This window comes from Vibrio sp. D417a, assembly GCF_030248595.1.
In the GTDB taxonomy this organism is placed as follows: Bacteria; Pseudomonadota; Gammaproteobacteria; order Enterobacterales; family Vibrionaceae; genus Vibrio; species Vibrio alginolyticus.
Genome location: NZ_JAHGAM010000001.1, coordinates 57672 through 173014, shown reverse-complemented (window position 1 = coordinate 173014; position 115343 = coordinate 57672). Strand labels below are relative to the sequence as shown.

Annotated in this window: 120 protein-coding genes and 1 tRNA gene (2 of these 121 cut by a window edge); 52 read left to right on the top strand and 69 right to left on the bottom strand. The window is 45.0% G+C overall.

Annotated elements, in window-relative coordinates:
- Positions 1–286, top strand: the 3' end of a protein-coding gene (fusA, locus tag KI742_RS00860; RefSeq protein WP_285384971.1) for an elongation factor G. Its footprint begins 1739 nt before the window's first position; the window shows 286 of its 2025 coding nt (coding positions 1740–2025); the start codon falls outside the window, past its left edge; the stop codon is at positions 284–286.
- Positions 287–361: 75 nt separating this feature from the next.
- On the opposite strand, the gene KI742_RS00855 is transcribed toward fusA, so the two are convergent.
- Entirely contained in the window at positions 362–556 is a 195-nt protein-coding gene (locus KI742_RS00855) for a hypothetical protein (protein WP_005373920.1), read from the bottom strand.
- 187 nt (positions 557–743) lie between these two features.
- On the opposite strand from KI742_RS00855, the gene KI742_RS00850 reads away from it, so the two are divergent.
- Complete coding sequence (locus KI742_RS00850; protein ID WP_262640800.1) at positions 744–1556, top strand: aminoglycoside phosphotransferase family protein; 813 nt, start codon at positions 744–746, stop codon at positions 1554–1556.
- Here KI742_RS00850 and nqrM read toward each other — a convergent pair.
- The 3 genes from nqrM to KI742_RS00835 are packed head-to-tail and all read right to left on the bottom strand — an operon-like array spanning position 1534 to position 2538.
- A complete protein-coding gene (nqrM, locus tag KI742_RS00845) occupies positions 1534–1743 on the bottom strand; it encodes a (Na+)-NQR maturation NqrM (protein ID WP_017635136.1) in 210 nt (69 codons plus the stop codon). The genes KI742_RS00850 and nqrM overlap by 23 nt on opposite strands.
- Before the next feature lies 1 nt (position 1744).
- Positions 1745–2251 (bottom strand): NifB/NifX family molybdenum-iron cluster-binding protein, encoded by a 507-nt coding sequence (locus tag KI742_RS00840; protein WP_005387209.1) that lies wholly within the window; start codon positions 2249–2251, stop codon positions 1745–1747.
- A complete protein-coding gene (locus tag KI742_RS00835; RefSeq protein ID WP_005373924.1) occupies positions 2248–2538 on the bottom strand; it encodes a DUF134 domain-containing protein in 291 nt (96 codons plus the stop codon). Before KI742_RS00835 ends, KI742_RS00840 begins: the two co-directional genes overlap by 4 nt.
- 500 nt (positions 2539–3038) lie before the next feature.
- On the opposite strand from KI742_RS00835, the gene KI742_RS00830 reads away from it, so the two are divergent.
- From KI742_RS00830 to ompV, 4 genes are all read left to right on the top strand, one after another.
- A complete protein-coding gene (locus tag KI742_RS00830; RefSeq protein ID WP_064354518.1) occupies positions 3039–3938 on the top strand; it encodes a proline/glycine betaine ABC transporter permease in 900 nt (299 codons plus the stop codon).
- The gene (locus KI742_RS00825; protein ID WP_262640799.1) at positions 3931–5160 is read left to right on the top strand and encodes a glycine betaine/L-proline ABC transporter ATP-binding protein; all 1230 of its coding nucleotides are present in this window, start codon (positions 3931–3933) and stop codon (positions 5158–5160) included. Before KI742_RS00830 ends, KI742_RS00825 begins: the two co-directional genes overlap by 8 nt.
- A 260-nt stretch (positions 5161–5420) precedes the next feature.
- On the top strand, positions 5421–5954 hold the full coding sequence (locus KI742_RS00820) for a copper resistance protein NlpE (protein ID WP_005373930.1): 534 nt from the start codon (positions 5421–5423) through the stop codon (positions 5952–5954).
- A 221-nt stretch (positions 5955–6175) separates the two neighbouring features.
- Positions 6176–6952 (top strand): outer membrane protein OmpV, encoded by a 777-nt coding sequence (gene ompV, locus KI742_RS00815; protein WP_017635134.1) that lies wholly within the window; start codon positions 6176–6178, stop codon positions 6950–6952.
- Between the two features lie 75 nt (positions 6953–7027).
- Here ompV and KI742_RS00810 read toward each other — a convergent pair whose 3' ends face one another.
- The 3 genes from KI742_RS00810 to KI742_RS00800 form a co-directional block, all read right to left on the bottom strand.
- Complete coding sequence (locus KI742_RS00810) at positions 7028–8695, bottom strand: ABC transporter substrate-binding protein (protein WP_054729940.1); 1668 nt, start codon at positions 8693–8695, stop codon at positions 7028–7030.
- A gap of 160 nt (positions 8696–8855) precedes the next feature.
- The gene (locus KI742_RS00805; RefSeq protein WP_005373936.1) at positions 8856–9470 is read right to left on the bottom strand and encodes an outer membrane beta-barrel protein; all 615 of its coding nucleotides are present in this window, start codon (positions 9468–9470) and stop codon (positions 8856–8858) included.
- Between the two features lie 180 nt (positions 9471–9650).
- Positions 9651–10535 (bottom strand): LysR family transcriptional regulator, encoded by an 885-nt coding sequence (locus tag KI742_RS00800; protein ID WP_005387224.1) that lies wholly within the window; start codon positions 10533–10535, stop codon positions 9651–9653.
- 93 nt (positions 10536–10628) lie between these two features.
- On the opposite strand from KI742_RS00800, the gene KI742_RS00795 reads away from it, so the two are divergent.
- The gene (locus KI742_RS00795; protein WP_005373940.1) at positions 10629–11510 is read left to right on the top strand and encodes a DMT family transporter; all 882 of its coding nucleotides are present in this window, start codon (positions 10629–10631) and stop codon (positions 11508–11510) included.
- Between the two features lie 63 nt (positions 11511–11573).
- On the opposite strand, the gene KI742_RS00790 is transcribed toward KI742_RS00795, so the two are convergent.
- The 4 genes from KI742_RS00790 to pncB all read right to left on the bottom strand — a co-directional run bounded on the left by KI742_RS00790 (position 11574) and on the right by pncB (position 15247).
- Entirely contained in the window at positions 11574–12353 is a 780-nt protein-coding gene (locus KI742_RS00790) for a methyltransferase domain-containing protein (RefSeq protein ID WP_054730619.1), read from the bottom strand.
- Positions 12354–12523: 170 nt separating this feature from the next.
- Positions 12524–13042: a glycine zipper 2TM domain-containing protein gene (locus KI742_RS00785; protein WP_225496491.1), complete on the bottom strand. Its 519-nt coding sequence runs from the start codon at positions 13040–13042 to the stop codon at positions 12524–12526.
- A 214-nt stretch (positions 13043–13256) separates the two neighbouring features.
- A complete protein-coding gene (locus KI742_RS00780; RefSeq protein ID WP_017819785.1) occupies positions 13257–13616 on the bottom strand; it encodes a hypothetical protein in 360 nt (119 codons plus the stop codon).
- A 320-nt stretch (positions 13617–13936) separates the two neighbouring features.
- Positions 13937–15247: a nicotinate phosphoribosyltransferase gene (gene pncB, locus KI742_RS00775; RefSeq protein WP_042523435.1), complete on the bottom strand. Its 1311-nt coding sequence runs from the start codon at positions 15245–15247 to the stop codon at positions 13937–13939.
- Positions 15248–15544: 297 nt separating this feature from the next.
- Here pncB and KI742_RS00770 point away from each other — a divergent pair, with 297 nt between their 5' ends.
- From KI742_RS00770 to KI742_RS00755, 4 genes are all read left to right on the top strand, one after another.
- On the top strand, positions 15545–16270 hold the full coding sequence (locus KI742_RS00770; RefSeq protein WP_005373953.1) for an NUDIX domain-containing protein: 726 nt from the start codon (positions 15545–15547) through the stop codon (positions 16268–16270).
- A gap of 32 nt (positions 16271–16302) precedes the next feature.
- Positions 16303–16956: an isochorismatase family protein gene (locus KI742_RS00765; protein WP_285384973.1), complete on the top strand. Its 654-nt coding sequence runs from the start codon at positions 16303–16305 to the stop codon at positions 16954–16956.
- 29 nt (positions 16957–16985) lie between these two features.
- Positions 16986–17342, top strand: a complete 357-nt coding sequence (locus tag KI742_RS00760) for a VOC family protein (RefSeq protein ID WP_170890214.1) — start codon at positions 16986–16988, stop codon at positions 17340–17342.
- A gap of 154 nt (positions 17343–17496) precedes the next feature.
- A complete protein-coding gene (locus tag KI742_RS00755) occupies positions 17497–18390 on the top strand; it encodes a DMT family transporter (RefSeq protein WP_005373960.1) in 894 nt (297 codons plus the stop codon).
- Here KI742_RS00755 and KI742_RS00750 read toward each other — a convergent pair whose 3' ends face one another.
- Positions 18391–19131 carry a DNA-binding transcriptional regulator YciT gene (locus tag KI742_RS00750; protein ID WP_054865466.1) on the bottom strand — a complete coding sequence of 247 codons (741 nt, stop codon included), beginning with the start codon at positions 19129–19131 and terminating at the stop codon, positions 18391–18393.
- Between the two features lie 217 nt (positions 19132–19348).
- Here KI742_RS00750 and KI742_RS00745 point away from each other — a divergent pair, with 217 nt between their 5' ends.
- A complete protein-coding gene (locus KI742_RS00745; protein WP_054701515.1) occupies positions 19349–19828 on the top strand; it encodes a peptide-methionine (S)-S-oxide reductase in 480 nt (159 codons plus the stop codon).
- 38 nt (positions 19829–19866) lie between these two features.
- Here KI742_RS00745 and KI742_RS00740 read toward each other — a convergent pair whose 3' ends face one another.
- From KI742_RS00740 to KI742_RS00725, 4 genes are all read right to left on the bottom strand, one after another.
- Positions 19867–20922 (bottom strand): nitronate monooxygenase family protein, encoded by a 1056-nt coding sequence (locus KI742_RS00740; RefSeq protein WP_213899742.1) that lies wholly within the window; start codon positions 20920–20922, stop codon positions 19867–19869.
- A gap of 187 nt (positions 20923–21109) precedes the next feature.
- Positions 21110–22513 carry an ethanolamine permease gene (gene eat / locus KI742_RS00735; protein WP_285384974.1) on the bottom strand — a complete coding sequence of 468 codons (1404 nt, stop codon included), beginning with the start codon at positions 22511–22513 and terminating at the stop codon, positions 21110–21112.
- Between the two features lie 11 nt (positions 22514–22524).
- The gene (gene eutC / locus KI742_RS00730) at positions 22525–23409 is read right to left on the bottom strand and encodes an ethanolamine ammonia-lyase subunit EutC (RefSeq protein WP_205461100.1); all 885 of its coding nucleotides are present in this window, start codon (positions 23407–23409) and stop codon (positions 22525–22527) included.
- On the bottom strand, positions 23402–24814 hold the full coding sequence (locus tag KI742_RS00725) for an ethanolamine ammonia-lyase subunit EutB (protein ID WP_025768012.1): 1413 nt from the start codon (positions 24812–24814) through the stop codon (positions 23402–23404). The genes eutC and KI742_RS00725 overlap by 8 nt, the downstream gene beginning before the upstream one ends.
- A 184-nt stretch (positions 24815–24998) precedes the next feature.
- On the opposite strand from KI742_RS00725, the gene KI742_RS00720 reads away from it, so the two are divergent.
- On the top strand, positions 24999–25949 hold the full coding sequence (locus KI742_RS00720) for a helix-turn-helix domain-containing protein (protein ID WP_005373973.1): 951 nt from the start codon (positions 24999–25001) through the stop codon (positions 25947–25949).
- A 44-nt stretch (positions 25950–25993) separates the two neighbouring features.
- Here the strand turns inward: KI742_RS00720 and KI742_RS00715 are convergent, their stop codons facing one another.
- A complete protein-coding gene (locus tag KI742_RS00715; RefSeq protein ID WP_005373975.1) occupies positions 25994–26521 on the bottom strand; it encodes a TetR/AcrR family transcriptional regulator in 528 nt (175 codons plus the stop codon).
- A gap of 122 nt (positions 26522–26643) precedes the next feature.
- Here KI742_RS00715 and KI742_RS00710 point away from each other — a divergent pair, with 122 nt between their 5' ends.
- On the top strand, positions 26644–26865 hold the full coding sequence (locus tag KI742_RS00710) for a hypothetical protein (protein ID WP_017635120.1): 222 nt from the start codon (positions 26644–26646) through the stop codon (positions 26863–26865).
- 98 nt (positions 26866–26963) lie between these two features.
- Here KI742_RS00710 and KI742_RS00705 read toward each other — a convergent pair whose 3' ends face one another.
- Both KI742_RS00705 and KI742_RS00700 read right to left on the bottom strand, forming a co-directional pair.
- Complete coding sequence (locus KI742_RS00705; protein WP_005373979.1) at positions 26964–27335, bottom strand: VOC family protein; 372 nt, start codon at positions 27333–27335, stop codon at positions 26964–26966.
- A 59-nt stretch (positions 27336–27394) separates the two neighbouring features.
- Positions 27395–28285: a LysR family transcriptional regulator gene (locus KI742_RS00700; RefSeq protein ID WP_005388706.1), complete on the bottom strand. Its 891-nt coding sequence runs from the start codon at positions 28283–28285 to the stop codon at positions 27395–27397.
- 109 nt (positions 28286–28394) lie between these two features.
- Between KI742_RS00700 and KI742_RS00695 the strand changes: the two genes are divergently transcribed.
- Positions 28395–29006: a LysE family translocator gene (locus KI742_RS00695; protein WP_017635118.1), complete on the top strand. Its 612-nt coding sequence runs from the start codon at positions 28395–28397 to the stop codon at positions 29004–29006.
- Positions 29007–29136: 130 nt separating this feature from the next.
- Here the strand turns inward: KI742_RS00695 and KI742_RS00690 are convergent, their stop codons facing one another.
- From KI742_RS00690 to KI742_RS00680, 3 genes are all read right to left on the bottom strand, one after another.
- Complete coding sequence (locus KI742_RS00690) at positions 29137–29346, bottom strand: hypothetical protein (protein WP_005373984.1); 210 nt, start codon at positions 29344–29346, stop codon at positions 29137–29139.
- Positions 29347–29451: 105 nt separating this feature from the next.
- Complete coding sequence (gene groL / locus KI742_RS00685) at positions 29452–31050, bottom strand: chaperonin GroEL (RefSeq protein ID WP_053304624.1); 1599 nt, start codon at positions 31048–31050, stop codon at positions 29452–29454.
- A gap of 33 nt (positions 31051–31083) precedes the next feature.
- On the bottom strand, positions 31084–31374 hold the full coding sequence (locus KI742_RS00680; RefSeq protein WP_005373989.1) for a co-chaperone GroES: 291 nt from the start codon (positions 31372–31374) through the stop codon (positions 31084–31086).
- A 267-nt stretch (positions 31375–31641) separates the two neighbouring features.
- On the opposite strand from KI742_RS00680, the gene KI742_RS00675 reads away from it, so the two are divergent.
- A complete protein-coding gene (locus KI742_RS00675) occupies positions 31642–31992 on the top strand; it encodes a rhodanese-like domain-containing protein (protein WP_025768015.1) in 351 nt (116 codons plus the stop codon).
- A gap of 93 nt (positions 31993–32085) precedes the next feature.
- On the opposite strand, the gene KI742_RS00670 is transcribed toward KI742_RS00675, so the two are convergent.
- The 4 genes from KI742_RS00670 to KI742_RS00655 all read right to left on the bottom strand — a co-directional run bounded on the left by KI742_RS00670 (position 32086) and on the right by KI742_RS00655 (position 36252).
- Positions 32086–32484 (bottom strand): GFA family protein, encoded by a 399-nt coding sequence (locus KI742_RS00670; RefSeq protein ID WP_005388696.1) that lies wholly within the window; start codon positions 32482–32484, stop codon positions 32086–32088.
- Between the two features lie 252 nt (positions 32485–32736).
- Positions 32737–33000: a DUF3012 domain-containing protein gene (locus KI742_RS00665; protein ID WP_005373992.1), complete on the bottom strand. Its 264-nt coding sequence runs from the start codon at positions 32998–33000 to the stop codon at positions 32737–32739.
- Positions 33001–33194: 194 nt separating this feature from the next.
- On the bottom strand, positions 33195–34214 hold the full coding sequence (gene fni / locus KI742_RS00660; protein WP_213987645.1) for a type 2 isopentenyl-diphosphate Delta-isomerase: 1020 nt from the start codon (positions 34212–34214) through the stop codon (positions 33195–33197).
- Positions 34215–34452: 238 nt separating this feature from the next.
- Positions 34453–36252 (bottom strand): sodium:proton antiporter, encoded by a 1800-nt coding sequence (locus KI742_RS00655; protein WP_285384975.1) that lies wholly within the window; start codon positions 36250–36252, stop codon positions 34453–34455.
- 440 nt (positions 36253–36692) lie between these two features.
- Between KI742_RS00655 and KI742_RS00650 the strand changes: the two genes are divergently transcribed.
- Positions 36693–39356, top strand: coding sequence for a DUF2339 domain-containing protein (locus tag KI742_RS00650; protein WP_373417458.1), 2664 nt, complete (start codon positions 36693–36695; stop codon positions 39354–39356).
- Between the two features lie 88 nt (positions 39357–39444).
- On the opposite strand, the gene KI742_RS00645 is transcribed toward KI742_RS00650, so the two are convergent.
- The 12 genes from KI742_RS00645 to flgB are packed head-to-tail and all read right to left on the bottom strand — an operon-like array spanning position 39445 to position 49435.
- A complete protein-coding gene (locus KI742_RS00645) occupies positions 39445–40485 on the bottom strand; it encodes a flagellin (RefSeq protein ID WP_285384977.1) in 1041 nt (346 codons plus the stop codon).
- An 18-nt stretch (positions 40486–40503) separates the two neighbouring features.
- Entirely contained in the window at positions 40504–41403 is a 900-nt protein-coding gene (gene flgL, locus KI742_RS00640; RefSeq protein ID WP_005373998.1) for a flagellar hook-associated protein FlgL, read from the bottom strand.
- Between the two features lie 13 nt (positions 41404–41416).
- On the bottom strand, positions 41417–42790 hold the full coding sequence (gene flgK / locus KI742_RS00635; protein WP_005374000.1) for a flagellar hook-associated protein FlgK: 1374 nt from the start codon (positions 42788–42790) through the stop codon (positions 41417–41419).
- A complete protein-coding gene (locus tag KI742_RS00630; protein ID WP_285384978.1) occupies positions 42791–43339 on the bottom strand; it encodes a rod-binding protein in 549 nt (182 codons plus the stop codon).
- A gap of 10 nt (positions 43340–43349) precedes the next feature.
- On the bottom strand, positions 43350–44486 hold the full coding sequence (locus KI742_RS00625) for a flagellar basal body P-ring protein FlgI (RefSeq protein ID WP_086026720.1): 1137 nt from the start codon (positions 44484–44486) through the stop codon (positions 43350–43352).
- A complete protein-coding gene (gene flgH / locus KI742_RS00620) occupies positions 44471–45142 on the bottom strand; it encodes a flagellar basal body L-ring protein FlgH (RefSeq protein ID WP_017635111.1) in 672 nt (223 codons plus the stop codon). Before flgH ends, KI742_RS00625 begins: the two co-directional genes overlap by 16 nt.
- 32 nt (positions 45143–45174) lie before the next feature.
- Positions 45175–45960 carry a flagellar basal-body rod protein FlgG gene (gene flgG / locus KI742_RS00615; RefSeq protein ID WP_005374008.1) on the bottom strand — a complete coding sequence of 262 codons (786 nt, stop codon included), beginning with the start codon at positions 45958–45960 and terminating at the stop codon, positions 45175–45177.
- 24 nt (positions 45961–45984) lie between these two features.
- The gene (flgF, locus tag KI742_RS00610) at positions 45985–46716 is read right to left on the bottom strand and encodes a flagellar basal-body rod protein FlgF (RefSeq protein WP_005374009.1); all 732 of its coding nucleotides are present in this window, start codon (positions 46714–46716) and stop codon (positions 45985–45987) included.
- A gap of 12 nt (positions 46717–46728) precedes the next feature.
- On the bottom strand, positions 46729–47925 hold the full coding sequence (gene flgE, locus KI742_RS00605) for a flagellar hook protein FlgE (protein ID WP_005374010.1): 1197 nt from the start codon (positions 47923–47925) through the stop codon (positions 46729–46731).
- A 27-nt stretch (positions 47926–47952) separates the two neighbouring features.
- Positions 47953–48636, bottom strand: coding sequence for a flagellar hook assembly protein FlgD (gene flgD / locus KI742_RS00600; protein ID WP_005384410.1), 684 nt, complete (start codon positions 48634–48636; stop codon positions 47953–47955).
- A complete protein-coding gene (gene flgC / locus KI742_RS00595; RefSeq protein ID WP_005374012.1) occupies positions 48636–49070 on the bottom strand; it encodes a flagellar basal body rod protein FlgC in 435 nt (144 codons plus the stop codon). Before flgC ends, flgD begins: the two co-directional genes overlap by 1 nt.
- A gap of 2 nt (positions 49071–49072) precedes the next feature.
- Positions 49073–49435, bottom strand: a complete 363-nt coding sequence (gene flgB / locus KI742_RS00590) for a flagellar basal body rod protein FlgB (RefSeq protein WP_005374013.1) — start codon at positions 49433–49435, stop codon at positions 49073–49075.
- A 77-nt stretch (positions 49436–49512) separates the two neighbouring features.
- Here flgB and flgA point away from each other — a divergent pair, with 77 nt between their 5' ends.
- The 4 genes from flgA to KI742_RS00570 all read left to right on the top strand — a co-directional run bounded on the left by flgA (position 49513) and on the right by KI742_RS00570 (position 51913).
- Positions 49513–50310: a flagellar basal body P-ring formation chaperone FlgA gene (gene flgA, locus KI742_RS00585; RefSeq protein ID WP_005384406.1), complete on the top strand. Its 798-nt coding sequence runs from the start codon at positions 49513–49515 to the stop codon at positions 50308–50310.
- Positions 50311–50446: 136 nt separating this feature from the next.
- Positions 50447–50728: a flagellar biosynthesis anti-sigma factor FlgM gene (gene flgM / locus KI742_RS00580; protein ID WP_005374016.1), complete on the top strand. Its 282-nt coding sequence runs from the start codon at positions 50447–50449 to the stop codon at positions 50726–50728.
- 20 nt (positions 50729–50748) lie between these two features.
- The gene (gene flgN, locus KI742_RS00575) at positions 50749–51186 is read left to right on the top strand and encodes a flagellar export chaperone FlgN (RefSeq protein ID WP_005374018.1); all 438 of its coding nucleotides are present in this window, start codon (positions 50749–50751) and stop codon (positions 51184–51186) included.
- Positions 51167–51913 (top strand): lytic transglycosylase domain-containing protein, encoded by a 747-nt coding sequence (locus KI742_RS00570; protein ID WP_054579235.1) that lies wholly within the window; start codon positions 51167–51169, stop codon positions 51911–51913. Before flgN ends, KI742_RS00570 begins: the two co-directional genes overlap by 20 nt.
- 435 nt (positions 51914–52348) lie before the next feature.
- Here KI742_RS00570 and KI742_RS00565 read toward each other — a convergent pair whose 3' ends face one another.
- Positions 52349–52867, bottom strand: coding sequence for an NUDIX hydrolase (locus KI742_RS00565; RefSeq protein WP_005374021.1), 519 nt, complete (start codon positions 52865–52867; stop codon positions 52349–52351).
- Between the two features lie 277 nt (positions 52868–53144).
- Here KI742_RS00565 and KI742_RS00560 point away from each other — a divergent pair, with 277 nt between their 5' ends.
- Positions 53145–53411, top strand: coding sequence for a DUF333 domain-containing protein (locus KI742_RS00560; protein WP_005374023.1), 267 nt, complete (start codon positions 53145–53147; stop codon positions 53409–53411).
- A 249-nt stretch (positions 53412–53660) separates the two neighbouring features.
- A complete protein-coding gene (locus tag KI742_RS00555; protein ID WP_005374025.1) occupies positions 53661–54317 on the top strand; it encodes a hypothetical protein in 657 nt (218 codons plus the stop codon).
- Here the strand turns inward: KI742_RS00555 and KI742_RS00550 are convergent.
- Positions 54307–55149, bottom strand: a complete 843-nt coding sequence (locus tag KI742_RS00550; RefSeq protein WP_171342658.1) for a YdcF family protein — start codon at positions 55147–55149, stop codon at positions 54307–54309. The genes KI742_RS00555 and KI742_RS00550 overlap by 11 nt on opposite strands.
- Before the next feature lie 131 nt (positions 55150–55280).
- On the opposite strand from KI742_RS00550, the gene KI742_RS00545 reads away from it, so the two are divergent.
- Positions 55281–56651 carry an L-serine ammonia-lyase gene (locus tag KI742_RS00545; protein WP_017819764.1) on the top strand — a complete coding sequence of 457 codons (1371 nt, stop codon included), beginning with the start codon at positions 55281–55283 and terminating at the stop codon, positions 56649–56651.
- 121 nt (positions 56652–56772) lie between these two features.
- On the opposite strand, the gene KI742_RS00540 is transcribed toward KI742_RS00545, so the two are convergent.
- The gene (locus KI742_RS00540) at positions 56773–57009 is read right to left on the bottom strand and encodes a hypothetical protein (RefSeq protein WP_005374030.1); all 237 of its coding nucleotides are present in this window, start codon (positions 57007–57009) and stop codon (positions 56773–56775) included.
- A 248-nt stretch (positions 57010–57257) separates the two neighbouring features.
- Here KI742_RS00540 and KI742_RS00535 point away from each other — a divergent pair, with 248 nt between their 5' ends.
- Complete coding sequence (locus tag KI742_RS00535; RefSeq protein WP_213987142.1) at positions 57258–58133, top strand: LysR family transcriptional regulator; 876 nt, start codon at positions 57258–57260, stop codon at positions 58131–58133.
- 68 nt (positions 58134–58201) lie between these two features.
- On the opposite strand, the gene KI742_RS00530 is transcribed toward KI742_RS00535, so the two are convergent.
- The 5 genes from KI742_RS00530 to KI742_RS00510 form a co-directional block, all read right to left on the bottom strand.
- Complete coding sequence (locus tag KI742_RS00530) at positions 58202–59071, bottom strand: LysR substrate-binding domain-containing protein (protein WP_064369425.1); 870 nt, start codon at positions 59069–59071, stop codon at positions 58202–58204.
- A 200-nt stretch (positions 59072–59271) separates the two neighbouring features.
- On the bottom strand, positions 59272–60252 hold the full coding sequence (locus KI742_RS00525; protein ID WP_285384980.1) for an outer membrane beta-barrel protein: 981 nt from the start codon (positions 60250–60252) through the stop codon (positions 59272–59274).
- Between the two features lie 454 nt (positions 60253–60706).
- The gene (locus KI742_RS00520; protein WP_239932334.1) at positions 60707–61831 is read right to left on the bottom strand and encodes a M14-type cytosolic carboxypeptidase; all 1125 of its coding nucleotides are present in this window, start codon (positions 61829–61831) and stop codon (positions 60707–60709) included.
- Between the two features lie 113 nt (positions 61832–61944).
- On the bottom strand, positions 61945–63345 hold the full coding sequence (locus KI742_RS00515; protein ID WP_239932335.1) for an FAD-dependent oxidoreductase: 1401 nt from the start codon (positions 63343–63345) through the stop codon (positions 61945–61947).
- Between the two features lie 219 nt (positions 63346–63564).
- A complete protein-coding gene (locus KI742_RS00510) occupies positions 63565–63924 on the bottom strand; it encodes a DUF3316 domain-containing protein (protein WP_017819758.1) in 360 nt (119 codons plus the stop codon).
- Between the two features lie 413 nt (positions 63925–64337).
- On the opposite strand from KI742_RS00510, the gene KI742_RS00505 reads away from it, so the two are divergent.
- The gene (locus KI742_RS00505) at positions 64338–65264 is read left to right on the top strand and encodes a VirK/YbjX family protein (RefSeq protein ID WP_213866867.1); all 927 of its coding nucleotides are present in this window, start codon (positions 64338–64340) and stop codon (positions 65262–65264) included.
- 12 nt (positions 65265–65276) lie between these two features.
- Complete coding sequence (locus KI742_RS00500) at positions 65277–65828, top strand: outer membrane beta-barrel protein (RefSeq protein WP_005374044.1); 552 nt, start codon at positions 65277–65279, stop codon at positions 65826–65828.
- Between the two features lie 68 nt (positions 65829–65896).
- On the opposite strand, the gene KI742_RS00495 is transcribed toward KI742_RS00500, so the two are convergent.
- The 5 genes from KI742_RS00495 to KI742_RS00475 all read right to left on the bottom strand — a co-directional run bounded on the left by KI742_RS00495 (position 65897) and on the right by KI742_RS00475 (position 71757).
- Positions 65897–66802 carry an EamA family transporter gene (locus KI742_RS00495; RefSeq protein ID WP_213911837.1) on the bottom strand — a complete coding sequence of 302 codons (906 nt, stop codon included), beginning with the start codon at positions 66800–66802 and terminating at the stop codon, positions 65897–65899.
- 66 nt (positions 66803–66868) lie between these two features.
- Positions 66869–67573: a phosphonate utilization transcriptional regulator PhnR gene (phnR, locus tag KI742_RS00490; RefSeq protein ID WP_005442366.1), complete on the bottom strand. Its 705-nt coding sequence runs from the start codon at positions 67571–67573 to the stop codon at positions 66869–66871.
- Between the two features lie 9 nt (positions 67574–67582).
- Positions 67583–69307 carry a putative 2-aminoethylphosphonate ABC transporter permease subunit gene (locus KI742_RS00485; protein WP_005445406.1) on the bottom strand — a complete coding sequence of 575 codons (1725 nt, stop codon included), beginning with the start codon at positions 69305–69307 and terminating at the stop codon, positions 67583–67585.
- Between the two features lie 8 nt (positions 69308–69315).
- Positions 69316–70422 carry a putative 2-aminoethylphosphonate ABC transporter ATP-binding protein gene (locus tag KI742_RS00480; RefSeq protein ID WP_213886213.1) on the bottom strand — a complete coding sequence of 369 codons (1107 nt, stop codon included), beginning with the start codon at positions 70420–70422 and terminating at the stop codon, positions 69316–69318.
- A gap of 324 nt (positions 70423–70746) precedes the next feature.
- A complete protein-coding gene (locus KI742_RS00475) occupies positions 70747–71757 on the bottom strand; it encodes a putative 2-aminoethylphosphonate ABC transporter substrate-binding protein (protein ID WP_115386467.1) in 1011 nt (336 codons plus the stop codon).
- Between the two features lie 266 nt (positions 71758–72023).
- Here KI742_RS00475 and phnW point away from each other — a divergent pair, with 266 nt between their 5' ends.
- The 3 genes from phnW (at position 72024) to phnX (ending at position 75439) form a co-directional block, all read left to right on the top strand.
- Entirely contained in the window at positions 72024–73127 is a 1104-nt protein-coding gene (phnW, locus tag KI742_RS00470; RefSeq protein ID WP_285384983.1) for a 2-aminoethylphosphonate--pyruvate transaminase, read from the top strand.
- Positions 73128–73153: 26 nt separating this feature from the next.
- The gene (locus KI742_RS00465) at positions 73154–74533 is read left to right on the top strand and encodes an aspartate aminotransferase family protein (RefSeq protein WP_285384984.1); all 1380 of its coding nucleotides are present in this window, start codon (positions 73154–73156) and stop codon (positions 74531–74533) included.
- 90 nt (positions 74534–74623) lie between these two features.
- Positions 74624–75439, top strand: coding sequence for a phosphonoacetaldehyde hydrolase (gene phnX / locus KI742_RS00460; protein ID WP_029798315.1), 816 nt, complete (start codon positions 74624–74626; stop codon positions 75437–75439).
- An 85-nt stretch (positions 75440–75524) separates the two neighbouring features.
- Here the strand turns inward: phnX and KI742_RS00455 are convergent, their stop codons facing one another.
- Positions 75525–75887 (bottom strand): ATPase, encoded by a 363-nt coding sequence (locus KI742_RS00455; RefSeq protein WP_285384986.1) that lies wholly within the window; start codon positions 75885–75887, stop codon positions 75525–75527.
- Positions 75888–75896: 9 nt separating this feature from the next.
- Positions 75897–77927, bottom strand: a complete 2031-nt coding sequence (locus tag KI742_RS00450) for a S8 family serine peptidase (RefSeq protein ID WP_025768035.1) — start codon at positions 77925–77927, stop codon at positions 75897–75899.
- Between the two features lie 466 nt (positions 77928–78393).
- Here KI742_RS00450 and KI742_RS00445 point away from each other — a divergent pair, with 466 nt between their 5' ends.
- The gene (locus KI742_RS00445) at positions 78394–79650 is read left to right on the top strand and encodes an SGNH/GDSL hydrolase family protein (protein WP_213867543.1); all 1257 of its coding nucleotides are present in this window, start codon (positions 78394–78396) and stop codon (positions 79648–79650) included.
- A gap of 151 nt (positions 79651–79801) precedes the next feature.
- Here the strand turns inward: KI742_RS00445 and KI742_RS00440 are convergent, their stop codons facing one another.
- A complete protein-coding gene (locus KI742_RS00440; RefSeq protein WP_005384344.1) occupies positions 79802–80404 on the bottom strand; it encodes a TetR/AcrR family transcriptional regulator in 603 nt (200 codons plus the stop codon).
- A 111-nt stretch (positions 80405–80515) separates the two neighbouring features.
- Here KI742_RS00440 and KI742_RS00435 point away from each other — a divergent pair, with 111 nt between their 5' ends.
- Positions 80516–81058: a carboxymuconolactone decarboxylase family protein gene (locus tag KI742_RS00435; protein WP_005374097.1), complete on the top strand. Its 543-nt coding sequence runs from the start codon at positions 80516–80518 to the stop codon at positions 81056–81058.
- Between the two features lie 96 nt (positions 81059–81154).
- On the opposite strand, the gene KI742_RS00430 is transcribed toward KI742_RS00435, so the two are convergent.
- From KI742_RS00430 to KI742_RS00420, 3 genes are read right to left on the bottom strand one after another with little or no spacing between them, the layout of a single operon-like run.
- A complete protein-coding gene (locus tag KI742_RS00430; RefSeq protein ID WP_285384988.1) occupies positions 81155–82531 on the bottom strand; it encodes an efflux transporter outer membrane subunit in 1377 nt (458 codons plus the stop codon).
- A 14-nt stretch (positions 82532–82545) separates the two neighbouring features.
- A complete protein-coding gene (locus KI742_RS00425) occupies positions 82546–84510 on the bottom strand; it encodes a MacB family efflux pump subunit (protein WP_285384989.1) in 1965 nt (654 codons plus the stop codon).
- 1 nt (position 84511) lies between these two features.
- Positions 84512–85687 carry an efflux RND transporter periplasmic adaptor subunit gene (locus KI742_RS00420; protein ID WP_285384990.1) on the bottom strand — a complete coding sequence of 392 codons (1176 nt, stop codon included), beginning with the start codon at positions 85685–85687 and terminating at the stop codon, positions 84512–84514.
- Positions 85688–86457: 770 nt separating this feature from the next.
- Here KI742_RS00420 and KI742_RS00415 point away from each other — a divergent pair.
- The 4 genes from KI742_RS00415 (at position 86458) to KI742_RS00400 (ending at position 89685) form a co-directional block, all read left to right on the top strand.
- The gene (locus tag KI742_RS00415; protein ID WP_104976302.1) at positions 86458–87801 is read left to right on the top strand and encodes an OmpP1/FadL family transporter; all 1344 of its coding nucleotides are present in this window, start codon (positions 86458–86460) and stop codon (positions 87799–87801) included.
- Between the two features lie 78 nt (positions 87802–87879).
- On the top strand, positions 87880–88599 hold the full coding sequence (locus KI742_RS00410) for a carbonic anhydrase (protein ID WP_132936966.1): 720 nt from the start codon (positions 87880–87882) through the stop codon (positions 88597–88599).
- 79 nt (positions 88600–88678) lie between these two features.
- Positions 88679–89230, top strand: coding sequence for a YtfJ family protein (locus KI742_RS00405; RefSeq protein ID WP_225496519.1), 552 nt, complete (start codon positions 88679–88681; stop codon positions 89228–89230).
- A gap of 20 nt (positions 89231–89250) precedes the next feature.
- On the top strand, positions 89251–89685 hold the full coding sequence (locus KI742_RS00400) for a hypothetical protein (protein WP_005480927.1): 435 nt from the start codon (positions 89251–89253) through the stop codon (positions 89683–89685).
- Between the two features lie 79 nt (positions 89686–89764).
- Here the strand turns inward: KI742_RS00400 and KI742_RS00395 are convergent, their stop codons facing one another.
- Together KI742_RS00395 and yjjG are read right to left on the bottom strand one after the other, a co-directional pair.
- Positions 89765–90304: an NUDIX hydrolase gene (locus tag KI742_RS00395; protein WP_172563700.1), complete on the bottom strand. Its 540-nt coding sequence runs from the start codon at positions 90302–90304 to the stop codon at positions 89765–89767.
- A 51-nt stretch (positions 90305–90355) separates the two neighbouring features.
- The gene (gene yjjG, locus KI742_RS00390) at positions 90356–91030 is read right to left on the bottom strand and encodes a pyrimidine 5'-nucleotidase (RefSeq protein ID WP_005374109.1); all 675 of its coding nucleotides are present in this window, start codon (positions 91028–91030) and stop codon (positions 90356–90358) included.
- 138 nt (positions 91031–91168) lie between these two features.
- On the opposite strand from yjjG, the gene KI742_RS00385 reads away from it, so the two are divergent.
- From KI742_RS00385 to KI742_RS00360, 6 genes are all read left to right on the top strand, one after another.
- The gene (locus tag KI742_RS00385; protein ID WP_053307145.1) at positions 91169–92092 is read left to right on the top strand and encodes a LysR family transcriptional regulator; all 924 of its coding nucleotides are present in this window, start codon (positions 91169–91171) and stop codon (positions 92090–92092) included.
- A gap of 115 nt (positions 92093–92207) precedes the next feature.
- Positions 92208–92522: a hypothetical protein gene (locus tag KI742_RS00380; RefSeq protein ID WP_262687842.1), complete on the top strand. Its 315-nt coding sequence runs from the start codon at positions 92208–92210 to the stop codon at positions 92520–92522.
- A 47-nt stretch (positions 92523–92569) separates the two neighbouring features.
- On the top strand, positions 92570–93256 hold the full coding sequence (locus tag KI742_RS00375) for a YafY family protein (RefSeq protein WP_005479958.1): 687 nt from the start codon (positions 92570–92572) through the stop codon (positions 93254–93256).
- A gap of 164 nt (positions 93257–93420) precedes the next feature.
- Positions 93421–93603, top strand: coding sequence for a hypothetical protein (locus KI742_RS00370; protein WP_021035913.1), 183 nt, complete (start codon positions 93421–93423; stop codon positions 93601–93603).
- A 1064-nt stretch (positions 93604–94667) separates the two neighbouring features.
- Positions 94668–94985, top strand: a complete 318-nt coding sequence (locus KI742_RS00365) for a hypothetical protein (RefSeq protein WP_230237957.1) — start codon at positions 94668–94670, stop codon at positions 94983–94985.
- Positions 94973–95353 carry a hypothetical protein gene (locus tag KI742_RS00360; RefSeq protein WP_258644762.1) on the top strand — a complete coding sequence of 127 codons (381 nt, stop codon included), beginning with the start codon at positions 94973–94975 and terminating at the stop codon, positions 95351–95353. Before KI742_RS00365 ends, KI742_RS00360 begins: the two co-directional genes overlap by 13 nt.
- An 87-nt stretch (positions 95354–95440) precedes the next feature.
- On the opposite strand, the gene KI742_RS00355 is transcribed toward KI742_RS00360, so the two are convergent.
- A complete protein-coding gene (locus KI742_RS00355) occupies positions 95441–95995 on the bottom strand; it encodes a sugar O-acetyltransferase (protein WP_031780875.1) in 555 nt (184 codons plus the stop codon).
- Between the two features lie 129 nt (positions 95996–96124).
- A complete protein-coding gene (locus tag KI742_RS00350) occupies positions 96125–96523 on the bottom strand; it encodes an OsmC family protein (RefSeq protein ID WP_172563698.1) in 399 nt (132 codons plus the stop codon).
- A 202-nt stretch (positions 96524–96725) separates the two neighbouring features.
- Here KI742_RS00350 and msrB point away from each other — a divergent pair, with 202 nt between their 5' ends.
- A complete protein-coding gene (gene msrB, locus KI742_RS00345) occupies positions 96726–97868 on the top strand; it encodes a peptide-methionine (R)-S-oxide reductase MsrB (protein WP_167415760.1) in 1143 nt (380 codons plus the stop codon).
- A gap of 33 nt (positions 97869–97901) precedes the next feature.
- Positions 97902–98048 carry a DUF2256 domain-containing protein gene (locus tag KI742_RS00340; protein ID WP_005374142.1) on the top strand — a complete coding sequence of 49 codons (147 nt, stop codon included), beginning with the start codon at positions 97902–97904 and terminating at the stop codon, positions 98046–98048.
- Positions 98049–98109: 61 nt separating this feature from the next.
- Here KI742_RS00340 and KI742_RS00335 read toward each other — a convergent pair whose 3' ends face one another.
- From KI742_RS00335 to KI742_RS00325, 3 genes are read right to left on the bottom strand one after another with little or no spacing between them, the layout of a single operon-like run.
- The gene (locus KI742_RS00335; RefSeq protein WP_285384993.1) at positions 98110–98817 is read right to left on the bottom strand and encodes an SDR family oxidoreductase; all 708 of its coding nucleotides are present in this window, start codon (positions 98815–98817) and stop codon (positions 98110–98112) included.
- Positions 98817–100361 carry a cryptochrome/photolyase family protein gene (locus tag KI742_RS00330; protein ID WP_285384994.1) on the bottom strand — a complete coding sequence of 515 codons (1545 nt, stop codon included), beginning with the start codon at positions 100359–100361 and terminating at the stop codon, positions 98817–98819. The genes KI742_RS00335 and KI742_RS00330 overlap by 1 nt, the downstream gene beginning before the upstream one ends.
- Positions 100361–101713, bottom strand: coding sequence for a DASH family cryptochrome (locus KI742_RS00325; protein ID WP_285384995.1), 1353 nt, complete (start codon positions 101711–101713; stop codon positions 100361–100363). The genes KI742_RS00330 and KI742_RS00325 overlap by 1 nt, the downstream gene beginning before the upstream one ends.
- A 349-nt stretch (positions 101714–102062) precedes the next feature.
- On the opposite strand from KI742_RS00325, the gene KI742_RS00320 reads away from it, so the two are divergent.
- Positions 102063–103076: a GGDEF domain-containing protein gene (locus tag KI742_RS00320; protein ID WP_017635511.1), complete on the top strand. Its 1014-nt coding sequence runs from the start codon at positions 102063–102065 to the stop codon at positions 103074–103076.
- Between the two features lie 90 nt (positions 103077–103166).
- On the opposite strand, the gene KI742_RS00315 is transcribed toward KI742_RS00320, so the two are convergent.
- Entirely contained in the window at positions 103167–103745 is a 579-nt protein-coding gene (locus tag KI742_RS00315; RefSeq protein WP_005374156.1) for a malate synthase, read from the bottom strand.
- 174 nt (positions 103746–103919) lie between these two features.
- On the opposite strand from KI742_RS00315, the gene KI742_RS00310 reads away from it, so the two are divergent.
- Complete coding sequence (locus tag KI742_RS00310; RefSeq protein WP_080773721.1) at positions 103920–105476, top strand: DUF3612 domain-containing protein; 1557 nt, start codon at positions 103920–103922, stop codon at positions 105474–105476.
- Positions 105477–105863: 387 nt separating this feature from the next.
- On the opposite strand, the gene KI742_RS00305 is transcribed toward KI742_RS00310, so the two are convergent.
- Positions 105864–107219 (bottom strand): diguanylate cyclase, encoded by a 1356-nt coding sequence (locus KI742_RS00305; protein WP_053304658.1) that lies wholly within the window; start codon positions 107217–107219, stop codon positions 105864–105866.
- 132 nt (positions 107220–107351) lie between these two features.
- On the opposite strand from KI742_RS00305, the gene KI742_RS00300 reads away from it, so the two are divergent.
- The gene (locus KI742_RS00300; RefSeq protein WP_005374161.1) at positions 107352–107957 is read left to right on the top strand and encodes an alpha-ketoglutarate-dependent dioxygenase AlkB; all 606 of its coding nucleotides are present in this window, start codon (positions 107352–107354) and stop codon (positions 107955–107957) included.
- Positions 107958–108026: 69 nt separating this feature from the next.
- Positions 108027–109121: a DUF3541 domain-containing protein gene (locus tag KI742_RS00295; protein WP_285384996.1), complete on the top strand. Its 1095-nt coding sequence runs from the start codon at positions 108027–108029 to the stop codon at positions 109119–109121.
- Between the two features lie 48 nt (positions 109122–109169).
- On the opposite strand, the gene KI742_RS00290 is transcribed toward KI742_RS00295, so the two are convergent.
- Positions 109170–110378 carry a NupC/NupG family nucleoside CNT transporter gene (locus KI742_RS00290; RefSeq protein ID WP_017635515.1) on the bottom strand — a complete coding sequence of 403 codons (1209 nt, stop codon included), beginning with the start codon at positions 110376–110378 and terminating at the stop codon, positions 109170–109172.
- Positions 110379–110790: 412 nt separating this feature from the next.
- Between KI742_RS00290 and KI742_RS00285 the strand changes: the two genes are divergently transcribed.
- From KI742_RS00285 to KI742_RS00275, 3 genes are all read left to right on the top strand, one after another.
- Positions 110791–110973, top strand: a complete 183-nt coding sequence (locus KI742_RS00285; RefSeq protein ID WP_021035910.1) for a hypothetical protein — start codon at positions 110791–110793, stop codon at positions 110971–110973.
- A tRNA-Leu gene (locus KI742_RS00280) sits at positions 110938–111021 on the top strand. The genes KI742_RS00285 and KI742_RS00280 overlap by 36 nt, the downstream gene beginning before the upstream one ends.
- 32 nt (positions 111022–111053) lie before the next feature.
- Positions 111054–111665: a DUF2913 family protein gene (locus KI742_RS00275; RefSeq protein WP_005384170.1), complete on the top strand. Its 612-nt coding sequence runs from the start codon at positions 111054–111056 to the stop codon at positions 111663–111665.
- Between the two features lie 78 nt (positions 111666–111743).
- On the opposite strand, the gene KI742_RS00270 is transcribed toward KI742_RS00275, so the two are convergent.
- The gene (locus KI742_RS00270) at positions 111744–113144 is read right to left on the bottom strand and encodes a tryptophanase (protein ID WP_005384172.1); all 1401 of its coding nucleotides are present in this window, start codon (positions 113142–113144) and stop codon (positions 111744–111746) included.
- A gap of 298 nt (positions 113145–113442) precedes the next feature.
- Complete coding sequence (locus KI742_RS00265) at positions 113443–114687, bottom strand: NADH:ubiquinone reductase (Na(+)-transporting) subunit B (protein ID WP_285384998.1); 1245 nt, start codon at positions 114685–114687, stop codon at positions 113443–113445.
- A 159-nt stretch (positions 114688–114846) separates the two neighbouring features.
- Here KI742_RS00265 and KI742_RS00260 point away from each other — a divergent pair, with 159 nt between their 5' ends.
- Positions 114847–115343, top strand: partial view of a cytochrome ubiquinol oxidase subunit I gene (locus tag KI742_RS00260; RefSeq protein ID WP_054579216.1) — the start only. The gene runs 892 nt beyond the window's last position; the window shows 497 of its 1389 coding nt (coding positions 1–497); its start codon is at positions 114847–114849; its stop codon lies beyond the right edge, outside the window.

Here is a 115343-nt window from a genome sequence, read left to right as displayed (position 1 = left end):
AGAACCCATTGTCCAGATGGAACTGCACATCCCAACCGCGAATGTTGGCGATGTTTCTGGTGATTTATCTGGCAACCGAGGCTTAATCGAAGGCTCCGAGCCAATCGACAGCAGCTTCACCTTACTCAGAGCCAAGTCACCTGTAAACGAGCTGCAAGATTACGCTCGTCGATTACGCTCTATCACTGGTGGTGAAGGCAGCTTTAGTATGACCTTAAGCCATTACGAGCCTGCGCCACCAGCAGTGCAAAAACAGGTCTGCCAAGGCAGTACACAACAAGGTTAATTCCCTAAGATTCAAATCAATCACATAAACAAAAAAGCGCCCTCATTTTGAAGGCGCTTTTAGGTAAAAGAAAAATTATTTATCGAGAGACAAACCTATCTGACTGATTTTGCTTTCAAACTCTTCGATGCTGTTCGCTTTGTAAGTCGGAGCACCGTTAAAGTAGCGCGGTTTCTCTGGCAGCATCGCATTTTTCAGCTCTTGTTCTTGATCGATATTGTCATGGTAAACCGTTACACGATTTGGAATATCCTGCTTCATTACAGCCATTTTGGTTCTCCTTTATTAAGACGAATAGTAAGCGTAGAACGAATTTATCGGAGTACAGGCGAGACTGTGTAAAATTTAGACACTCACAGCAAAATCATATTTAAACAGTTGCATTTAATATTTTTGAGGCACTTTGTCGTGGCTATTGGCAAACGTGAGTGCAGCGATTAAGGTGAGCTCTCTCTACATGAAGACAGGAAGTCCGGTGTCGCAACAAGAATTCAACCAAATGGGCAGTGCCAAAGTTTTTCTCATCGAAAAAGATGGCGTCCAAGTAATAGAAAAACGTAACCCTACTCAAATAGAAGTCGCATTTTATCAACGCTATGCCGAACAGTTTAACGCGCTTGGAATACACGTACCGCGCTTGATTCAATTCGACGACCAGAAAAACGTTCTGTACATTGAATACGTTCCCCACGCAGTCGAGCAAGCATTCTTACTTGAAGATGATCGAGTCATTGAACAACTCGTCAAACTGCACCGACTTCCACCAACATCAGATGGTGTTTATCACCGCCACCAGTGGACACCACAAGCGACTCAACAAGCACTCACTACACTTAAACTGGGCTCAGAGACAGAACAGTTCTTCCACCAGCTACAACAACGATCGGCGCACCTTTTCGATGGGCAGAACTTGATCTCCGGAGACACCAATGCAGGAAACTGGGGACAGCGCCAAAATGGCGAGCTGGTGCTGTTCGACTGGGAGCGCTTTTCTACAGGGCATGTCGCGATAGATTTAGCGCCGCTCATCGAGGGCATGGGCATATTTGATGATTACTTGAACGTAGCAGACAAATATATAAAGTGCGCAGAGAAAGGTGAAACAACAGAATTGGCGCGCGATATCGGACTAGCAAAAGCGTGGATCGTTGTCGAGGTAGTCAACATACTGGTCTCCAGAGAGAATCCGCAGACCAGCAAGTATTTGGACTGGTTTCGGCAAACCTTGCCGCAATGGGCCAAAAGCCTTAGCGCTCAGGTGATGAGTTAGGCTCTGAGATTTGATATAAACGCCTTTCAGGTTCTGCGCATGAGGTTTCGCAGTTGCATACTTTATCAACACCGACGTTGTTTAAACCGCCGCAACTTCCTTGAATGCGCTTGTTGTGAAAAATGACGCCAAGTGACATCAACAAAATGATTGCGAGAAAACCAAGAAAGGTAAATAACCAAACCATATTAACCTGCCTTATTAGCCATCGACTCTAGCTTAAGTATAGCAGGGCTAGATGTTGCTTTGAGTAGCGCTTTAGGTCTTGCCAACAAGGAGGGTTTTGATTTTTGGCCACCACAACCACAGGAGCCGCAGCCGCCTTTTTGTTTGTGAACACTTTTCTTATGATTGTTTGATGGACGTCCTTGAGAGGGCTCAATCAAAGGCTCTCTTGGAACCGCAAGCACATCTTCCAAGGAACTACGAGTAGACAGCCTAAATACTGGCGTGCCACTGCTAAGTAGCTTTGCCAATACACGTTCACCAATATTTCGCACAAGAACAGCATCCACATTGTACCCTTGTAGAGACTGAATCAACTGAGACTTCGCATTGCAACCCGCTTGTGGCATAGAAGCAATGTTCGCTAAGTTTTTTAGCATACCGTCAGTATCAGAATAAATAGCGATGTATGGTGCTTTTACAAAGTGGTTTGCCACCCGCTCACCATCATTAGGAATAGCATAAATCATAAGTTTGACTCCTCATTCGGAAAAACTAATGCATGACCTTCAACTAAACTTTTTGCGACTTTCAATCTTGCACTTTTTACTGTGTTACCAAAAGTTTGTCTAGAAACGCCCATCTGCTCCGCAGCTTGCTGCTGGCTAAGCCCCTCTAAGTCGGCTAAACGTAGCGCTTCTAACTCTTCTGGTAATATGGCGACTTGCTCCAACTGATTAAATGGAATGCCATTGGGCTTAAAGCAGTGGTGAGCCGCACGTCCGCATATTCGTCTTTCTATCTTTGGTCTTGCCATCATTGTCCCTCAAAAACACAGAGTCAAATTACGCCTTAAACTGGCATATGCCAATAACATTTTTAGCATATGCCAATAAACTAAGTTTGCAAAAATCAACACGACAAATACGTAATACATCAGCATTAATTAGACATCTAATAATTTAGGAATTTTGATGACAAACGAACAAAAAGATCAATTCTAATTAACCGGATAATAAAAACGTTAGTTTGCGCAGATTTTTCATACAAATACACGCTAATGTGTTCATTTTATTGAAGAAGAAAAACTATAATCCAAGCAAATCATTAGTTTGAACACTAATGATTGTTTTATTTAAAAGGATGTATACCTAAGGAACGAAAAAGAGAAGTTTGACAACATTGGTCTGAGCTTAAAGGGTAATACGTTCGATACAGAACCTGTCGAACGACCATTACTTGGCCTAGGTGCCCTACTCTTCTTGCCAAATTAAGTTTCTTGAAAGCGCTTAGGTATATCAGAAAAAGGAAGTACATATGTCTGACTCAAATTGGCTCAGCGAATTCCCGGAAATGGATGCCTCTGATCTCAGGGCGATTCGCAAAACACTCGACGGCGCCTACAGAGATTTCTCTCGCGAGTATGGTGAACTCATTGAGTCTCTGTTTGATCCGCTCCTTTCGTTTCTTGTCTGGTTTGAAAAACTTCTGATTTCTACACCTTGGTTCATTATTTTAGGTGTCTGCACCACTCTCGTTTATGCCGCCAGCCGCTCTTGGAAACTGGCCGCTGCATGTTTTGGTTCGCTGATTCTGATTGGCTATTTTGGAATGTGGGAAGACACTATGCGTACGCTCAGTATCATCACTGTATGTACTATGCTTGCCATCGCACTTGGTATCCCTATCGGCATCGCTATGGCGCGCTCTAATCGCATTCAGTCGGTGGTAACACCATTACTCGACGTCATGCAGACCATGCCGGCATTTGTGTATCTCATTCCAGTTGTGATGTTATTGGGCATTGGGAAAATTCCTGGCCTTATCGCAGTAGTGATCTACGCGATTCCACCGGTTATTCGTTTAACCAATTTGGGCATTCGTCTAGTTGATAAAGAAGTATTGGAAGCCGCAACCGCATTTGGTGCCAGCACTCGGCAACGGCTTTTTGGGGTTCAGCTTCCGCTTGCAATGCCAACCATCATGGCGGGAATTAACCAAACGATCATGATGGCACTGTCAATGGTGGTCATCGCATCAATGATTGGGGTAAAAGGTTTAGGTCAGCCTGTTCTAAAGTCTATTACCAATCAATATTTCACTCTTGGTCTTCTCAATGGTTTAGCCATTGTCGCCCTAGCAATCCTTTTTGACCGTGCTTCACAAGCGTATGCGAAACGCACTCAAGCTCATTTAGGAGACTCAAAACATGACTAGTCCACTTATCGAAATCAGCGGTCTGTATAAAATCTTCGGCCCCAAACCCAATAGCGTGATTGAGCGCGTTAAGTTGGGACATAGTAAAGAGCAGGTTTTAGCGGAAACGGGCCACACGGTCGGACTAAAAGACATCAACCTGCAAATTCAAAAGGGTGAAATTTTTGTCATTATGGGATTATCCGGTTCTGGAAAATCCACCATGATTCGCCACTTCAACCGATTAATCGATCCAACCATGGGGCAGATTTTGGTAGAAGGGGTGGATGTCATGCAACTTTCTAACAAAGAGCTTGAACAGTTTCGCCGTCACAAGATGTCTATGGTGTTCCAACGCTTTGGCTTGCTGCCTCATCGCACTGTTATCGACAACATCGCATATGGTTTAGAAGTTCAGGGAATAAATAAAGAGGCGCGCTTAGAAAAAGCAAATGAATGGTTAGAAACCGTTGGACTGACGGGTTATGAGCACCAGTATCCTGCTCAACTATCGGGTGGACAGCAACAGCGTGTGGGCCTTGCACGGGCACTGGCTACCGACGCCGAAATACTGTTGATGGACGAGGCTTTCTCAGCATTGGACCCTCTGATTCGGAGCGAAATGCAAGATCAGTTGGTAGAGCTGCAACAGAAGCTGCACAAAACCATTATTTTCATTACTCATGATTTAGATGAAGCGCTTCGACTTGGCGATCGCATCGCGATTCTTAAAGACGGTGAACTTGTCCAACAAGGTTCACCAGACGAAATTTTACTGCATCCTGCCGATGAGTACGTTGAAGCCTTTGTAAAAGACGTCAATAGAGCGCGAGCACTGACGGTCGAAACGCTGATGCAGCCACCTTCGTACTGTGTTCGCGCTGAAACCATTGAAGATGCACTGAGTGAAATGAAACGTGTTAAACGTGATTATGCCTACCATCAGACCAATGCAGGCTATCAAGGCGTGATAACACAGCAAGGATTGCTAAACGCAGCGAAGTTAACTCACCTATCAGATTGGCGTGATGATATCTATGAAGAGGTGCCTATCATCTCTCCACATTTAGCCATTGAGCAAGTGCTGACTGAAGTCATGTCGTGTGAATATTCACTGCCCGTCATCGATAAGCACGGCAATTTGAAAGGCGAATTAAATCGTCAGGTTATTGCGGAGCTGTTTTCTGATCAACGAAGCACAAAACGAGGCACTTCACGCTCAAGCTTCAATAACGTTTCTTAGATGATGTTGATAATACAACTCACAATAATGTGGGCTGTTATCAATTAACTCGCTCCCACTCCCCTTTTAGATATTTGTCTGTGGGCTCAAGCTTGATACCCAAAGCAACATTTACATTGTTCTGATTTTCCTGACAATTTCATGCTCATATCCGGTTTTATTGACATAGTTAGATCATTCTATTGCTTTTTGATGACGCAAATCCTCGATAAATGTCTACTATTATTCTCATACAAAATCTTGATTTAAAGAGGGATAAAATGAAAAAGACAATGTTGGCACTAACAGGCGCGGTAATCATTCTTGCAGGCTGTCAAGATGAGAAACCTGCCGAAACAAGCGCAGTTGAAGTACCTCAGGCAACGGAAACTGAAGTCACCACCAGTGCAGACGTTACGACTGAGACAATTGACACGTTACCAGTAGAAGAAGAACAGGTAATTACTGAAGAGACATTTGTAGACTCTGAACACAACGCACAAAGTGCTCTGGACTGGAACGGCACCTACAAAGGAACACTACCTTGCGCGGATTGTGCTGGTATCGATATGACAATCACACTAAATCAAGATGGCACTTACGTACTTGAAGAAAGCTACCAAGACAAAGAAGACGGTCAATCAAAATCTGAAGGTCAATTCACTTGGGACGCAAATGGCAGCATCGTAACGTTGACAAATGAAGATGCACCAAACCAATACTTTGTTGGTGAAAACGTACTTATGAAGCTAGACATGAATGGCGAAAAAGTAACGGGTGACCTAGCACCACTATACAACTTAACGAAACAGTAAGAAGTTAGTATCAATACCTGATAAATACCTCAAATCCGAGCCACCCCAGCTCGGATTTTTCGTTATTTTAACGAAAGCTATTCCAGCAACCTTTCTATTCTGAAGCAACATTCTGCTTCTTACCCTGATTGTTCATTACATTTCCATACGCTTTGCCGATAGATGCTTACAACATCATTTTGTACAGTGTTCAAAACAAAACAGAACAACTCGGAAAAATGATGAAAAAAACATTAATTGCACTACTTACTTTGACAGCTGCTGGCTCAGCTTTCGCTGGCGATACTTACATTCGTAACGGTAATATCTACAACAACGAAGGCGGTTGGAACGTAGAAGCTGGTGTGGCTCAAGGCAGCGATCTTTTCAAAGATCAAAAGCATAATACAGCACCAATTCTCAACGGTGGTTACCATGGTGACGACTTTAATGCCGACCTAAGTGGCATTAACTACCGCTTCTTCGGTAACACCAATGAGTTAATCAACATGAGTGCCTACCTTGTAGGTAGCGGTGTAATGCGCGACGGTGATACAGCGAAAAGCCTAAAAGGCACAGATAAACGCCGTTTCGCCGTCGATCTAGGTTTAAACGCAGACTTTACACTGGATCAAAACAACGTCATTTCTACATACCTTCAGCACGATATCAGCGGTGCTTACAAAGGTTACTTAGCGGGCGCGACTTACTTCCACATAATGAAATTCGGTAGTGTTGATTTTGTTCCTTTTGCTAACCTAACTTATCAAAGTGAAGACTACGTAGATTACTACTTTGGTGTAAAACAACGCGAAGCAAACGCAAACCGCAAAGCATACAAAGGTGATTCAACGGTAAGCTATGGTGTGGGCTACAAACTTGTTATGCCAATCAACGACAACTGGCAAGTAAGCCAAATGACACAATACACGCGCCTAGGCAGCGGTATCAGCGACTCTTCTATCGTTGATAGTGCAAACCAATGGGTTGTTGGCGCAAGTGTGTCGTACAACTTCTAATCCGACACGCCCTTATAAAGCCATCATTTCGATGGCTTTATGCGTTGGACATTTGCATCATCTTGCACACAGACGTTAGTGTGAATGAGCAATCCATAACCTATGTAAGTCGCTATAGCCTGTATTCTTCACCTGCACACCTCGCACTTGCTGTGTTTTTGTCACTTCTTCGTAGCCAACAAACAAAGGCAAATATAGGTACTGATCGCGCAGCGCTTTCTCTAGGTTTAATAAAGACTGCAGCGAGTGATCATCAGCCATCGCCCTGCGAACCTTTTCTCTGTGGCTTAACATCTGGCTTTGATCAAAACTAAAACGCAGTCCAGTTGCTATCGACAGCCATTCGAAGATGCCATATTCAAATGGTGCTTCCATGACTTCCTCAATGAAGAGCAAATCTGCTTGGTGAGACACTACCTCAGGAAAACTAATGTCATCAATAACGACGATCTCCAACTCCAATCCCGTTGCACGAATCACACTGTGCAACCATTCGGAATGACGAATTAAACTCGGTATCGTCCAGACAGGTTCAGCTAATACCACTTTACCTTTCAGTTTAGGTATCACACCACCATCTGTTATTGATAAATCTTGCTCATGAGTCTCTAACTGAATGCTGTCAACGGCACTTGGCGCATCATAAATTCGCTTTTGCACATGGATGTAATCAGCGAGTTGATACCAAGTCTCTTTTGTGAGTTGGGATTCCGCGCGTTCGCGGTAGGTCAGATATGAAAATGCGCTAATTTTTTCCACTTCAACGTGATCGGAGCTTTGGTTAAAGCTCAACATATTTAAGGTTTTAACATCACCATGAGACAGCGTTATTTGATCTAACAATGCGCGTGCTGAAAAATACTCTTTGTGCGCTTCAAGAGTCATACTCTCCTGGTTCCAGCCGCTGATTTTAAATGGCCCAGTCCCTATGTGGTAGGAATAACTAGAACCGAAAGAGACGACATCTCGACACAGAATAGACGCATGAGGAGTTGCTAGCATGTATGGAAACAACTTGTTCGGATGCTTCAATATGATTTTTAAGCAGTTAGATGTTTCTGCAACCACGCTATCAATGCATTGCCAGAGCTCGTGAACTGGTCCTTTTATCTCCCTGAGTCTTTCTATACTCCAAACCACATCCTGTATGTTAAGGGGCTCGCCATCATGGCGATATATGCCTGGCCGCAACCATAACGTCATTACCTTGCCTTCCATTTTCCATTCGTGTGCTAACGATGGCTCGATACCACCATTGGAATTTTGGGTCAGCAATACGTCATAAACGCTTTTCGCGACGTGTAATTCAGTGTGACGGTAAGTATTCGCAGGGTCGATTTTGGATACCCAAGGGTAAGAAGAAATCAAAATAGCGTTATTTGATTCATTCAATCGATTCACTTTTTCAGAAGCGATGGTTAGTGCTCTAACCGCGGTTTGACCGAACCAATCAATAAGTTTCGTTATTGAGTTCATTCTTCCTCTGCCAAGCTCCTCAACCAAAAACTCGGTCATCGCTTGTTGGAGGGAAATATTAATACTGAGACGGCTAGCGTTACTTCGGCCAATCGCAGGTTGCCAATCGACCCAATCGTAAGTGGCAAGCTTTTTCATCACAATAGAAACATTGCGCCTCGACGTGCAAATCACCGCCTCTAGCTCAGAAAGCGTAACAAGGTGATACTGGTGAGGTTCAAAGTGCTTTAACAGTAGATCCAGATACCTAAGATTGACATCGTTCACAAAGATTCCTAAGAGTTATTCCAAAGCAAAAAAATAGCACAGGACGCTTAGCAACTAAACTTCCTGTGCTATATCTAAACAAATTCAAAGCTTGGACTCAGCTCGACCAACAGAAGTCAAAAGCGTTTACTAATCCAAGAGGTAACTTGAATAAGTATTCTTAGAAACGGTAGCTCATACCTACAGAGAATACATTGATGTCTGCATCAACCGTTACTTTTTCATTGCCAAATTTCGCAATGTCTAGCTCAGGCATCATGTATTCCCATTCAACTTGTAGAGCAAAGTTTTCAGTAATAGCGAACTCTGCACCTAAGCCGTACATGCCTGTTACAGTGCTGTCAGAAATGGTGGTATGGCCTGCGCTACCGTCAATCACAGAGTTGCTAATTTTGAATTCAGCATTGAAGTAAGAAAGACCAGCTTTAGCAAAAAGGTTGAAACGATCGCCAATCGGTAGAGTCGCTTTTGGCTGAATCGATAGATACTTCATATCACCAACAGTAACAACTTTGCCGTCTAAAGCATCGTAGCCACCAATGGCTGCTTCTAGAGAAATGTATTCGTTGAATTTGTAACCACCGAATACTTTGCCTGAAAGGCTTGAGTCATCTTCAAGTTTAAGTTTAGTGCTAGCGTTAGTACCACCACCATTGATAGAGCCATTAACATCACCAAACGATGCTTGACCTACAGATGCACCAACGTAAGGAGCTGCGTTTGCAACAGAACATGTTGCTAGAAGGGCTGTCATTAGCCATGTTTTTTTAAACATTGTATTTCACTGCCTGTTAATTATTGAGGTTGTGTTTTGCCCATCCTTAAGCATGCCATGCTATCCATTTCACTTGGTTTCAAAACCAAGTGGATGTTAATGAATAAAAACTCAATAAAACATGAAATATTTAGACACAACTTTGCCACTTTCTTTCTTAATTTTGACAATTTAGTCATTTCACAAGCATTGCTGCTTCAACCAGTTAGTGAGCTTGATGATTTCCGCTTGCTTGGCTCGACTCTTTTTATGAATAAAATAAAAGCTGTCGCCGGTTTCCAATCCATGAGAAGGGATATACACCAAATCGTGCGCTTTATCTCTTTCATTAAGCATAAAATCATTCGCAAATGCGATGCCTTGGTCATAACGCGCCGCCTCTATTGCCAACAACATATGACTAAAATGTTGAACATCGACATCTTTCGGCAAGGTGTAACCGCCCGCTCTGCACCACTCAGCCCAGTCTTTTCCTCTCTCACGATAAATTGAGTCTGTCGACAAAATAGGGTATCGCCAAAGCGCTTCTGGAATCGGTTGATCTTGCAACTCTTTCCAAATTTTATGGCTGCAGACCGGATACAGCGTCTCCGCGTATAACTTTACCGACATGTAGTTTCGCTTTGGCTTTTCTACCGTGATAAAACAATCGCCAACGCTGTCTGTCTGTTCAGGATCACCAACGACCATATTGAGTGTCAGATCGATTTCTGGATGTAAGCGCTTAAAATCAGACAAACGAGGAATAAGCCACTTTACGGCAAGCGAGCTATAAATCGCCAACCGTATGCTGCCTTTGTCCCCTTCTCGCACCTTTTGGCTGGCCATCGCAATTGAGCTAATTGCTGGGCTAATATCCTCTAAATAGCGGGTGCCCGTATCGGACAAAGAGAGCTTTCTGCCTTGACGGATAAATAATGATTCACCCAAATAATCTTCTAATAGTCGTATCTGGTGACTAACGGCACTTTGCGTCACATTGAGTTCTTCAGCAGCAAGCGAAAAGCTAGAGTTTCTGGCAACAGATTCAAAACAGTGAACCGCTCTGAGTGGTGGCAATTTCATTATCTAAAAATCTCATACTTAAACTAATAAATATCACTTCACTTCATCCTATGACATCACCTACTCTTTGGCAAAGAAAGAGGAGAGGAAAAAGTGAAAGTTACATCGGTCGGAGCAGCGATGCTGCTATTAATTGTTGGAAATCTCATTGCGGTGCTTTCGGACTCTTTAATTAAAAGTGTCGGAAATGAAGTGCCTATTTTTCAATTTGTCTTTTTCCGACAAATTTCAGCGGTGCTTTTCCTGCTGCCAGTCTACTTGCTAACAAAAAATGCGCCTTTTCTTGAAGGGTTTAAGTGGCATGCTGTTCGCGCTCACGTATGGTTACTTGGTGCAATATTCATGGTTTTGGCGATCTCATCTTTACCGCTCGCAACTGCGAACGCGATCTTTTACGCCGCGCCATTGATCATGTTGCCGCTTGCAGCAATCTTTTTTGGCGAACAGCTATCTAAACAATCGGTCGCCGCAGCGATAATGGGCTTTGCCGGTGTATTGGTCATCATTCGTCCAGACCAAATCGATTGGGCAGCGATTTCAGCTTTAGTTGTTGCAATTACTTTAGCAATCAATAACTTGCTCATTCGAAAACTGCCAAAAAATCAGTCTGTGATGCAAACATTATTGATGACAAACTTGGCAGGTATTCCAGTAGCCTTCTTGCTTGTTCTGATCGAAGCAGAACCTTGGGACTGGAGTGCTTTCCCTGTTGCTGCTGGCTCAAGTCTGTTCATCATGATTTATGCAGCAACATGTGTCATCGCTTACCGCTCGATCGATAGCAACAAAATTGCCAGCGCTGAATACAGTGGCTTAATTGGTGCCGTGTTTGTGGGATTGATTTGGTTTGGAGAAGTGCCAGATATATTTATGGCAATAGGAACCATTATGATTGTTGTGCCTCTGGTTTGGCTTTCTAAACGAGAACGTCGTAAGAAAAAGTTGCAAGAGCAACAAGAAGCGCACGTTACTTAAAGTTGTGCTCTAACCCAAAGACTAAAAAACCGAGCCGTAAGTGCTCGGTTTTTTTATGTGGCTCTAATCGGTTTTTACGTAAGCGACTACGTGAGATAAAAACTGCCTTGCAAAGCGATCATTAAACCGGATGCGATATTCATGCTCGGCTTCCGACACTAGACGCCAGCCTTCAGCAAAGTATTCTTTGATATCATCAACCGCCTCTTCTTTATTTTTGATGTGTTTCGCGTTCCACTGATAAGTGCAAGAGACAACGATCAGCCCACCCACCTTGGTGGTTTTTTTTAGAGCATTGATCACGCTAAGTGGCGACTCACATTGATCAATCACATTTAAACATACGACTAAATCAAAGCGAGATTGGAGAGTATCGAGCTCAAAAGGCTGGTTAATTAGCGTCAAATCAACATGAGCACATTTCTGTACGATATCTCTATTCTCAACCTCTAAAGTGTTTAAGGTGTTCACATCGTGAAGGTAAGTAAGCTCGACGCGTTGTTCTTCTATTAACAGTTGCTTCAAGCCATCCATTAACCTATTTGAAGGCTCCACAAGCGTCGCTTCTTTAAGGTTAGGTAAGCGTTGCACTAACTCATAATAATTTCTTCCCAGCGCCGCCCCAACCTCAAGTAGGGAATACGGCTGAACGCTGCTTTCGATTACCGCCTGCGCAATAAAATCAGCAACTTGGGAGCAGTGAGGTGATGACAAAAAAGAAAGTGGGACTTGTTTTGAGCGACTGGTTATCATCTCAATCTGTTGATCCTCAATGAACTTGTCGAACCATTGAGCTTCGAAATAACCAGCCAGACCGTGCTCGGTCAGGTAAAAATCTTCCATGTTTTTTCCGTTCGTACTTTTAGAAAAGTGATTGTATCGAACGCGGAAATTAACGGGTATTTCTGGCCGCACATTCCAATAGGAAAACAGATGAAAACGCCGCTTATGTGAAAAAACCCTTTCATCTCAAAGATAAAAGGGCTTGTTAATCGCTTCGGTTAAGTCGCTAACTATTGTGGTAGAACAACGTTACCATCTTGAATTGGGAACGTTTTTGTCGCTGGCTTGCTCGCCAAACGAACCGTCGTTGGTGTACCTGAAACTTCGTAAGTGACGTCGTAACCCACTACTTTATCAGATGTCGTATATTCTGTATGACACTGTTTTTTCGTCGTTGTTACTACATCACCTTTTTGCACATTCTCCTGGATCTTACGACCTGTCAGTGCACCAGCAATCGTACCAGCTGCAGTTGCAATCACTTTACCTGAGCCACCACCGATTTGGTTGCCCAGCGCTGCTCCAGCTGCTGCGCCACCAACCGTACCAATAATTTTATTGTCATCCGCAGGGGCAACTTGCTCGGTTACTACCACGTCTTTACATACTTGGTGCGGCTTTTTCACCGTTTCAGTCACCGCTTCAACCAAAGTAATGTTTGCTTGAGTTGGAGCTGGTGGCGTTTTGTCTTTACAGCCTGCTAGTACAGCAACAACTGCCGTTGCAATTGCGATAGATTTCATATTCATGATTTACATCCCAGTATGGTTTGCTTTGATGAGCGTTATGGTAAATCGCAAAAGGGAAATCACATCAGACGAAAACAAACCCTCTGTTATTAACAAGTAAAGAAACACTGTTTTATAAGAGGTACGTCAAGAAACACTCAGCAGAATGTCAACAGAGCTAAAACTGTATCACTACTGATTATGATTGGGCTGGACTAGTCTATGAGATTTATTTTTAAGCCAAGCTCAAAAATAGTTCGTCATCCGTTAAATACTTATGACGGTGGCTTAGATTACGCACGTGCATAAACATAAAATCAGGGAAACCAGGCGCTATAATGTTATTTGGTTCCCAGCATACACCGCCAACAAACACATATCGCCCCTGCTTGTCATCTTCGTGAAGGGGGTTATTAAGAGGAGAAGAAAACTCTGCTCGGCAACCTTCAACCACACAAACAATTTGTCCTTTAAAAAGGCCAATCACGCGCTTTACAAGATTTGCCTTGATACCACACCTCCATGCTTGGCGAGTGGCCATCTCATAGCCATATTTTCGGATCGCTTTCTTTTGCAAATGTACTACTAGGTTCATTTTGACTCCTGATTCAAGCAACTACGTGAAGCCCAAAGTCATAAAAGCAGATAGACGTCTATACCCAAGTGAGCTCATGGTACGTGGGAATAAACTACGTGATTAGACTGAGTTTAGTGTCGGATGAGATACACCGTCCACGATGCTGTAACGTATCGATTTACACCAATCAAAGGCAGATAACACATCAACTTTTGAGTGCTTTCCTGCGCTGTATCTGGTTACTTCTGTATATTACTATAACGAAAACACCCTCCACGTTTACCTATATAAATTTGTCGTAACGATAGAGGGTGCTTATCATGGAGAGAGGATAACGCCTACGCGTCGATGAGATAATTTTGACCTTCAGTTTCTAAACGATCGATCATTTTACGACACTCATTTAAATCAAGAGGTTGTTCAAAGCGGCGCTTGAGATTCATCAAAAAGAAGATATCTTCACACATGGCTTTCTCAGGTTCGTCACTGATTTTGGCGACCGGTGAACCATTGCACGTGACCATTTTTATCACGATAGAAAGTGGCTGGTAGGCTTCACCATCTTTATTGACATAATCACCCATATCATTGGCAAGAAAAGTACCGATACCAAAACTCACCTGAATACGTCCTTGGAAATACTCGCAAATATCTAACGCTTGTTCGAAGTTAAGTCCGTCGGTAAACACCAGTGTTTTTGTTAATGGGTCTATATTCAGCGACTGGTAGTGTGCAATCATTTTTTCACCCCAGCTATAAGGGCAACCACTATCGTGACGTACACCGAAGTACGCGTTACTTAGTTCTTCATCAAAGTCTTTAAGGAAAGCATCGATACCAATCGTATCGGTTAACGCAATACCTAGTGCACCATTAAACATTTTTTGCCAACGTTGCAACGCCACTTTTTGCGAATCTCGCACATTCACCAGAGCTTGGTGTCCCATAAACCATTCATGAGCAACGGTGCCGATAGGCGTCAAGTTTAGCTCTTTTGCTAAGTGATAGTTGCTTGTTCCTGTCAAACATTCCGGCACTTCCTGGCACAAATATTCCAGCATAGTGCGCTGAGCTTGGAAGGAAAAACGTCGACGCGTCGACATGTCAGAAAATTTAAAGTTAGTGATGTTACGACGTTTTAGTTCCGACTTTAGGTGCCGAACTTTCTCTTCTAAAACAGTGGTAAATTGCGCAACAGGGATATCTGACCAACGCTGACGGCTACGAACTTCAGACACGATGCTCATGATGATCGTTTCGTACAAGATGGTATCTCGCCACAAACCGTTAATGGTAATTCTTAACTGGCTTGAGCCATCAGCCATGGCTTTATTATGGAAAGAGACATCACTTTGTGGGTTGAAACGGAAATGGCGCAGTGCATCAACAAAGTCAGGATTCAGGTAAGGCGCGACACGCTTAATATATTCAATTTCTTCTTGCGTAAATTGAATATCTTGCAGTTTAAGGACTTCGGCTTTTACCTCGGGCAAAAGCTCAGAGAGGTCTTCCTCACTGCGCACGATAAACTTATATGACACCATCGCATCAGGGTAAAGCGCTGTTACAGCGCTCATCATATTGACTTTGTAGACATCGAAATCCAAAGCGCTTTGAATGATGCGGGAAGAAAATAGTTTGGTGGTCATTAGGTGCCCTTCTACATGCCCTTCCTGGGTATATAACTTTTTGTTACTAACTAATTTGCGTAAACAATAAACACCCATCTATAGTTTGTCAACTTTTGTTACTAACCACTCATTTTTATAAGGTTTTTTGTCTAGAATTCGAGCAAGCATTGTGAATAAGTCAGAGTCATCCGTAAATTTATGCTCAAACCGTATTACGAACACTACCAAAAACGTTTCTAACAACTCGTTACTTACCCATTGATTGACCACTTGTTATGCGCTAGATTACTTACAAATCAATATTAGGACCCAACCATGATCGTATCTGTCGACATTATTCCATTCAGGCTATCTGGCTGTGCCGATAAGGGATTGGAAGTGTTGTTGATTAAACGTTCAAATCCAAATCGGCCATACCATGGAGTCTGGGCACTACCGGGCGGATTTGTCTTTGATAAAGACTTAACCAGTGAAGGCGGACGCCCGGCCGATGAAAACTTTGAAGCGGCGCGTCGCCGAATTTGCCGTGAGAAAATCCATACCTACCCTCGCCATTTTAGCGAAGCATTTATCGACGGTGATCCAAAGCGCGATCCAGAAGACTGGAGCTTAAACATTACGCACTACGCCTTAGTTGATCGTAACAATGTAGAGCAAATAAATAATGCAGGTGTACCGGAATGCCAACTTAAATGGTTTTCGCTACAGGCTATTCTCAATGGAGAAGAAACCCTCGCATTTGATCATCAAAAAACCATTGAAAAAGCGTGGCAAAAGCTTCGTGCATCCATTGAATACACATCGGTTCTTTTGTTTGCATTAGACAAAGAGTTTTTGGTTGCGGACATCATTTCTGCTTATCAAGAGTTTGGTATTGATATCAGCCGAATGACGATTAAGCGCCGCTTGATAGATTCAGGCGTACTAAAACCCACTAATAAAGTCGCTTCAACCAACAAAGGCAAAGGTGGAAAACCCGCAATGGTATATACGCTGACTAGCGACGAAGTAACCTTTTTTCAAAACTGTTTGCGTGGATAAACGCAGACAATCAGACAGACAAGGAGTCTGCCATGACTGTTCGAGTAAACTATCAAACTACAGCAGTGATCGACGTTGATCCAGAGAAAGGCTTTAGTGAGTTATGTCCAGATGAACTGCCCGTTGCAGGTGCGTTGGAAATCGTACCGGAACTTTTGAACAATCATGCCAAAGGCCGATTAAAACTGGTCAGTCGTGACTTGCACCCACCGAAAGCAAAATGGGATGCAGAATCGCCAGCCAATATGCTTGAGCCCGTTGGTTTACCGAATGTGGATATAAAGTGGAACCGCCACTGTGTGCTTGGCACAACAGGTTCTGAACTTTTAGACGGTTTACCACCTGTTTTGGACTATGATTTTCAAGTTAATAAAGGTATGGATCCTGACGCGCACCCTTACGGTATTTTTTTCCATGACATTGCCGACACCAAAACGACAGGCGCGCATGAATTTCTAAAGTTCAACGGGATTGATACCTTAGTTATCGGTGGCCTTGCCTTAGACTTTTGTGTGAAAAAATCCGTCATGCAAGCGCTGGAACTTGGCTACAATGTGGTAGTTAATCTTGCTTCAACTCGTGCGGTGCTGCCTGATAATGTAGAGAATGTGCTGACAGAGCTCAGAGGTAATGGCGCATTATTTGTCGAAAAAGCGGACGACATCATCGTAGAAAAGTTCGCTTAGAAACGATAGTAACCGAGAAGGATTTCACCATGCATCAACATGAAAAATTGAATTACGTTGAATTTGGTTCCACTAATGTCAGTGCGACCAAACAATTTTTTGAGCGTGCTTTTGACTGGAGCTTTACCGATTATGGTCCAGAATATTCTGTATTTTCAGGACAAGGGTTGGATGGCGGATTCTTCAAATCTGAGTTTATAAACCAAACCGCAAATGGTGGCGCACTTTTAGTATTTTATAGCTCAGACATTCAGGCCACTCAGACAAAAGTAGAGCAGCATGGTGGAAAAATTATCCGCCCTATTTTCGAATTCCCCGGCGGCTGTCGATTCCACTTCACTGAACCGAGTGGAAATGAATTCGCAGTATGGTCAGAGAGCCATTAAGTGATCACAAATCAACAACACACCATCAACGTGAGCCCAAGCTAGCCAGATCCGGAACTGGCATTACATTTCTGGTTGACCTCATCCTTGGTTTAATTCACTGTTAGCGCAACAATTAATCGATGAGGCGCTAGACCTCGACCAAGGATGTCAAATGACTGCCGTCAGTTTTTTTCGCTTACTCTGCCTCGCTGCTATTTGGGGTGGCTCGTTTCTGTTTATGCGAGTCGCCGCCAACACATTCGGGCCGGCTTACTTAATCGAATTTCGAGTTACATTTGCCGCCGTCGCTTTGTTATTGATCGCCGTATATTTGAAGAAGAAACTCACGTTAACTGCGCATACTAAACACTTCTTTATTATTGGCTTATTCAATAGCGCAGTTCCATTTTTACTCTTTGCGTACGCAGCCCAGACACTGAATGCATCAACTTTAGCAATATTGAACTCAACCGCCCCAATATGGGGAGCACTAGTTGGCTTTGTTTGGTACCGCAGCCCACTCACAGCGAAATCTGTTCTCGGTATGCTAATAGGCATTGGAGGCGTTGCAGTCTTGGTCGGCTTAGATACTTCAACCATAGGTGAAGAAGCCATGCTCCCTATTGCCGCCAGTTTGATGGCTTCTTTCAGCTATGGCATTGCTACCAACTACACTAAAAATGCGCCACAAGTACCTGCTTTTGACAATGCTCACGGCAGCATGTGGGCGGCGGTTATTTGGGTACTGCCGCTGCTACCATTCTTACCAATGCGTGCAGAACCAAGTCATTTCGAATGGAGCTCTGTTGTCACGCTCGGCGTTGTATGCACAGGGTTCGCTTATTTGCTCTATTTCCGCTTAGTTTCTGATATCGGCCCAGCGTCAGCACTGACTGTCACTTTTCTTGTTCCTGTTTTTGGTATCTTATGGGGCTACTTGGTGCTAGATGAGCCCGTCGGCTCTAACACCATCATAGGAACAATTCTAGTGCTTAGCGGCACTATGCTAGTCACCGGTTTCTCCCCAACAGCAATGCTCGCGAAGCGAAAACGAAGCGTGGCTTAATCAGCCTAATATAACTTCCACACCTCGCTTTTTGATTTGTTCAAGGTCGCTTTTCGGAGCGGCTTTGTCAGTCAGCAGCACTGATATTTCGTCAGTCTTACCAATTGATGAGGGATAAATTTGCCCAAATTTACTAGAATCCGTTAGAACAATATTGCGCCTTTTTTTCGCAATGATGGTTTCTGCGATCTCAGCGCGCATCATGTCGCGGCTAGTAAAGCCAGTGTCTTGATGGAAGCCGTCAATACCCAAGAAGGCCGTGCTGAAATGAATGTTCTCAATACACAACTTAGTCAGCGGTCCGACCAAGCTCTCGCCTTGGTGCTGATACACGCCACCAAGCAAGATAATGTTGGCAGAAGTGTTACGGATGAGATGGGCGATATACGCCGATGGCGTAATGATGGTCACATCGCCGCGCTCAGCCAAAGTCCGAGCCAACAACGCATTGGCACTGCCTCCTTCAATCAGCACTGTCTCATTCGATGCGACCAAATCCGCAGCTTGGTTTGCGAGCGATTGTTTAATATCGAAACGTACTTCTAGGCGGGCATCAATGTCATCACTTTGCAACGCGGTAGCTGCGCCGTGAACGCGCTTTAGGTAGCCCTGTTGCTCCAGAAAGTTCAAATCCTGTCTGATGGTCACACCCGACACGCCAATGATGTCAGAAAGCTCTGTGACTTGAACGCGTTTACGGTCGTTCACTAATTGCAGGATTTCATTTTGTCTTGGGTTCACAGGTTCGCTCCTTATTGATGAGCTTACAGTATACTCACCTGATGTTTCATATGAAAAGAACTTGAAAGTAAAAAGGAAAAAACGCGTGGTCTGATTAGCCAAGCTGTACCTTGCGAATATCGCTCCCATCAACAGATAATAGGGCAACGAAAATGGGATGGAAGAAGAGGGGTTAACTCCCTACATCCCAACAACGATAGAGACTAGGATAAAAGTAATGGAAGAAATTTACTTCGCAGGCGGCTGCCTTTGGGGCGTGCAAGAATTTATGCGCCACCTTCCGGGCGTAATCAACACAGAAGCCGGGCGAGCAAATGGCACAACGGATAACACTCAATCCGAATACGATGGCTACGCAGAGTGCGTGAAAACCCAGTTCGACCCTGAGCAAGTTTCGGTTGAAACTTTAATGGGGTATTTGTTTGAGATAATCGACCCTTACAGCGTTAACAAGCAAGGTGAAGACGTAGGTGAGAAGTACCGTACTGGTGTTTATAGCCAAAACGAACAGCATCTCACCATCGCGAAAGCGTTTATCGCAGCACGACCGGACGCCGACAAGATCGCCGTAGAAGTACTGCCACTCACAAATTATGTGCCAAGTGATGATGAGCACCAAGACAGACTCACAAACTTTCCGAATGATTACTGCCACATCCCATTAGATTTACTACATAAATACAGGGATAACTCGTAACCATTCAGTCAGCATCGCTTTAAAAGGCAAGATGCATATCAGTTTAAATCTATGCCTTCCACTAATGACAATGTCATTTCTGCCGCCGATATTTCCTTACAACCCGACGAGTTTTGTCCGCACCACAACGGTGTGAATTCATCTCGGTTTTGCTTTTCCATAAGCGCTCTTAGTTGAGCCATTTCAATGGAGGCGTATGGGAATTTCGGCGCAAACTCACTGATGTAGCCTAGCTCCGACATCGCGCGATTCACAATGCCTCTCGCTGGTCGGCCCGAGAAAACATTGGTCACTGCGGTATGTTGCGCGCGTTCACTGGCAATGGCATATCGATGTAAAGACGATGTTTTCGCCTCATCACACAACAAATAGACGCTGCCAACTTGAACGGCACTCGCTCCTAATCTCAACGCGGCTTCCACCCCACTTCTATCAGCGATTCCGCCTGCAGCAATAACGGGCAAATTCACCCGTTTGGCGATTTGTGGTAATAAAGCCATCAAACTTAATTGAGTAGTTAAATCATCCGATAAAAACATACCTCGGTGTCCACCAGCCTCCAAGCCTTGGGCGATAATACCGTCAACGCCCTTTGCTTCTAGCCAAAGTGCTTCGTCCACCGTGGTCGCTGACGAAAGGATCTTCCCTCCCCACCCTCTAATTCGAGCTAACAGATCATCGTCTGGCAAACCAAAGTGGAAACTGATCACTGGCGGTGCAAATGGTTCAATCGCGTCAGCAATATCATGATTGAAAGGCATCCTTGTCGGAGCGTTTGGCTGAGCCTGAACGGTTGCATCAACCTCGGAAAAATACGGTTGCAGCGTTTTTTGCCACTTTTCGTGCTTGTTGCCGTCATACTCCGGCATTTCATGGCAAAAGAAATTGAGGTTAAACGGTCGGTTAGTTGCCTGCTTGATAAGTTGAAGTTCTTTTACGATGGCGTCTTTGTTCAGCATTCCACAAGGTAACGAGCCAAGCCCGCCAACATTACTGACGGCTATGGTCATTTGGCTGTCTTGCACACCGGCCATTGGTGCTTGAATAATCGGTAACTCTGTTCCCAAAAGTGTATTAAATACCTTATTTATCATGACCTTTCCTTGAAAACTTAACCTTTACCTGTGATGGATTTGCGCCATCGTTATCCAGACTAGACTTTCACATGATTAAACACTTATAAAGTTAAAGTGATGCATTTGTGCGCTATGCACTTTTGATAGAAATGACAAAGGGAGCCTATGGCTCCCTTAATATGCTGAATAAAAAGAATCAAAGTGACTATCGTACGACATCTGATTCAAGCTCTAGCTCTGCTACAGACAGCATGGCAAACTCTTCCTCGGCGGTTGCTGCCACCAATTTGTTGCGGCTGTATAACCCATAATAAACACCACCGATAAGAAACAATCCCATTGTCATAAAAAAGGCTGAGGGATCAAAAGCATAAACACCTGTCATTGCGACCAAAGAAAGCACCAGAGAAATACTCGAAGTAATTATCCCACCAGGCGTTTTATATGGACGAGTTAATTCCGGCTGTTTAATTCGCAATAAAATATGGCTCAAGGACATTAATGCGTACGATACAGTCGCACCGACAACAGCCATCGCCAAGATTAAGTCCCCCTCACCCGTAAGTGAAACCAAGAACCCAAAAACGCCCGGAACCAAAAGCGCACGAGAAGGCACTTTTTTGTCACTGGTTAATGACAAAGTTTGCGGTAAATAACCCGCGCGGGAAAGCGCAAACACCAAGCGACTGTAACCATAAATGATTGAAAAGAAAGAAGCGATAAGGCCAGCCAATCCAAGTAAGTTCACGGCCATTGCTACCGTTGAGTTGCCCGTAAGCTTTAGGGCGTCAACTAATGGCACCGCGCTATCGCCTATGACCTTTGAGCCAACCGCACCAGCCAAAAGGACGACTACCAGAGTTGCGGTTAGCAATAAAAACAGCATCGCACCAATAATGCCTTTGGGAACATCTTTTGCCGGATTTTTTGCCTCCTCTGCCGCTAAAGGCACACCTTCAACCGCAAGAAACAACCACATTGCAAATGGCAACGCAGCCCATACGCCATACCACCCAAACGGCAAGATTTCTGTTGCCTGAGCCGTCGCCGGAGCAATATCGAATAAGTTATTAACGTCAAAGTGACCAATAAGCACAGCAGCAGTAATGAGAATAGCTAGCACAGCCAAACCGCTGATGACCATCATTACTTTGAGAGCTTCGCCAACCCCTGCCATATGAATAGCGATAAAGACGGCGTAGAAAAGTGCGTAAACAACAGGGCCATTGATACCAACCAATTCATTCACTGCTGAGCCAATAAAAATCACTATCGCAGCAGGCGCTAGCGCATATTCAATCAAAACTGATAAGCCAGTGAAAAAGCCGCCTGTCGGCCCCATCGCCTGTCTTGCGAAGCTGTAACCACCACCCGCAGCAGGAATAGCCGCAGACATTTCAGCTAAAGACAATACTAGCGTGAAATACATTACTGCCATCGCGATAGCAGCAATAAGAAAGCCTCCCCATCCTGCTTGAGCGATGCCAAAGTTCCAACCGGCGAAGTCACCAGATATAACATACGAGACACCTAAGCCCGCAAGTAAAATCCAACCTGCGGTGCCTCTTTTTAGCTGCCTTTTGGCCAAGTACTCCTGATGTTTAGACATAGTAAATCCTTCTACTTTGATGAAATTAAAAAGTTGTCGCTGTGTTTATCTTCAACGCTTGCGCCACTTGGCTCATTGATATCTGAGCGATCTTTCAGATTCACTCCTGACAGTTGTAATTTTCGAGCCTCCTTGAGCAAGTAAAATGCGCGTTCACAGGCATCGTCATAGTTGAGCCCCTGGGGACGCACATTGGAAATGCAGTTTCTTTGGGAATCTTTAGAGCCTCGTTTAGCCCCCCAAGTGAGATACATACCCATGCTATCCGGAGAAGTTAGACCGGGTCTCTCTCCAATTAAAACCAGCACGGCCTTGGCGTTAAAACATTCACCAACATCATCCCCTACCGCTACTCTTCCTTGCTTTACGACTGTGATAGGTGCGAATTTCCATTGATGTTCATCATCAGCGCTTAAAAGAGAAATCAATCGAGTAACAACAGGCACGGCATGGTTTTGAATTGCGACGGAAGAAAGTCCATCAGCAATAACAATCGCAAGATCAATGTCAGTGTTATGCTCATTTGCTATCAAGTTGAGCGTTTGCCAAGAAGATTCATCGAGTTGCCTTCCTAAATCGGGCCTTTGCAGGTACATAAGCCGATCACTCACTTGGCTGCTCACTACCACTGGAGGCTCTAAGGTATTTTCAAGAATCGAGTAAGAGTCCGACAAACCAGCAACGAGAGACTCAATATTCAAACTGCAATGCACTGCATCCATAGCTTGGGCATGATCCAGCTGAAATGAGAGTAACTCGTTGGTTGGTACACTGTTTCCGCTGCGACCCAGAGCGATCCGAGCAGAGGTGAAGTCGCGTAACTTGCCCCAAGGGTTGTGTGTGACAACTCCAGACTCATCTTGTGGGGACTGAGCAATGGTGATTACTTTACCCATGAGAATACCCCTTATTCAGTTGGTTAATTGCTCCCGAAAACGAGCGAGAGATTTGCTCACTTAACCGAACGTCTTGCACGCTCTCGAAAATCTGCATCTCCATTAACCATTTTTCAAACTCTGGTGCTGGCTTCAAACCGAGTACTTTTCTTGCGTAAAGGGCATCGTGAAATGAGGTAGTTTGATAGTTGAGCATGATGTCATCAGACCCTGGAATACCCATGATGAACGAGCACTCGGCCACACCTAATAGTGTCAGCAAGTTATCCATGTCATTCTGATCGGCATAGGCATGATTGGTGTAACAGATATCGCAACCCATAGGTAAACCAAGCAACTTCCCACAGAAATGATCTTCAAGCCCAGCACGAATGATCTGTTTGCCATCAAACAGATACTCAGGGCCAATAAACCCAACGACAGTATTAACCAACAAAGGATCGAACTGTTTCGCGACAGCATAAGCGCGGGCTTCACAAGTCTGCTGATCGACCCCATGAAATGCATTCGCAGACAGCGCTGTACCTTGTCCGGTTTCAAAATACATCACATTGTTTCCTACACTACCTCGATTCAAAGACAACGCGGCTTCATGGGCCTCTTTCAAAATCGACAAGTCGATTCCGAAGGTATCATTCGTCCCTTGCGTGCCGCCTATCGACTGAAAAACGAGATCGACTGGTGCACCCATTTCAATGGCTTCGATCGTGTTCGTGACATGAGTTAACACACAAGACTGAGTCGGTATTTGATAGTGTTGAATCACCTCATCCATTAAGTTCATTAACTTAATAGCTTGAGGTACATTATCTGTTGCCGGATTGATACCGATAACCGCATCGCCATTTCCGTACATCAGACCATCAAAAATGGTCGCTGCGATACCGTTGAGAGAATCAGTGGGATGATTCGGCTGTAAGCGAGTAGACAGGCGACTCGGCAAACCTATCGTATTCCGAAAAGCCGTGACAACTTGGCATTTTTTAGCAACGAGAATCAAATCCTGGTTGCGCATAATCTTACTGACTGCGGCCACCATTTCTGGTGTTAAACCTTGACGAATTTTAGCCAACGTTTCACCATCGGCTTCTTCACTCAGCAGCCAATTTCGAAAATCTCCGACCGTCAAGTGCTCAATCGGCTTAAAGGCTTCAAGGTCATGCGTATCGATAATTAGGCGAGTGATATCGTCGCTTTCGTATGGAATAACCGCCTCGTTAAGAAACGTTTTAAGTGGTAACTCAGACAGCGCCATTTGTGCGACTACACGTTCTGCCGCTGACTGAGCACAAACCCCGGCTAACGCATCGCCTGAGCGCTCCGGTGTCGCTTTCGCCATCAAGTCAGCTAATGACTTAAAGGTATAGACTTTACTTCCTTGTTGCCGACGATAAGTTGCCGTCATTGCTCTTCCTCTTCACTATTTGGTTCGCTTTTTGCTGAACTATCAATAAGCTTTAAGAAAGTATTGCCAAATGTGTTCCGTAGCGTTATCAAAAACTGGCAACATTTATAAACCAATAATAAACAATGAGTTATGTAAATACTGCTCCAACATGACTCACAAAAAAGTAATGAGCATCACAAGGATGAGTAACCAAATGCCCCAAACTGCACCAATGCTGTGCATCCATCACACTAAGGATGCAAACCAACAAGCTGCGAGTCTGATAAACTGGCAACAGGAATATGACCAACTCAGCGATGGTCGATTTTTAGGTCAAATTCGAGAACGACGATTTCCCAATTTCCATGTGTTTCGTGAAGACAGTAACCGCTCGCTAAGACAGCAATGCAGGGTTGAAGAGGGAGGTATTTGGTTGGGTTTGAGTGCGGAAAATAAGCCGCTACACCTAAATCACAGTCAGTTTAATTCAAGCCAACTTTTGCTTAGGCAAGGTGGCGCTGATTTTGAGTTAATGACACCGGAGCAGTTTTCTATCTATGGAATAGTGCTCGACAAAAACTTCGTTCACATCATAGAAAATCAACTTGAGCTTGGGAGTATCCAAAACAACACATTACACTTAACGGGTTTGACGGAAAAACACATTCAACAACTAAAATACTACTTAGGCACGTTACTTGGTTCCGCCGAGCCAAGATGGTCTGAAACCACACATCAAGCAATCTTAAAAGATATTGTGCTGGAGTTGTTCTCACTCAGTTCACTGCACACGAGCCATCCGATATCAATCTCTCATCGTCAACACGTGATGCACCGTATAAAACAACAGCTACAGGATCTAGACTACCGTACACCGATAACCGTCAGTGAACTGTGTGACGCAGTACACGTCAGTCGTCGCACACTACAGTACACCTTTGAACATTGCTGTAATACTTCCCCAAAGCAGTTCATACATCGAATGCGCCTGAATCAAGTACGTAGAGTGCTACAAAGCCCTGAAGATAATCGAACAATTGCAGAAATCGCTTTTGACTTTGGTTTTTTCCATCTCGGGCAGTTCAGTCAAAGCTACAAGCGGCTATTTGGTGAGACGCCAACTGAAACGAGAAAATGGGAGCCCAGCAAATAAAATGACAGGCAGTATATTCTTTCAGATCCTGCGTTGGGGCCATGTTATGCAGTCGCAATGATTTGCTGAAACTTAGCATGAAGCTCTTCAAGTGCCGCTTCAACATCCGGTTCTGCACGGCTCAAGTGCGAGATTAACGTCATAAAATAGCAGTCAAAAATCAGCGGTATTTTTCCCTCAAGGACGGAGCTTCCGTTTACAGATTGAAACAAAGCTTGGTTAAACGACTGATAATAATCCAAATCCCAAATCACTTCTTTCAACAAAGCTCGGCTCAGCTCAACGTTCGCAAAATAGTAGCGATAGTATTTCTCCGTCAGCGCCAAACCAATGTCGATATCGGTTTTACCTTCCACACTGACTAGCGTTTCTTGGCTGATCTGTTGCAGTTGCGCCAGCATCCCTTCGCGCAAAATCGACAGTTTAGTCGGGAAATGGCTAAACACTGTACCATCGGCTACTCCTGCTTCTCTCGCTATCTGCCTTGTGGTCGTCATGTCATAGCCATTTTGAGCAAAAGATGCCCATGCGGCTTTTAGAATTTTATCTCTGGTTTGTTGTCGCTTCGTCATTGATGTGTCTGCTTAATGAGCCTGAAAGGATCATACCTTGCGTGGTTGAGATTGACAAATTGAGCGCGCTCATTTATAAAATTGAGCATGCTCATTTTATATAAAAACAAAAGGAATCGCTCATGTACGTATTAAACAAACTAGGCCAAGGATTGATTTTCTTCCCGACCATCTTCTGCTTTTCGTATATTTTAAGACCGATATTAATGGTCATCCTTATTCCAGGAGGACTCGCACTTTTGGCGTTAATCGGTGGCGCAGAAGTCAGAGCGGAACTCAAAGCCATGCTGCTTGAGGAGTTTTTTGGCGTTAGCCCATCGCACACCACCTCGAAAAAGGCGTGAGTGCGCTACAAACGTTGGCAAGGCTAAGTAAAAAAGAAAACGCGCAGATATCGAGATCTCAATACCTGCGCGTAGATGCGGTGAAAATAAGACTGGCTTTAGTCAGTATTCATGTTCTGGCCAATTCGCCATAAAACGCCACTAGGGTCAAACAAACAACATTCGCGCATGCCCCAAGGTTGCTCGACTAGCTCTGTCAAACGCGAACCAAATTCCTCATGACCCACTTTGGATAAGTGCTGATGCCAACTTTCTGCGTCTTCTACGAGCAAGTGCATCATGAAGTTATTGCCGTGTTCTGGCTCATAAAAATTCTGTAAAAGAAACGCGCAGCTACCTTGAGAGAAGTATGCTACATCACCGAAGTCCGACGCCATTTCAAAGCCAATCGCCTCATAAAAGCGTTTTGATAGCGCGTAATCTTTCGCCGGAACAAATGATTTGATTTCAACAATATTGAGGTTTTCCATTTCCAATTTCCTAAGCCTTTTTCCATAAAACTGACTGACGTAATCTCGCTCTATGCCTTCTATTCGCCTTGCGTAATCTGCTGTGATGACAGTGGCACACACTCTGCCATTTGCGTTTGTAACCACGTGATAAATTTATGTTCGAGTTCTGTACGCTTTTTATCTTGACTCAATAAAACGTAATTGCAACTTGATGGAGAAAACCCAAATGGTGCGACCAAATTACCACGCTTAATATCGTCCATGACAAAAGGATACGATCCCATTGCGACGCCTAAGCCATCCACTGCGGCTTGTATGCAAAAATAAAAATGCGCGAATGATTGCTGAGTGTTGCCGTTGAAAGTTTCACAACGTGTTGATTGCTGCCAATCCGCCCAAGCATTCGGTCTGGTTTGGCTATTCAACAATCGAGCTGCTTTCAAATTGTCTTTAATGGATTGCCAATACTCAGGAGAAAATACCGGCCCCACCCACTCTTCCACAAGAATGGTTTTGTCGTAATCGTGATGCTGCGCAAAATCGTCTCGACGAATCGCCATCGAAAGCCCAGTTGATCCTAATGTTACCGGGCCACCAGCCGTCGACAAACGAACATCAGCACGGTGTTCATCATTAAACGCGGCCAACCTTGGCATCAACCAGCGCATGGTTAATGTCGGTTCACAAGACACTTCAAGATGCTGATGCTTCTCTTGAATAAGCGTATTCACGCCTGTTTCTAGCGTTTGGAATGCCGTTTCTGTGTATGTCTTGAGTAATTCGCCTTCCGCCGTCAACACGACTTTCCTGCCCTCTTTGAAGAACAAAGGTTGAGACAGATATTGCTCAAGTTGCTTGATCTGCTTACTCACGGCTCCGTGAGTAATGTTCAGTTTGTCAGCCGCTTCAGTGTAGCTTGAAGAACTCGCCGCAACGTGGAAGACATAAAAAGATTTCAGGTGACGCATCTGTGAGTTTTTCTCACCAATATGGGAATGTTTTTCGATTATAGTCAGTAATAAAGACGCCTACAATTCCGCTACATCCCAGACTTCATCATTCAAACAGGAAATCGATATGGAATTTGTAACTCTTGCGTTATTAGGTGTGCTTATTGTCATTAGCCCTGGCGCAGACTTTGTTTTGGTATTAAGAAATAGCTTAAATCAAGGACGAAAAGCAGGCGTATACAGTGCGATTGGTATCAGCATGGCGATCAGCATCCACATCGCTTACTCCATGCTAGGGATCAGTTACTTAATTTCACAAAATGAATGGTTGTTTAATCTCGTGCGCTATCTTGGGGCCGCTTATCTTGTCTACCTTGGGATTAAAGGAATATTCTCCTCGCAGCCTGCGTCAAACTCAGAAACCATTCAACAGAGCGAGTATTCAATGTGGCGATTTTTCATGCAGGGATTTCTGTGTAATTTACTCAATCCCAAGACGATGCTGTTTTTTCTGAGTATTTTTAGCCAAGTGATTTCTCCCGACTCTAGTCAGCAACACATCGCCTTGTTTTACGGGATTTATATGATTGCGCTGCATGGTATTTGGTTTTCTATCGTTGCTGTTTTATTCACGTCATCCCAGCTACAAGCTTTCTTGTTGAAGATTAAGCATCGACTCAATCAAGCATGTGGGGCGGGATTAATCATTTTCGGCGCAATGCTAGGCTTAAAGGTGTAGTGCGCTTGCGGTCCGATTACCCCAGTTCAAATTGATCATTGAACAAGTGGCAGTAATCAAATAAAAATCTACATTATCAATACTTTAAATTAGAAAAAACAGCCAACGTGCGCTGGCTGTTTCGATACAGTTAATGGATGACCCGAGCGTCCCCTTTAAATAACTGAGACAGATCGATAGTGAATATCGTCACTGTCGGACGTTTAGGCAGAGCATTTTCGATCGAAAACTCTGGCCCAGCTGGAACGAGGGGGAAGTGAATAGCAGTCGGCCACGTTGACGAAGCTTCATTACCGCCCGGCTCAGATATTGAGAAAGAAAACGCAGGTAAACGGGTCATAACACTTACCTCAAATGACTGATTAGCGGGCTCAAGCGAGCCCGCTTAGGTTTTGCAATGTTATTGTTATTTTAACGCTTACTTAATCACTAACGGTTGATGACGTTAGATATCAAGTTCTTTGTCTTCAACGTGGTTGGTGATCATCGCTTCAGTGGTGATCATCAAGCCAGCAACAGACGCAGCGAATTGAAGCGCTGAGCGTGTTACTTTCGCAGGGTCCAAGATGCCCATTTCGATCATGTTGCCGTATTCACCTGTTGCAGCGTTGTAACCGTAATCGGAATCACCAGCTTTGACAGCGTTCGCCACAACAGAAGCTTCGTCACCTGCGTTAGTTGCGATTTGACGAAGAGGCTCTTCCATTGCACGTAGCGCAACTCGGATACCCACGTTTTGGTCATCATTGTCGCCTTTTAGATCCGCCAATTCTTTCGCGATCTTAGTTAGGGCAACACCACCACCAGCAACAATACCTTCTTCAACCGCTGCGCGAGTAGCGTGTAGTGCATCGTCCACGCGATCTTTCTTCTCTTTCATCTCAACTTCGGTTGCAGCGCCGATCTTGATCACCGCTACGCCGCCAGAAAGCTTCGCAACACGTTGTTGAAGCTTGTCTTTATCGTATTGAGAGGTGGTTGTTTCGATTTGTTTTTCAATCGAAGCCACACGATCAGCAATCGCGCTTGCTTCTGCTGCGCCACCCACAATGGTTGTTGTGTCTTTGGTGATGGTCACTTTCTTCGCACTACCTAGTTGCTCTAACGTTGCTTTTTCGAGCTCTAGGCCGATTTCTTCAGAGATGACCGTACCAGCAGTTAGTACCGCAATGTCTTCCATCATCGCTTTACGGTTGTCACCAAAGCCAGGCGCTTTCACCGCGGTCGCACGCACGATGCCGCGCATGTTGTTCACAACCAATGTCGCTAGCGCTTCACCTTCGATGTCTTCAGCAATGATCAATAGCGAGCGAGAAGATTTCGCCACTTCTTCTAGTACAGGCAATAGCTCGCGGATGCTGCTGACTTTTTTGTCCACCAATAGGATGTAAGGGTTGTCTAGCTCGACGCTGCCATTTTCTTGGTTAGTGATGAAGTATGGCGACAAGTAACCGCGGTCGAATTGCATACCTTCAACCACAGACAATTCGTTGTTTAGACCTTGGCCTTCTTCAACCGTAATCACGCCATTGCGACCCACTTTTTCCATCGCTTCTGCAATGATTTCACCGATCGCGCGATCGCTGTTTGCAGAAATGCTACCCACTTGGGTAATGGATTCTTTGTCGCTGCATGGCTTAGACATTTCACGTAGTTTCTCAACCGCCGCTTCAGTGGCTTTGTCGATACCACGTTTTAGGTCCATTGGGTTCATGCCAGAGGCTACCGCTTTAAGACCTTCATTGATGAAAGATTGCGCCAGTACGGTAGCGGTCGTTGTACCGTCCCCCGCTTCATCATTCGCTTTGGACGCCACTTGTTTCACCATTTGTGCGCCCATGTTTTCGAACTTATCTTTCAGTTCGATTTCTTTCGCTACAGACACGCCATCTTTGGTGATGGTTGGCGCGCCGTAAGATTTATCAAGCACAACGTTGCGGCCTTTCGGGCCTAGTGTCACTTTTACTGCGTCCGCCAGTAAGTTCACACCTTTCAGCATTTTTTGACGTGCGTCATTAGCAAATAATACGTCTTTTGCAGCCATGGTTATCTCCTCAAAAAACTACTACAAAAATAATTACTCAACGATTGCTAACACATCAGATTCGGACAGAATTAAGTATTCTGCGCCGTCAATTTTCTCGGTTTTCACGCCGTAACCGTCATTGAAAATGATTTGGTCGCCCACTTTGACTTCCATCGCAGCGCGTTCGCCATTTTCAAGACGTTTACCTAAACCAACAGCAATGACTTTCCCGCGGTTTGATTTTTTCACCGATTGAGAAGTTAAAACGATTCCCCCTTCAGATTTATTTTCCACCTCTTGTCTTTCAACAATTAGCTTGTCATTTAAAGGACGAATTTTCATTTTTAAGTGCCTCCTACTTGGAACCAAAAATAAAAGACAAAATAAACATCAAGATGGATTTGCGAGTCGACAGCTCGCTTTCGATGAAAATAATAAGGTCGAAAAATTAGAGTTCAAGAGGTGAATTTGATAAAAATTTTTTATTAAATTAAATAAAATTTTCTATCGAATTATCGCATTCACAACCACTTAGCATCTCTTTATGATGGAAAATGTGCTCAATCAAATCTAGAGTGGTTACGTATTCTTAAAAAGGATAATCAAACAATGAAAAAGGCAGTATCTCTATTTCTTGCAACGTTATGCGTTGGCTTCCTCTCACCCAACGTGTCAGCTTCTGAACGCGCTGAACAAGGTTGGCAATTGATTGACGAGGGCGCGATGATTGTCGATGTGCGCACGCCGCAAGAGTTTTCTGAAGGGCATTTGGATAATGCCGTCAACTTCCCTTTATCTGAACTTGATAAACATTTTCAAGACGTCGATAAAGATCAAGCTATCGTGTTGTACTGTCGCAGTGGTAACCGCTCTGGCAAAGCGTATCAATACTTACAATCGCAAGGCTTTACGAATCTGCACAATGCAGGTGGCTTTGAAGAACTACAAGACGCCAAATAGTCGTCTCCGTTCTAATATACAAAGCAAAAGCACAGAGCGCGTCGCAAGCGTATTGTAACGCGCTCTGTTTCTAAATACTTATCTACAACAACTCTATTTTGGCCCTGCATCAAATTGAGTCAGGTTATCCGATATCTCGAGCCACGGCGCTTTCGACGCGACAAAAATATGGAAATCAGGCTTGTGAGAAGGTGTGTCATCCAAGATACCAAGGCGAATATTGACGATCCCATTGTTCTTTTTCGAATACAGACTTGATCCGCAGTGGCGACAAAAGCATAGCATGGTATTTTCGCTTTTCTGATAAGTTTGAATATCTTCTTTCCCTTGGATAATAAGCAGTTTATCCAACGCAATACCACCGGCAGATGAATAGTCAGAACCTGTGAACTTGCGGCATTCAGAACAATGGCAATTTCCCATGTACTTGAATTCATCTGCCACTTCCAACTTTACCTTGCCGCACAGACATGAGCCTTTTAGTACTTCCATTTGAATTCCTTTTTGTTATGAATCTAATTGAATTAGATGGCTATCTCGACACCATGCCACTGCAATACGAAAAATTAAAGACAGGCAATACAGGTTTTCAAAAATGAAACGAAAATGTAAAACATTCCATTCAGAGGGAAGTGCGCTCGACACGTGAAAAATCGAGCTATTTTAGATACAAAAACACCAAGCAATAACGCTTGGTATTTACCTCACAGAATGTCGCCTCAGAAAAGGCGCTTTCCGCTGTGCTTAAAAAATGCAGTGTTTAGTAAAGCTGGTCGCTTCGTTTGCAGTCCAGTCACCTTTCGGCTTATCTTTCAGGTTTTCACACCATTGCTCGCTGCCGACACCATCTTGCAGAACACAATGCTTTGCAAAGTCTACCGCGTTGTCTGCTGTCCATTCTGTTTTTGGCTTATCGCGCATGTCGTTACACCAGCCTTCAGTGCCCACTTCATCACTACAAGCGGTCAAAGCAGAAGCCGCCAACATCAGCATGACTAGTTTTTTCATAAATTTAAGGTTCCAGTTGCAAACAATAGTAAAATTAAACTCAATCTCTTCAACACATGCCCATTCAAGTGTCTGAATAAAGGCGTCACTAGCTGAAGTGACTTTTGTATCAACTATAACGAAATTATCAGTCTACGTGTTAAGACACCGAAAAATTATTGAGCGACTCTGTGTAAAGCGCGCCATTCTAAAAGCTATAGGCAGCGCGCTTTTGTTAGCTCACCAACCTTAAAAGAGCCAGTACCAAAGCACGCTAAACGCAGCTCTAATGCCATTTGTTCAAAGTGTTCGACGACAGACTGCGTGCTGATCGTCGCAGCTTTTAATACCGCACCAGCTTGCCCAATGAGATTAGCACCCAAATGAATGGCTTTCGCCGCTTCAAGTCCGTTATGAACACCTCCCGAGGCGATCAAGGGTAATGTAGGATGCAGTGCGCGGATTTGAGCCAAACATGTTGCTGTAGGGACACCCCAATCGCGGAAAAGCTCGGCTGCACGCTGCATTTTCGGATTATCTTGGCAATACCCTTCAACCGCACTCCAGCTTGTGCCACCCGCGCCCGCAACGTCAATTGCATCCACACCAGCATCAATTAATCGCTGCGCAACGTGTCCGCTAATACCAAAACCGACTTCTTTGATAATGATAGGAACCTTCACGCGAGATTTAAGCATCTCAATTGCCTGGAAAACACCAACCCAATTGTGGTCGCCATTTTTCTGAAACGCTTCCTGCATTGGATTAACGTGCACAAACAAGGCATCGGCTTGAATCGCCTCAACCGCACGTTGCGCATTATCGAGTTTACCTTTATCGAGCAATTGAGCGGCTCCAAGATTGGAATACAACGGTACTTCTTTCGCCAACTCACGAATGGTTTTACCCAAGCCCGAATGCTGACTTTCTTCTAAGCTAATCCGTTGCGAGCCCACACCCATGGCAATACCTAATTCACTTGCGGCTTCAGCCAAACGACAATTGATCGTTTCTGCGTCTTTTGCTCCGCCAGTCATCGAGCTAATCAAAAACGGTAGCGCTAATTGATGACCAAGAAACTCTGTCGATAAATCGATCGCGTGAAAGTCACATTCTGGCAGCGCACAGTGTTCAAACTCGACAGACTCAAAACCCGCCGTTTTATGCTTCATGCTCATATCATGATGTAAAACAGCATCTAGGTGTAAATCTTTTCGGTTAGTTTGCGGAGCCATAATGTCACCCTAAAGTAAAACAGTCGCGCAGTATTGCGATCCTTATCAGTAACGTCAATGCGAATTTTGTGAATTTGCCGGATTACTTTTCCGAAACGAGTAATGAATCTCGACTGCCCCTGACATTATAAGAAAAGAAACTCGCTTTCCGTTTTAAACAAGCCGGCAAGTTTCTCTTCAAATTGAGATAATCAGCGTACGATACCCATGATGAAAATGGATCACATTGCTCTGTAGTTTACTTTACGCTGTCCGACAGAATTAGCGACACAACAGTGCTTGTCGTCGTTGGTTCAAACTGTTCGGGATCATCACAGAATTGAATTTTTCCTTTTTCTTCTACATGGAACAGCGGTACAACTGAACTACCTTTGTGATGCGCTAAATAATCTTGATACGTGAAGTTATCGCTCAATTTCGTGTGTTTAACCTCTGCACCACGACTTAACATACTGGCTAGCTGGGTATAGCTTACATTGCCGCCCATCAGCAATTTACCATGGTACTCCTGAGCCACGGAGTGCTTCTCGCTGCCATTGCCGTTGGTTTTTACTTTTTGTAAGCAGTGAACTTTATCTTCCCCGAACTCGTCGACGAATTGCATGCAAGCCATAATGTTGAAATGCTGATCGGGCGTTAATGCAACCACTTGACCTATTCCTATCAAGTTCAAGTTGTCGTCCGCGTGACTAGAAATAGGGTTGCCGTAATAGTAATCCAGTCCCAACATACGAACCTGACTGATGTACTCCCAGTTTGAGTCAGTCATTAATACGCGACGGTCATAACGCGACAACGCCTGCCCTATTTCTCTTGCTACTCGGTTAGCACCAATCAACAAGAAGCCGCGTGGTGCTGGCTCTGCGATGCCCAACGTCAGCGCTACAGGACGTGCCGTCGCACTTTGTAACACGACCGTTCCTATAATCACCATGAAGGTCATAGGGACCAGTAAAATCGCTTCATCAATGCCGTATCCAGTCAATTTGATCGCGAAAAGAGACGAAATCGAAGCAGCAACAATACCGCGCGGTGCAACCCAAGACAAAAACAGCTTATCTTTGAGACGCAAGTTGCTGCGGAAGGTTGAAAGAAAAATCGATAACGGACGCGACACTAACTGCATAAATACAAACAACAATAACGCACCGCTACCTAGCGCAGCAAAATCATCCAGACTGATTCGAGCCGCAAGGAAGATGAACAATCCGGTGATCAGTAAAATGGTTAAATGCTCTTTAAAATGCAGAATTTGCTGAATATTGATGTCTTTAGCGTTTGCGAGCCACATACCCATTACGGTGACGGTTAGTAACCCAGCTTCAGACTCAATGTGGTTAGAGACCGAAAATACACCTAGAACCACCATCAAAACCGCAAATGGCTGCAAATATTCCGGTAGCCAAGAACGACGCATGATCGTCGCAACTGCATAGCCTGAGGCCGCACCTAGCATGACACCGACAGCAATGATCGTCCCAAACACTTCGACGCTATTTATCGCACTGTGAGATACGATAAACTCGTAAACCATCACAACAAAAAGCGCACCGAGCGGGTCAATCAAAATCCCTTCCCATCGCAAAATGTTAGCAAGCGTACTGTTAGGTCTTACGGTTCGTAGAAGTGGCACGATGACCGTCGGCCCTGTTACTACGGTTAAGCTGCCGAACAACATGGCAAGCTCCCAAGTAAAGCCGAGGAAATAGTGTGTTGCGATACTGGTCGCTGCCCACGAAATGATCGCCCCGATGGAAACAATGCTCCATACCGAACCACTCACGCCACGAATTTCTTTAAAATTTAAGGTCAAACTGCCTTCAAATAAAATCACTGCCACCGCTAAAGAAACCAACGGAAAGAGCAAATTACCTAATATCTCATCAGGATTTAACCACTGCATAAATGGCCCGACGATCAGCCCTGCCAACAACAAAAATAAAATCGCTGGCAAACGCAATCGCCAAGCTAACCATTGGCAACCTAAACCAATAACCCCAACCGCTGACAGCACCAGCGCTTCATTACCCACTTGCATCAATAATTACCTGTTTTTGTCTTTTTTCGCGTGAATGCGCTATACCCGAATACATTCAGCCTTACGGTCAAATAGAAACAACCGAACGTGCAAATCAAACGACTGACCTTCGATGACATCGCTACGAAACGCACATGTTTGAAGTCATTTGGCGATCGCATCAGAACTATGAATATAGTTGACCCCCAATGACTTAACGACTCATTTTTGTTCATCAGGTCTTAAAGTGGCACACAAGTGTGCGACTTTGTCGAATTCATCATTACGCATTGAGTTTCATTATGTAGAATGATTTCTAAAGAAAGCGCGGAACCTAGCACTATATGAGGCTAAGGCATAGAGCATGAACTAAGCTTTAGCGTAAGTGCTCAAAGTTAAGAATCGTGTGTCACGCGACGTACGCAAGGAGAAATGGATTGTACGTAATACTAGCACTGTTCATGGCGTGTCTCGCCATCCTCATCGGAGTGAAAGCCGCCAACCGAGCTGCACTTTTAGAAAAAGAACTAGCCAAACTTCGTGAGGAAGTCACATCACTACGAGCCAGTGTCCATGGGGGCTCAAACCAACAAGCGCACCAACAATTCAGCATCGAAAAAGACACACCATCTGTAGCGACGTCACCTCACATAGAATCACCACAGAAAGATGTCTCATCCTCTGGGGAACATGATCCAGCTACCAACCTAGACTTGGACCAGAGCGCTGCGAATCAAGGGTACGCCCAGACAAGAGAAGTGCAACTGGATGTTTTTAGTCAAGAAAATGAGTCATTCCTTCAGAGTAAAGTTCAGAGCCTGCTTAGCAACATTCAAGAAAATTGGTTGGTTTGGGTAGGCGCATTGGCCATGCTGATCGGTGGAGGTTATCTCGTACAGGTGATTGGTAGTCACATCCAGTTTTCGCCATTTATGCGAGTGTCCTTTGCCTTTGTGATCTCATTACTTATGGTGCTTGTTGGCGAGTGGTTTCACCGTAAAGAACAACAGAATCCGCAACGGGCAGCACGAGCCCAAGGCTTTACGTATGTTCCTGCTGCTGTTACCGGTACGGGATTAACGGGCATTTACTGCACCGTCATTTTTGCCTTTGTGGTTTATCAAATGCTAACGCCGAGTATCTCGTTGATCATCTTGGCTTCAGCGGCATTTTTCAGTTTAGCATTATCATTGCGACAAGGGCCGTTAATGGCCGTGCTTGGCTTAATTGGTGGCTACACAGCACCACTGTGGATTGGGGGTAATGAACCCAACTACTTCTTGTTAGCCGGATACATCTGCGCGATTTCGTTCGCGGCGACCTTATTGATGCAAAAAGTGCGTAGGGCATGGATTACGCCAAGTATCGCGATTCCACATGTCATTTGGATGTTGCTGTTGATTGAGAGTGTACCAACAGAACGGTTGTTCTCGTGGCTCGCGATTTATCTCTCCATCACTTTGTATCTCATTTTCGCGGTTCCGAGAATGGGTTGGATGCTCAATCCTCGCTTTCGTCACTATCAAAGCAAGTGGACAAACTCGCCGACCGCTACCGCTCTCGCAACTGCTTTATTGACCTTTTCTGCCGTCACCAGAATGCCGGAGCTGAACACTCTACAAATGGCGTACTGTTATACGCTGCTTGTTGCGATCATCTGGCTACCAGCACTTCGTACAGGCTGGTCATTACGTGTATTTTTGCCATCTATTCTCGTCTCAGCAACCGCGCTGATTGTTCTTACCATCGCTTTTGATGCGCTGTATATGTTAGAGCGAGAAGCTAGCATTCTATTCGCATTGGCGGTGAGTATTGCACTGATCGGCTATCGAACATATTGCCAATCACTTAGTGACCGTTCGCAACTCAGTGGGCTGCTTCTGCTGGTACTGGCTCCCGCGATGAGCTTAATTACGTTGCTTTATGTTGACGAATTTATGCAAGGCTACCTGTGGTATTGGACTACCTTCTGCGCATTGATGGCCACTTACTATGTTGTGCTTGGTCAGCGTGCACGTTCGTTGGCATTAGAATGCTCTGCCGTTATGCATGCTTTAATCGTAGGTATCGCTTTTGTTTGGTTGAGCGATACTTGGTTAACAACAGCAATCTCAATACAAGTTGCGATAATGGCCTTACAGGCTCAAGTCGGGTTATTTCGACCTGCGAGTTGGGCGATTAAAGTGGCAATGGGAATACTGGTTATCCGACTCACGCTGCTACCTTTCATCCCCGAATGGCAACCGGTAGAAGCTGGGCATTGGGCTTGGGTTCTTGTGAGTTATCTGCCTTCTCTCTTCATCTTGTCTTATGCTCGTTCAACACTAAAACAAGTGGACCGAGAACTGACCAACTGGTTTGAAGGGGCGTTTTTACATGTATTCTTAATGGCATTGTTCACCCAAACTAACTACTGGTTAACGGGGCAATATGGTTACTTGGGGCACATCGACTTCACAAGTGCGGCAGTCTTTGCCAATCAAGCATTAGTTATGGGTTTGGTATACAGCTACCGCAGCCAATTTGCGCAACGCTTAAGCCGTATCTACGAAATCTATAGTTACTTGCTTTGGTGCGCGTTCGCTATATTGATTATTTTGCTTAATACGGCAGAATCGCCGTTGGTGACTGATAACGTCTCGGCACAAGCACTTCCCATCTTTAACATGCTGAGTATCGGCTGGCTGTTACCAGCTTGCATCCTGCTTATCGCAACCTTTAAACGCTGGAATACGTTGCAAGTTCATCGATTTGCGATTGCTAGTCTAGGCTTTTTACTTGCAGCCATTTGGTTGGGGATGTCTATCCGTCAATTCTGGCAAACCACATCGATGATGCTGTATCAGCCAACCAGCATGGCAGAGTTGTTCAGTTATTCTGTGGCTGGCTTGCTCGTAGGTGGATTGCTGACTTGGCGCGGCGTGACCCAACAGGGGCTGATGATGCAGCGTGTCGGTCTAGTGGTCCTTGCCTGTGTCGCACTGAAAGTATTCTTATGGGATGTGAGCTCTCTGGATGGGTTCTGGCGAGCAATAAGCTTCTTAGGCTTAGGTGCGTCTTTGATAGCACTTGGATGGCTATTCCAGAAATTGAATCGTTCGGTGGCAAAAGCACTCGAGCCCTAGACGAGTCGAAGAGAGATTCCCGACAGTGCGCTGTTTTCGTTATTGGGGGACGATAACAGTGTAAAGCCGGGAATCATTGGAGTGTTCGTTACTTCAGTAAAGCGACCACGGTATGACGACGCACGTTTGCTTGCGCATTCAATGCCTGAAAAGTCGAAGTAAACTCGCCAGACTTTTGCATGAATCCATCCAGTTTTGCATTCACCTCATTGACTGAAAGCTGTGCGGTTTTGGTTTGGATAGAACGCATTTGAGTATTCAGTTCACCATGAAAAGCTTTCGCTTCTTGCAAACTCGTTTGAACTTGTTTCAGATGCTGATTTACTTTGGCAATCGTCTGCTTGATGCCGTCGCGTGAGCCTAGATCAAACCCGAGCTCCGCAATACCATCTGGCTCAGACTTTAAGTTCAAAACGTTAGGCTGTCCCGCAGGGAATCGGTGCCCTTCCCCCGTTACCATCACCTTTTGCTGCATTTGTTGATAAGCGTTGTTTCTGGCTTCAAATAAAATGCTGCCATCATCGGCTAATGAGGCTCGCATTCCTAACGCAATCAAGCTGCGATCCAGCATTTTGACCGTTCGCTCACCGTCTGATTGTCCATCAAACTGAATCATCACCGCTTGACCTTGAGGAAAATCCAAACGGATTTGCTCGGCCTTGTCGCTTAAGCGATGAACATTCAAACCTGGAATAGAAAAGCGACGAATATCCGCTTTATCCAGTTTTAAGTGCAGTTCGTTATTTAGGACTTTCTGGCCATCGAAACGTGCTTGCTCAACGACTTTTTGGATGGTGGCTTTAGAACGAACCAATGTATCCTGCAAACCAGGAACATTTTGTACGCCTTGATTAATAGCTTGCGTCAAACCACGTTTAATTTGCGTGAGCTCTTTGCCAATCACCTGCAGCGATTTGGACGCGATCTGAACCGCCGTGGCTTGCTGCTGACCCTGCGTAAGCTGAATACCAGATACAGAGTAGGCTGACGCAGTGTCAGCCTGAATTTGCGCCGGGCGCGGTTTAATTGCCGTACTTGAGTCTGCAGAACGGGTCGGCATGATAGAGGCTTGTTCTTGTCCACCTAAGCGTATGCTATGGGGTCTAACCTCTACTGTACTCATTACCATAAAAAGAACTTCCTAACCTTATAAACGGTCAAACAGCGACAAACCATCGATCTTCACATAGCTTGCTTGCGTTGCTTGCAAAGCGGCCATGTAATTACTCAATCGTACCGACGCTTCACCATAGTCCAGAGCAGAGAGGTCTCCAGATACTTTGTCAACGAACAGCTTGTTTTCACTGTGCGCGCCACCAACAAGATCTAAGTTGTTGTGTCGACCACCAATCTCAGTCATGGTCCCTAGTACGTTTGAAAAAGTATCGTCGATAGCGCTGATACTCGCCTCAACTTCAGCTCTGAAGTTGGCGGTAGGGCTCTCAAACTCTTTGATCAGCGCATCAATTTGGTTAAGCACGTTATGGCCTCCCCCAAGGTCCAATATTTCTTTTGCAGTCATATTGGAATCCATCGTGACACCTTTAGCAATTGTTACTACGCGCTTGTCACTATTACCTTCAATTACGTAGCTGCCGCTCGCTTTACTTACAGCCGCAGTATCCGTTTTAGTACCAGAGAAAAGGTAGTGCCCTTCTTCATCCTGCGCGTTAAAAGACGACTCAATAGAGTCACGGTAACTCTTAAGCTCTGTAATCATACCGCCACGACTTTCGTCAGTAAGAGAGCCGTTCGCACCCCAAAGCGCGATGTCTCGCATGCTTTTTAAGCTTTCTTTGATCGAATCTAAATGGGTTTCTTGACTCGATAGCGTCGTTTTTACGTTTTCAATGTTGTTTTTGTACTGAGCAATCGCACTGGTTTCTCGGTCTAAGTTAAGCAACTTGATCGAAGCCATTGGATCGTCAGACAGCTTGGTCAAGCGCTTGCCAGTAGACATCTGTTGCAGAGCTTCGCCTAATCCCGCGCTATTGCTCTGCAAGCTGTGCAACATCATTTGACTAAATTGATTGTCACTAATTCGCATCTAAACTTTCCTCTTAGAATAACTGCAGAATAGAATCGAGCAGTTGATTTGCTGTGCTGATCACTTTCATGTTGGCATTGTGCGCATTAGCAAACATCATTAGGTTAGCCGCTTCTTCATCGCTGTTTACGGAACTAACATTATCGCGAGCTGCGTGCGCTTGCTTGTTCATGGCTAACTTCGCTTGATAATCAGCATTAGCTTGGCGTGCTTTAATTGCGGTTTGACCCACCATTGAACTAAAGGCATCGTTCAAGCTTACTGAGCCGTAACCTGATACCGCCACTGGCTTGTTGCTTAACTCGATCAATGATTGCAACGCATCTGCGTTACCAGGTGTTCCATCACTTGAGAACGCAAGCTCATCTGGAGTTAGCTTGGTAATATCCAAACTGGCTGCAGGGTTTGCTGGGTCATAGCTGAACAAAGGTTTACCTGGGTTGCCATTTAAGTCTTTGCCAGTCGCAAGCACGGCGTTGTATTCATCCGCGAGAGCTTTCGCCATGTCATTCAGAGCCAGTTGGTTTGGTTTCAACACTTCGGTTTGATAGTCATTAATCGCACCTAATTTGCCACCAAGCGAGTCACCAATCGCAAAGCTTTGATTCGAGAACGTGACGTGTAAGTCCGCCAAGTAAGGATCACTCGGGTCAGGAATGGCTTCCAGTTTGCCATGGTCCGTACCCATCACAAGCGGTTGACCAGAGGTTAGTGTGACCTGAACACTGCCGTCATGCTGCTGTGTTGTTTTGATTTCAATGGTTTGAGATAACTCACCGATTAACCTATCTCGTTCATCCATTAACTGTGATGGGTTACCACCTGTACCTTGCATCTCTACCAGTTGCTTGTTCACCTTCGCGATATTTTCCATAAGGCTATTCGCGTGGTTAAGCGCTGCATTACGTTGGTCGCTCATGTCTTTATGTTGATTGTATAAAGATTCGGTAAGCGTATTAAAACGGCGGGCCAAAGCTTCAGATTCGTTAATGATCTGCTGGCGGTAGGGTATGGATTCTGGCTTAACGGTCGCATCGTTAAGCGCGGCGTTTAGTGAGTCCAAGCCAGCCGATATACTGAAACCATCGGCACCAAGCGTATTCTCCAGCTGACTCATGTTACTGGTGTATCCAGATGCGTATGCCGCCATACTGTTAGTCGACCACGTTTGCTTAATCAGAAATTGATCAGTAACGCGGCGAATGCTAGTGACTTCTACCCCTAAACCTGGACTTAAGCGATTGGCTTTACCATCATCGACAGACGCCATCAACGCTTGTTGACGACTGTAACCCACGGTATTCACGTTTGCCACGTTTTGCGCGGTTACGTCTAGGGCCACACGGTTCGCGCCTAAACCTGAAAGGGCAATATTAACTAGGTTCATTTACAGCTCCATTTTTCTGATCAACGGCTGAGAAAACGCGGTAGTCATACCGGCCTCACCGAATACCTGTTTAACAGAGGCGACGGCTTGAGAAGCGGTATTAAATAGGCTTGAATTCTTCTCCACCTCTTTAGAATCTACTTGTGAGATAGATTCAGAATTCGAAGCTTTACCATCGTTAGCGGATGAGATGTTGCGCGCAGCATCGAAAGCAACCTCACGCATAGACGGGCTCAGCTGCTGGATGAGCATATTGGCAATGCCTGAGCTCTGTTTCTTTGCTAGTTCCATCGCCAGCTGTCCGTCATACATATCACGGAATACCCCTTGTTGCTGACTGGCAAACGGGCTGTCTTTATCAGCAAGAGCATCACTACTGCTACGCATTTGGCGTAACACCATTTGTAGGAACATTGCCTCAAATTGACCTGCGACGACTTCAAGTGCGCCTTCTTGATCACGACTATGCTTGATGTGAGCCAATGCACTGTTGTCGTGATAAAGCATCGAATTTAACTGAGTTTGTTCATTGGTACTGTCTAGCTTCATCCTTAACTCCTTATATCACGACCAATTCAGCGTTCAATGCACCCGCTTCACTCAAAGCTTGCAGGATAGACATCAAGTCTGTAGGCGTGGCACCTAAACTATTTACCGCATTAACTATGGTGTTAAGTTCCGTGCCTGGAGGCCAAATCACCATCTGAGCGAGATCTTCATTCACATCAAGGTCCGTTTGGTTAACGACTTTCGTATCGCCATTTGCAAACGCATTAGGCTGACTAACTTGTTGTGATTCAGAAATTCGCACGGTCAAGTTACCGTGACTTACTGCTGCTTCACTCACTTTGACACTCTTACCGATCACTACGGTGCCAGTGCGAGAGTTAAAGACAATACGAGCAGGTTTACGGCCTTCAACGACGCTCATTTCTTCAAGCATCGACATCATGACGACACGCTGCTGTGTATCTTTTGGTGCACGCATATCAATGCGCGCTTTATTGATCGCAACTGCAACGTTAGGCCCAAAAGTGTTGTTAATTTCACGCGCAATATTTTTTGCTGTAGTGAAGCTAGGCTTGCGCAGGTTTAGGGTGATTTCATCACGTTGGTTGAAATCAGTTTTGATTTCTCTCTCTAAAGTCGCACCATTCGGAACGCGACCCGCCGTTGGTGTGTTTACTTCTACTTTGGAGCCACTTCGCCCCTCTGCAGATAAGCCGCCCACAACCACGTTACCTTGCGCAATCGCGTACACTTCGCCATCAATACCACGTAAAGGCGTTAGCAATAACGTACCACCGCGAAGGCTCTTTGCATCACCGATTGAAGACACAACCACATCCAACGTTTGTCCTGGGCCTGCCATTGGGTCAACGGACGCTGTCACACTCACAGAAGCCACATTTCGTAGCTTAGGGTTCATACTGTCATCAATTTGAACCCCAAACTGACGTAGCATGTTGGTAATAGATTGAGAGGTAAATTTCACTTGGTTTCGGTCACCTTGGCCGGCTAAGCCAACTACCAAACCATAACCAACCAGTTGGTTTTCTCGAATGCCGCGAACATCGACCAAGTCCATGATCGGAATTTCCGCTTCAGCACGTGAAGTGCCTGGTAGTCCCAAGGTCAACACCAATAGGAGAGACATAAAGAAAGATTGCATTGTCTTCATTAGAAAGGTACCCATGGGCTGTTGAAGAACTGAGTTAGCCACCCGGCTGCGTTGCTGTCAGCTAGCGCTCCGCGACCTGCGTAGGTAATTCTTGCATCAGCAATTCGTTGAGAAGAAACTTGGTTACTGCGGTTAATATCATCCACACGGACGATACCGGTTAGACGAATAAACTCGTCGCCTTGATTCAGACGAAGCCATTTTTCACCGCTGATACGCAATACGCCATTAGGTAATACTTCGTGTACCGTTACCGTAATGGCACCTTGAAGCTTGTTGCCTTGTGAACTTGATGCACTGCCATCGAAGTTACGTTTGCCATCCACGCTAACCCCTAACTCATCGATAGTTTTCGTGCCTATGGTCGGCGCCACAAAGTTAATTGCTGAACTTTTACCGAACTTAGTACCCGCATTTTTACTCGATGAGGTTTCTTCTGATAATTGAACCGTTAATACATCGCCAACTCGGTAAGCACGACGATCCTGGAACAGAGTCATCGTGTATTGGTGACGATAAAGGCTACCAGATTGGGTTTCCGGCAGCGTGTAATCGAGCGTTGGTGGTGCATATTCCTCAGCATTCGGCTCAGGCGGAATAAATTCCTGACGGCCAGCACATCCCACCAGCAACACGGCGGCTACTGCCCAACTCTTAGAAAGCCATTTCATTGCTTTTTCCTTCATCATCACCAATTTCATACTTACATTGATTGCGAAACAAACTTCAGCATGTCATCTGCAGCAGAGACCACTTTCGCATTCATCTCATACGCACGTTGAGTGGTGATCATGTCGACCATCTCTTCTACTACTTGTACGTTTGACCCTTCCAGTGCACCTTGCTTGATAATGCCGGCGCCATCAGCTCCTGCAATCAGCTCATCAGCTGGACCGCTAGCTTCCGTTTCACGGAATAAGTTGCCACCCATGGCCTCTAAGCCGGCTGGATTGATGAATTTTGCAAGTGTAATTTGACCAAGCTGCTGAGGTGTTGGATCGTCTGCTGTTGTTGTAGTCACTGTGCCATCAACACCCACAGAGAAAGAGACCGCATTGTCTGGGATCTGGATTTGAGGCTCTAAAGGCAGGCCCTGACTGTTCACCATTAAGCCTTCTGAGTTTCGATGGAACTGACCATTACGTGTATACATGATCTGTCCGTCCGAGTTTTCTATTTGGAAGAAACCCTGACCCATTACAGCAAGATCCAACTCTTGCGTTGTGTTTTGGGTATTACCTTGCGTGAACACTTTTTGTGTGCCAACAACGCGAACACCGCTACCTAGCTGAATACCACTTGGTAGTTCGTTAACTTGGTCTACTTGTGCGCCTGGTTGACGCTGAATGCTGTAGAAAAGATCTTCAAATACGACTCGGTCACGCTTAAAGCCAACCGTGTTTACGTTTGCTAGGTTGTTAGAAATGGCAGTCATCTTCGTGTCTTGCGCTGCCATGCCTGTTTTACTTACCCATAATGCTGAATGCATTTTTTACTCCTTGCGGGGCGAGACTTAGCTCGCCGCCATTAATTTGTTACCAGCTTTTGCTAGAGTTTCCGCCGTTTTCATCATGCGAACTTGCATTTCAAAGTTGCGCGTCAGCGACATCACACTAACCAATTCATCAATAGCAGATACGTTACTGCCCTCAATGTGCTCAGGAGAGAGTTGCACGGTTTCATCTGCCGCGAATGGCACGCCATCTACGCTGTGCAGCAAGCTATCGCTCTCTTTTTGCAGTTGATTAATTTCCGGTTTAACCAACTTCAAAGTGCCTGCCACAATTTCTGCGCCGCCACCTGGTGGGATCACTGAGACTTGACCACGCTCGCTGATTTCAATCTTTTGGTAATCCGGCACAACCAAAGGACCATTGTCACCGAGGACAGGGAACCCATTGATTGTTAGAGCGCCAAAAGTATCGACCTGAATATTGCCTGCACGGGTGTAAGCTTCGTTACCCGCTGGGGTTTCTACAGAGAGATACCCCTCACCCATAACCGCAACGTCCAACGGACGTCCTGTTTTCACAATATCGCCAGCGTCGAAACGTGTTGAGGCAGAGTTGGTCACAACCATAGTGCGACCATCAAAACCTGGGCCTTGCATCTCTACACTACGCACACGCTCCATATCCGCTCGAAAACCCGCAGTATCAGCATTTGATAAGTTGTTTGAACGAACGTGCTGCGCTTTAAGAACTCGGCTGGCACCTGACGTTGCCGTAAATAACAAACTATCCATGCAAAACTCCCATTACACCGCGTTAAACAAAGCTTGAGTAAGCTTGTCGCTGGTAGAAATTGTCTTTGCGTTTGCTTGGTAGTTGCGTTGTGCAGTCATTAGAGCAACAAGCTCGCTGGTTAAGTCAACGTTAGAACCTTCTAATGCACCCGGAGTTAGGTCACCCATCGTACCTGAACCCGGAACACCCATAATTGGAGCACCTGAGCTAAAGCTTTGAGTCCATGATGTTCCACTCACTTTCGCTAAGCCTTGTGTGTTTGCAAAATCAGCAAGAACAACCTGACCTTGTAGCTGTGATTGGCCGTTAGTGTAAGTCGCGTAAACCATGCCGTTACCTTCAACGCGTACACCTGCAAGTTCACCTGATGTGTAACCGTTAGGACTATTAGTACTTACGCCAAAAGCTGCACCAAATTGCGTGCTGCCTTTCAGGTTAATGTCTACACTCATCGCGTTCGCGCCTGCTGCAGGGAATGAAACATTAAACGGCGCAGTTGGTGCTGAAAGCGAGCCGTCTTTACCAAACGTTACAGGCACAGTTGCTACTGGCGTCGTACCGCCATCTACTTGAACGTTTACTTCCCACGAGTTAGAAGCAGTCTTAGTAAAGTACTGAGTTACCGTGTGCGAGTTACCCAATGAGTCGTAGACTTTTGTTGTGTAAGACGAGTTAAATGAGCTTGGATCTTTTGGATTGAATGGCGTTACGGCTTTATCAATAACAGACGCGCTTGCGTCGAAGTTCGCAACAAAATCTAAGCTGTCTGTTGCTTTAGCATTCAGTGAGGAAGTCGATACCTGAATATTACCCACAGAACCTGTCATCAGGTTGTTGTTGCTATCGACACTGTAACCTTGAAGCTTTGCACCGCTGTTAGCCGTAACAAAGTTGTTCTTATCCGTTGAGAACACACCTGAACGTGTGTACAACATTTGGCCCATATTATCTTTAGTAACAAAAAAGCCACCGCCATTAATAGCTAGGTCCATCGCACGGCCAGTTCCTGTGATACTGCCGTCTTTGTCGAAGTTCTGTGAAATTGACGCGACTTCCACACCACCAGGTTGCATGCCGTTATATACAGCGGAGAATTCTGTACGGCCACCTTTAAAACCATACGTTGATGCGTTGGCAATGTTGTGACTGATTGTGTTTAGCTCTGTGTTGGTCGCGTCCAGACCACTTAGTGCGATGTTAAAACTCATAAATAGACCTCTGATTTCCGTATTTGGTTAAGCACCAAACTGAGTGATTTGATAGAAAGGAACGTTGCCAACGCCATGGACATTGACTAATGCTGCGCCACCGGTATTAGGAATGCGCACTTGCTCAACAGTGCCTGCCATCAGCACATTTGGACTTGCTTGCCCTTCTTGCACTTCTACGGCCACTGAGTATTTGCCTGGTTTAAGACCAAGTTCTTCAGGATTAATTGAAAAGTCGACGTCACCTTTGCCGTGAGCACCTAGTGGCACTTTAGTTGATTGACCAAATTCATCTTTAACAACTAACGTGACTTGGTTTGAGCTATGAGCGAGTTCGATTTTTCCGTTTTGTACGTCTTCACCAAGCTGAAATTCATCCGCGTTGACGTAAACCGTTTGCCCAACAAGGCCCGCTGTTGACAGCACTTGCATGTTGTCCAGTAACACCATGCTCTGTTGCATTGTCTTAGACATATTCTCGGTACTTTGTACCTGCGAGAACTGAGCCAATTGACCAACGTATTCCGTACCATCAAGGGGATTAAGTGGGTCTTGGTTTTGAATTTGAGCCACCATCAAAGAAATAAACTCATTCTCCAATGAAGAAGCACTGTTCATGTCTTTAGGGTTTGGTGAGATACCGTTGCTGTCTTTTGCTTTTGTATTTACTGGAGCGTCAGACGATAAAGGGGTGTATTGTGCAATACTCATTAGCTACCCTGCCCTAATCTAAGCAGACCTTGCTGCATACTTTTTACATTGGCTAATACTTCAACATTAGTTTCGAAGCTGCGTGTTGCGGACATCATGTCTGCCATTTCAGCAACTACATCAATATCTGGGTAAAACACATAGCCTTCATCATTAGCCAGTGGGTTGTTCGGCTCAAAACGCTTCTCTGCATCTCCAGCATTTTTAACAACGTCAACAATGCGAACTTCTGCATTGGGATAAGCTCCATTTTCTGTTGTCATTTGCGTTTTTTGGTACACAGTCGCAAATACTGGCTTAAGCGCTTTATAAGCATCTTCTGGATTTGCAGATACTGCATCTGCGTTTGCTAAGTTACTGGCTACCGTATTAAGACGCACAGTTTGTGCTGTCATCGCGGAACCAGTGATCGAGTAAATATCAGTGAATGACATAATTAACGTCCCTCAATCGCTTTCGCTAAGCCATTAAATTTCATGTTGAGAAACGTCAGGCTAGTTTGAAAGTCCATGTTGTTTTGCGTGAATTTTGCTTGTTCAACACCAAGCTCTACGGTGTTGCCATTTTTGCTATTCTGGTAAGGCACCGAGTATTGGGCCTGAACCTGGAACTTTGGCACCGGTTTGTTCACACCACCTGCCGTCACTTGGTTCATTACGGTGGTGAAACTTAGGTCTTTCGCCAAATACCCAGGGGTGTCAACATTTGCTAGGTTACTGGCGAGGACTTTGGTACGCTGAACGCGAAAATTAAGTGCCTCTGGATGTACTCCTAAAGCATTTTCAAATGTGATCGCCATGCATCTTCCTTACAGTTGGCTCGAATACGCCAACATACAAACAAGATACGTGCCATAAAAAATAGCTATATATATCAATGATTTACAAACAAGGATGGAAGCCAAACTTCCGGTTCTCGGAAAGCATTAAAAACAAGAGGAAAGTGTCCACTTCCTCAACAATAATGCTGACGTTACTCGCTTTGACATCAGAACAAGCATTCGCCAACACCAATGACAAAACCCTAAGCGTTGAAGAGATAAGGTCCGTTGTAGCAACGGATTTCGAACAAGAGGTGGATCGCGTAGCGCTCTCCAATCAGTGGGGGAAGTACAAACTGGACTTCGACATGTGGGTGCCCGGTTCAGCCAATCACTTGCCAGAATGTGAATCTCCTTTAGTTATCACAGGTCGTGACAACAACACGTTGCCAGTCGGTAACCTCAAGCGCTCAGTCAGCTGCGACAATATCGCATCACCATGGCGAATTAACGTTACGATAAAGTCTTCGCTGACTCTGCCTGTTTTGGTCGCGACAACCACGGTTGGCCGAAATGAAGTCGTAACGGCTAAACACATAAAGCTTGAAACCCGAACCATCTCTCGCCAAGACGATTTTTATACTCGCCCCGAGCAAGCAGTAGGCTTAGAAACCTCTCGTCGTTTGAGGGCTGGACAAGTGGTTAATCCATCCAATTTGTCGGCCCCACCTCTAATCGAGAAAGGCAATGAAGTCATAGTCATTGCGAGCAAAAATGGATTTAGTGCCAGCACAAAAGGAGTCGCCTTAGAAGATGGAGCGAAAGGGCAACAAATTGACGTGGAAAACCCAAGTTCGGGCAAGGTCATAAGAGCAGTCGTAACTGGATTAAACCAGGTTCATACTCAATTTTGATTTTTTGACTCGGGGTAACATTTTTTAATTTTGGCTCTCGTCAGTAACACTGAACTTCGAGTACAAAAAAAATATTTAATGTTTATCACATTCTAACCGCCTACTTAATTTAGAACATGATGATGAGGACCACAGCATGAAAATCGACAAAGTCGCGGGCGGTCATGTCCCACAAACAAAATTACAGCAAGCAAGCAAACAGCCTGTCGACGTCGTCGAACAGAGCAAAGTACACGAGCCTGCATTTCAAGCGAATACCGTAGCGATAGATCGCGCTCAAGCTGAAATGGCATCACTACCTGATGTTGATATGGAAAAAGTAGAACAAGTACGCAACGCATTAGCGCGTGGTGAACTTAGCCTAGATACAAAAGTGCTATCCAAGGCAATCATGCAGTTCCATACAGGTCACGAGTAATAAAACGCTAGGAAGACATCATGGCAAGCGCAGTATCGCAGCGAATTCAACAATTTGTTCGCTCTATATCTGAGGATATTAAGCTTTATCAACAACTGCTTCCTTTGCTGCAGCAGCAAAAGGTATTGTACTTAAAGTTTGATGGAGAAGCACTGAACGACAATGTTCAGAAACAAATGCCGATACTCAATAAACTCAGCCGCTCCGCCAATGACAGAAGCCAGTGTATGCGAGCGCTGGGGTTAGCGTGTAATGACGCCAGCGTAAAACGAATTTTCAATGCTTTGCCTGCCCAAATAGGTATGCAAGCTAGAAAACAATGGGCGCTATTGGAAACGTTGGTAAGTCAGTGCCAACAATACAATCAGAGCAATGGCCACAGCTCTGCGGCGTTCCATGAGTTGGTCAGTCAACTCAAACAACCTGTGCAACACACTTATGAAGATAAATCGTTCTAAACGATGTTCGTCTTGCCTACAGATTCAGTCGCCATCTCGGCTGAGTACTGTAGGCCTTTTTATTTTTATTGCCTTTCTGTCCTACCTTCCATTCACATGCCAGGCAAAACCAAATGCTGTCGATATTCAAACGCAGTATCAAGTATTAGCCCCATACAAGCCACAAATTGCCAAGCGTCTCGATTCATCTAAGCCGGTAATTAACCACATTTTCAAACAGCTTCAAAACCACTCATTACCAAATAGCCTAGCCTTAGTGCCAATGTTAGAGTCTTCTTACAATCCCAAAGCCGTTTCTCATGCTAACGCCGCCGGACTTTGGCAATTGATACCAACCACAGCGAAACGATTCGGATTAACGATAAATACAAAACAAGACGATCGCTTTGACACAGAAGCCAGCACAACGGCCGCGCTCAAGTACCTGGCGTTTTTATACAACAAATTCGATCAAAATATGGCTCTCACTTTAGCTGCATACAATGCCGGAGAAGGACGTGTTGCACGTGCTATTCAGCGAGCAGGAAGTCGAGATTTCCAACAACTCACGCTGCCTAACGAGACTCGTCAATACGTCAGCCGCTTCTATGCATTGGAAAAGTTGATAGATATCGGTCAGTTACAATCCTCATCATTTCAACCTTTACTCTTGTTTGCTCCAGACGCTCCTATGATTTCACAACCGCTGGTCGACTTTAGCCGACTGCCTCCGCTAGTTAATTTGTGATAAAAGCTACGACAGAGCTCAATGTCAGAGAAACGTAAAATTACAAGATCCTGTTCGGCGAATTTGAAAACTCGTGATCTCTATGCAAACGTGTGCAAAAAAGTTGAGGTAAGGTATCTCAAAGATAAGAAAGAGTAGTGGTTTACTAAAAAGCGCCCCAATTACGCTTGGCAATTGGGTAGATATGCGTCACATTGTGTTTGCAAAAAAACATGAAAACCAATGGTCAGACCTAATAATCATTTACACACTAAATGTAAAACAGCTATTGTTTTCATAGTTCGAAACAAATCTAACATATCAAGATGACGCTTCGCTTGCGCGTCTGGAATAAGTCCGGGTTCCGGGGGGGAGTCCGGACTTTTTTATTGCTCTAAAATCTTTGCCAACAATAGCGCCAACAGATGCTAAGTCGTAATGATGCAAGCTAGCTGTTTATAGTAATTCTTTAGAAATCAACTGAAGCAAAAACGTTTCGCGCTCAATGCTCATGCCTTTTTTCGGGCTTTCTGCCATCGTTTTTTCATTGTGTGCAATTGCTTCGTGAATGTTCATCCATACCGGGCGCATTCCATTTTTAACTTCGTAATCTTCATACGCCGTTTCGCCTAGCTCACGTTCGATTTTACATGTATAACAATACGACACCATGTGCATCACGTCAGCGTCATCCTTGTACCACGGACGAAACTCCTCAAAGATTCCGAAAGGCTTAATACCATGTATATTTTGGGCGCCCGTTTCTTCCTCTAATTCACGGACTAATCCAGCAATGACATCTTCACCATCATCAATACCACCGCCTGGTAGCGTGTAGTCATGGTAACGTTCTGTATAGAGCAACAGCACATCTTCACCATCAAGTACAATGGCTCGCGCTGCATTGCGCTGAAAAACAATTTTGTCATCCAAATGCTCTATGTCTGGATGAACGGTCGATTTTAAATGTCTCATCGAAAATACCACGGTCAATGTTTTGTGCGCATATTACCGAATTTCACACTTTAAATCATTGTTGTAGGCCAAGTACGTTCGAGCGCTTGTCAGGAAGTGATTGATATGACCTTCACAACAATACGCCAAGAACAGAAGTGTGACGTGCTAATCAGCAATAAATGAAAATATCTAAATTCTTATACGTCCCTCTTACTTTTAACATCGATAAGACAATAATCTCTTAAAGTTGCCTATAATCAATACAATACTCGCCCACCCCATGCGGAGATAAAGAATGAAAAAGACAAATTTAATGATGGCTATGGCTGCAACATTGGTACTGGCTGGTTGTTCAACTTACGAGGGAGCGACCCGATCAACTGAGTATACCTCCGTTGCAAATCCCGCAGCCGTATACTGTGTTCAGCAAGGTGGTGAGCTGGATACCGTGTCGGAAAACGGCGAACGTGTCACTTACTGTGTGCTGTCGGACAATGAACGCGTCGAGCAATGGGAATACTATCGCGAGAATCACAAAGAAAATGAGGGTGACAACTACTAATTATTTTTATCGATACGTCACCTTCCCTCTATCACTTAGGAGCCTTTGGGCTCCTTTTTTATTTGATTTATCAAAGTGTTCTTACGTTGTTTTTACATATCTCTGACTTTACCGCACATCGACCCTATATCGAACAGTGTTCTATTCTTGACATTTCCCTGACATAACTTTCCACTTGGACAATAAAATTCCAAACACAGATCACACTAATTCACATTTCTTCCACATTTTCTGGGACAGGTGAGCAAGATGAAAACACAAATAGTAAAAGAAGCCGAGTCAGCCCCAAGCAACGTTGTTACTGAAAAATCAAAGCGCATTATTTATAAATCGAGTTTAAACGCCTTGATGATTGTCGCTATAAGTATTCTCGTTAACCTTAGTCTTCGTCTTGATTATGTCGTGTTGGGATCAAGCCTTGGCGAGCTTTCCGTTACAGAAACGCTCCAGCTTGTGATGCTTGCTATTGCATCATGGTCGTTTTTCAGCTTATCGAAACAACAGCCTCAGCTAAAGCATGCGGCTATTTTGATTGCAGGATTTTTTGCAGTACTGATTATTCGCGAAACGGACTATTGGACAGACATGATTCATCATGGCTCTTGGGTTTTCCCAGCACTTGCTGTCACCGCACTGGCTTGCGCCAAAGCTTACCAAGGTGGTAAAGGTACCATGAACGAAATGGCGACCATTTTAACGGTGCCACATATGAAGCTATTAGTTGGTGCTGTAATGCTATTATTAGTCTTCTCTCGTTTGTATGGTATGGGCAGTTTTTGGCAACAAGTGATGGATGAAAATTACATCCGTGATGTTAAAAATATCTCAGAAGAAGGTATAGAACTGCTTTGCTACTGTTTGATCGCATTAAGCGCCGTCCGTACAAAACGCGAGCTTAATGAATAGACTCAGGATCAAAGCGACGGTTCAATGCAGTCAGTATCGGATGGAAGATACTTAATGCCTTTTCCGCAGCACCTACAGATTCATCCAAGGCCGTCATTTCGACGGCCTTTTTCATTTCTTCAATATCTTGCAAAGCCTCTTTATCAAGCGGGAAAGAGAGCAATTTGTGAATAGCATCTCTTGCGATCATAAGTGGCTTTTTTCGGACAATTGATAAATCTCGGAAAAATACGCCATGCTTGACCCCTTCTAAATAAACTCGGTAGGTTGTGAGTTCATCGAGTAGCAAGAATGTCTCCGCCATAAGCCCCTTATGTGGGTATGGCACGCTAATATGTTTGCTGATATCCAGTGGAATATTGAGAGTCACCCCCATGGATTCGCAATCGGATTTAAGTACTCGTAATAAGCCTTGCTCATCCATCAAATTCTGGATATCAATGATTCGTTCGAGGTGGTAGTCATTAGATAGCAAGATAACCTCAACCGGATGCCCCGACCATAACTCGAACAACCCACTTTTGCACAAAACTTGGGAAACATAACGCATGTTTTGAAACGTGTTCAACGACTCCGTTTCTAAGAGTATATGACGTTCAGGGAACGGATTCACAGAGTCTGCGTTTAGGGTTCTAAAATACGCGTACATCGCCTCTGCTTCAGAAACACTTTGTCCTTGCGTTACTCCGCCACAAAAAATAATCGCCGTTCGCTCTGTCGGTAGTGATGCAGTCCTACAAGACAAAGCTTCGACTCTTGTTATGCCCTCAGAGGTCAACCTGTTATTGACGAGACGTTTACCTAAAACGATGACGATGTTGTCTAACTTCATTTTAAAATCTCGCGCTTAGTTGGCAGTGTTACAAAAATCTTCTTTCACTCCCGACCCACAAGCTTTAACATCTAGTTAACAACACTGTTCTAGAGACCTTTATAAAGGTTCACTGCTAAAGGAAGTCAATTATGCTGTCGATTTTCGATATATTTAAAATTGGTGTCGGGCCATCCAGCTCCCATACTAATGGTCCTATGCTTGCCGGATTCCATTTCACTCAGCTAGTTAGCGACTCTATGGCGAAAGTGCATCGGGTGCAAGTGGACCTTTATGGCTCATTGTCACTGACAGGTCGAGGGCACCATACAGACCGAGCCACGGTCCTTGGTTTGATGGGAAATAAACCTGATACCATCAAAATGAGCAGTGCCAAAAGTGCGCTACAAAATACCATAGACAATAATACGCTCATGCTCGCCGGTACACACCAAATTGAGTTTAGCTACGACCATGACATCGTCTTTCATAGCGACAACCTTCCCTTGCATGAAAATGGCATGACGATTACGGCATTAGACGCTGCTGGAGATCAAGTAGCGTTTGAAATTTATTACTCCATTGGGGGCGGATTCATCGCCACCGCCGACGAACTAGAGAACGGCACGCAACAAGATGAGGTCGCAGTACCATTTCCGTTTACATCCGCAGATGAGATGCTGGAAAAAGCCGAGACGAACGGTTTCAGCTTGGGAGGCATGATCCTCCAAAACGAACTCGCATTTCGCTCAGACGAAGAAATTAACCAAAGAGCAGAGCAAATTTGGAAAGTGATGTCGCTCTGCATGCAACGTGGCTTCGATACGGAAGGGATTTTGGAAGGTGGTCTAAATGTCACTCGTCGAGCACCAAACCTTTTGAAAAAGCTCGAAGCCAACGCTGCAGTTGAAAACGATCCGATGGAGATCATGGATTGGATCAATCTCTTCGCCTTTGCGGTTAGTGAAGAAAATGCAGCAGGAGGGCAAGTCGTCACTTCTCCAACGAATGGTGCAGCAGGGGTGATTCCGGCGGTATTGATGTACTACCATCGCTTCATCAAAGAGCTCGATGTTAAACAGCTAAAAGACTTTCTCGCAGTCGCCGGCGCTATCGGCATCTTATATAAAACTAACGCGTCAATTTCTGGTGCAGAAGTGGGGTGTCAGGGAGAAGTTGGGGTTTCTTCATCCATGGCTGCCGCTGGCTTAACAGCGCTAAGAGGGGGCAGTAACGAGCAGATTTGTATTGCTGCGGAAATTGCGATGGAGCATTCATTGGGTATGACTTGTGACCCGATTGGCGGCTTGGTTCAAGTACCTTGTATTGAAAGAAATGCCATGGGAGCAATGAAAGCGATTAATGCATCGCGTATGGCATTAAAGCGCACAAGTAAATGTTTAATTTCGTTAGATAAAGTTATCGAAACCATGTATCAGACTGGTAAAGATATGAATAAAAAATACCGTGAAACCTCTTTGGGGGGCTTAGCTGTCATTCATATGGCACCGCCATGCGAATAATGGCAGGTGGTCATTGCGCTTAGCTTCTCACCATACGCTTATCTGGTAATTATGATCTGATGATATTACATATAGAAATGCCGCGTTCTTCGCGGCATTTTCTTAACAAGAAACCATTCGATTAATCACGTCGACCACGAAGTTCAATTTTTTGAGTTGCAGCATCCGAATGGATTGTTACACCGCCATAGGCCATTTCATTGCGACCCTTCAGCGTCAATTGAGAATCTGCACGCTCTACGTCAACCTGATTTTTCGTTGCCATCGTCATATCAATCGTGCCCGTGTATGACCCATCGCCAGCAAATGCTACGTTTGTTGAGCAAACCATCAAAACAAGTGCGATTAGTTTTTTCATACATCACCTCTATTATCGTTCTTACTTTCTGTCGGTGGAAAAACTGTAACAACAGAAACGCGCTCATACGAGGAAAGCCATTATTTACCAAATGGAAATCCATGCTAATAAACTGATGTAACCAAGAATAACTTATCGTTACCTTCAATAAATCAGGGATAAGGCAGCAACTTAAATTGACCGAGCGTTGTCTTTTCTTAAGAAATTCAGCGATATGATTTGTCGACAAAAGCCAAGCGAGAGAATGTATGAGCGTTAATCTGGATATTCAAAACATTTTGGTATTAAAACGGATGTATGAGCTACGTAACGTCCGGTTAGTCGCAGAATCACTCGGTAAAACGTCAGGAGCAATCAGCAAAAATCTGACTAAGATGAAAACTCAGCTCAATGATCCGCTATTCGTTCAGACCAAAAATGGCTTTGAACCAACAGCTTTTGTGGAAGCGAACATTGCGCATTTTGAGCAAATAATCAACAGTATTGATTCCATCAAACCACAGCATTTTTCACCAGCTCATTTTGACGGTTCAATCACTATTTATGCCAACACATTGTTTTGGGAGTACTTTGGTGACAAGTTTTACTTGGAGTTACTAAAGCACGCCCCAAACGCAAAATTCTCATGTTTGCGCTGGGGTAGCGAAGCAAAAAAACGATTAATTGACGGTGAAAACGCCATTGCGATTCATTACTTTGATGAAGAGCTGCCACAGTCAATTGTTCAGACCGAACTAGGGCGAGGAAAAGCGGTATTTTTTGTTCGACAAGATCATCCCGCTCAAAACTCCCAAGAACTAGAAGAATACCCTTTTATACTTTTTAAAACGCCGGGATGGAATGACTACCGATACCCAGTGTTGGAAAGGCTCAAACATATGGGTTTTAGAACCACACCTAAAGTGGAAATTGAGCATCCAGCGATGATTCAAAAAGTGCTTCTGCAAACGAATCATTTTGGCATAACGATGAGTGGACATGTTCCTAAGGGTTGCCGGAGTATCGCGCTTCCTGCTGGGCTAGAGCTTGATGTTCGCTACGTGATGAGCTGTCGTCGCTCTCAACAGCAAGCTCCGGTAAATCAGTGGTTATTAGATGTCATTAAGCATGTCGCTCAGTCCTAGACTGATGACTTGCTACTGCTAATAATAGCTAAACCACACATGCGCTCTACTCACTCGCTGAACGAACATTAAAGACTCTGTATTAACCATTGAGCAAAGGTGTTTACGTGTGATTTTTCGGATGCTCGAACCATCATATAATGTGCACCAGAACTTGGCATATGCCAATTTCCAGCCTGGACTAATACGCCCTGTTGCAGCTCATCCTCAACAAGAAAGTCTCTTACCAGCAACACGCCAAGTTGATTAATCGCAGCATGAATAGCAAGCAATGAGTGTTCAAACTCGGCGACGACTTTGCTCACCTTCCCTTGGTAACCTTGGTGTGAAAGCCACTCTTGCCAAGATTCATGATAACCGCTAGTACAGATTTTAGGCGCTTTAGCTAACTGCGAGAGGTCATTTATCGGGTTTAAATGCATAAAGCCGGGGCTTGCGACAACAATCCAGTTTTCTTGGGTTAATCGTATGGCTTCTTGCTCTTGCCAATCTCCATCTCCGTTAATAATTTCGATATCCGCAATCGCACTGGCGTTTGGAACCGTATTAGCAGTGGTCGAGATTTTAAAGGAAATGTCTGGGAATTGTCGCTGAAAATCAGCCAACCTTGGCATTAACCACTGAGAGCAAAAGCTGTGAGCGACATGTAAGTTAACTTGCGTATTCTTGGGACGAGTAAATAAATGCTGCGTCGTGGTCGACAATGTTTGAAGCACATGATTAACCACAGGCCAGTATTCTTGTGCTGAGCAGGTCAGCGTAAGGTGCGTGCCCTTGCGCTCGAATAACGTCGCATTGAGCTGTGACTCTAGCGATTTCACCTGTTGGCTTACGGCCGCACGAGTCACATTTAGCTCCTCTGCGGCTTTTGTAAAACTCTGTAGTCGCGCCGTGGCTTCAAAAGCTCGGAGCAAATTGAGCGGCGGTAAACTTTGCATATCATTCTCCCAGACATTTAGCTGTCATGCTATGAACTGGTGATGACAAATTGATGAAGGTGCTGAGTTTACGTATGTTGAGCATATGTCAAAGCGTCCCGATATAACTATGTTTCTACACAACTACTTAGTTTGTTAAGCGGGATCAAAAAAGCCAGCGTGATACACGCTGGCTTTTGGAACTTTATCTTAAGCAGGAATTATTCTGCTTTTTCAGTTGTTTGGTATTCAAACGCAGGAACAACCACTTCAACACGACGGTTCATTTGACGACCTTGACGTGTCTCGTTGCTTGCCACTGGGTTAGCTTCACCCCTGCCTTTCACTGTCATACGCTCAGCCGCAATACCTTTTGCTTGGAACTCGTCAGCAACGGCTTTCGCACGTTTTTCTGTGAGTTGTTTGTTGTAAGCAGCAGAACCTGTCGTATCGCTGTAACCCGTGATCTCAACTTGAGCTTGTGGGTAAGTATTCATCAAATCAACGGTACCAGAAAGGTTCGACGTGTCTTTCACTTCTGCACTTTCTAAGTCGAATTGTACTGTCGCTGTTGTTTGAGCAGGGTAAACGTGATCTACAATGCGTGTTGCAGGACGTGCTTCTACCACCTCTTCAACGGCTTTTTCTTGAACGACTGGCTCAGAACCAAACTTGTAGTTGAAACCGATACCGAAGAAATCTGAATCCATGTCTTCAATTACATCATCAGACATATCTTGGTAGCGTTGGTATTCAGCACGTAGGCTCCAGTTGTAGTTGATTTGGTATTCAGCACCCAGAGAGCCAGTTGGTACGAAATCTTTCTCGTCACCAGCCATCATGTATGCAGCACCAACTTTCGCGAATAGATTCCAAGAATCCGTTAGTGGTAGGTTAAATTTAGGAGCAAGCGTCAATGCCCAAAGATCACCATCAACGGTGTTTAGGCCAGGCTTTTTGAAGTTTGCAGTGAAGTCACCAAGGTAATCAACACCATACTCTGCCGCAACGTACTTGTTGAAACTGTAGCCTAAGTGCATAGATGCTGCAAAACTGTCGTCGTCACAAGGTTCGTTCAGGTAACACGCATCGTTTAGAGAGTTGTAACCTACTTTACCGCCCATGTAAGTGTCAGCAAGTGCAACGTTTGAGATCACACCACCAGCAAGTACAGTAGCCACTGCTATAGCGATTTTTTTCATTATTCTTTTCCTTTTTCTTGTACACAAAGCAACACATCGCGGCAGCATACTGCCGTAAAATATGAAGCCGTAACTTTCTCTTTTCTTCGAATAGAAATAGCTAAATAGCGTAGGAAAGAATCAAAAATGATATTCAAACGCCAATGACGTAAAACGGAAAAAGGTAACCTCAAGACCATCTATTCATGAGCTTCATCCGCATACCCAACCGAAAAATAAAGTTCGTTGCGTTGGTTTAGCCATAGTCAATTCGTTGCGGAGAATATCACAAAGAAGCCAACTTTCTGTGACGCAAATCACCATAAAAAGCCACTTTCTCAAATTTAAGAATCATCATTTAAGCTTGTGAATGGCAACAAATTTTTACAGGGGAGCGTGGATCTGGAGAGCACAAAAAAACAGCTCATTTAAATGAGCTGTTTTCGAAATAATGAAAAAGCGTTAACTCGTCGAGCTAAATTTTATCCGCTACGGTTAACGTTGCAGCTAATACATCTTGCCCAAACAAAACACTACGCTCAGGAGACCAACCGTAAAGTGGATCTGGGTGATTGTTGTTATCTTTAAATGGCATTTCGATTGTGTAAGACAAGCATTTGAACTGCTCTGCAACCCAATTTGAACCGACCGTCAAATTCGCTTTACCAGGCTCATCTTTATCGTAACCAATCTCATCTTGGAACTCTGGCGTAATAGTCAGTAACGCTTGCTTAAATGATGTCTCTAAAGCGGCAAGATTTTCATCGTAAGAAGGAATACCTTCTGAGCCAGCGACGAAGTTATACGGAATCGCTTCATCGCCATGAATATCTAAAAACATGTCAACACCCGTTTCCAGCATGCGCTGACGCACAAGGTAGACTTCTGGGCTCTTTTCCATTGATGGCGTTTGCCATTCACGATTTAGGTTTACGCCTACTGCGTTGGTACGCAAGTGACCGCGAATACCACCGTCTGGGTTCATGTTTGGTACGACGTAAAGCACCGCTTTTTCAAGCAATGCACGCGCAACCGTGTCGTTTTCATCTAACAGACGTTGGATCATACCTTCCATGAACCATTCCGCCATTGTCTCACCTGGGTGCTGACGTGCAATCATCCAGATTTTCTTTTTACCTTCTTCTGGCTCACCGAAAGTAAGCAAGCTCATGTCGTTGCCGTCTAATGTGTGGCCTAGTGTTTCAAGTTGGCAATGGTGCGTGCTTTGTGCCATGTGTAACAAGTCTAAATGACGATCGTACGTGTATGGCGCAAAGTACGCGAAGTAAATTGAACTGCGCTCAGGGATTACAGTGAAAGTCAGCGTGTCGCCATCGAACTCTGCCGGTACTCGGAACCATTCTTCACGATCGTAAGACGCAACCACATCGTAACCTTGCCATCCTTCTGGATAAGCCGATTTAGCCAAATCAAGCAATTTGATGATGTGCGATTGCTCAGCTTCTGTCTCAAGACGGAAGTGGAACCACTGGTAGAATTCCGACATATTGTCGTTAGGAATTTTGAGTTGGATGTCGTTTTTGTCGTCCGCTTTCACTACGTGAATGCTGCCGCTATCGAAGTTGCTGAATACTTTCATTTTATGACTCACCTTTTAAATCTGAGCTTGAAAGACAGAGGCTAACACAAGGCTTCATCGCGCCCCAATGACTTTCACTGCAAACTGTCTCGTTTGTGGCTAAAGTCTTCAGTTTAGTCAAGCTTATCCGCTTTGCCTGCTGGTCCTGCAAGTTTTGCTAGCCACTTATCCCAGATAAACGGCGTTTTCTCGTTATCTTCTGCTTCCTCTTTTCGACGTACCGCGTTGCGCACTATCATAGCCCCGGTCCAGCGAAGCGGTTCTGGTGGGAAACACCCCAACGGTCCTTTGGCTAAACCACTGTTCGTCCACTCGTTATCGATTCCCAATATCAATGAAGATAGGATCTTTCCGCCCATGCGAGTCTGCGCTACACCATTGCCTGAATAACCAAATCCGTAAAAGATATTGCTCTGTTTATCTAGCTCGCCGAAAAAAGGGAAACCAGTAGCAGAACGATCAGAGCCCCCCGTCCATGAATAAGCAAACTCCTCGCCTCTCAAACGAGGAAACAACTTATCGAACGACTTACGCAGTAGACCTTGGTAGCGTGTTGGCTTGTTAAACATTACGTCAACTTGGTTATTGAAAGAAAACTGATTGCCGCCTTTCCCCAACATCAAACGGCCATCTGGCGTATCTCGGTAATAGTGCACAAAAATACGAGAATCCAACACACTAGAACCTACCTGCCAACCAGATTGAGGTAGTGCGTCACCAAGCGGCTTGGTGATCACCATGTCGGAAGAGACCACCACGATACTGTTTTTAAACTGTTTAAACTGCTCCACCATCCATGCGTTCAATGCCAACACCACCTGCTGCGCTTGAACATTTCCTTTAGGTGTACAGACAGTGGCAGGTTTTCCATAATCTAAACGCGTCATCGGCGTATTCTCATAGATTTCAACACCCAACTCCATTGCGACGCGTCTTAATCCTCTCGCCAATAAAGCAGGTTGAACGCTGGCTGCAACTGGAGAGTGAAAGCCTTCTATATTGCGCGGCGATCCCGCATTGGCACGCAGTTCCTCCACCGAGCAACGACGCCAACTGTTCACTTCTAATCGCTTTAACTCGTCCACAACTGGCTGCATTCCCCCAGTTTGAGCCGGATTGGTTGCAGTGTAATAAACCCCTTTTAACGATAATTGCGCATCGATGTTGTGCTGCTGACAAAAGTCGTCAATCTCTAGCACTGCTTGTTCCGACTCTTTTACTAACCAAGCAGCATGTTCTTCACCGAATAACCGTTTCAATGTCGGGAACTTGGTAGACCAAGTCAACATACAACCGCCATTTGCGCCCGATGCACCACTGCCACACAAGCCTTTTTCAATCACGACTACCTTTTTTTCCGGAGATTGCTGCTTAATCATAATCGCGGTCCAAAGTCCGGTGTATCCGCCACCAACAATCGCAACGTCAGTATTAATGTTCTGCTGTAACGGTTGTGGCGTTTCTGGTTGCTCAGCTTCAATTGCCTGCTTGAACCAATATGAATGATGTGTCATCGGGTATCCTCGTTAGTGCGTTACATCCATTTCCGCAAACACTTTACAAACGATGATGACAATCAACGAGCAAGAAAATCTAACGCTGAGCGATAGAAAATGTTGCACTGAGAGTGTGAAAATTTTCGCTTTCGACAAAAACAAAATGGGGAGCTCGTGGCTCCCCAAAACAAACAGCAAAAAATATTAGTGGTAAACAATTCAAGTCCGTCTTACTGGTTAGTATTTACCGGTATCACGCATGCGGTACTCGTATTGAACATTGAGAATAGGCTGGTAAACAACTTGCCCGTCACTTTGCAAGAACTCATTTACCATGACTTTTGAGTCAGTGATAGAAAACGATTGGCGATCAACATACGTTGTAAGGCTCGTAAACTCATCACGGAGTTGTCCAGATGATTTATTTTGGTAGCTTTGGATCATGTCTCGGCCCATTTCATAAGCCGCTTGTTTGCTATCCATTACGTCGCCATGGATAGTTTCGGTATCGTTTGTCCACTGATAACCACCAGCAAGAGCCATAGAAGGTGCAGCAATCAGAGCAATCGTACTTGCTAAAGTTGTTAAGCGTTTCATAAACCTCTCCTTACTTACCTTTACATCGGGCCAAAATTGGCTCGATACTTATAAGGTACGTATAAAGACCTAAAACACGTCAAAACAATTTCAAACAATGTTCAATTTTCGTTCAACTTATTTCACATTAACTTAGCAACTCAACGTCATATTCAGCCGACATTCGCATTTTCTTTCTTTTGAACAATGGGTTTCAACCTGACACTTCCTTACCAAACCATACAATACCTAAGGTCAATTTTCTCTTAGAATTCCAGCAAAAGAACAGTGTTCAAAATCTTACACAAACGTCGGACACAGCAAAAACCACCTCTTTTCAGTCGTGCTTTGCATTCCTCCTTTTTCGGGTTCTTCGCTGCTCGTCCGTCGGTTCTTAATTGTCGCTATTGAGCACAAGTTAATCTGGAGTGAAAATGACCGCGAACAAATCCATTTTTTACCATAGCAAAACCATTTACTCAGATGATTATGCTGATGTCTACAAGCCAATTTGGACCTACAGAGCTAAGTTCATCTTTCGTGCGCTTTATTACAAACGTGCGTTTAAGCACCTTTCAGACAATATTGAATCGTCATTGTTAGAGTTGCTTTGTACACGTACGCATCGATTTTTAGAGAAGCCGTTTCGTCCGTATATCATCAAAAACAACTCAGCGTTCGATCGTTCTAACTTGGTGGTTGATCACTACAAAACGATTTCAGAACTGTTTTCTAAACAAACAATCGAAGAAATCTACACAGACTCGAAAGGCCTAACATTAGCCTCTTTTGAAATTGACGAAATACTGTACTCGGTGAGATTAGTATACGAAGCACGTTATCAAAAAGAAGGCGATATGAGTCTAGTGCTGCACAGCGCTGAAGATGGCAACTTCTACACGCTCTCTTTTACGCTCGGTCACATCGAATCTGGACGCAGCATTATGATTGGCGGCTTACAAGGACCGCGAAGCAGTGAAGAAAACAACGCGAAAATTAAAAAGCTAACTCGTAAGCTTTACGGACAGAGACCAAAAAGCTTGATGGTGAGCTTGCTCACTTTGCTCGCACAAATTTGGGAAGTGAACACGATTCTAGCAGTGAAAACGCAGTCCCATACTTACGCAGCTAAGCGCTACAGCAAAGGGCGAATCAAAACAGATTACGATGCACTCTGGCAAGAATTAGGCGGCACCGAATACAATCGTCATTTTTACTCAATTGATGTAAATGCACCCCGTCGAGATATCGAAGGCATGTCGCGCTCTAAGCGTTCGATGTATCGTCGCCGTTATGAATGGCTAGACAACACCAAGATCACTTTCGAACAAATATTAAAAGGCGAGCAAGCTAAAAGCTAAGGAGAAGCGTTCATGCGTTATTCATTCATTACTGCTTTAGTGTTGTCGGCTTTTTCTTTGTCAGCCAATGCAGAAACCAGTGAGCACATCATAGGTACAAACATTGGCTATGGCGATGTGAACTACGATGCTCCGACAAGCAAAGAATCAGGCGACATGTTCTTAGGGGAAATATATTACCGCTACATGCCAACACATAACTTTGGTATCGAAGCAGGTTATAAAGGCGCGTTTGATGGTATCGGCTCGATACTCGTGAGCCCGATTTCAGAAGTCACCGATACGAGCTTCTCCGGACCTCGCTTGAGTGGCTATGCTAGCTATCCCCTGGGTTCAGGTTTCGAACTGTACGGCAAGGCAGGTGTCACTCTCTACACTCTCGAATACACTTATAAAGTGAACGGTCAGAGCAAGAACATCGAACACTCAAGTGTCGGAGGTGAAGCGGCTGGCGGTATCGGCTGGAGCTATAAACACTTTGGTTTGAATGCAGAATATGTGTACTCAAAAAACAGCGATTTTGACTCTAGCGGCGTGATGTTTGGTGCGCAACTGCGTTTTTAAACAAGGCTTACAAGTTAATACAAAAGGCAGCGAGAGGCTCATTCGCTGCCTTTTTTCGTGAATATAGGTCAATACGCAAGCGCGAGAATGATCCCCGCCACGATAGAAGTAACGCCAAGCCCTCGGGTGAGATACCATTTCTCAGACAGAAACCAAATCCCCATAAACAATCCAAACACAATGCTGATTTGCCTTAGTGCCACCACCAAACTCACGTTGTCTGTCATGGTCATCGCAAACAGCACCAAGCCGTAGGTGGATGCCATCATTACCCCTGCCATGCTGGCTGTTTTGCGGATCTGCCACGCAGTCTTAATCTCATCTGGCTTGCCTGTAACCAAGCACCACACAAGGGCAGGAATACCAATTGCCCAAAACTGCACGCCCAAATAGAAGATTGCACTGTACTGATCATTCAAGATCTCTGATGCTTGTCCTGTGAGTAAACTCAGCGCTTCTTTATCAATCACGGAGTAACCCGTTGTGCCTATTGCGGCAATTAATGCCCAGAACACACCGACATTCAAATAAGAGCTCAGCGTCATCTGACGAAAGTTCGTCAGTGGTACCAGCATACAACCAAGGGTTATCAGCAAGAATCCAAGCCACTGCTGACTGGATAATTCATGCCCTAATGCCACACTGATTGCGCCGACCATCATCACAGGCAACGCCCGAGCAATTGGATAAACCACCCCCACGTCTGCGTGCTTATAAGCGACAATCAAACCGACCAAATAAACCATTTGTGAAATGCCGCTAATGAACAGCAATCCCCAAAACTCACTCGGTAATGATGTCCAGCCAATGGTTGCCAAATACCAAATCAAATAAGGGGTAAGAATGAAACATGCAGAAAAGCTGGCCGCCATAGTAAACGCGAGTCCAGAGCCTGAGTTGCTTTTACCAAGGATATTCCAACCCGCATGGAGAACAGCAGAAAAAACGACGAGACCAATCGCCAACAAATCCATTTCAATGTTCCTGTCTGAATAAAATAAAGGCCCCGAGATGGAGCCTTAGATGATGAGAAAATCCACTTAACGATTGAGTTCCGCCAGAGATTCAATGCTGATGGCATCGTGTCGCCAATACTCGATATCGCAATCAATCAACTCACCGTGCTGGTTATAGTTGATGCGCTCCACCACCATCGCGGGAGTGCCAGCTGTCGCGCGCAGTGCCTGAGCCATTTCACCCAACAAAGTGCTCGTTGAAATGCGGTAGCGAATCTTTTGATACGTCACGCCATAATGATCGCGGTAAATGTCCGTCAGTGAATTCGATAAATCGTAGTCCAACAGGTTCGGAAACAGCTCTGGACGAATGTAGTTTGTTACGAATACCACAGGTCTGTCTTCAAGGTATCGTACACGGTCGACTCGATACACATCCGAGAAAGGTTGCAAGTCCAGCAAGCGCGCGGCTTGTTTGTTTGCCAACGTCCCTTTTGCTGCGACCAACTCCGTTTTTGGCACGCGATTTTGCGCTTTCGCCATGTTCGGGAAGTTTAGCGTTTGGGTAGGGTCGTAACGCAATGGCTCAGGTGAGATAAACCAACCTCGGCGATCTTCGCGATAGATTCGGCCTTCCGCTTCTAGCAATGATAAAGCTTCACGCAAAGTAACGCGTGTAGTATCGAACGACTCCGCCAACTTACGCTCTGCTGGCAGTTTTTGACGCGGCGATAGCATGCCCGCTTCAATCTGTTCAACAATCGAATCTTTAATTTTTACGTATTGCACGAAGTGTCCTTATCTTTTGCGCCAAGCTTGTGTGCGATTCTCTAACAATTTACCCAAAGTCATCTGAACAATCTTCGCAATTGCGGCAGCAATCATGATCATGACAGCCATTGCCGCTGCAGCGCCAGTTTGACCTGCATCGTCCATATTCAGAATCGAGACCGAAGCCGGAATCGTATCAGTTGAGTAAAGGAATACTACCGCAGAAGTGGTGGTCAATGCATTAACAAACAAGTAAGTCGCAATGTCCAAAATCGCAGGTAAACATACAGGTAATGTCACTTTAAAGAACAACTTGTATTGAGGAAGCTTCACCGATGCTGCTGTGGCTTCAATCTCCGATGGCAACTGCTTTAGCGCTGTCAGGGCGGTCATGTGACCCACTGTGTAGTAATGCACTACCGTGTTAATCACCAAGAACGCCATGGTGCCATAAAGCACATTCAGAGGATTATTCGCATCATTGAAGTAAAAGATGTAACCCAAGCCAAGCACCATACCCGGAACCGCCATTGGCACCACGCTAAGCATTTGCATCACCTGACGAATTGGACCAAACGCACGCCCTTTCTCAATGCAGTAAGCACCGACAAAGATAATGGCTGTACCAATAACCGCCGTCCAACCTGCAAGTGTTAGCGAGTTGAAGAATGGGCTCCAACCGTAGGTGCTCATTTCAGCAAAGTTGTAGTTGTTTAGCGTCAGCGCTTTGTTCCAAGGCCAGAACGTAACTAACGAGCCATACACCGCCATGCCAAGCACAGCCAGCACTGCGATAGAAATGATGCTGCAGTAAACCAAACAGATGCTGTCGCGCGCTTTATTAGGTTCTGGCTGATAAGGCACCGAGCGAGTGTCGAATAAGCTCTTTTGCTTTTTCTGTACCCAGCGGTCTGCGCCAAACGCCATTACCGCAGGGAATAACAACATAATGCTAGTCACCGCACCCATGGCAAAGTTTTGCTGTCCCACGACTTGCTTGAAGATGTCAGTCGCCAGAACGTTGTAGCTACCACCAATCACTTTCGGCACACCAAAGTCCGTGATAACTAGCGTAAAGACGACAATGAGCGTGCTGATCAAACCGTATTTCGCCGCAGGTAACGTCACCATAAAGAAAGTTTTGATGGGAGAGGTTTTAAGTGCACGAGCTGCTTCATACAAACGGGCATCTGAAGTACGCAGCGAAGTGGTCAAAATCATCAATGCATGAGGGAATGTCCAGAAAATCAAACCCATCGAGATACCAATCACGCCATAAATCGAGTTTCCTAACAGCATCTCTTTGGCAATACCTTGATTACCGAAAAGGAAGATCAAACTGATCGCCGGCAACAACGAAGGCGCAAGAATTGGCGCAGTACCTAGGATTTGAAACAAACCTTTAAACGGCATACATGAACGAGTCAGCGCGTAGGCATAACCAAACGCAAGCACACCCACTACCGAGGTCACAATCACGCCCAAAGTGAAGGTGTTTCCCACCGACACCCACAAGCTTGAAGAAGAAAAGTACGTCGCAAAGTTTGCCAATCCGACAAATTCGCCATTGGCATTTTGCACACTCTTGGTCAACATTGCCCAAAGCGGCATTAAGATGAACAGCACCATCATGGTCGACAATCCTGCGAGCAAACCGAACAACACAAGGTTATCGCGGCTGACACGTCCGAGTAAGGATTTTGCTTTGTCTTGTGTGGTCAGGCTATTCATCGTCATTGTCTTCGCATCCATGTTTACACCTACGCTGCTAGCGCTTTATCAACCGAGGGCACGGCGTAACCATGCAGCCCTTCTTCAGCAAACTGGATGTAACGTACATCGCCCGCCTTGATGTTGAGTTTTTGAACCGTTTCCACGGGCACATCCACGACGATGGTTTTCGTTGAGCTGTCGTTTTGCAATACGCAATCAATACGGAAAAACGCCCCCAAAAACTCGGTAGCCGTAACTCGTACTGGTAAAGAGTTGGTGTAGTTTTCAACGAACTTGATGCTTTCAGGACGCACCGCGAGGTCGAAGCGGTCACCACGTTGGATCTTACGATTAGTCAAGCTTGGCGCTGACATCAGGGTTTCTGCAATGCGTACTTGGGAGTCCGTTGCGACTGAGGTTTCAATAAAGTTCATGCTGCCGACAAACTCAGCAACAAAGCGCGTGGCTGGTTGTTGGTAGATCTCTTGAGGTGTGCCAACTTGCTCAATCACGCCATGGTTCATCACCACAATACGATCCGCCATCGACAGCGCTTCGTCCTGATCGTGTGTAACCATGATGGTGGTGATGCCTAGCTTGCGTTGCAGCTTACAAATCTCGTCACGTAAGTGAACACGCACTTTTGCATCCAGCGCTGACAGCGGCTCATCAAGCAGCAGTAGACCCGGAGATAGCGCCAATGCACGAGCCAAAGCAACACGCTGCTGCTGACCACCAGAAAGTTGGTTAGGGAATTTCTCGCTAGAGGTTGGAAGACCAATGGTTTCTAACCAGTAATCCACCTTCTCTAACGCTTCTTTGGTCGACATACCTTGGTTCTTCAAACCCACCGCAATGTTCTCTTGCACAGTTAGGTTCGGAAACAGCGCGTAAGACTGAAACACAATGCCGAAATCACGCTTTTCTGGTGGTAGAAATGTGGTCTCTTGACCGTTTTGAAAAATCGCACCTGACGTTGGCAAGTCTAAACCTGCAATGGCACGTAGCAGAGTGGTTTTACCGCAGCCAGAAGGACCAAGAAAACAAACGAACTCGCCCTTTTCAATCGCTAGCGAGATTTTCTTTAACGCAGTGAACTGTCCGAATTGCTTCACTACATTTTCGATATTTAGGTAATGTTGGTTAGTTGACATAACACATGCTCCAAATGGTATATACCAATTTTAGTTTTGGAGTGTTACGTTCCAATGACAAATTTATAGCCAGAAGATGACAAATAGATGAAGGGCGATGAGGTTTGTTCAAGTGGTAATTAGAGATTCCCGACTCACTCCTTCGTCGCTCTCGAGAATGACGTTGTGAGTGTAGATAGAAGCTCCTACTTTCTTAAGTCCGTCATTCCAGCGAACCTAGGTGAGACTAGGAATCTACTTTCAGCAAACTCTGAAATAACAGAGAAAACAAAAAACCCACCTCAACCGAGGTGGATTTCAACATTCAAATCAAAGCAAATTCAATTAAGACTTTGGCTCTGATTTCGCGTCGAACTTCTCAGACCATGCTGCTAGAATCTCTGCACGCTTGCTACCCATTTGCGCGAAGTCCATCTTCGCCATGTTCTCTTGAACGTTCGGGAAGTTAGATACGGTCGCTTTCACGTCTTTATGTGCAACCACTGGATACATTTCTACGTAAAGCTCGTTTGCCGTTTTAGAGATTGACCAGTCGACAACACGTTTCGCTGCATCCGACTCTTTTACTAGACCAACGGCTTCTGATTCCCAGCCGATACCTTTTGGTGTGATAACCGCTAGTGGTGCACCTTGTGTTTTCAGCTTCGCGCCGCGGCTCGCCATCGAAATACCGATAGCCACTTCACCCATACCCGCTTGAACACATGGTTTAGAGCCAGAGTGCGTGTAGTGTGCAATGTTCTTATCTAGGTCACGCATGTAGTTCCATGCCTGATCTTCACCCATGTTTTGTAGCCAAGCAGAAACCTGCATGTAGCCAGTGCCTGAAGACGCTGGGTTCGGCATTGCAATGTGACCTTTGTAAACCGGCTTCGTTAAGTCTTCCCAAGACGTTGGTTTAGGCAGGTTAAGTTGTTTCGCTACCGCTTCGTTGAAACAAACTGCGTTAAAGAACGCATCGTTACCAAACCAAGCTTGATTTGATTGAGGGTCGTTTAGGTTCGCATGCAGCTCTTCCAAACCTTTTGGTGTGTAAGGCTTAAGAAGACCTTCATCTTTAAGCAGTGCCATTGACGAGCCAGCCAGACCCCAAACCACTTCCGCTTGAGGGTTGTTCTTTTCTGCCAGCAATTTCGCCGTCATGATACCGGTTGAATCGCGAACCCACTTAATCTTGATATCTGGGTTATCTTTCTCAAACGCAGACTTGTATTTCGCAAGAATGTCAGTTTCGAAAGCGGTGTAAACCGTGACTTCCTGTGCTGCCATTGCATTCGTAGCTAGCAGAGAGACAAGTGCAGCCAGCGATCCTTTCATCAAACGGTTTTTCATCATTTTCTCCAGTTAATTTGGCTAAGTTTTAATTTGGTCTGTACCAGTTGACGATATACACCCTACTGAGCCTTTGTGACGAAATCATGACCATTAAATGGCAGTTTTACGAAAATTTGCGCTGAATAATTGTTCAATTGATCCGCCATTTTCTGGATATTAAAGTTTTATGAAATTAGATATTCGCCTATTTACTGCCCTTTTCTTCCTCGCTAGAGTGAGTTTGAAATTTGGTGTAGACCAATTAGACTATTCTGATGGAAATCGAGATGAAAAACGAATACCTACTACTGACTCCAGGTCCTCTATCTACTTCTGAAACAGTACGTGAAGCAATGCTTAAAGACTGGTGTACTTGGGATGATGAATACAACAAAGACATTGTAGAAGTGATCCGCACTAAGCTTGTAAAACTAGCGACGGAGCAAGACGGCTACACCAGCGTACTAATGCAAGGTAGCGGCACCGCATCAGTAGAAGCAACGATTGGCAGCGCCATTGGCAAAGATGGGAAGTTGTTGGTTGTCGACAACGGCGCTTACGGTGCGCGTATCGCTCAGATCGCTGATTACCTAAATATTCCATGCCATGTAGTTTCCCCAGGCGAAACATCACAGCCGCACTTGAACGAGGTGGAAACTGCATTGGCATCGGATCCTACAATCACACACGTGGCGATTGTTCATTGCGAGACAACCACTGGCATGCTTAACCCAATTGAGGCATTTGCTTCTGCGGCAAAAGCACACGGTAAAGTGGTGATTCTCGATGCCATGTCGAGCTTTGGTGGCATTCCTATTGATATTGCAGAATTAGGCATCGATTTTATGATCAGCTCTGCAAACAAATGTATTCAAGGCGTGCCGGGCTTTGGCTTTGTGATTGCGAAACAAACTGAGCTAGAAAAGTGCCAAGGTCAGGCACGTTCTTTGAGCTTTGATCTGTACGACCAGTGGCAGTGCATGGAAGTGAACCACGGCAAATGGCGTTTCACGTCTCCAACGCACACGGTTCGCGCTTTCTACCAAGCCTTGTTAGAACTGGAACAAGAAGGCGGTATTGAGGCTCGTCATCACCGTTACCAAACTAACCAGAAAACACTGGTTGCAGGTATGCGTTCTCTGGGTTTCGAGCCGCTACTGAGTGATGACCTTCACTCGCCAATCATCACTTCTTTCTACTCTCCAACGCACAGTGATTACCAATTCAAAGCGTTCTACACACGTTTGAAAGAGCAAGGCTTCGTGATTTATCCGGGTAAGGTGTCGAACGCAGATTGCTTCCGTATCGGCAACATTGGCGAAGTTTACCCAGCAGATATCGAGCGCTTAATCGGTGCGATTGAAAAAGCCATGTACTGGCAAATTGCGTAAAGCAGCCTTCTGATTGAGAGAGCATTATGACTCAGAATATCAAACCCACCCATTTCCGCAGCGAAGGCGATGTCAACACGACGCCAGCGCGCCAAGCTTGGAATGCATCGATGGACGATGAACGCACGCAAGCATTACTCAAGCGTGATTCGGAGGTCTTTCTTCATCAAGCCATGTCAACGCCTTGCTTAGATACCTTGGAAGCAGCAGAAGGCATCTACATCCAAGATGCCACCGGCAAAAAGTACATGGACTTCCATGGCAATAACGTCCACCAGTTGGGCTATGGTCATCCGCATGTGATTAAACGTGTGCAAGAGCAAATTGCCAAACTGCCGTTTTCACCACGTCGTTTTACCAACGAAACTGCGATTGAATGTGCCGAAAAACTCACCCAAATCTGTGGCGGCGAATTGAACCGCGTGTTGTTTGCTCCGGGTGGCACATCTGCGGTTGGCATGGCACTTAAACTAGCGCGCCACATCACGGGCAACTACAAGGTGGTGTCTCTGTGGGATTCCTTCCACGGCGCATCGTTGGATGCCATCTCAGTAGGTGGTGAAGCGTGTTTCCGCCAAGGCATGGGACCATTAATGGCAGGTGTTGAGCGCATTCCACCAGCCGTATCTTACCGAGGCGCTTTCCCGGTCGCGGACGGCAGCGACGTGCATTACGCCGACTACCTTGAATACGTGATTGAGAAAGAAGGCGGCGTGGGCGCGTTTATCGCTGAAGCGGTTCGTAATACCGACGTACAAGTGCCGAGCAAAGCCTACTGGAAACGCATTCGAGAAATCTGTGACAAACACAATGTCATGCTGATCATCGACGACATCCCTAACGGCATGGGTCGCAGCGGTGAATGGTTTACCTACCAAGCCTACGACATCGAGCCAGATATTCTGTGCATCGGTAAAGGTTTGGGCGGAGGCTTAGTGCCTATCGCTGCCATGGTAACCAAAGACAAATACAACACCGCCGAGCAAATCTCCATGGGTCATTACACTCATGAGAAAAGCCCTATCGGTTGTGCTGCAGCACTGGCAACCATGGAAGCCATTGAGCAAGACGGCTTGCTAGATAAAGCCAAAGCCGACAGCCAGTTCATGCGTGAAAAGCTGCTAGAGATGAAAGCCAAGTACCCTGTAATTGGCGATGTTCGTGGCATCGGCATGTTGTGGGGCATCGAACTGGTCACCGACCACGAAAGCAAAGCACGCGCGTATGACGAAGCGGAAGCTGTGCTCTACCAATGCCTCAACAACGGCGTGAGCTTCAAGGTATCGCAAGGTAACGTGATTCAACTCAGCCCACCGCTGATTATCACTCGCGAACAGCTGACTGAAGCGTTGGCGATCTTCGAAGAAGCCATCGCCAAAGTGTGTAAAGACTTTAACTACGTTTAGGGTCAATAGACCTCAACAAAAACTAATTTATCCAGAGCGCGGTTCCAACGTGTAGGCAAGCGCTCTAGCAAGCAAGAAAAAGGATTGAACATGAGCAACTCACCAATTCAAGCAGTGATCTTTGACTGGGCTGGCACTATCGTCGATTTCGGCTCTTTTGCGCCAACTAGCATCTTTGTGGAAGCATTCAAACAAGGCTTTGATTTTGAAATCGACCTTGAAGAAGCGCGCGAACCAATGGGACTTGGTAAGTGGGATCACATCCAAGCTGTAGGTCGTATTCCTGCCGTTGATAAGCGTTGGAATGAGAAGTTCGGTCGCTCAATGACCAGCGAAGACATCGACGCTATCTACGCAGCATTCATGCCTCTGCAAAAAGCAAAAGTGGCTGACCACGCAGAGCCAATCCTTAATGCGATTGAAGTTGTAAACGGTCTGAAAGACAAAGGCATCAAGATCGGTTCTTGTTCTGGTTACCCCCGCGAAGTGATGGACGTACTGATTCCTGTTGCAGCGGATTACGGCTACAAACCGGATTACGTGGTAGCAACGGATGACCTGCCGCAAGGTGGTCGCCCAGCACCATTTATGGCACTGAAAAACGTGATTGAGCTGAATGTAACGGACGTTAATGCGTGTATCAAAGTGGATGACGCCGCACCGGGCATCGATGAAGGTCACAACGCCGGTATGTGGACCGTTGGTTTGCTGCTTTCTGGTAACGAAGCAGGTCTAACGTTTGAAGAATACCAAGCTGCGGACGAAGCAACGCTTAATGCTGCTCGTGAAAAAGCGCGTGCAAAATTGCTCAAGAGCTCGCCGCACTACCTCATCGACACCATTGCTGACTTCCCAGAAGTGGTTGCGGATATCGAACGTCGCCTAGCAGCAGGTGAGCGTCCTTAGTCTTCATCTTCCACAAATAAATGAAACAAACGCCCCTCACGTGAGGGGCGTTTTTCTTTTTGGCGCTATCTTAAGGAGGTTTGGCTTATTGAAGCGTACTTCCGTTAGATAGCAGCTTTCTTGTCGGCTCTTGCTCGGTGTATTCGACCGCATCGTGATCCGCGAGCTTATCGACTTTCGCCTGTTCACCCACCACAACCAATACGTGTTGTTTCACCAGAGCGTCGACCACTTCAATGTTGTGCTGACGAAGAAGCGCTCTCACTTCGCTCTCTTTTCCTTCATGATACTTAATAAAGTAACGTTCAGGTTGCTGCTCGGCTTGATCTTGGCGTTCATCCACGAGAGGAAATCCTTGATTGTTTGCCAAGCTGCTTGAGCTCAGTCCGATTGCCAATAGTGCGGTAGCGCCTACCGCAGACAAAGAAAGTAAGGTCAACTTCTTCATAGTCACTCCTTATTGAAAGGTCAGAGTCCAACTGTTGATGGTGCCTGTGTCTCTTCTGGCACTGTCTACCGCTTTTAGTTCCCATGTACCTTGCGATTCAAAACCAGAAAAATCCGCTTGGAACGTGTTTTTTATATCGTTAGCGCTGCCGCCAGTATTATTGTGAAGTACAACTTCTCCACCAGTCGGTGACGTTAAAGTCACTCGTAGATCACCGATGTAAGTGTGGCTAATATCAACGTCAATACTTACTGTGCCTGAATCACCAGAGCGATCGACTTCTACTGCACTGATTGCGCCAGAAGATTTATTATCTGGAATCGCAACAGGGCTGGTATTTGAGAAGCTAGAATCCGAAGAGCTACCACCATCAGGTCCATTACAGCCAGCGTCCAAGAACAGCTTCGCCGCTTCAGCATTAACTAGGCCGTGGCCAGTACGGTTGTCTCGACCAGCAACATCAATATCTGTTGCAGTTTTCACTAGGGCATTACGCACTTGCGCTGCTGTACAGGTTGGGTGGTAACTCCACACCAAGCCAGCTACGCCCGTTACGTGCGGTGTCGCCATTGATGTACCATTGTAGTATTCGTAATCTTCACCAGAGGTTGTTGCAACAGTAATTTCCTGACCAACATACCCCAACAGCTCTTGACCAAATGCACGATCAACCGTTACCGAAACCATACGATAAGCGTTGTTTGTGTCTACCAAGAATGGGTTTTGTAAACCAGGTAGTTCAGAGTTGCTGTATACGATTGCAGCTCGCGCACCCGCATTGTAACAAGCCTGAACCGCATCCACTTCAGGGTAGTTTCCTGAAGACTGGTTGCCAATACGCTCAGTCAAACAAATTTTGCCCGACATATCACCACAGTTAAAGTTACCGCCAGATACATCACAGCTATCTAGCGTTGCCGTTACTGAACCCGCGATTGGATCCGGAACATACGAAGAACCGTTATTGATCAAACGATTGTGAGGAACAATCCCACGATCAAACTGACTGACACCATTCAAGGTAATATCAGAAAGTTTACCTTCACCTACCGTAACCGTTGATAAGATCGCCACACCCGGGCCTGAGATCTCAACTTGATTAGTAGATTGTGAGAACGCTGCATGATCATTTTGATTATCAACAGCCGCAACAGACATCACTGAGTCATAAGAAGCTGGATAGCTGTGCGCTGTATTGCCATCATTACCCGCAGCGGCGATCAATAGAACGCCTTGATCGTAAATATTTTGCAGTGCATTTTGCTCAGTTCGGCTTGATTGACTACCACCAAGGCTCATGTTCACAACGTTAGCACCATTATCGGCACAGGTCTGGATTGCTTTAACAAGCCCAGATGAGTAACCCCAACCCGATTCGTTAAATACTTTCACGATGTGCAAATTCACATTCTGGTTTGGCATCACACCCTTTACACCTTCGGTGTTGGCAATCGCAGCAATCGTACCCGCGACGTGAGTACCGTGGGCATTGTTGTTACCCGGATCACTCCATGATCCCGTACCACTATCGTTAGTACCAGCAACGCGGTTACCGCTTAGGTCGTTGTGCGAAATGTCGTACCCTGAATCGATAATACATACAGTGCGATTACCCGCATTGAAGTCAGCTAGCAGTTGAGCATTAACCGCTTCATATCCCCATGGGGTCGTTTCGCTGAGCAAATAGCGAGGTGGATCGACTTCCACGTATTCCACATCACTACGATTGCGAAGCGGCTCTAAGTCATCGCCATCCAATTCAACGCTGTAAATGGCGCGATTGCCCAGTTTTTCCACCTTACGTGCCTTCACCTGTTCTAGAACAGACTCCTGCGCGATTCGTGGCCCCCAGAATGAGTTACCACCCATTGAAGAACGGCTGACTGCATCTTCTTTGAATTTGACGATGTACTTCGTCGGTAACTTAGATTCATCAAATCCCATTGGTGGAGCCGCAAACGCTGACATCGAAGTGGTCAGTGCTATTGCTACGGCAGACAACGAAAATAAGCCTTGTTTTTTACTTGTTGTGTAGTGCATTTGCCCTATTCCTTATTTGAGCTAATTTTTATTCACTATATTCTCATGAAAAGTCATCATCATGATGTTTACATGAGAGCTTCAGCTATAGTTTACAGAGCAAAAATGCCAAACAATTTGTTTCATGAATATACAAATTTGTACAAAAGATCATTCAATAAACACTTTAAGTTAACATTAAAAATCATCGACAAAACCTTATAAAGCAATTACTTAATTAACAAAAAGTGAATGTTAAATTAATGTTAGTGAGTAATTATTCTAAATATCACCCATTTAATCGATTGCTATGCTGAATGGATTTTTTGACCGTGGTGCCAAAACTGAAATATTGAATATTTAGTTGTTGACTGTCTTGAGCATTTACTCAGAATTAGAAGGTTTAGTGAGAAAAATTCTCATCTAAATACTGTTATAGCCGAGCGTATTCACGCATTCGGAACAATAACCATTACAAGAAGAGTGAATGATGAAAAAAACAATCACACTATTAACTGCATTACTTCCGCTTGCCTCCGCCATTGCAGAGGAGCCAACTTTATCACCGGCAATGGTTTCTGCGGCTGAAGTGGTTAGCGCGCAAGAAAATCAAACTTATACGTACGTTCGATGCTGGTATCGTACGAGCCACTCTAAGGACGATGCGGCTACCGATTGGAAATGGGCAAAAAACCAAGATGGTAGTGACTTCACTATCGATGGTTATTGGTGGAGCTCTGTTTCATTTAAAAACATGTTCTACACCAATACCTCACAAAACGTAATTCGCCAGCGTTGTGAGGAAACACTAGATCTAGCGAACGAGAACGCAGACATTACCTTTTTTGCTGCCGACAATCGTTATTCTTATAACCACACGATCTGGAGCAATGATGCTGCAATGCAACCAGATCAAATCAACAAGGTAGTGGCTTTAGGCGATAGCTTGTCTGATACAGGCAACATCTTTAACGCGTCCCAATGGCGCTTCCCTAACCCGAATAGCTGGTTCTTGGGTCACTTCTCAAACGGTTTTGTTTGGACGGAATACGTTGCTAAAGCCAAAAACTTACCGCTATACAACTGGGCAGTTGGTGGCGCAGCAGGTGAAAACCAATACATCGCGCTAACTGGTGTCGGCGAACAAGTTTCTTCTTACTTAACCTACACAAAGCTGGCGAAGAACTACAACCCTGCTAACACATTGTTTGCGTTAGAGTTTGGTTTAAATGATTTCATGAACTACAACCGTAGCGTGCCGGAAGTAAAAGCGGATTACGCTGAAGCTCTGATTCGTTTAACAGACGCTGGCGCGAAGAACTTCATGTTGATGACACTGCCAGATGCAACCAAAGCACCACAGTTCAAATACTCAACACAGGAAGAAATTGAAACGATTCGTGCGAAAGTATTGAAGATGAACGAGTTCATCAAAGCACAAGCGATGTACTACAAAGCCCAAGGCTACAACATCGCATTGTTTGATACACACGCACTGTTTGAGAAGTTAACCTCGGCACCAGAAGAACACGGCTTCGTAAATGCAAGCGACCCTTGCTTAGACATCAACCGTTCATCCTCTGTTGACTACATGTACACTCACTCATTACGTTCTGAATGTGCAGCATCTGGCGCAGATAAGTTCGTGTTCTGGGATGTGACTCACCCAACCACAGCAACGCATCGTTATGTGGCTGAAAAAATGTTAGAAAGCAGCAATAACTTAGAAGAGTTTCGCTTTTAATAAGCCGTTGTTGTTCATTGCAAGTTAATCTGCATAAAAATGACCACGATGCTTCGTGGTCATTTTTTATCGATATCGACCCCCGATAACGGGTTTATTTGAGCTCGCTTACTTCAAGCCGTTGATTTAGAGACGTTGACTTTGAGCAGTCTCATTCAGCGTTCTGTTTTGGTACGTTACCGCGGAAGCTGTTCACCATAATAGAGATCAACGTCTTTAAGGTTTCATCATCACTACGGTATGAGTAGGCTCGTATACCCGTAAACTGAACCTGGAACAACTGAGCAAGAAGCAATGTATCCTGGGCTTCAATTTCGCCATTCTCGATTGCTCGCTCAAACAGCTTTGCAAGAAAAGATTCAAATTGGTTTGCTAAGCTGTTTGTTTGATTGCGCAGCGCATTAAAATCCTCAGCAAATTCACTTGCTGATTTGACTAACATGCACACTTCACTGGGATTGGAGTCTCGCTGATTGATAACCACATCAATCGCGAAAGCTTCTATTGCATCTAGAACCGTTGTGTTCTGAGCTAAATGCAACTCAAACAGGGCTTGTAAGTTCGCAACGTACATTTTTAGCGCTTCACAATATAGCCCCTCTTTTGACCCAAACGTCGCATAGATACTTCCAGGACGCAGATTAACGCTATCTTGCAAATCACGTGTAGATGTTGCATGAAAACCTTTCTTCCAGAATAGATCCGAGGCGGCTTTCACCACTTCATCACGTTGGAATTTCTTTGTATTCGCCATGAGCAATTATCAATTTTGAACATATGCTCAATTTTATATTGAGCGACCGCTCAAAATCAACTATCCTGTTCTTGCCTAATTCGCTCATATCCAATTACAGGAGATTTAAACATGGCAGAATTTAAACTGTATACCGCAGAAAACGCACCCGAAGGATCAAAGCATCTGATTGAAAATTCAGTCAAAGCGTTTGGCATGCTACCAAATCTTCATGCTGTTATGGCTGAAGCGCCAACCTTGCTTGAGGGTTATCAAGTTGTGCATGAGCTCTTTCAACAAACATCATTTAACGCAGAAGAATTGACCGTCGTATGGCAAACCATCAACGTTGAACATGGTTGTCACTACTGCGTTCCTGCTCATAGTGCGATCGCGGCGTCAATGAAAGTGGATCAGGAGATTGTTGATGCTCTCGTCAACCAAACACCATTGGCAGACGAAAAACTTGAAACACTACGAGAAACAACGCTTCAAATGGTGCGTCAACGTGGTGTAGTGGAAGAGTCTCAGATAGAGAAATTCTTTGCGGCAGGTTACGGACAGCAGCAACTGCTTGAAATTGTTCTTGGTCTAGCGCAAAAAGTGATGAGTAACTACACCAATCACCTAGCTGACACCCCGGTTGATGCACCTTTCAAGAAGTTTGCCAAGTAACTTAAGCTTTTAGTACTGGTCCCATTCATGGGACCAGTAATACCTTCAAAAAAGGCTTTGTTGCATGGCGCTTCGCTAGTGTGCGCTGACCCCTAATTACAACGGCGCAACGTCGGTTCCTCCTAAAGACTGGTAAAGCGTAACCTGAGTGAGAAACTGGTTGTAGCGGTTCTCCAACAAAGAAGCTTGCGCGTTTCTGGTGTCTTCTTGGGCATTCAAATAGTCCATGATCGATGTCGAGCCATACTGATACCGCGCAGCATATATGGACTCAGCGGCACTTGCGGCATCATATTGTTCTTGTAAACGCGCCGCCTGATACTTCAATTTCTCGCGTGCCGACAAGGCATTTTCGACATCTTGGAATGCGGCGTACAACACTTGGCGATAGCTCACAATGGCCGATTGATAGTCTAAATCGGCAATGGCTTGGCTGTTTTTCATCTCATTCCACTGCAAAAACGGTAGCGTCATATCCGCACCTAAACTGCCGATCGGGTTGGAAAGCAGGTTTTTGAGCGCTTGTGACGATCCACCCAGAGCCCCAGTAAGCGTCAGCTTGGGCAAATAGTCCAAATCTGCTGCGTCTTTATTTGCTAGCGCGGCTTTGACTTCATAAATCGCTGCTTTAATGTCGGGTCTGCGGATCAATAAATCAGACGGAGCACCAACACTCAACGATGGCATATCGCCTTCAGGCAGCATTTGGATGTTTGCACTGATGCTCTTCGGCGGTTGATTGAACAAAATCGCAAAGGCGTTGTTTGCCTCAAGTAAACTCTGTTCAAACTCACTTTGCTGCGCTTGTAAGCTTGCCAACGTACGTTTGGCTTCAAGCACATCTAACTGATCCACAGCGCCAAGTTGGTACTGTTTTTCAATCAATTGTAGCGTTTGAGCTACGTCTTCCACATTACGCTGACTGAGGTTTAAGCGCTGTTTTAGATAGCCGATTTGCCAATATAACGATGCCGTCGTTGCCACCAAACTTTGTGCGGTCGCCTCGCGATCTTGTTGACTTGCCATCGCCGTCCACTTGGCTTGGTCAACGTCTGCCGAGATTTTTCCCCACAAATCCAACTCGTAATTGACGGATAAGTTAGTGCTGTAGCTATCTGCCGATTCCCCGCTATCAAGAGATTTTTGAACTTGTCCTGATGTGGAAGAACTCAACGTAGGGAAAAGGTCATCTTGCGCTAAACCCAGCTGTAAACGCGCTTTCTTTAGCGTTAGCATTGCCAGCGTCAAATCGTTGTTTTGAGCCAACACCTGAGTAATGTATTGATTAAGCGTTGGGTCGTTAAACGCCAACCACCAAGGATCCATACTGACATCACCCGCAACATGCATCTGTTGCCAATTTGCAGGCACTTGCACCTCAGGAGCTTGATAGTCGCTACGCATAAGCGAACCACAACCTGACAACCACACTGCGCTTAAGGCAGCCGCGACCAATCGAGTTTTGAATTTCATTGTGTTACTCATTTTTAGTCTCTCGCTAGCGCTTCTATCGGATCGAGTTTGGCGGCATTGCGAGCGGGTAAAAAGCCGAAGGCGATGCCAATCAACGTTGAGCAAATAAACGCCCAGATGATCGAGTTCATCGAGTAAATCATTTGGAAGCCGCTACCAGATGTACTGAATGCAAAACCAATCAAAAACGCCAAGCCAATACCAGCAATGCCACCACACAAACACACTAATACCGCTTCAATCAAAAACTGACGCAAAATATCCGCTTGCCGCGCACCCACAGCCATTCGCACACCGATCTCTTTCGTGCGCTCTGTCACCGACACCAACATGATGTTCATTACGCCAATTCCGCCGACAATTAGGGAGATCACCGCAATCGCTGAGATCAGTAACGTCATGGTGGCGGTGGTTTTCTCGATGCTCTGACGAATGGTGTCAGTGTTAATCGTGAAGAAATCTTCTGTACCGTGACGCATTTTTAACAAGTTGATGATGCTCTGTTCTACCGCTGCGCTTGGGGCGTTCTCATCAATCCGTACAGTAATGCCGTTGAGGTAGCGTTGTCCCATCATTCGTCCCGACATGGTGGTGTATGGCACCCAAATTTTCAGCGCGTCGCTGTTGCCAAACGCGTCTTCTTTTTTCTGCGTGACACCCACAATACGCACTGGCAATGAACCTAGAAAAATCACTTCACCAATCGGATTTCTATCCGCAAACATTTCCTTTCTAGTGTTGTCATCAATCACTGCTTCTTGCGCGAGTGAGTTCACGCTCTCTTCATCCCAAAACTGACCTTTGGCGATCTCATAACCGCGCACACGGAAATAATCTTCCCCAACCCCTTCCACAGACGCGGTTGCATCCTGATTGGCGTAACGCACGGTTAAACTGTTGGATAAAGACGGCGTGACACTGTCGACAAAAGGTAGACTCTCCAACGATTTAGCATCGTCGGCGGTTAGCGTTTTCACTCTTCCGGAGCGGCGGTCACCAAACCCTTTGCCCGGCCTGACATCAATGGTGTTTGTTCCCATGGATGAAATATTCGACAAAATTTGCTGTTGTGAGCCATTACCTAGAGCCACCACGGAAACCACCGAGGCTATACCAATAATGATGCCGAGCATGGTCAAAAACGTGCGCATTCTGTGGCTAGACATCGCCAGCAACGCCATTTTTAGCGCGTCAATAAAACTGTCCCATTTCCACCACTTACTGGCGGCTTGCGCTGGGCGGTGAAAAGACGCGCTCGGTATCTTTGCTGCTTGCTCATTAATTACAACTTGTGCATTTGGCGTATCTGCAATGATTTCACCATCTTTGATTTCAATGATGCGATCCGCAAAGTTCGCCACGTTCATATCATGAGTCACTAAGATGATCGTATGCCCAAGTTGATGCAACTCTTTAAGCAGTGCCATCATCTCTTGCCCACTGTGACTGTCTAATGCGCCAGTGGGCTCATCAGCGAGAATCACCTCACCACCGTTCATCAGTGCACGAGCAACACTCACGCGCTGTTGCTGGCCACCACTCAGTTGGCTGGGCTTGTGGGTCAAACGATCTTCCAGCCCCAAGCGAGCCAATAGTGACCGCGCTCGCTCCGTTCTTTGACGATGAGGCACTCCCGCGTAAACCGCAGGTACTTCCACGTTTGCCACCGCGGTTAAATCCCCCAGCAGATGGTAACGCTGGAATATAAAGCCAAAATACTCGCGGCGCAGTTCCGCCAGTTGATCAGATTCCAACGTCGAGACATCTTGCCCATTAATGAAGTATCGACCGCTGGACGGTTTATCCAAGCAGCCGAGCACATTCATCAGCGTCGATTTACCTGAGCCTGATGCCCCCACGATCGCGACCATTTCACCGCGTTTTATCTCTAAATTAATGTGGTTCAACACGGTAAGCGACTCGTCGCCAGAGACAAAACGCCGAGTTAAATCCTCAACTTTTAAAAGCACGTCACTCATCTTAGAACCTCATTGGAGATCGACGACGATCACCTCGGCTTGATGATTCTCCGTCCATAGCATTGCCAAGAACAACTTGGTCGCCCTCCTTCAAACCTGAGAGAATTTCTGCGTTCACTTTGTTGTTGATACCCACTGTCACGGGCCTTTGCACCACTTGGCCCTGTTCAAGCACTGGCACGGTATAGTTGCCTTTGCCGCCAGATTTTTGCAGCACTTGTGAAGGGACAATCAAGGTATTTTCCGATTGCTCAAGGACAATCGAAACTTGCGCAGTCATGCCAATACGCAAAATACCTTGCGGGTTCTTCACATCAAATACAGCGTTGTAGTAAATGGCGTCGCTATCTGAAATGCTCAAATCGCTGTCATCGCCATCCATGATTGTTGGCCCCGGCTCAATGGCGCGCAATGTGCCTTTAAACTGCTGATTCGGTTTGCCTAAAATGGTGAACAGCGCCGTTTGGCCGGGGTGAACAAAAATCACATCGGCTTCCGAAATTTCGGCTTTCACTGTCATCGTATCTAACTTAGCTAACTCGATAATAGTTGGCGTGGTTTGATTGGCGTTTACGGTTTGTCCTTCTTCCACCGCGGTGTAGACCACCGTGCCATCCATCGGTGCGTTGATGGTGGTGTAACCGAGATCTAACTGCGCATTGTCGACGTTGATTTTGGCTTTCTCGATTTCGGCATCCAGTTGCGCTAACTCGGCTTTGTAGATGGCGAGCGTCGCTTCGGCATTCTCGTAATCAGCTCGTGAGCTCGCTTTCGCTGCCAACATGCCTTTTTGGCGCACGTATTCATAGTTTGCTTGTTTAATCTGCGCTTGCTTAGCCTGGTACTGAGCGTTGAGACTATTAAGAGACGCTTGGGCTTCTTTGAGGCTGTTTTGCTGAGTCAGGCTGTCAATCTGTGCAATCAAGTCCCCCTGTTTTATCTCATCCCCTAAGTTCACAGCGAGGCGTTGAATTTGCCCAGATACTTGCGCACCTACATTCACCAATTTGGACGCTTGCAACATGCCGTTAGCTAATACCGCCTTTTCGATATTGCCTTTGCGAACGACTTCTGTCGCGTAAGGAGAAATGGGTTCTGGACGTTGCAGATAATGATAACCACCAGCACCAATAGCAAGTAGGCCACACAAAACGAGCCATTTTTTATTGAGTTTCATAGCAGGAGTGAAGTAAATAATCGTTTTGATTTTATACTGCTATTTGTCTTAGCCGTACAGGGTACGAGACGTAAAGATAGGTAAATTAACGTCAAGAAACTGAATGAATAACTTCACTAACGTGAAAAATCAGAGATATTATAGTCACTTCAAAACTTTATTATTCAATACGTATGGCAAAGACCATTTTTAATATAGAAATTCAAGTTATAAGTATTATAAACAAAACTTTTAAATACTAACAAACCAGTAAAATCCAAAATTATTCAACATTCCATTAATTTAAATTTCATGATGGCCATTTTGATGATTGAATTTAAAGAGGAGTTAAGTGACAAGTTAAATAAAAAATACCCACATAACACAGGTAAGACCGAGAGGGGTGTGTCATGTGGGTTTAAAACGATAGTTCTCTTGCTAATTCGAACTACCAACGTTGGGATGCAATGGAAATACAAATGACTCAGAGTTTCCATCACGGACACTTTATCGCTGGATTTCCCTCTATTTGTTAGGGAACAGTCAGCACAATAAAAATAGAGAAGTAATACCGCAAAAATAAAAATAGAGGTTCAGGGTTTAATTTACACTTAAAATAACTACTATATTCACGCCATGAAGCATTAATAAATTCAACAATAAATATTTATTAAGTTAAATTTACTTATTGTCAGCACACTGTTAGTTTTACTCCTAAATACACTGGTCAGATTTGTTTATTTTACTAATTTTAGTTGCAATACAACTTCTAATTAATTCATGAGAAAAACATGCAGCGACAATTAACTCTTTCACCGATTTATTTATTAATCGGGTTAGCCTCCTCGACGGCGTATGCCGGTGGTTTTCAAATTAACGAACATTCTGCGACGGGTCTTGGTCGTGCTTTTGCTGGTGATGCCGTCATTGGTGATAATGCATCTGTAGTCAGCCGCAACGCCGCAGCGATGACGCTGTTTAAACAAAGTGCCTTATCGTTCGGTGTCACTTACGTCAAACCTGACGTTACCGTTAAAAATGCGCAATATCATCGAGCTAACATTAATGCGGATGTCAATGTTGGTATGGGCGGTTTTCCTCCGTCCCCTCAAGTTGACATTACCCCGTCCTTCTCTCAAACCGTGACCGACATTGATGACGTCGATGGCGTTGGTCAACCAGCCGTTGTACCCAATTTTTACTTTATTCACCCTATCAACGACGACTGGTATCTAGGCTTATCGGCATACTCCAACTTCGGAACCGACATGGAGTTTAAACCAAACTATGGCGCACCTGTTTTTGGCGGTGTCACCAGCGTAGCGAGTGTCAACCTTGGCGCAAGCTTGGCATACAAGGTGAACGATCGTTTTAGTATCGGTGGTGGTATTGATGTGATTTACGGCTCTGGTGAGCTGTACCGCGATATGGACGTGGGTGTTTGCGTTGGTGGGAACATACTTGGAAACGAACTAGAACAACGTTGCGGAGCCGTAAAAGGCAACGCACTTGATGTGGAAGCTGGCGGCATTGGGCTTGGCGCGAACATTGGCATGATGTACGAGTTTAACGAACGTCATCGCTTGGGTTTGAGCTACAAGCACAGCCCTAACATCGATGCCAAGGGTGACATCCACTTTGCTGGCGAATCGTACGACTCACTTGCTATGCCGCTACCGGATATTGCGGAGTTTTCCGGTTATCACCGCGTCTTACCTAAATTTGCCCTGCACTATTCTGTGCAGTGGATTGGTTGGTCAGCATTTGACAGCTTGAAAGCTGATGATCAGTTGCTAAAAGATTTTCAGTGGCAAGACTCCGCGCACTACTCCATCGGTGCGACTTGGTACGCCAATGAACGTTGGACACTTCGCACGGGTTACATGTTCGACAAAACACCTGTCGATGAGCTGACTTCGCTTTCTATCCCAGATTCGAACCGTCACTGGTTATCTGCGGGTGCCTCTTACCAATGGTCATCAGATACCACGGTTGACATCGGCATGACGTACTTGATTGGTGAAGATGTCAACGTAGAAGAGTACGCGTATGAAGGTGTTCCTGCACCGATGGTAACGGGCGTGACCCATTCAAATGCGTTCCTAATTGGTGCCCAACTCAGCCACCGTTTCTAATTTGTCAGGCAGTGATCAAACCTCTAGGTCATTGCCTTGTAACAACGCTTATCGAAGCGACCGAACAGAGACATTATTATGAACAAAACACTACTTGCTTTTTCACTCTCACTTCTCACTCTAAGCGCGGCTCAGGCTTCGGAATGGGGCTATGGCAATGACAAACACGGGCCAGAACACTGGGGAGAAATCGCCAAAGACTGCGCAACCACGAAAAACCAAAGCCCAATCAACATCGACAACCCAGCCGATGCAAAACTGGAAGCACTGAACCTTTCGTACACTGGTCAGGTCATTGGTTTAACCAACAATGGTCATACGCTGCAAGCGCAAGTGAATGGACGTAATAGCTTCACCATCGATGGCGAGACGTTCGAGCTGCAACAGTTCCATTTCCACACACCTTCAGAAAACCAAATCAAAGGCCGCCAATATCCACTTGAAGCGCACTTTGTACACGCCAACGCAGACGGCGAGTTGGCGGTAATTTCGGTGATGTTTGATGCTGGCGATCAAAACGCAGGGCTGTCTAAACTGATCAACGCAATCCCACAAGAGAATCAAACCACGTTCTTTAAAGATACGTTTGAGATTAACGACTTACTGCCAAAAACTGCAAACTACTATCGATTTAACGGCTCTTTAACCACACCACCATGTTCAGAAGGTGTGCGCTGGTTTGTGCTTAAAGACACTCAAACCTTATCCAAAGATCAAGCCGAGAAACTGATGGAAGTCATGGGACAAAACAATCGTCCGCTGCAACCGCTAAATGCGCGCGTTGTACTTTCTAACTAAACGCCACATCCGATAAGGGGCATCGTATTTGCCCCTTATTTTGATTCGCTCTAACCTCACTTCGTTACAGGAACCCCCAATGAAAACTCCATCTGTTCTGTCACTCTTACTCGCACTCGCCCCGACATTCGCCTTCTCTCATAACCTTTCTGTCGGTCAAACCACCCCTTCCGTCAGCATTGATACCTATGGCGAAATGACGCTGCAAGGAGACGATGTGGCTTATCAACCTTGGGCAACTCAGCAGATGTTAGGCAAAGTCCGTGTGATACAAGCCATTGCAGGTCGTAGTAAAGCCAAAGAGATGAACGCGCCGCTGATGTCAGCAATCACTGCCGCTCACTTTCCTGAAGGTCAATATCAGACCACAACCGTGATCAACCAAGAAGACGCCATTTGGGGGACCGGTAAATTTGTAAAATCGTCGGCAGAGGACAGCAAAAAGACATTCTCTTGGTCTTCCATGGTGTTAGACAAAAATGGCGTATTAGCAACAACTTGGGATCTACAGCAAGAAAGTTCTGCGATTATCGTACAAAATAAACAAGGCGAAATTTTATTCGTGAAAGAAGGGGCTTTAACTCAAGACGAAGTCACACACGTCATCGAACTGATTAAACAGAATATCTAAACCTAAGATAAGGAAAAGCTATGAAACTGTTCAACACCATCGCACTCTGTCTTTTAGCGGCTGTAGCCTCTTTCCAATCGGTTGCAGGAGACAACGATTGGGATAAGATTGCAGATAAGACCGTCAGTTTTAAATCGGAAACCGACACAGTCAATCCACTGTCACCATTTGCTAACGCTCGTTTCAGCCACATAAAAATCAAATGTACGCAAGGTACGGTCGATCTGAAAAGCGTTAAAGTAATCATGAAAGATGGTCAGGAAAAGACGTTCGACAGTTTAGGGGTTCTGACTAAAGGCATGTCATCAAGAAGCTTAAGCCTACCAACAAAAGATAACGCGAAGTTAGACAAAATCGAGTTGAACTATGAATCGGTTGGCAGCACTGCGCTGCAAGTCGCGGGGGTGACAAAAAAAGCGCAAGTGGAAATCTTAGGTAAGAAAATCGACGAGTAAGCGATGGCTCAACGAGCTCACCCAAACTAAAAACAGCGGCACTAGGCCGCTGTTTTCATTAAAAAATCGTAATGAATAACTAAATGAATTTCTTCAGCTTCGCCAAACCATAAGCAGCGATGGTGACACAATCTTTGATCGTACCGTCGATCATCATCTGTTCGAACTCCTCAACCGAAAAAGCACGAGCGATCAAATCCTCTTCTTCACTGTCGAGTTGATTGCCCACGTCCGTTAAATCAGTGGCGAAATAGACGTGACATGTCTGATTCAAAAAGCCGTATGCGATAAACTGCGCGCCGACATACGCCATGGCGCTCGCCTGCATGCCCGTTTCTTCACGCAGCTCGCCTTTGGCAAGCTCAAGATGATCCGCATTTGGGTTTGATTCCCACGCCCCTTGTGGGATCTCCCAACAACGTTGACCTACGGTGTAACGGTACTGCTGAACCAAGTGAATCATCCCGTTATCGATAGCCAGAATCGCAGCACAATCAGGTTTGTCGACCACACCATAGATGCCCTCTGCGCCGCTCGGACGTAAAATTTTGTCCTCACGCACCGTCATCCACTTATTCTGGTAAACGACTTTGCTGTCTAACTGTTTGATGTCTGACATGGTTATTCCTTGATTTTTCTGAGGGTTACTGCGGAATAATACCCGATTCGGTTACGCCACCAAAATGTTCTTTAGTTCACTCAAAGACTCAACGGTGTAATTTGGTGCGATACGCTCATCGACGCTTGCGCCTGTGGTATTTAACCAGCAAGTTTCAATACCAAAATTATTACCACCCAGAATATCGGAATGCAGGTTGTCACCCACCATCAGTACGCGCGTTTTGCAGGGGTTGCCCATTTGCTGCATCGCGTATTCAAAAATACCTAAGTCCGGTTTTGCTACGCCCACTTGTTCAGAGATCACCACTTTATCGAAGTACTCAGTCATCCCTGTGCGCTCAAGGCGAATTGCTTGCAACTCTGTAAAACCGTTGGTGATGATGCCCATTTTAGCTTTGCCTTGCAGCGCTTCCATCAGCTCTTTTGCACCTGGCAACAAGCTGCAAATATCGGCCATCGCTTCTAAAAATGCGCTGTTGAGATCTGCTGTTGTAGTATTCAACTTCTCAGCCCACTCGGTAAAACGCTTATGTTTTAGCTCATCTGCCGTTACTTTGCCGTCTTGGTAATCCACCCAAAGCGGTTTGTTTACGGTTTGGTAATGAGCAAAATCTTGTTCAGTAAAATCTACGCCTTTGCGAGAAAACATAAGCTGCAAACCTTTGAAAGCATCAAAGTGGAATAAGGTTTCGTCAGCGTCAAACAGGATCCAATCGTACTTCATTTTCTTCTTCCCAAAATCAAGGTCGTAATACTGGTGCATAGTCTAGATTGTTTTCTTCTTGAAGATAATCTCTATAATTGGAAATTAATTGTATCCTTGTGCTCAACAATAAATGCTTCACGATAATAGGAGATTGATGTGAACGCGATTGCCTCCCTGCCTGTTTTTGTTGCTGTTGTCGAATGCGGCAGCTTTTCCCTTGCGGCCAAACAGCTGAATCTGACGAAATCGGCGATCAGCAAACGCATCAACCAACTAGAAGACGATTTGGGCATTCGTCTCCTTAATCGAACCACGCGTAAGCTGAGCCTGACCGAAGCGGGAGAACGCTATTTTGAGTACGCTTCTCAAGCGCTCAATCTGGCCCAGCAAGGCGTGGACGCGGTATCGGAGCTGCAAGGATCTCCACAAGGTCGGCTCAAAATTACCGTGCCGATGTCTTTCGGTGTGCTGCATATCGCGCCTTTGATCAGCGAGTTTCTCGCTCGTTACCCGAAAATTGAAGTGGATTTAAACCTCGAAGACAAAATGGTCGATTTGGTTAAAGACGGTTTTGATTTGGGGATCCGTATTGGTGAACTCACCTCTTCCAATCTAATCGCAAAACGTCTCGCCCCTTGTAAAAGTGTGCTTTGTGCCTCACCAGATTACTTAGCGGAGTTTGGAACACCACAAAAACCAAGTGATTTAGTCGGTCACAACTGCCTGCGCTACTCCTATTTCCGTGGCGGCGTCGAATGGATGTTCATCAACAATGGCAGCGAATACAAGGTGCTTCCAAAAGGAAACTTTATCGTCAATAACAGCGAAGCCATTCGCCAGTTGCTGTTAAGAGGTTCGGGCATTGCTCAACTGCCGACGTTTATTGCAGGAAGAGACTTTGCTGCAGGAAATCTAAAACCGGTGATGGAAGAGTATTCTCTACCAGAACACGCCATTTATGCGGTTTTTCCTGAGCGCAAGCACATGCCGTTGAAAGTAAGAGCTTTTATCGATTTTATCAGCGAAAAACTCGGCACAGATTTACCTTACTGGGATCGTTACAATAGCCCAGAAAAATAACCATATTGATGATAAGTGAGTGAGATTTCACTACTGACATGTTCTGACATTCCATCCGCGTAACCTTATTTGGAACTCAACAGGCAATCCGCCAAAACCAATAAGGAATCACAATATGGAAACCGTTATCGAAACTGTGCAATTTCGTCTAACCGCAGGCACAACAGAGCAAGACGCGATCGCCGCTGCCAAACAGTCACAAACGTTTGTGAAGAATCTGCCGGGCTTTTTGTATCGCTCACTCAGTCACGAAGCGACGGACGATGTGTGGACAGACATCATTTACTGGCGTTCAATGGACGATGCAAAACAGGCGGGAAAACAGATTAAGCAAGCCATTGAATTTCAGCCTCTGTTATCAATGATTGACTGCGAAGGCTTCGAGCTTAAACATCACAACTTAAAAATGTGCAGTGAGCTAGAGAAGTAATCAGCCACACTACCACTAACAACCAGTAGGTCTAGATAAGGAACATCATGAGCAAATCAGAACGACTGTTTGAGCTACTGACGCTTATGCGCGCAAAGCGTTACGCCGTGACAGCGAAAGAGCTCGCAGAAAGAATGGAAGTTAGCGAACGTACGATTTATCGCGATATTCAGTCGTTGCTCAGTTCTGGTGTTCCTATTCAAGGTGAAGCCGGTGTCGGCTACCTGTTGCAAGCTGGCTCTCATCTGCCGCCTTTGATGTTCTCAGAAAAAGAGATGATGGCGCTTGAACTGGGTATGCGGATGGTTCGAGCCTGGTCGGATGTTGAACTCGCCGAAGCGTCTCACTCTGCGTCCACCAAAATACTTTCGGTATTGCCCGATAAGCTCAAACAACAAGTGGAAGATTGTCCGCTGATTGTGCCCGATTATCACACCCAATCCGAGACTGCCAAACGAGGGCAGCTTCTGCGCCACGCGATTGATCATCAGTTTAAGGTCAGTTTGGATTACCAAGATGAAAGCGGACAGGTGACCGAAAGAAAAATCCAACCGTTAGGCCAGTTCTTTTGGGGCAAAGTCTGGACGCTGGTCGCCTGGTGCGAATTGCGCGATGACTACCGTCAGTTTCGCCTCGACCGTATCCAAGCACTGCGTATGCACGATGAAGAGTTTCAGAGTGCGGAAACCAAATCTCTCAAACATTATATTGCGCAGTATGAATCGAAAGATTGAGTGTTCTTCATCCTTCCATCACAAGGATTCTAAATTGCTCTGCTCAATGCGCGATATTTGGAAAGGTACATTTGGTTAAACTAATGTTTCATTTTTAACAGATGCGCAACCAATCTAAGATCGTTAACTTAAGTAGCACGTCAACCACACCGGAGTGTGAAGCTATGAAAGTACTGATTCAATACACCCAAGCAGGGAAATATAGAGATCAAGCGTGGGAGTCTTTAACTCTTCGATCTAAAGGTGATATGCAGGCCGTTACCCCTTCTTATGCTGCCCAACTTATCGAACAAAGCAAAGCGACACTTGTGATGACTGAGGAGCAACAAATCGTTATTCATCCATAACCGACTATTAGCCTTGTTTAACCAACCTTTGTTAGTTGTGCAAGGCTTACATCTCGCCATTACACGTTATCCATTTTATACACGACCAACTATATTTACATAAAAATCAATAAAATAGTTCTTATTTTCGTTCTCGACACTCCTTCAAAACGGCCTTACATTCATAGCTAAGATATAGGTTATCTGTTAGTCTCTTTATTTCTTCATGATAAAAATTAGGATAAAACCTTTGAAAAAGCATCGGTTTATTATAAGGATAGGTGCAATATGCAATTGATCTGGAACATTATTGGATACTTAATGTTCTCTGGTGTATTAGTTATTTTTTTTCAAACATTCTTTATAGGTATCATGCACCTTTTAATGCCAAAAGACATTGTCAATAGCTACTTTAAAGAACCTTATTTTAACACTTTCGAACTAGCTCTATTTACAGGTTGGCCTTACGCATTTTTCCGAACATTGATGTTTGTTCGTTTAATCGTTCAACCTAACTCAGGTAAAAAACGAAAGTTACCCGATGTATCCCAAGAGGTGCCTAGGTGGTACCGTCTATTATCCTTCATAATAATATGGGTAATTATCATAAACTCTACAATGTTAGCACTTGTATTTTTTATCGCAGGTTTTTTATCACTAGCAAATCATGTATGACCTTCACTTATCCAACCAAGTTTAATATCACACTTTAAATGTAAAAAATCACATTAACAATTTCATACAAATAATAAATACATCAGCTAATTTGTAACTTTTTAAAATGAAAGTCTAGAATGCAAAAAATAAACCTTTTTAAATATAGTTTTTTGTTAGTATCTGCACAAACAAATTATTAGCTAGAGGTGCTCTGTGTCGGGATTATTTGAGTATAAAATAAAAACTCATGATAACTTATCATCAATTATATTAAACATGTATGGTACTCCATATGAAAGGCTAAATTTATCACTTGATAATAAAAAGCTTACGAGTCTATCCGCATCGCTCGAAGTTGAGGGTTACCTGCGAATGCTCATATAGTTAAACAAGCCGAAAAACTGAATAAAATAGCTCAAGCATCTAAAGTGGGCGGACATGTTTTAGTCGGTGTTGGTCTGACGGCTTCCTGCATTCAGATTGCGAATACACAAGACCAACATGAGAAGAATGAAATTTTTGTTGAGTCAATAACTAGCACAGCTGTAGGAATGGGTACCAGCGCGTTAGTCGGTCTATTTTTAGTATCAAACCCTATTGGCTGGGGGACTGCCATTGTACTCGCTGCCGGTTCAACGGCTGTAGGTTATGCATCCGGTAAAGTGGCAAAAAGCTTTTATAATTCAATTGAAAGCAAGCCAAACTTAGTCGCTAGTACTGGAATAGAGTCTATATGCAGCAAGTAATCACATTTCTTTTTTACACTTTAATGACTGGTGTGATTATTATTTTCTTACAAACCATTTTTATCGGTGTCATGCACTTTCTGATGCCGAAGGAGATTGTTAGGAACTATTTTAAAAAACCATATTTTAATGAATTTGAGCTTTCTTTATTCACAGGGTGGCCTTACGCATTTTTCCGAACATTGATGTTTGTTCGTTTAATCGTTCAACCTAGCTCAGGTGAAAAGAGAAAATTACCTAATATTTCTAGAGAAGTACCAAAATGGTATCGTTATTTGTCGATTCTATTACTGGGTATTATCATTGTTAACTCTGTTGTCGTTGCCCTGACTTTATCAATTGGTGCCGTTCTTTTAGCAATTGAATGAGAAATTAACATTAAAATATAACGATGTACTCGACGAAGAGAGCTCAGTCAGAACTCTCTAATCGCCAGTGTTATTGCATACTGATCTCTACTCTTCTTCGTTGAGACGACGAATCAACTTAGCTGGCGTGCCTCCGTATAGACAATCTGGCGGCACATCATGGTTAACGACCGAGTTCGCCGCAATCACCGAGCGAGCGCCAACTGTTACACCTTGGTTGATGACGGAATTTCCGCCAATCCACACATCATCTTCAATCGTGATAGGTTTACAAAACGTTTCCCAACGTCGACGACTTCGGTAATCAACAGAATGAGAAGCGGTATAGAATTGCACGCTCGGTCCAATGAGCACGTGGTTCCCGATGGTAATTTTGGCACCATCGAGCATGACCACGTTCATGTTGATAAAGGTTTCTTCACCTATTTCGATGGTCTTACCAAATTCACAATGAAAAGGGGACTGGACAATACAACGGCCTACCTTGCCAAATAGCTGCTTTTGCAATTCGTCGCGCTGACTTTCGTCGGTGTTATTATTAAGTGCTCTAAGTGCTTGAAGAGCATGGCTTCTAATGGCGTCAATTTCTTTGTCCATGCCATCAAAGACCTGGCCAGACATCATTTTTTCTAGTTCTGTCACTGGAAGACTCCTACAACCTGCAATTACTGCTTTCAGATTCTTCACAAGGTACGTGAATTGCGAAATAAAAAAAGAGAAAAGCCCGGACTTTTCTCTTTCCTGTTTTTATATTTTGTGGAGTCTGTCGGCTTACACAATTTCCCAGCTGTGGGTCATCTCAACACCTTCACCTAGCATTAAGCAAACCGAGCAGTATTTTTCTAGCGAGTCAGCCGCCACTTTTGCTACGACTGCTGGGTCAAGCTCGTCACCTGACACTTCAAAGTGGATATTCACTTGCGTAAAGATACGCGGTGCGGTTTCACGACGCTCTGTGGTTAGCTTGGCATTAACTGACGAAACCTTTTGGCCTGCTGTTTTCAAACCATCAACAACATCGACAGAGCTACAGCCACCAGCAGCCATTAGTACCATTTCCATTGGGCTTGGTGCGGTTGCACCACCATTGCCATCCATCACTACGGAGTGGCCCGACTGAGATTGCCCAAGGAATTTAAAATCTTCTATCCATTTAACTTCAGCTTGCATGATTTACCTCATTTAGCATCGCTTATTCAAGGCATCGTTGCCCTTACTAGCGGTGTGTTTCTTGTCGATACTTTAGCTCTATCGCATAAAAGGGCAACGGAATTTTCAACATTACTGTAATTTTTTCGCTCGGTTACCTTTCTCTATACGTAACACTTTTTATTTAAGTAACACTTTCTACAAAAATAACGATGAGGTAGCTATGAAGAATATGTCTAAGTTATTGGCCGGTTTCTCCTTCGCACTTCCAGTCTTGTTTCTACTATTGAGTAAAACAGGTACCGCCGATACGATGGATAAGCTGAAGGCTTCAGAGAATACAAGAATCGCAACGCTAGCTGGCGGTTGTTTCTGGTGTACAGAATCGGATTTAGAGCAACTGCCCGGCGTAATCGATGTTGTATCAGGTTATTCAGGTGGTCATATTGAAAACCCGACTTACCGCCAAGTCTCTTCTGGTAAATCTGGTCATATTGAAGTGATTGAGGTGAAGTACGATCCTGCTGTTGTGAACTACGAACAAGTGCTGGATTACTTCTTCCGTCATATCGACCCTACCGACGATAAAGGTTCATTTGTTGACCGTGGTCCTCAATACCGTCCGGCGATCTTCTACCATAATGCGGAGCAAAAGCAGATTGCTAAGCAGTTTATGATGGAAATCGACAAGGCGATGATCTATCCAAAACCGTTGAAAACAGAGCTGATCGAGTTTGAAAAGTTTTACCCTGCGGAGTCGTATCATCAGGATTACTACAAGAAGAGTAGCCTGAAGTACAAATACTACCGCTACGCATCAGGTCGCGATAAATATCTCGACGAAGTATTTGGTGAAGATCGAAAAGAAAGCCCTAAAACACTTCGACAGTTGATTGAAGAAAAAAAGCTGCTTTCGAAAGTGAAAGTGTACAGTAAGCCTGCTCAGTCTGAAATCAAATCAAACTTAACAGAGCTACAGTATTACGTGACGCAAGAAGAAGGCACGGAGCGTCCGTTTGATAATGAATACTGGGACAACAAAGAAGCGGGAATTTATGTGGATATTGTGACCGGTGAACCGCTATTTTCTTCTACTGATAAATACAAATCTGGCACAGGTTGGCCAAGCTTTACTCGACCAATTAACCCGGGTTACATCGTGGAGAAAACCGATTATAAACTACTCTACCCTAGAACGGAGATCCGCAGTAAGTTTGGTGATTCACACCTAGGTCATGTGTTTAAAGATGGTCCGAAGCCGACGGGATTACGCTATTGCATGAACTCTGCTGCGATGAAATTTGTACCTGTGAACAAGATGGCGAGTTTAGGCTACGGCGATTACCTGTACCTATTTGATAAGTAGTTTTAACCAAATTAGGAGTGAACATTCAGCGCGATGAAAGGTTTTAAATCCAACCTTCCCATGAAAGTCTGTCCGGTCTGTCAGCGCCCATTTTCTTGGAGAAAGAAGTGGGCGCGAAATTGGGAGGAAATCGTTTATTGTTCTGAGCGTTGCCGAAGAAATAAATCAACGAAAACGTAGGTCACTCCGACCCTCTCTGGAGTATGTTATTCCCTTTGTATTAACGTTTGTACGCGTTCTATTACCAAGGTAATAACGTCCCATCATAAGCCCAAAACGCCCCGCTATCTTGCGGGGTTGCTTTTTCTATCAAACCTAATAAATCCTTTGCGACTCGCTCTGGTGTGAACAGCTTTGCCTCTGGCACATTGGTTTGAAAAGGTGCCGACAAAGCGGTGTCTGTAGTACCTGGGTGAAGTGACAGCACCGTGCCATGCTTGACCATTCTTTGCCATTCGATCGACATGGTTTTGAGGAACATGTTTAATGCGGCTTTCGATGCTCGATAGCTGTACCAACCACCTAACTGATTATCGCTAATGCTGCCAACTTTGGCTGAAATGGTCGCAAACTTAGGTGCAGTACTGCACTTTAGCTTGGGCGTGAAGTATTTTGCCAACAGTAAACTTGGCAAAGTATTGACCGTGATGGTTTGCTGAAAGAAGTCTGCGTCGAGCGAGCTAAGATTCTTCTCAGGACCTTTCTCTTGGGTGTGCAACATACCAACACAGTTCACCAACCAATCGACGTGTTCAATCTGCTCACTGAACACTTGTACCTCCCCTTCTTGCGATACATCCACTTGATGCCAAACGACATTTGGGTGTTGCCAATCTGGTTGCTGCTTACGATAAGTGGCATGCAAGTGCGCTTGAGGGAACCGAGCTGCGGCTTCTTGAACCATCGCCAAACCAATTCCACCATTGCCACCGACGATGAGTATTTCCATCACAAGTTCTCCACGTTTTCTATGTAGTGCTCTGCGGTATCAAGAATCGCTTGGCGTTGCTGTTCTTCCATGTTGTCCCAAGAGCGGAAAATCATCCCGATTCGTGGATTGGCTGCGAGGCGCTTGTCGTGCTTGTTCATAAAGCGCCAATAAAGGCTGTTAAACGGACACGAGCCTTCCCCGCTCCTCGCCTTATTGTCGTAATGGCAACCCTTACAGTAGTCGCTCATTTTGTTGATGTAAGAACCACTCGCCGCGTAAGGTTTGGTGCCAACAATGCCGCCATCCGCAAACAATGCCATGCCACGTGTGTTCGGCATTTCGACCCATTCAATCGCATCAACATAGATACCGAGATACCACTCATCCACTTGATCTGGGTCGATCTCGGTTAGCAAGCAAAAGTTACCAGTGACCATCAAACGTTGGATGTGGTGTGCGTAGGCATAATCAAGGGACTGACCAATCGCATTGCGCATACAGGCCATTTTGGTTTCGCCACTCCAAAAGAAGTTTGGCAGCTTTCTTTCTGCGCCCAGCTCGTTCTTTTTCGGGTAATGAGGCATGTTCGCCCAATAGACGCCTCGAATGTACTCTCGCCATCCTAAGATTTGGCGAATAAACCCTTCGACTTGAGAAATGTCGATGTCCGCGTTGGAATGAAATGCCTTGAGTGAAGCATCAATGACTTCTCTCGGGTGCAGCAATTTGCTGTTAAGCGAGAATGAAATTCGGCTGTGATACAAGCTCCACTTCGCATCGTGCTGGCCTGTCATAGCATCTTGAAAACGTCCGAATAACGGCAGACAGACTTGGCAGAAATGCGCGAGTAAAGACAGGCTTTGCGCACGATTGATCGGCCACAACAAGTCTCCTTCAAGATTTCCGATGGTTTTGATGTCATGTCGTGCCAACCGCTCAGTAATATCGCGCACGTCGGTACTGAACATCAAAGGTTGTGGCAGTTGTTCAATGTCTTTGGCTTTTAGCTTGTTACGGTTGTTGGCATCGTAATTCCATTTTCCGCCGACGGGCTTTCCGTCTTGCATCAAGATGTCGAAGCGCTTGCGCATACGGCGGTAAAAGTGCTCCATCATGATGTGTTTGCCTTGAGGAAACTGCGATTCTATTTCCTCAAACGGCAACAAAAAGTGTTCCGAATCGACACAACGCGTCACGACCCCATCAAGCTTTAGTTTGGCTAACTGCCCTAGTAAACGGTATTCATCCGGGCGTTGATATTCAAACTTACTTGCACCAACTTCGCTCACGTAGTGTTGCAAGACTTGCTCAAGATCGTCGAAGGATTGTGTGTCATCCAGTGTGAGATGCAGAACTTGATGACCTTCACTCTGACGCTCTTTCGCAAACTGTTCCATTGCAGAAAAGAACGCACACACTTTCTGAATATGATGCGTGACGTAAGTATTCTCTTGCTTGAGCTCCGCAATCAGGTAAAGCACTTGCTCATCCGGTTGCTGAAACCAAGAGTGCTCACTGTTAAGTTGATCGCCCAAGATCAATCGTACGGTTTCAAATTGCATTACGGTTTCTCCGATGACGAAGCTTTGTCACTGCTGCCCATCACAATCGGCCAGTCGACCATGTCTACACTATTCAAATGCGCGCCAGGACAACGACCTTGCCACCTATCGATGAACTCCATGTGCGGATCGTACATTTCGGTTTGCTTTTCGAGGTTGAATTGTCGTGAACCACGCGGATCAGCACCAACGCCCGCTAGGTATTGCCAATTTCCCCAGTTTGATGCCACATCGTAATCGACCAGTTGTGACTCAAAGTACGCCGCGCCATAACGCCAATCGAGGCCAAGTTCATGCACCAAACAACTGGCGACTAACTGTCTGCCACGATTCGACATATAACCGGTTTCATTAAGTTGGTGCATACACGCATTGACGATAGGAAATGGCGTTTCACCTTTCTTCCATTGTTGGAAACGGTGCGCGTAAAAGCTGGTGAGTGGTGCTCGATTTTGGATGCCACCGAATCGGAAGAGCTGTCGCTTGTGTCGACGGGCATACCAATAAAAGTATTCACGCCAAAGCAGTTCGAAGTAAATCCAGTAGGTTGAATCATTTGCACCATTCGCGGCTTCATAGCGTTTCAACATGGCATAAATAGTTTTCGGAGAAACGCACCCATGAGCTAGCCAAGGAGAGAACTTGGTGGAGTAATTCATGCCATCTAAACCATTGCGTGTTTGTTTGTATTCACTGGCTAGTGTGGAAGCAAAATACTGGCGACAATGTTCAAGCCCGCGGCTTTCTCCACCATGAAACGCAGCTTTTGTGTCAAAGTAATATGCAGTAACGGAAGGAAGATTCACACCTAAGGGAATTGGAGGTAACGAACGGACACTCTCGTGGGGCCGAGAGATGTCTGAACCTTCAACTTGCTTTCTAAACTGCGTGAAAGTGGTAGGCAGATTGCTCAAGTCAAATGGTAGTTGTTCTTCCCTTAACAGGGTCCGGATTGTTTGCTGTTTTGTTTTTACATGAGAAGCGCCTTCAGCTACGCGATCTAACGCTTGTTGCTCATCCGAACCGGGAAAGGCGTCAGCATATATATGTGTGACGCCGAAGCGATTAACAGCATACTTGATTGCTTGATCGGGCGTTAGTTCAACCGCCCATAATCGCTGACCAAGGTGATTCAAAGATTGATTGAGTTCACTAAGCGATGAGTCGAGAAACTGCAATTTCGCGCGCCCGAAAGAGGCTTCCTGCGCAAAGTGATGCAAGTAAGGCGTCATTGAAGGGTAGCAATACAAGCAAATTAACTCGTCCATTTCTACACTGGCGCTTTTCAACAGTGGGTTGTCGTGCAATCGCAAGTCGTTCGTGAACCAATAAAGTCCTATTTTCTTTTTCAATTCGCACCCTCAGATGTTAATTCTTCGTCTACGAGTTCTTTTCACGGAGACCCTGACGTTAAGCCTTTTGATTTTCTTGCTTTTATACGAAAACGAGAGATTGACGATCATTAGGTTACTAACGTTTACACGGAATCCATTTGCTGGATATCTCAAAACACGCAATACCACCAAATACCTGTACATGTTTCATACTGATATTTTATAAAATTTGAATCCAACGGTATTGATCACGATCTTAATCACTCATTTTCTATATAAACCATGCAAAAGTGATAAAAATTAAAGCGACATTAGTTAATATCCGTTAATCTAAGCCCAATCCCATTTTGCTAGTACCATCGCAGAAATGACCGACGAGTTTAAGAAATCAACCGCTAATTTAAAAAAAGCGGTCCCACTGATGATCAAAAACCATGTTGCTGCCACGCCAGCCAACTACGCGCTTTGGTATACCTACGTTGACAAGACCATTCCAGAACTCAACTTTGAGTTAGACATGGTGTTAGAAAACTACGGTATTTGCCCTCCAGCAACCAATAAACAGCTTTACAACAACTATGTGGCCAGCAAAGCAGAAACCAGCCTTGAAGATCTTAGAACCAATGTAGAAGTTCTGCTACATGAAGTATCCAGTTCAATGAGCGATACGATTTCAGATACTTCCTCCTTTTCCGAGATGGTAGACAAAAGCTTTAATAAACTGGAAAAAGTTGAGGACAATAGCCTAAGCATTGAAGAAGTGATGGTAGTGATTCGTCAACTTGTCGCAGAGTCACACGAAATTCGTCACTCAACAAAGTTTTTGAATAGCCAATTGACTAACGCGAGTGAAGAAATTTCTCGCCTCAAAAACCAACTGGCTGAAGTACAGCAAGATGCGTTGTTCGATGGTTTGTCAAACCTATACAACCGCCGAGCATTTGACAAAGATCTCTCTTCACTTATTGCATCAAATCAGGCAATGACCTTGATCATGCTTGATATCGATCATTTCAAATCATTTAACGACAATTACGGGCACCTTTTTGGCGATACAGTATTAAAAGCCATTGCCCGCCGGCTACAACAAAGTTGTCGAGATGGGATATGTGCGTACCGTTTTGGTGGTGAAGAATTCGCGTTAATTGTACCTAACAAATCTCTGCGAATTGCTCGCCAATATGCAGACACACTACGCCGGATGATAGAAAAACTGCGTATCAGAGATAAGCGCTCAGGCACACAAGTTCACAGCATTACCGCTTCTTTTGGGGTAGCAGAATTTGAGCTGGGTGATACGCCTGAAGCCTTAATCAATAAAGCCGATAAACAGCTTTATGAAGCAAAACAACTCGGTCGTAACCGCGTGATGCCAATTTAAATAAACTGGCTAAGCGAAAACGACTTTTATGATAAAAAAGAAAACCCCGCGCTGTAAAGTGCGGGGTTTTTGTATCCAATCATGAGTATCTTAATCGACGCTGTAGCAGTAACTTAGAATGTAGTCGTCACCATTTTTTGCGGTATATTCTTTATCTTCACTGCATGCCATCGGCTTACCTTTTTTGTCGCCTTTGATTAGACTTATCCAATGGCGCATCGCGGTTGGTGCATTGCCAGTTAGTTCAGGATGAAACGTCGTGCGAGTTTCCAATTGAATATCATCAATGTCCACTAATTCCACGCAACCAGTGCCTTTATGACAGCCAAACAGCACTTCTACATGATTGCCCGAATCATCTTTGAACAAAATCGACTTTGGATCTTCCTTTTCACCAGTGTACGCCACGAAGTGTTTTGGGCTTTTCAGGCCGCTGTGTGTACCGTCTTTGAAATAAGCCAAAACATGGCGGTAATCAATCACGTAACTTGATACGTCTTGGTGCGACCCGTTCTCCAATGGGAACATGCGGTCAAGCAGTTGCTTCGCTTTTACTTGTTTCTCACTCTGCTGCTCAGCACTTACCGCTTCGACGGCAAATACGGCTTCAGCGATAAATGGGCGTTGTTGTTGTTGCATCTCTTTTTTATCGAAGTTCAGCATATTCATCGTCATATCCTCGCACTTAAAAACTCGTCCTAGAGTAAAAACTTAAATCCTTTATTTAAGTTTCAGGCAATTCTGTGAAGTGGATGGTTAATTTCCTTGCCTGCTCATTATGTAGACTAGCGAAATATTGACTACAATTTCACAACAAAAATTTTACAATGTGAATTTTACAAAATGTCTGTGTCAAAAAGCCTTATTCGTCAGTCTCATTTTCTTGGTACGAAAATTCGTAACCTAAGAAAAAACAACCATTTAACGATGGAAGATTTGTCTGCCCGTTGTGTAAGAATTAATCCAGAGTACGCTCCGTCGGTTTCTTACCTTTCAATGATTGAGCGCGGAAAACGCGTACCGAGTATCGATATGCTCGAAGTGATCGCGGAAGTTTTTCAAAAAGATCCGGCGTGGTTTTTAGATGATGAACCCGAATTAGAAGCCATCACACCCAACAAAGGAAATCGTGGCGGGATTAGTGGCATGGCGTTGGAGCCGAGCTTCCTGTTTTCCAATGATATTCTTCAAATCGCGATACCAGAAATGCTCTCCCAAACAGGTATCACGGGGCGTCAATTCGCCCACTTACTGATCCGCGCACACCAAGAAAACCATCAAAACCATTTTCCTGATTTAGAGCGCGCCGCCGAAGAGGTCGGCTTGAAGCGGCTGAATCTATCTGTAGAAGATCTCGTAGACATTGCAAAGAGTATGGGATTGGATATCCGCTGGGTAGATCGAGCGCCACAAGATGTGATTGATGAACTGGGCGTCAGCGCCAAACAGTTGATTACGTCTTTCATGGAGCCACCTGGGACTATTTATCTCAATAAACGAATGCGTGACTATCCAACCCGATTGAAGTATGACTTGGCGGTATATATCGGCCATCGAGTGCTCCATAGCAGCGATGCAATGAATAACGTTTTATCTATCGGGCATCAAAACAATTGGGAGCAAATGGACAGCCCTGTGTCGAACTCTGAACTCAATTCGCAAGATATCCTGCAAGCTTGGCGTGATTTTGAGTCCAGCTTTTTTGCTGGTGCCTTGCTTTGCCCCAAAGTACCATTTCGTCAGTTGCTTGACCGCTCCGGTTACGAAATTGATGTTCACAAAAAGGCCGGCGTTTCTCCTTCCGTTGCAATGCGTCGCATGACGGTGGTCTCGCCTTACCCTCATTGGCACTATTTTGATGCCTATGGCCCCGGCAAGTTAAAAGCAGTGTATCGAGGAAATGGTATTCCATTGCCTTGGGGCAACATGCGCAAAGTAAACGACCCTTGCCAGCACTGGGCGGTATTCCGACGCCTTTCCCAGCCTTTGGATACCAGTTCAGCGCAAATTTCGATTTTAAATGTTGGCGACGAGCCACGTATCTACTGCTGCGAATCGGTCAACGTATTTGACCCTGCGGGAAATAATCGCGTGCTATGTGCCGGTATTGATCTTAACCCTGCTATTTCTGCACAAGGTGGCGATGCCGTTTCCATAGCGGAAGAACTTAAGTCCCTTTGTGTCGCTTCCGGCGGAAGTAGTGTTATTCCTCCCCACATCAAAAAAGACTTAACGACTATCGCTAAGATATTAAACATCAACTGGATAGAGCGCGGGATTCAAACCCAAGCAAGGTTGATCTGCTCCAGAGGGGCGGTTTGTCCAAGACAACCTAGTTGTTACAGCAAGTGCGGAGAAGCTGATGAGACGGGCAGCGACGTGAATATCATCGGGCTTTAGAAAGAAAAAACGCCAATCACAATAAACGTGATTGGCGGTATATACTTGTGAACAATTTGTATTCACTAACAACGTCAGTTGGCTAGGTGACCCTCGGCTTAATAAGGGTCACTCTAAGTAAAGCACGATGCGTGCCAACTTTAAAAAAGCCGTTTTTTAGTAGATCCAGATGCATATCGTTGCTTTATTAACCATTAATTTCGCAAACTGCATTTGCAAAATGCAACATTATGCAAATATGCCACTGAATGCACTGCTAATAACGACTCTCTCAGCAAAGTGTCTGTGAACATATGAAGTCACATATTCTTGCACCTCAATGATGATGAGATTTCGGGCTCCCAACTTTACCATTCCTCTAACCCCTTATTGAAACTGGGTTCAGGCTCATCCGCCATGCTTTTGTTGATACATTCTCTCATCGGCTATTTTCATCATTTGCTCAGGAGATGACATTTGCGGGTCAAATATCGCGTACCCAATACTGGCTTTCAAATAGATAAGCGTTTCATCGTAAATGACGGGCGTAGAGCATAGCGCTAATCGAAGTTTTTGTAGAAGAGACTGAACATTTTCTTCCGTTCCTGGGTGATGAACTACAACTAAGAACTCATCACCGCCCATTCTGGCCACGATGTCTGATTTACGCAGAGAGCTTTTTACCCTTTCAGCCGTAGCGATTAAAACTTTGTCACCTGCGTCGTGACCATAGGTGTCGTTAATGTGTTTAAACCTATCTAGGTCAATATTAATTAAGGCGAAGCTATAACGCTTTTTATAACGTTTCGCTATTTCGAACTGCTGCTTGTAAAACTTCATAAAATAGCGACGGTTTGGTAAATTCGTGAGTTCATCGTGTAAAGCTCTGTCATCTGCAATGGTATACAGTCGATAAATGGCGAACAGCGCGAGGCTAAGTGCGAATATAATGGGATAGCCGATTACTCTAGCTAAATGCAACTGATGCCAAGAGATTTGGCGATCAGCTTTGCCTCCAGAGAAAACCACCATACTCCACCCACCATAAGGAAAATGAACCATCTCTTTTGCATATACCATGCTATTTATACTTTGCGCGCCAAAGAAAGCATCACCAAATGAGCCACCGCTATCGTAACCACGGATCATTAAAGGGTAACGATACGAGAAATCAATTACGCCGGTTTCTCTCATCAGAGCATCGAAATCAATCACCGCACTGATCACTCCCCAGTAGTCCTGATTCATTGGAGGATCAAGAAAAACAGGCACACGCACGATCAAACCTCGACCACCTTGGATCAATGTAACGGGCCCTGCGATGAAAATTTCTTGTACATCCTTGGCTTTTTGCACCTGTACCCACTGCTGTGGCACTGCGCGGTAATCAAGGCCGATTAGGCGCTCATTACCTTGGCGTGGAAATACATGACTAATTACATCATTTTTCGCGATACCGATGATTGTAATATGTTTACTTTTATTTAGGATTCGGTGAGCGGCGATACTCAATTCTTCTTCTTGGTTTTTAGGAAGTAAAGTAATGAGTGTCGCTAAAGTACTGGCTTTGTAGATATCCGCCATAAGTACCGCTTCCAAATTGGAACGGAGAATGGAAAGTTGTTCTTTGGCCTCAACTTGAACTCGCTCTTTGTGAAGCTCTTGCTGGTTTCGATTTAACAGCTCGATAACCCCAATACACAAAGCGAAAAAGGTGAGGAAGAACAATGCAAAATAGCATCGTTTTCTGGGTAAATAACGCATTTTCTCCCCACAACTCGTATACAATTACGAGATTTTTTATTTATTGTTAAAATTCTTATTATCACAAGAATAACCAATCATAATCAGAAAGGTAACAGTGATTGACAACTTTTATGTTTTAGGTGTGAGATGATGCATCAACAAGGCGATTTATTTGGCGGCGATCTATGGCAAGAAGTAGAAAGAGGAAAACTTTATTATGATCCTCATTTTCTTAGCCATCTTGAGGCGGATAATTACTTTGACCAACTTCGAAAAACACTGCCATGGCACCAAGAACACATTACTATGTTCGGCAAGTCAGTACTTCAACCTCGCTTACAAGCGTGGCACGGTGATGCAGCATATACTTACTCAGGCTTAACCATGCAGCCTCACCCTTGGACTCCTGAGTTAACTCAGCTGAAAGTGCGTTGTGAATCAGTTGCTGATGTCACTTTTAATTCTGTTCTCGCTAACTTATATCGACACGGCCAAGACTCAATGGGCTGGCACCAAGATAATGAACCAGAGTTAGGTAGAAACCCTGTTATCGCATCTTTGAACTTAGGTGAAACACGTCGATTTTTGCTTAGAAATTTACATTGTAAAACTGAGATTGAATATGAGCTTTCTCACGGCTCCTTACTGATTATGGCTGGCGAGCTACAGCATCACTGGAAGCACTGCGTACCAAAAACCGCGAAAACTAAAGATGAACGTATCAACCTGACTTTTAGGCAAATTTTTAACTATTGACTCAGCTTTTACATTCTCAATTAATATTGATGGTAGGTTTAGGTTCAGGACTTCATAGGGAATGGATTTATGCGTATTAAACCTCTTAGCTTAGCGGTCTTACTCTCTTGCTCACTTACCTTTGCAGCTCAGGCATCACAGGAAGAGGTACCGCTTCTCGATAATACTCAATCAGCGCAGTTGATTCGTAGTACCTACGAACAAGAACTGTTCACTTTCCCGGCGTTTAAAGAGGGCCATTTTGGCTTACGCATGTACCGCCAAACATTAGATGAGAAATATCACGCTGCCATTTGGACCGACATGGCACAAGTAGCCAGCCGGTTAAACCAATTTGCTAATGAAGTCGTTGAACCAGAAGACATCATTCTCTATTCATCTCAAAGGCTGACCACGTATCAAGAGAAAGAAACCGAACGAGGTCAGCGACGCTATACCGTGACTAAACACCATCCTGAGTACCTTTATCTTGGTGTGGATTTGCTTGGCGCAATGGCAAGAGCAAACGAATATGGCCTAAAGCATAAACAAGACAAAACGCTGAGAAAAATTATTAGGCGCTACGATTTCTCGCGTTACGTTACGGACAAAGAGATGATAGAAGCATGGGCAGCTCAGCTTGCAAACCAAGTCTACTGGCTTCGTCAGTTAGGAGAGCAAGATGTGGTCGAGGAATTCACTCAAACCTTCCGTGACACCTACCCCGACGATAAAGATAAGATGCTTTCAGCTCAGCAGTATTGGAACAAACTTTATGGTATGACGCACATCATCTTTGCCGATTCACAGTATTATCAGGAGCGAGTAAGCGAGAAGAAACACCAATGGATTTATGATTACTTTCGCAACAATATCGACACTATCCTACTGCGCGCCAAAGAAGACGTGATTGCGGAAGTCGGCATTTCGTTTTTGTTAGCAGGCTTGGACCATGATCCGGTCGTAAAGAAAACCCGCCAAGCCATTCGTCACGCAATCAACGCAGAAAAAGGGATGATTCCGTCGGTCGACGGTAACTTTGATCTCAAGTACGGCGAACACCGTAACGTGCTAGCCATCATGCTGCTCGATTGGAAAGGGGTACATAAAGCGCCAACTTATCAAGAGCACCCAGAGGCTTTTAAATCGATACCTTACGGCTTAATGCCCAAGCCTCAGAAATAACAAAACCCGCCATTTAGGCGGGTTTTTAGTGTGTATCTTCAATCTAAATTAGAGAGAGATAAAAATGCCCGCTAAGCACGCACTCATCAGGTTAGCGAGTGTACCAGCAGCAACCGCTTTTAGGCCTAGACTTGCAACATCTTTGCGGCGCTCAGGTGCCATCACGCCGATAGAACCCAACTGAATCGCAATTGAGCCAATGTTCGCAAAACCACACAACGCAAAAGTGATAATAATTTGAGTATGCTCAGACAGTGTCGCTTTGTGCTGCACAAAATCGATAAACGCAACAAACTCATTCATCACCACTTTCTGACCAATGTATGAACCCGCAGCTAGAATTTCGTGGCTTGGCACACCAATCAACCATGCGAGAGGTGCAAACAAATAACCAAAAATCGCTTGTAGCGTTACGCCAGAGAAACCAAGTATCTCGCCCAAGTTTTCTAGCCCCGTGTTCACCATCGCGATAACACTCACGAAAGCGATAAGCATGGTACCAACAGCAACGGCAACTTTCATACCGCCCATGGCACCGCTTGCTAGCGCATCAATAACGTTACTTTCTTCTGATTTATCTAGCTCAATATTGTTGTAATCGCTTGGCGTTTGACGCTCAGGAACGATGATTTTTGCCATCATCAAACTACCTGGTGCTGCCATAAAGCTTGCCGCGATCAAGTATTTGAGGTCGACACCCAAACCAGCATAACCACCAAGCACACTGCCCGCCACTGAAGCCATACCACCAGCCATCACGGCAAACAGTTCAGAGCGAGTCATGTTAGAAAGAAATGGACGAATAAGAAGTGGTGACTCGCCTTGAGATAAGAAAATGTTCCCTGTTGCAACCAAAGACTCTGCTTTACTCGTACCCAAGAACTTCTGGATAGCGCCGCCAATAAATTGAATCACTTTTTGCATAATGCCCAAATAGTAAAGGGCGGAGATAAGAGCACTGAAGAAGATGATGATAGGAAGGACACGGATAGCGAAGATAAAGCCAGAAGAAGCGAGGTCACCAAAGAGGAATTTAATCCCTTCATCAGCAAAGCTGAGTAGCCCCGCGACACCATTACTTAAACTCGCCAGCGCCGCTTGACCCAACGGGAAATAGAGCACCAAAGCAGCAAACCCCATTTGTAGCATCAAGGCGCGAGATACAGTTTTCCAATTAATGGAAGAACGACCCTCAGAAAGTAGGAAAGCACAACCTAGCAGTGCAACAATACCAAATAGACTAAATAGAACACTCATGAGCTAGACCTACTAAACGTTGAAAAAGAAAAAAGAGCCAAAGGAATTGGCAGAAGAAAGGGACAACGCAGCGAGTGATAACTCACTTTTAGATCCAGAATGTAGACAGAACGAATAGTTCGACATCTTATTTTTACCTTATACAAGCAATTGAACGTAGCTGGTCCGGTCCGTGGGGTCATTCACTGCTGGCGAGCATGTTGCTTGGCCTGCTCCATGTGACGGCTTGTATGGGTAAGGGTCCTGAACAACTAAACCCTAATTCCCGCTTAAACGGGACGCAAGTATAGCCAACAAAAAGAGATATTCATCACATTTATTTACGCAAACGTTCAAGCGTTCAAAATTTAGGCAAAAGTACTCTTTTGTCGTCATACCATTAATAAAAGCAAGGGCATAAGGATAGGCGTTGATGGTAAAAAACATAAAAGTGACCAATAAATACGCAATCAAACTCGAAAGAGCCAAAATTCGTCATTTTGCTCTCGCCAACAGGTGGATTTTGGTTATAATTCGCGTTGCTTCTTTCGAGGCCTCTGAGTATTCAGAGCATCATGATGCCGAGATGGTGAAATTGGTAGACACGCTAGCATGAGGTGCTAGTGCCTTTGGTGTGAGGGTTCGAGCCCCTCTCTCGGCACCATTATCCTTCTTCCCTAATTTTGTTCGAGTGTAATGCAAAGTTCTAAGCAGGCAAGACAGTCTACAGATGCTAACCAACTTCTGAGTGAGCTTGCGGTTCACGCTTTATTACACCTGCACTTTAAAATTCACGCGTCCTCGCATGGCCTCTCCCTTAAAGAACGTAATGACTTACTTCAGAAATGGCTGAAACCAAAACTGAAGAGTAATCGCTATAAGCTGATTAAAAAGCCGTTAAAATCTTTGACTCAGCAGGCAAAAGGTGAGAACGGAAATCTGGAAGAATTACTCGAGCGCTGCGTCGGTGCAGACAAACCCAGAAATCCTCAACCCGATCTAGATAGCTACTTGCTGCTGATCAACGAGATTGAGAAGAAACTGGGGACTACCGTGTTATTATCGCGACCGGAAGACGTCGACTTATCTCACGACCAACACGGCTGTTTGCTGTGTGTGCTTTCTGAGAACTTAAATCAGCACTTCGATGATAATAACGCCCTAATCGCTCCTATTTCGATGCTGTTCCGCGGACCAATGAGTCAACGCTCACTTTTCCTTGGCAGCATTTACGCCAGTGGTACCTTCAATTATGAAGTGCAGTATCAAGACGACCAGTTCGTTCGCATCACATTAGAGTTAGCGTAACTGTAACGCTAAGAAATAAACGAATCGAAAAAGGCCGTGAAACTCGCGGCCTTTTGCTTATCTAGATTTAAACTTGAGTTAATCGATCTCTTTAAATCGAGCAGTAAAGTGGCGCAGCACTGGTGGCTCGTACTCGAAAGTGAGCCCTTTTAACTCATGTGCACGATTTTTCAGTTCGATAATCGCATCCGCAATGTAATCCATATGATCGTTTGTGTAGACACGACGTGGAATGGTCAAACGCATCAACTCAAGCTCTGACGCTTTTTGTTTACCCGTTTCCGGATCTCGACCAAGCAGCAACGATCCTATCTCTACTGCTCGAATACCCGCTTCCAAGTACAAAGCATTACACAATACCTGCGCAGGAAACTGATCCGCTGGAATATGTGGCAAAATCTTAGCGGCATCCACAAACACCGCATGACCACCCGTTGGGTATTGAATCGGAATACCGCCTTCACGTAAGCGCTCACCTAAGTATTGAACTTGGCTAATTCTATAGTGAAGAAAATCCTCATCCGCGGCTTCATACAAACCGCGAGCGAGCGCTTCCATATCACGCCCAGCCATGCCGCCGTATGTTACAAATCCTTCCATGGGTACGCAGCGCGTCTGCACCGCCTGGAACAACTCCTTATGATCACGAATACAACACATGCCACCAATGTTTACCATCGGGTCTTTCTTAGCTGACATGGTGAGCATATCACCGTACTGGTACATCTCACGGATGATTTCCAGAATCGATTTATTCTCGTAACCCGCTTCACGCTGCTTGATAAAGTAGGCGTTCTCACAGTAACGAGCCGAGTCAATCACCACTGGAATATCGTACTTGGTTGCAATCTCGTACACACTGCGCATGTTTTCCATCGACACAGGCTGACCACCGGAGCTATTACAAGTAATCGTGGTGATAATTGCACAAATGTTATGCGAACCGTGCGCTTCAATTGTTGCCACCAGCTTATCGATATCAAAATTGCCCTTCCAATCATAAGGCGTAGTGGTGTCGAATGCTTCTTCCGTTACCACGTTAATCGCTTTACCGCCATTGAGTTCAATGTGACCCGCTGTGGTATCAAAATGGTAGTTCGAGATAAATACTGGCGTTTCGCCACCACGCACCTGACGCATACGCTCAATCAAAGCGGGGAACAAAATTTGCTCGGCACCACGCCCTTGGTGTGCAGGCACGGTGAGCTTATAACCGAAAAAGTGCTCCACTGCATCACACAGGTTGTAGTAATTTCGACTCCCCGCATAGGATTCATCCCCCATCATGATGCCAGCCCACTGATTATCACTCATGGCACCAGTGCCTGAGTCAGTCAGCAAATCGATATAAACATCATCACTACGAAGAAGAAATGGATTATAGCCCGCTTCTTTTAACGCGACTTCACGGTCTGCCAAAGTCGTCATTTTGATTGGCTCAACCATTTTGATACGGAAAGGTTCTGGAATACGTTTCATTGTTAATTTCCTTATACGCATTGCCCTACGCAGTTTCACGTAAGACTAAAAAACAAATAGATAGAATGCTTTTCAATGCGATTGCATTGAGGAAATCAACGAGAAGAGATTTTACTAAGAAGAGACAAGCAGTAGTCTAGGTTATACCAGAACGACAGCACCAAACGGCTATCGAGAATATCCTTTATTCTCATCGTCTTCGTCCTCCTGATAAAAATAAAAGGTCAGAAACCCCATGTCTCTGACCTTTTCAATATAGTGTAGTTTTCAATCAATTTTCAGTGAGGTCACCCTCATTTTAAGAAGGTCTCGCCCTTTTCATTCTGCGTTTGATATTACTTTCTTTGACTAGGTAATCGAAAAGTGGCGCGAATAAGTTAGCAAATAGAATCGCTAACATGATGCCTTCTGGATAAGCCGGGTTCAGCACTCGGATAAAAATCGTCATCACACCGATTAATAGTCCGTATGCCCATTTCCCGTTATTGGTAAAAGCTGCCGAGACAGGGTCTGTCGCCATAAAGAAGGTACCAAACGCAACCCCACCAATCACGAAGTGCCAGTAGAACGGCATGGAGAACATGGAGTTAGAGTCTGAACCGATCGCATTCAATAGTAGTGAAGCTCCGATTAAACCGACCAACACGCCCGCAACAATTCTCCACGATGCAATCTTCATAAAGATGAGAACCAAGCCTGTTAGTGCGATCAACAACGTGGAGACTTCACCCATCGAGCCTGGTAAATTACCAACAAAAGCATCTCCCCATGAAATTGTTTGTCCTGTCATATTATTTATCAAGGCACTTTGCCCACCTTCATACCATTGGCTAAGTGGAGTAGCGCCAGAGTAACCATCAGCCGCGACCCATACCGCACCACCTGACATGTTGGCAGGATAGGCAAAGTATAAGAACGCGCGCCCTGCTAAAGCTGGATTTAGGAAGTTTCGTCCAGTACCACCGAAAATCTCCTTCGCCACAACAATACCGAAAGTGATACCTAAAGCCGCTTGCCATAGTGGAATTGTCGGAGGAAGGATCAGCGCAAAGAGTATAGAGCTGACAAAAAAACCTTCATTCACCTCATGCTTTCGCACAATAGCAAACAGAACTTCCCAGAAACCACCAACGATAAACACCGTAGCATAAACCGGAATAAAGTAAGTGGCGCCAAGCCACATTTTACTTGCCCACCCCGCTTGTGAAACCGCATCTAACGAGCCCCATACCCAACTCAGTTGCCATGAAGAAACAAGCGCTTGCTGAGCTGAGGCTTGATCCATTCCATACAACAAGGCATCACTCGCTTGCTGGCCTATGTTGTACATACCCCAGAACATGGCAGGGAAGACCGCCAGCCACACCATGATCATAATACGTTTTAAATCGATGCTATCTCGAACATGAGTCATGCCCTGATTTACCTTACCAGGCGTGTAAAAAATGGTTTCGACAGCTTCAAACAGTGGGTAGAACTTGTGATACTTCCCACCTGGACCAAACTTAGGTGTCGCTTTCTCAAAGTAATGTTTAAGGCTCATAACGCTCCTCCTTTATCTAAAAGATGGTACGCACATGTGTAAAAAGCGATCGTTTTTTAATCTCTTCGTCTTCCTTCTTCGTACTTCACCTTGTTCGCCACTCTTCTGTCTCCTCTTTAAATCCGGCGAACAGTTTATCCAACGAAAAAGGGACCGCTCATGGACACACTCGCCATTGACCTAGCTAGATTCCAATTTGCCTTTACTGTCTCTTTCCACATTATTTTTCCAGCTTTTACGATTGGTTTGGCAAGTTATCTCGCTGTATTAGAGGGCTTGTACTTAAAAACGGGCAACAAACAGTACATGCAAATCTATAAGTACTGGCTCAAAATCTTTGCCATCAGTTTTGGTATGGGTGTGGTGAGTGGCATCGTGTTGAGCTATCAATTCGGTACTAACTGGAGCGTGTTTGCCGACAAAACAGGCCCAATCCTAGGCCCGCTAATGGGTTATGAAGTTTTTACTGCGTTTTTCCTCGAAGCTGGGTTTTTAGGCGTGATGCTTTTCGGTATGGATAAGGTGGGTAAGAAGCTTCACTTCGCCGCGACTTGTATTGTTGCATTCGGGACGTTTTTGTCTGCGTTTTGGATACTTTCGGTTAATAGTTGGATGCAAACACCAGCGGGCTACAGTATCAACGAAGCCGGACAGTT

Excerpts from the sequence above, each read along its gene's own strand:
- KI742_RS00855 (WP_005373920.1), bottom strand. The coding sequence starts at position 556 with ATGGCTGTAATGAAGCAGGATATTCCAAATCGTGTAACGGTTTACCAT.
- KI742_RS00850 (WP_262640800.1), top strand. The coding sequence starts at position 744 with ATGAAGACAGGAAGTCCGGTGTCGCAACAAGAATTCAACCAAATGGGC.
- nqrM (WP_017635136.1), bottom strand. The coding sequence starts at position 1,743 with ATGGTTTGGTTATTTACCTTTCTTGGTTTTCTCGCAATCATTTTGTTG.
- KI742_RS00840 (WP_005387209.1), bottom strand. The coding sequence starts at position 2,251 with ATGATTTATGCTATTCCTAATGATGGTGAGCGGGTGGCAAACCACTTT.
- KI742_RS00835 (WP_005373924.1), bottom strand. The coding sequence starts at position 2,538 with ATGGCAAGACCAAAGATAGAAAGACGAATATGCGGACGTGCGGCTCAC.
- KI742_RS00830 (WP_064354518.1), top strand. The coding sequence starts at position 3,039 with ATGTCTGACTCAAATTGGCTCAGCGAATTCCCGGAAATGGATGCCTCT.
- KI742_RS00825 (WP_262640799.1), top strand. The coding sequence starts at position 3,931 with ATGACTAGTCCACTTATCGAAATCAGCGGTCTGTATAAAATCTTCGGC.
- KI742_RS00820 (WP_005373930.1), top strand. The coding sequence starts at position 5,421 with ATGAAAAAGACAATGTTGGCACTAACAGGCGCGGTAATCATTCTTGCA.
- ompV (WP_017635134.1), top strand. The coding sequence starts at position 6,176 with ATGAAAAAAACATTAATTGCACTACTTACTTTGACAGCTGCTGGCTCA.
- KI742_RS00805 (WP_005373936.1), bottom strand. The coding sequence starts at position 9,470 with ATGTTTAAAAAAACATGGCTAATGACAGCCCTTCTAGCAACATGTTCT.
- KI742_RS00800 (WP_005387224.1), bottom strand. The coding sequence starts at position 10,535 with ATGAAATTGCCACCACTCAGAGCGGTTCACTGTTTTGAATCTGTTGCC.
- KI742_RS00790 (WP_054730619.1), bottom strand. The coding sequence starts at position 12,353 with ATGGAAGATTTTTACCTGACCGAGCACGGTCTGGCTGGTTATTTCGAA.
- KI742_RS00785 (WP_225496491.1), bottom strand. The coding sequence starts at position 13,042 with ATGAATATGAAATCTATCGCAATTGCAACGGCAGTTGTTGCTGTACTA.
- KI742_RS00780 (WP_017819785.1), bottom strand. The coding sequence starts at position 13,616 with ATGAACCTAGTAGTACATTTGCAAAAGAAAGCGATCCGAAAATATGGC.
- pncB (WP_042523435.1), bottom strand. The coding sequence starts at position 15,247 with ATGACCACCAAACTATTTTCTTCCCGCATCATTCAAAGCGCTTTGGAT.
- KI742_RS00770 (WP_005373953.1), top strand. The coding sequence starts at position 15,545 with ATGATCGTATCTGTCGACATTATTCCATTCAGGCTATCTGGCTGTGCC.
- KI742_RS00765 (WP_285384973.1), top strand. The coding sequence starts at position 16,303 with ATGACTGTTCGAGTAAACTATCAAACTACAGCAGTGATCGACGTTGAT.
- KI742_RS00760 (WP_170890214.1), top strand. The coding sequence starts at position 16,986 with ATGCATCAACATGAAAAATTGAATTACGTTGAATTTGGTTCCACTAAT.
- KI742_RS00755 (WP_005373960.1), top strand. The coding sequence starts at position 17,497 with ATGACTGCCGTCAGTTTTTTTCGCTTACTCTGCCTCGCTGCTATTTGG.
- KI742_RS00745 (WP_054701515.1), top strand. The coding sequence starts at position 19,349 with ATGGAAGAAATTTACTTCGCAGGCGGCTGCCTTTGGGGCGTGCAAGAA.
- KI742_RS00740 (WP_213899742.1), bottom strand. The coding sequence starts at position 20,922 with ATGATAAATAAGGTATTTAATACACTTTTGGGAACAGAGTTACCGATT.
- eat (WP_285384974.1), bottom strand. The coding sequence starts at position 22,513 with ATGTCTAAACATCAGGAGTACTTGGCCAAAAGGCAGCTAAAAAGAGGC.
- eutC (WP_205461100.1), bottom strand. The coding sequence starts at position 23,409 with ATGGGTAAAGTAATCACCATTGCTCAGTCCCCACAAGATGAGTCTGGA.
- KI742_RS00725 (WP_025768012.1), bottom strand. The coding sequence starts at position 24,814 with ATGACGGCAACTTATCGTCGGCAACAAGGAAGTAAAGTCTATACCTTT.
- KI742_RS00720 (WP_005373973.1), top strand. The coding sequence starts at position 24,999 with ATGAGTAACCAAATGCCCCAAACTGCACCAATGCTGTGCATCCATCAC.
- KI742_RS00715 (WP_005373975.1), bottom strand. The coding sequence starts at position 26,521 with ATGACGAAGCGACAACAAACCAGAGATAAAATTCTAAAAGCCGCATGG.
- KI742_RS00710 (WP_017635120.1), top strand. The coding sequence starts at position 26,644 with ATGTACGTATTAAACAAACTAGGCCAAGGATTGATTTTCTTCCCGACC.
- KI742_RS00705 (WP_005373979.1), bottom strand. The coding sequence starts at position 27,335 with ATGGAAAACCTCAATATTGTTGAAATCAAATCATTTGTTCCGGCGAAA.
- KI742_RS00700 (WP_005388706.1), bottom strand. The coding sequence starts at position 28,285 with ATGCGTCACCTGAAATCTTTTTATGTCTTCCACGTTGCGGCGAGTTCT.
- KI742_RS00695 (WP_017635118.1), top strand. The coding sequence starts at position 28,395 with ATGGAATTTGTAACTCTTGCGTTATTAGGTGTGCTTATTGTCATTAGC.
- KI742_RS00690 (WP_005373984.1), bottom strand. The coding sequence starts at position 29,346 with ATGACCCGTTTACCTGCGTTTTCTTTCTCAATATCTGAGCCGGGCGGT.
- groL (WP_053304624.1), bottom strand. The coding sequence starts at position 31,050 with ATGGCTGCAAAAGACGTATTATTTGCTAATGACGCACGTCAAAAAATG.
- KI742_RS00680 (WP_005373989.1), bottom strand. The coding sequence starts at position 31,374 with ATGAAAATTCGTCCTTTAAATGACAAGCTAATTGTTGAAAGACAAGAG.
- KI742_RS00675 (WP_025768015.1), top strand. The coding sequence starts at position 31,642 with ATGAAAAAGGCAGTATCTCTATTTCTTGCAACGTTATGCGTTGGCTTC.
- KI742_RS00670 (WP_005388696.1), bottom strand. The coding sequence starts at position 32,484 with ATGGAAGTACTAAAAGGCTCATGTCTGTGCGGCAAGGTAAAGTTGGAA.
- KI742_RS00665 (WP_005373992.1), bottom strand. The coding sequence starts at position 33,000 with ATGAAAAAACTAGTCATGCTGATGTTGGCGGCTTCTGCTTTGACCGCT.
- fni (WP_213987645.1), bottom strand. The coding sequence starts at position 34,214 with ATGGCTCCGCAAACTAACCGAAAAGATTTACACCTAGATGCTGTTTTA.
- KI742_RS00655 (WP_285384975.1), bottom strand. The coding sequence starts at position 36,252 with ATGCAAGTGGGTAATGAAGCGCTGGTGCTGTCAGCGGTTGGGGTTATT.
- KI742_RS00650 (WP_373417458.1), top strand. The coding sequence starts at position 36,693 with ATGGCGTGTCTCGCCATCCTCATCGGAGTGAAAGCCGCCAACCGAGCT.
- KI742_RS00645 (WP_285384977.1), bottom strand. The coding sequence starts at position 40,485 with ATGGTAATGAGTACAGTAGAGGTTAGACCCCATAGCATACGCTTAGGT.
- flgL (WP_005373998.1), bottom strand. The coding sequence starts at position 41,403 with ATGCGAATTAGTGACAATCAATTTAGTCAAATGATGTTGCACAGCTTG.
- flgK (WP_005374000.1), bottom strand. The coding sequence starts at position 42,790 with ATGAACCTAGTTAATATTGCCCTTTCAGGTTTAGGCGCGAACCGTGTG.
- KI742_RS00630 (WP_285384978.1), bottom strand. The coding sequence starts at position 43,339 with ATGAAGCTAGACAGTACCAATGAACAAACTCAGTTAAATTCGATGCTT.
- KI742_RS00625 (WP_086026720.1), bottom strand. The coding sequence starts at position 44,486 with ATGGGTACCTTTCTAATGAAGACAATGCAATCTTTCTTTATGTCTCTC.
- flgH (WP_017635111.1), bottom strand. The coding sequence starts at position 45,142 with ATGAAATGGCTTTCTAAGAGTTGGGCAGTAGCCGCCGTGTTGCTGGTG.
- flgG (WP_005374008.1), bottom strand. The coding sequence starts at position 45,960 with ATGCATTCAGCATTATGGGTAAGTAAAACAGGCATGGCAGCGCAAGAC.
- flgF (WP_005374009.1), bottom strand. The coding sequence starts at position 46,716 with ATGGATAGTTTGTTATTTACGGCAACGTCAGGTGCCAGCCGAGTTCTT.
- flgE (WP_005374010.1), bottom strand. The coding sequence starts at position 47,925 with ATGAGTTTTAACATCGCACTAAGTGGTCTGGACGCGACCAACACAGAG.
- flgD (WP_005384410.1), bottom strand. The coding sequence starts at position 48,636 with ATGAGTATTGCACAATACACCCCTTTATCGTCTGACGCTCCAGTAAAT.
- flgC (WP_005374012.1), bottom strand. The coding sequence starts at position 49,070 with ATGTCATTCACTGATATTTACTCGATCACTGGTTCCGCGATGACAGCA.
- flgB (WP_005374013.1), bottom strand. The coding sequence starts at position 49,435 with ATGGCGATCACATTTGAAAATGCTTTAGGAGTACATCCAGAGGCACTT.
- flgA (WP_005384406.1), top strand. The coding sequence starts at position 49,513 with ATGATTTACAAACAAGGATGGAAGCCAAACTTCCGGTTCTCGGAAAGC.
- flgM (WP_005374016.1), top strand. The coding sequence starts at position 50,447 with ATGAAAATCGACAAAGTCGCGGGCGGTCATGTCCCACAAACAAAATTA.
- flgN (WP_005374018.1), top strand. The coding sequence starts at position 50,749 with ATGGCAAGCGCAGTATCGCAGCGAATTCAACAATTTGTTCGCTCTATA.
- KI742_RS00570 (WP_054579235.1), top strand. The coding sequence starts at position 51,167 with ATGAAGATAAATCGTTCTAAACGATGTTCGTCTTGCCTACAGATTCAG.
- KI742_RS00565 (WP_005374021.1), bottom strand. The coding sequence starts at position 52,867 with ATGAGACATTTAAAATCGACCGTTCATCCAGACATAGAGCATTTGGAT.
- KI742_RS00560 (WP_005374023.1), top strand. The coding sequence starts at position 53,145 with ATGAAAAAGACAAATTTAATGATGGCTATGGCTGCAACATTGGTACTG.
- KI742_RS00555 (WP_005374025.1), top strand. The coding sequence starts at position 53,661 with ATGAAAACACAAATAGTAAAAGAAGCCGAGTCAGCCCCAAGCAACGTT.
- KI742_RS00550 (WP_171342658.1), bottom strand. The coding sequence starts at position 55,149 with ATGAAGTTAGACAACATCGTCATCGTTTTAGGTAAACGTCTCGTCAAT.
- KI742_RS00545 (WP_017819764.1), top strand. The coding sequence starts at position 55,281 with ATGCTGTCGATTTTCGATATATTTAAAATTGGTGTCGGGCCATCCAGC.
- KI742_RS00540 (WP_005374030.1), bottom strand. The coding sequence starts at position 57,009 with ATGAAAAAACTAATCGCACTTGTTTTGATGGTTTGCTCAACAAACGTA.
- KI742_RS00535 (WP_213987142.1), top strand. The coding sequence starts at position 57,258 with ATGAGCGTTAATCTGGATATTCAAAACATTTTGGTATTAAAACGGATG.
- KI742_RS00530 (WP_064369425.1), bottom strand. The coding sequence starts at position 59,071 with ATGCAAAGTTTACCGCCGCTCAATTTGCTCCGAGCTTTTGAAGCCACG.
- KI742_RS00525 (WP_285384980.1), bottom strand. The coding sequence starts at position 60,252 with ATGAAAAAAATCGCTATAGCAGTGGCTACTGTACTTGCTGGTGGTGTG.
- KI742_RS00520 (WP_239932334.1), bottom strand. The coding sequence starts at position 61,831 with ATGAAAGTATTCAGCAACTTCGATAGCGGCAGCATTCACGTAGTGAAA.
- KI742_RS00515 (WP_239932335.1), bottom strand. The coding sequence starts at position 63,345 with ATGACACATCATTCATATTGGTTCAAGCAGGCAATTGAAGCTGAGCAA.
- KI742_RS00510 (WP_017819758.1), bottom strand. The coding sequence starts at position 63,924 with ATGAAACGCTTAACAACTTTAGCAAGTACGATTGCTCTGATTGCTGCA.
- KI742_RS00505 (WP_213866867.1), top strand. The coding sequence starts at position 64,338 with ATGACCGCGAACAAATCCATTTTTTACCATAGCAAAACCATTTACTCA.
- KI742_RS00500 (WP_005374044.1), top strand. The coding sequence starts at position 65,277 with ATGCGTTATTCATTCATTACTGCTTTAGTGTTGTCGGCTTTTTCTTTG.
- KI742_RS00495 (WP_213911837.1), bottom strand. The coding sequence starts at position 66,802 with ATGGATTTGTTGGCGATTGGTCTCGTCGTTTTTTCTGCTGTTCTCCAT.
- KI742_RS00485 (WP_005445406.1), bottom strand. The coding sequence starts at position 69,307 with ATGGATGCGAAGACAATGACGATGAATAGCCTGACCACACAAGACAAA.
- KI742_RS00480 (WP_213886213.1), bottom strand. The coding sequence starts at position 70,422 with ATGTCAACTAACCAACATTACCTAAATATCGAAAATGTAGTGAAGCAA.
- KI742_RS00475 (WP_115386467.1), bottom strand. The coding sequence starts at position 71,757 with ATGATGAAAAACCGTTTGATGAAAGGATCGCTGGCTGCACTTGTCTCT.
- phnW (WP_285384983.1), top strand. The coding sequence starts at position 72,024 with ATGAAAAACGAATACCTACTACTGACTCCAGGTCCTCTATCTACTTCT.
- KI742_RS00465 (WP_285384984.1), top strand. The coding sequence starts at position 73,154 with ATGACTCAGAATATCAAACCCACCCATTTCCGCAGCGAAGGCGATGTC.
- phnX (WP_029798315.1), top strand. The coding sequence starts at position 74,624 with ATGAGCAACTCACCAATTCAAGCAGTGATCTTTGACTGGGCTGGCACT.
- KI742_RS00455 (WP_285384986.1), bottom strand. The coding sequence starts at position 75,887 with ATGAAGAAGTTGACCTTACTTTCTTTGTCTGCGGTAGGCGCTACCGCA.
- KI742_RS00450 (WP_025768035.1), bottom strand. The coding sequence starts at position 77,927 with ATGCACTACACAACAAGTAAAAAACAAGGCTTATTTTCGTTGTCTGCC.
- KI742_RS00445 (WP_213867543.1), top strand. The coding sequence starts at position 78,394 with ATGATGAAAAAAACAATCACACTATTAACTGCATTACTTCCGCTTGCC.
- KI742_RS00440 (WP_005384344.1), bottom strand. The coding sequence starts at position 80,404 with ATGGCGAATACAAAGAAATTCCAACGTGATGAAGTGGTGAAAGCCGCC.
- KI742_RS00435 (WP_005374097.1), top strand. The coding sequence starts at position 80,516 with ATGGCAGAATTTAAACTGTATACCGCAGAAAACGCACCCGAAGGATCA.
- KI742_RS00430 (WP_285384988.1), bottom strand. The coding sequence starts at position 82,531 with ATGAAATTCAAAACTCGATTGGTCGCGGCTGCCTTAAGCGCAGTGTGG.
- KI742_RS00425 (WP_285384989.1), bottom strand. The coding sequence starts at position 84,510 with ATGAGTGACGTGCTTTTAAAAGTTGAGGATTTAACTCGGCGTTTTGTC.
- KI742_RS00420 (WP_285384990.1), bottom strand. The coding sequence starts at position 85,687 with ATGAAACTCAATAAAAAATGGCTCGTTTTGTGTGGCCTACTTGCTATT.
- KI742_RS00415 (WP_104976302.1), top strand. The coding sequence starts at position 86,458 with ATGCAGCGACAATTAACTCTTTCACCGATTTATTTATTAATCGGGTTA.
- KI742_RS00410 (WP_132936966.1), top strand. The coding sequence starts at position 87,880 with ATGAACAAAACACTACTTGCTTTTTCACTCTCACTTCTCACTCTAAGC.
- KI742_RS00405 (WP_225496519.1), top strand. The coding sequence starts at position 88,679 with ATGAAAACTCCATCTGTTCTGTCACTCTTACTCGCACTCGCCCCGACA.
- KI742_RS00400 (WP_005480927.1), top strand. The coding sequence starts at position 89,251 with ATGAAACTGTTCAACACCATCGCACTCTGTCTTTTAGCGGCTGTAGCC.
- KI742_RS00395 (WP_172563700.1), bottom strand. The coding sequence starts at position 90,304 with ATGTCAGACATCAAACAGTTAGACAGCAAAGTCGTTTACCAGAATAAG.
- yjjG (WP_005374109.1), bottom strand. The coding sequence starts at position 91,030 with ATGAAGTACGATTGGATCCTGTTTGACGCTGACGAAACCTTATTCCAC.
- KI742_RS00380 (WP_262687842.1), top strand. The coding sequence starts at position 92,208 with ATGGAAACCGTTATCGAAACTGTGCAATTTCGTCTAACCGCAGGCACA.
- KI742_RS00375 (WP_005479958.1), top strand. The coding sequence starts at position 92,570 with ATGAGCAAATCAGAACGACTGTTTGAGCTACTGACGCTTATGCGCGCA.
- KI742_RS00370 (WP_021035913.1), top strand. The coding sequence starts at position 93,421 with ATGAAAGTACTGATTCAATACACCCAAGCAGGGAAATATAGAGATCAA.
- KI742_RS00360 (WP_258644762.1), top strand. The coding sequence starts at position 94,973 with ATGCAGCAAGTAATCACATTTCTTTTTTACACTTTAATGACTGGTGTG.
- KI742_RS00350 (WP_172563698.1), bottom strand. The coding sequence starts at position 96,523 with ATGCAAGCTGAAGTTAAATGGATAGAAGATTTTAAATTCCTTGGGCAA.
- msrB (WP_167415760.1), top strand. The coding sequence starts at position 96,726 with ATGAAGAATATGTCTAAGTTATTGGCCGGTTTCTCCTTCGCACTTCCA.
- KI742_RS00340 (WP_005374142.1), top strand. The coding sequence starts at position 97,902 with ATGAAAGGTTTTAAATCCAACCTTCCCATGAAAGTCTGTCCGGTCTGT.
- KI742_RS00335 (WP_285384993.1), bottom strand. The coding sequence starts at position 98,817 with ATGGAAATACTCATCGTCGGTGGCAATGGTGGAATTGGTTTGGCGATG.
- KI742_RS00330 (WP_285384994.1), bottom strand. The coding sequence starts at position 100,361 with ATGCAATTTGAAACCGTACGATTGATCTTGGGCGATCAACTTAACAGT.
- KI742_RS00320 (WP_017635511.1), top strand. The coding sequence starts at position 102,063 with ATGACCGACGAGTTTAAGAAATCAACCGCTAATTTAAAAAAAGCGGTC.
- KI742_RS00315 (WP_005374156.1), bottom strand. The coding sequence starts at position 103,745 with ATGAATATGCTGAACTTCGATAAAAAAGAGATGCAACAACAACAACGC.
- KI742_RS00310 (WP_080773721.1), top strand. The coding sequence starts at position 103,920 with ATGTCTGTGTCAAAAAGCCTTATTCGTCAGTCTCATTTTCTTGGTACG.
- KI742_RS00305 (WP_053304658.1), bottom strand. The coding sequence starts at position 107,219 with ATGCGTTATTTACCCAGAAAACGATGCTATTTTGCATTGTTCTTCCTC.
- KI742_RS00300 (WP_005374161.1), top strand. The coding sequence starts at position 107,352 with ATGCATCAACAAGGCGATTTATTTGGCGGCGATCTATGGCAAGAAGTA.
- KI742_RS00295 (WP_285384996.1), top strand. The coding sequence starts at position 108,027 with ATGCGTATTAAACCTCTTAGCTTAGCGGTCTTACTCTCTTGCTCACTT.
- KI742_RS00290 (WP_017635515.1), bottom strand. The coding sequence starts at position 110,378 with ATGAGTGTTCTATTTAGTCTATTTGGTATTGTTGCACTGCTAGGTTGT.
- KI742_RS00285 (WP_021035910.1), top strand. The coding sequence starts at position 110,791 with ATGGTAAAAAACATAAAAGTGACCAATAAATACGCAATCAAACTCGAA.
- KI742_RS00275 (WP_005384170.1), top strand. The coding sequence starts at position 111,054 with ATGCAAAGTTCTAAGCAGGCAAGACAGTCTACAGATGCTAACCAACTT.
- KI742_RS00270 (WP_005384172.1), bottom strand. The coding sequence starts at position 113,144 with ATGAAACGTATTCCAGAACCTTTCCGTATCAAAATGGTTGAGCCAATC.
- KI742_RS00265 (WP_285384998.1), bottom strand. The coding sequence starts at position 114,687 with ATGAGCCTTAAACATTACTTTGAGAAAGCGACACCTAAGTTTGGTCCA.